The following is a 114,881-nucleotide window of genomic DNA, read 5'->3' on the forward strand; positions in this document are numbered from 1 at the left end:
CCGGAACAACGGATACATGACGCTGGGTCGAGCGTGCCTGGCTAAGCACCCGGCAGGCCCGGCGTTCGGAGACGCCAAGGGTCTGCTGGACCTGCGCAACGCAGGCGCGGCGCCGCTCGGGGCTCAGAAGTTTCCCCGCGCCGCCTCCTGCAGGATCAGCTTGTCCAGCGTGAGGTCGGCCACCGCCTTACGCAGACGCTGGTTCTCGCGCTCCAGGTCCTTGAGCCGCCTGGCCTGATCCAGCTTCAGGCCGCCGAATTCGGCACGCCAGCGGTCGTAGGTCTGCTCCGAGATGGCGTGCTCGCGGCAGGTCTCCACGACCGTGCGCCCTTACGCCACCGCCACCTCGATCGCGCGCAGTATGCTGATGATCTGCTCGGGGGTATGCCGCTTCCGACGGGCCATTCCCTCCTCCTGATTTGCTCAACCCCAGATAAGGGCTGGAGCGGGTTCAGGGGGGCAGGTCAAGATCACTCCCCCTGTATACGAGTGGATGCGGCGGTTTGGTCGCAGTACGAGCAGGTTCATTCTCTAATCCGATTGGTCCTGGTACGAGCACCTCCGGTTGGACCCGCCGGCTTCTGGCCGTGCCCGACGGTTGGCCCGCCTTCGCCAGATTGTGATGGTCGCTGCGGCGGGGCAACCTCACTGCAGCCCAGATCGCCGCCACAAATACCTCGTCGCAGAACTATGGAACTTACCATGATCTTTCTGCTTGAGGTTATGTCAGATACGGGTCAAGTTCAGAACCATGGCGTGAAAAACCTCCTTTGGGGCCAACCTTCTCCGGGCAAATCTTCTGCGGTTCCTACGCTCTCGCTCCTCGCACGTCGCGACCTTGTGGCGTTGCTAGTTCGCGATCTTCTGACGCTGCTGATTGCGGATGTTGAACCGGCTGCGGATGTGAAGACTAGAAAACCATTAATCACCGCAACAAAGTAGTCAGACGACGGCAATGGAGTAGAAGACGATTGGTGAATATAGTATATCGTTCCTATGCACAAAGCCTGTGCAATTGCAAGGGCAAGCCATTTCGGGTTGTAGTTAAACGCCTGCTGAATTCCATTTGCAATGCATGCTGTAACCGCAACGTTAACAGCAAACGTTTGGAGACTTTGAAATGTATAGAAGGCATTCTGCTCTCCCAACGCAACCTCCTAACTTTGTAAGCGAGAATTCACGAATTCGTAGCGGGAACGATGTGCGATTGGATAGGCTCTTTCGTTGAGGTTCGATAGATACTCTGTCAGCTCCTTCTCTGCAACTCTGATAGTAGTTACAAGGGGTACATAATCGTAATTACTCACCCAGATGGCGGCTGATGAGCAGTCAGGCGACCTCGAAGGTTCCACCGATGGAAGCCTTAGAGCGCGGATCAAAACCGCTGTCCGATGTGCCAAAGGCGTTGATCAACCTCGGCTCCAGGGAGGTTTTGTTCGGCGCTCCTAGTGGCGGTCCAGGCGGACTGCCCCTATCGGCGTGCGGTTCCGGTGACGGAGCGATAGCCGGCATGGATGTCCGGGCCCCAGTCGGATCGGAAGCCGTTTGTCATCTCACGGAAAATCACGGAAGGGCGGATTTCGTGCTCACTGGCGTTGTTAACCGGCATGCTGCTTCCGGCGCCAGCCGGTTCTGGCAATCGGACCGAGGTCGCGGTATCGATGGTCCACCGGGATAGGGGCGCCGGGAGCATGAAACGGCGGCAGGCCGTCCCGACCATGAGCTGTGAGCTCGCGTTGTTACATGGCCGCCCCCTACGACTTGCCCGGTTGCGCTGCGAGCGCGGATCCGTAGATGTCGTGCAAGCCCGCCAGCTCCCGAACCAGCACCGTAAGGAGGGAGCATGCGCATTATCGGAATGGATATTCACCGCTCCTTCGCCCAGGTCGCCTTCCTGGTGGACGGCCAAATGACGAAGGAAACCAGGGTCGATCTCGCCCATGACCGCTTTCTGAAATTTGCCAGGACCCTTGAGAAGACGGACGAGGTGGTCATCGAGGCGACCGGCAACAGCATGGCCGTGGAGCGTGTCCTGCGGCCCTTCGTCAAGCGGGTTGCGGTGGCCAATCCCCGGCTCGTGCGGGCCATCGCCTTTGCCCGCGTGAAGACTGATAAGATCGACGCGGCGATCCTGGCGCGCCTTCATGCGGCGGGCTTCCTGCCGGAAGTCTGGGTTCCCGACGATGAAACGATCCGCCGTCGGCGGACGGTCACGGAGCGGATGGGGATTGTCGAGCACATGGTGCGGACGAAGAGCCGCATCCATGCCATCCTGCACGGGAACTTGATCCCGAAATACGAAGGCCGCTTGTTCACCAAGGCGGGCCGGGCCTGGCTGGCCGGCCTGCCGCTGTCGCCTGAGGAGCAGGCCCTGGTCTCCCGGCTGGTGGCGGAGCTGGAACGGGTGAGCGCGCAACTGGCCGAACTCGACAAGGGGATCGCCCAGCAGGCGCTGGACGATCCGCAGGCGCGCCGGTTGATGACCATCCCGGGGGTGGGCACCGTGGTGGCCCTGACCGTTCTGGCGTCGATCGGGACGATCGCTCGCTTTCCGACCCCCGAGAAGCTTAGCAGCTACTTCGGCCTGACCCCAACCACCCACCAGTCCGGCGACCATCCGGCCCGCCACGGGCATATCTCGCGACAGGGCAATGCCGCGGCCCGCGCGATGCTGGTTGAGGCCGCGTGGTCGGCGAAGATGGCGCCGGGGCCGCTGCGGGCCTTCTTCAACCGAGTGCAGAAGAAGGCTGGAGCTGGTGCGGCCGCAGTGGCCACCGCCCGCAAACTGACGGTTCTCATCTGGCATGTGCTGACCGAGGGGAAGGACTACGCCTACGCCCGCCCGGCGTTCACGGCCATGAAGCTGCGCAAGGCTGCCCTGAAGGCCGGCGCCCCGCGGGAATACGGCAAAGCCGGGCCCAGCCGGGACTACTGGATCAAGGAAATCCGGCAGCGCGAGGCGGAGTATGTCGAGCGTGCCGAACGCGCCTATGAACGGATGGTGGACGCCTGGACGGACCGACCATCGGGGCGTGCCGGATGACGCCCCCGGCGTCAAGGCGGCCGCTCCGCGGCCCCGCGCTGACGCGCGGCTGCGGCCTTGACCCCGGTTTCGTCATCCGGCGTCTGGCCAGCATGCGGTCGACGCCATGCGCCGACCGCATCGGTCGGCACGACGATTCGCACTTCTCAACATCATCCGTGGTCGGCGGCAAGCGGCGACCGCTGATGAAGACAAAGAACTTGCCGCGCCACGCCTTGATTTTGCGCTGCAACTTGCGGCCAGCCGAATGGGCAGCGGGGACACCGAGCAGGTTATCGAGGCGGCGCTCGGCTTTGGCGGCGTAGACGGCGAGTGCGCTGTCCTTCAACTCCGGACTTTGCTTGCCGACACGGATGACCCAGCGCAGCTGATCACAGAGTTTCAGCGCTGCCACACTGTCGCCGCAGTCGACAGCGTACTGAATGTCGCGTAGGAGATGGGCTAGGCAGACCTGATGAGCTTGCCCCAACTCCTGCTGGCCGGCATATCGGTTGGAGACCCATAACTCGGGTCGATGTTCCCTCTGGATGTCGGCGGCCACCGCCCGTCCTCGACTGGGGGCGATGGTGTGCAGAACGGCCTCATCGGACGGGAACACCCGTTGCCCGTGGGTCACGCCATCAACCCGGGTCGTGGTTTCGTCCGAGGCGATGACGGGGGCGGTCAGGAGTTTGGTCTTGATCGCTGCGCAGGCGGCGTCGAGCGCCGCACCCATACGGAAGGTATTGGCCATGGCACCTTCGGAGATGGTCAGCCCGAATACCTTCTTCAGCAGGCGCGACGGCCGCTCGAAACCGACATGATAGCTTGTGGTGCAGGTAGGCCAGCAGGCAGCGGATACCTGGACCGAATGGCACTCCTGGCGGCATAGTCGCAGGCGGCTCAGCCTGATAGCGCCGCCCGCACTGTCTGCAGCGGCCGCCGAACAGTTCGACCCGTGTCACCACCGGGCGGACCTCCGGCATATCAATGTGGTCGTAGCGGAACCGGCAACGCTGCTGGGCTGGTAGGAGCACCGTCTGGCAATGCGGGCAGATCTCGGCGAAACGGCGCTCAGTGCGATCGAGATCAGGCGCGAGCGGCCGCTCGAAACCGGGACGTGATGGTCGTGCTTTACGGCGTCGCTTTGCCTTGCCGGCCTTGCCCCCAGTCCATCCTGCGAGGGCGGGATGTGCCAGTTCGCCGAGGTCTTCTTCGGCTTACCGGCCAAGGCTTCCAGTTCGGCGATCCGCACGGCCATGCGCTTGATCAGCGCCGCCTGCTTGATCAGCAGGGCGTCCTTATCGGGGGCACTCAGGCGGTAGCGCGGCGGAACTGCCATGGAGACGTTGATTCACATCCCGAGGTGCCGCGCAACACCCGATCACCAGACACCTCCAATGCCCAGCTTGCCCAGGCGCCATCAGGCGTTCAACCAGCCCGGCGAGCAATCACACATAATCCGCCTATCCTCATCGTTCTGCTTTCGTGACTGATTCCGATATAGAGGATTTTCGCTAGGTGGGTGTACAGTGCCGTCTGAAAGGAATTAGCTAACGCAACAGGAGAGCCAGTGATCCGCCTGCCGCGCTTTCTTCAACCGCTATTACCGCTCGGTCGCCCAGGTGGTGGCCGTAGTGTATCGAGTGCAATCACAGGCTTTTCTGTGGCGCAGCAAGCTAAAAGCAAGTGGTGTTGGTCGGCCGTCGCAGAGGGGATTGGTTACTACTATAATGTGTCGTCCAAATGGAGCCAATGTGATATTGTAAATGGCGAGTTGGGCCGTAGTGATTGTTGCAGTCCTGGAAACGATAAGGTCTGCAATACCTCGGGCCGCCTTGGGACGGCATTGGCGCGCATAGGGCACCTTGTTCGTCTGCAAGCTGGGCCTACGGCGTTCGTTGATGTACGAAGCGAGATTTCCGCGGGACAGCCGCTTGGAGTTAGAGTCGCGTGGCAAGGTGGGAATGCCCATTTCATTGCTGTACAGGGATATTTTATCGATGGTGCTGGGAACGAATGGCTCGATCTAGTTGATCCTGATCCCATGGTGATCGTCACCACAGAGAGATTCAACGATGTCGCAAATCGGTACCGTGGTAGTGGTAGCTGGACGACAAGTTATTTTACAGCGCGAGCGCCCATAGCTTCTGGCAGCAATCCGCCAGGACCGACGGGGTCAGGAGCTCCGGACCTTCCGGCCCCATAACCGTGTTTAGGGATCAGGCATTTGCTGTCTGGACTAGGAGGTACACATGAGCATCCGGACATCGCAGCAACCTGAAGGTGGTCTGGACCTGATACGCCGAGCAGTGGCAGATCTGCCTACGCATGTATTCAGGGAAGCTAGACAGCGACTAATGGCAGCTCCGCCGCTGCGGGTTTATCAATCTGCCCTAGGCGACCTCAACGATCGCGGGAGTATGGAGCGTGCTGTACCTGTGGCTTGGAGGTACTTGATCGTAACAGACGAGCGCCATCCTTCCGCTGTTGTCACAATGGATCTGCGCAACGACCGCGGAAAATGGTATGTTGGCGCAATTCAGAGAGGGCCGATGGCGCATCTTCTTGCAGAAGCAGCACAAGTTGCGGAAGTGACGGTTGGAAATACGGATGATGAGTACGAGGCAAGAATCTTGGAAATACCGGCGCTCTATAGAGCGGCATTGTGGCTTCACGGACCAAGTGATTTCTACATTCCTTTGGAAAGAAATGACAGGAATTCTTTGGGTGTCGACTCTTACTATCTAAGTCACGTAAAAGAGGCGGCGTCAACGGGGGAGCCGGCCGAATAAACTTCTAGTATGACAAGGTAATACTGTTGATCTCACAGCCCATTTTGAAAAGTGACGCTTGCGGTGTGAGGGGCTGAGACGCCGGCTGTTGAGAGTGTCAGGAATTTCGTGCTTGGCGAAGGCGGTTTCAATCAGGCGGTCATCGACGGCGCACGTCGCAGGGCTCCAGCGCCAGATAGATGCGCACACCGGCCGAGATCGACAGCATCATGGCCGCTCCAGCACGCTGATCACCCGGCGCAATGCTTCGGCATCGACATCCCGACCGACCCGCAGCAGCCGTCCGTCAGCCAACTCGATCTCGATCATGCTGGCACCGCATGGAGCTGGCGGCGTGAGGGGAAGAGCCGGCGTGGTGTCCGCCACCTCCACTGGCGCAAAGACGGGCGGCGGTTCGGCCGGGGTGAGCATCTGGCGGCGCCAGCGGAACAGCAGGCTGGGATCGACCCCGCGCCGCCGGGCGACCAGCGACACGCTCACGCCCGGCTCGCAGGTTTCCGCCACCAGCTGCTCTTTCTCCGCCTGCGACCAATACCGCCGGCGGGGTGCCGCCTCGACGATCTCCATCACCAAGGGTGCGCTTGCCGTCATAGGGACAGCACCAGGACTATCCCTATGACGGCGAGCGCTCACCTTCTCCGCAGCGGCAAAGCGGCGTGACCATCGCCCCAGAGCCCAGCGTCCAATTCCATGAGCTTCAGCGTAGGCTTTCAGCGTCAGCCCGCTGCCCTTCCAGGCCTCAACATGACTGCGCCAATAGCTCTCCAGATCCTGACCCAACATCCTCTTACCCCGCTGAGCTGCGACCAGCGGAATATTTCATGAACCACGATCACGTCGGATGTGTCGTTACGCAACGCTTACGGACTACATGCTGGCCCGCTGGAACGGCTTCACCCGTTTTCTCCGTGACGGCCGGGTCTGCCTGACGAACAATTCCGCCGAACGGGCGTTGCACGGCATCGCTCTGGGCAGACGGGCATGGCTATTCTGCGGCTCGGACCGAGGCGGGCAGCGCACAGCCGCCATGTACAGCCTGATCGTGAACGCCAAGATGAACGACATCGATCCGCGGGCATGGTTGGCTGGTGTGCTGGCGCGCATCATCGATTTGCCGCAAACCCGACTCGACGAACTGCTCCCTTGGGAATGGAAGCGGCTGCATCAGACGACCACTGCGGCTTGAGCACACATATGACCAGGACCCGCACCCTCAGGACATCGAGCTGACCGGCCGCCGAGCGGCCGCGTCACCCACCGGATGGATACATCAATTCGAGCAGGGCGGCGGCATCGCCGCCTCGGACCGAATAGTGGCTGATCCGGTCGCTGGTCGGCGGCGCCACGGCGACGACCCAGGTCGCTTTGAACAGGTCGAGCGCCATCAGCAGGATCCCGTCCGAGGGTGAGGCGGACGAAGGGGGCGGGATCAAAGTTCGAAGCTGCCTACCCCCAATGAGGGGTCAACTTTGCTCGCTGAAACACACCAGATGGGCATCACTCCGTCAGACCGCGAGGCTTTCGACAGAGCAAGGCACTCTAAGCATCAGATTGGTGCGCCCTCCCGTACAGGTGCGCGAGGCCCGGCCCCGTACGCTCCTTCCCCGGCCTCTTGCACCGTTTCTGCACCATCCGTCGGCCTTGATGCCCTGTTCCCGGATGACGTCTCAGAGCCTCAGTGTTGCGCTCTCATGCCGTTGGAGGTGGGTCGAGCCGGAATGATCCTGGGTCAAGGCTAAGTTCGCGAAGAGCTGGGTCGAGCCTGAACCCCTTCTTGTTGATCTTTGGATCATCGGGTGCATCGACCCAGCGGGGTGCAATCACTTGTCTGGAGCCGCCCACGCCGCTGTTGTTCATGGCCGCGAGAAGTTGCGTGACTATGCGTTGCTGGGCGGTCCGCGCTCCCGCAGCGTCCGGTTCTCCTACCGCCTTCCAAACGGCTTCCAGCTTGGGGCCCATGTAGCCACCTTTCACGACGTGGGCCGGGCGGTAAACATGCCAGCGGGTCACCAAAGCCATCGCCTGCTCCGAGGAAAAGATGTCCGACAGCGTGGCAACGCTGTCCTTTCTGAGAGGCGTCGATGCAATGCTAGCCAGCCGAAACCGGGCCATGTCCCACATCCGCGACCGATAGCCCGGGACAGAACGCCCCGCCATTACCCATCGGTAGAAGGCGTGCCAGTTGCGCAGATAGGCACCTTCATTCCTGATCTTCCGAATCAACTTAACTGCCCAGGTCTCGCTCTCAAGTCCGATACCGCCAAAATAGGCACGCAAAGACTTATTCCAACATTTTCCAAAGGCCTTATCGGATTGGATGCCAAAAAACCCAATGGCTTTGCTGTATCCATCAAATCCGCCAGCGCGGCTTTCAATCGCTTTGAGATAGGCTATGTAGGCCGCCAACTCTCCATCGACCGCCTTCGCCGTCCAGTGAAAAGGACCAACCGACACTGCAACATCATCATATGAGTTCACAGAATCAAAGAATCCGTTGCATTCCTGTTCGGATATTGCACGAATAACTTTGAAGGTGGAGAGCATTTCCGCGTTTCCCGGTGAACGAATACTCTCGCTGGACACACCACAAAGGGATTCTGGCAAAATCTCAGCATCAGGGTGGCAATGGAACGGCGGTTCAGACACTGGCCCACCCCAATCCTCCCAGGATTGGTAGCGACCAATTGCAACGAGATCGCTCAATTCCATGGTGTCCGGCGGGGCGCCCCCGTAATATCCAGTGAAATCGGCGACGAACATACGGGTCTTCGGCACCACCAATTCGTCGTGAGACCAGAGATTCCCATAGCTCGGGCGTGGCTCTTGACGCGGACGGCCGTTCTGATCCAACTCATCGGCGAGGAACGCACTGATCACAACCGGGCAGCGAAATCCACCGCGTTTCCAGAGACCAATCAGATGCCGCGTCTGCTGATTGGCACTGCCGCTCACGTGCCCCTTGTAGATCGCCGGATTGGCGCAGCCCTCTATGTTGCGGTAAAGTGGTAGTTCCGCCGCCGACGCGCCACGGATGCGCGCGATCTGTGACATTTTAGCGTAAATTTGAAATTCACGCAGCGCCCACTCGAGCTTCTGATATTGGTTCTCGGCATCCGTAGTTGCCAACGCGAAGCCGAGTTCCGCGAGATCGTCTCGCAGTGCTTTGTGAAAAGGTCCAGTCCCCTCCTCTGCATCGGCGCCGATCACCGCGTCGGCAACGGGATCGTTGGCACAGCCGTCGACGAGGTGTTTGCGCACGTGTTGTAGAAACAGTCGCGTCGGCACGATTTCTTGCCGCGTATCCGCGCGATCCGTCGGATCGCCTTGTTGGAACTCCGGTCGCTGCCACGCTAGGGTCACGGTGAGAGCGCAGACACCCGGAGCATCGCTGGTGACGACGGGCATGGGAAGACGAACCGCGTCGTCATCGCTCCCATCGTCACGTTCGCCGCAGGTAACGGGCGCATCGTAGCGACCAGCCAGGAATCGAGAGAGCGCGTGAGGCCCCCAAGCAGGATCTCCCGGCTTTATAAGGCCACCGGCGTCCGGCGCCCTCATGATGATCCCGTTCTTCAAACCCTTTGGGGACAACAGCGACTGCTCCAAGAACTCGCGTGTGAGCTCGACCGGGCCGTACCAGGCTAATATCGGAGCCCTACCGAGAGCTGGGATCGCATGCATGTCTAACGCGGCGGTGTGCCACGTTGAAACTGCACGAACAAGAATGATCCCCTTTCTCGGGAGCCGTGCGTAACTCGCATCGGATATCCGGCCGTCATCGATCTTCAGAGATTCCGGTGTGGGCAATGCGCCCGCCTGATCCGGATCAATCTTGAACCGCATATGCCCTGGAAAGATCGGCCGCACCTGCGGCGGATTCTGCGGCGCCGGAAGGGGAAAACGCAATACGAGGCTTTCTGACGGAGGCGTCGTCGAGTCCGTGCGGGGATCGAAGGGTGTTTCTGTAACGACCAGACGGTCGATCTCGCTCCCGATCTTTGCCCGGTCCGCGGCGTCGAATGGAAAGCGCAGGCGCACGACTTTGCTCATTAGCGCTGAACTCCTACACCGTCAAGACAATGTCACCGCCATGCGCTTGGCGGCCATAGCCGATAGCGACCAGTTCGTAATGCCACTCCCCAGCCTTGGCGCCGGCGGGCAACGCATCGCTGAAACGCTGGCGGTCGCCGTCGCACCTCGATCGGGTGAACCCGTAGGCTCCTGGCGCGCGTCGGCGCACCTCGATCCAGCGGTACTCGTCACGATTCCGCCATGTGAGCTCGATTGCTCCATCGCCCAAATAGCGGGCGGCAAGGTCGGTCGGCGGCCGGAGTTCCCCCAATGCCATGGCCGTCACCTCATTCGATTCCAGACCGCGGATCCGTGTCCGGGCTAGTCCCCAGGGATCCGCAGGATCAAGCGCGTGCCGGACGGCCACGACACGGAACTGCGTCGGCTTGCCGGGCACTTGATCGACCAGTTCGGCGACGAAGCGGGCGTTCTCTTCGGCGGCGAGCATGCCGGGCAGATAATCGGCGACCAGTCGCCACCCGTCGTTGCCAGCCCCGTCGCTAACCTCAACCACAAAGCCGAGATCGTCCAATGGCCCACCCTGCGTCCATTCGAGCCGCAGCCTTCGCTGCCGATCATCGACGACCGGCGGGGCGGTCGCTCGCAGGAGATTGGGCGGCGGGGCGATGCGCACATCTGGCACGCGGATCGGACCGATGGCCTCCGACCATGGGCCGGCCTCTTCGGTGTCGCTGATGGCCCGCACCCGGTAGAGAGAGCGCGTCGGCGCGCGCCCAGGAAGCCGGTCCGTGAACCGCGGACCGATGACTTGGTTCGACCGCCGCTCGAACAGGTCTAAACGGCGGGCCGCGAGATCACGCAGATCGTCGTCGCTCAAAGCGTTGGGCTGGTAGCCGAAATGCCCCTCGAGTACACGTTCCACCTCATAGCGGGCAGCGCCGGGGACGCGCTCCCAGGTCAGTTCGTATGTTGCGTCATCCGCATACCGCGCTCCAGGTTTCGCCCATTTCACACCTCGGCTGGGTTTGGGCGCCGGCGGCGGCGCCTTGCGCCGGATGACGATCCGTCGGCTCACAGGAGCGCTAACATTGCCCGGCAGACCTGATGTGTCGGTCGGCGGCCGATTGGGCTTCCCGTCGGTCGCCGTCACATGCAAGTCGAGCACGCCCGCGTGAAAATCTATTGGTTCGCCGCGGTATTCCGTTGGAATCGCAATGGAAAGGACGTCGGGGTGGCGCGGATATGCGATGACGGGCGATCCCATGATGGCGGCTTGCCAATTCGGAATTTGATCCAACTGATCGATCATGGCGGCGCGCGGATCCCGATCCTCGAGGTCCTCGAAGAGCCAAAGATCTGGCCCTTGCGGAGTCGCCGCAAAGGAAGCTCCAAAAAAATGCAGATACAGATCCAGCGCCTCGCTTGGCGGCAACGTCCCGTCCACAATGGGGGACACGCGGATCGCTATGGCTTTGCGCGGCCGGGACCCGCGTTGCTCCAGTTGAGCGTCAGCGATGGTCAGAGCTATGGGCGAGCGGCGATTCTCCGCGCTACAATGCACAAGGTTGGACGCCGCTTCAGTTGCGTAAACGACCGCGTCCCCTGGCGAAGGAGCAAGCCCGGCCGACTTGCGGACGCGAACGGTGGCGCCTAGGGTCGTTGGCTCATCGCGCAGAATGAGAAATTGAGAGGAAGGCGTGACGAGCCGACAACCGGCAAGTGTGCGCCCAACATCCCGCGGGATGGCGGCTCCCTTCGGTGCGAGCGGGTCACCAAGGGTAACGTCCGCCTGCACGTGTGAGAGTTCCCCCAGTTTTTCGTGATCGATCCGCGTCACGATGACCGGCCGGGTGGTCTGGAGGCTCCAGGTGACCGCAACGCGGAACCCCGCGCAGTCGGGCGCCGCGAAATCCTCGCGCGAATCCCACAGAATCTCGATTGGCACGCTGACCCTCTGCGCGGCACCATCGACGTCCAACGCGAGCGGCGGGGAGCCTCCAAGCCGCGGCGGCGGTGGAGAGAGGTCGTCGACGAGCGTGACACTATCTTCCGTCGCCCTGCTCCCAACGACGCCAAACAAATCGACACCCCGTACACGGTAACTGCACTCGCCCTCCATTGGCGGCCACTGCATGCTGGGCGCGTCAATCCACGCCGGCGGCGGGGGCCCTTCCGCCGGCGGCTTTCGGAGGATCACCCGGCTGGCGCCCGGCAACACCTCGAACTCCTGCCCCTGCACGGGCGGCTGGAGACGCTCCACCTGATAAAGGACAGGACCATGTGTCAGGAGCCTCTTGGGTCTGGGTGGAATCGGCGATTCCCAAAACAGTGCCGCCGCGTACGCGGGCGCGCACGGAAAGCGATCCCCTGAGCAGAACGGCGGCAAACCCTGAGATTTCCGTGGCCAAGCATCCGGTTTGCCGGGCTTGAAGGCAGCGAAGAGCGGATGCTCGACCGGCCGGCCCAGACGAGGCTCGATCCGCAATGCAGATGGAGGGTCCGGATCACACACCGAGTTCCCGTCAAGCGGATCCGTCTCGGCCACGCTGCCCTCGCCAACAATGAGCCTATAGCGGATCTTCGTTTGGTCGATCAGCCCCTCCGGCAGGAGATCATCCCACCCAAGACCAAGGAATTTTGCGTATTCGAACCGAACAGCCAGCGCGAGGAGATTCCTCACAGCCGCTTCCCTATAGAAGGACATTACGTCGTGAAGACGCGTGGGATCACCCTGCTTAATCTCATCAATCGTCGGGTATTTTCCTGTGCGCCAATACAGCTCCGATAGGACCGTGTTCTCGAGATGCGTGTCCCCCATGTGGCTACTGATGTCGTTGAGGGCACTGAGTCTCTCGGCACGATCGACGCGAGGAGCGGCGAATCGCAGCACGGGCGCCAGAGACACCAACATTGGGATTGCGTCATCGGGAAAGTAAGGGCCGAACGGGGCCTCCCCGGAACGATCCGGCCGCCGTGCTCGAGCGTCTGCGATGATTTTCATCTTATCGACGGTCGCCACCCCATGGTTCATGACTACGCCAGGCAAAAGCAGCGGTCCGTCGGTGTTGAAGACCGGATCCGCTTCCCCATTTTCGTAAACGCGCAAGACGTAGAAACCGTTGGGGGGAAAGCCCAATTCGGGACGCAACGCCCACCGGACACCGAACACCACACGATTGTCCGGTGCGTCCAGTTTTCTGCGGCAGGCAATTATGTCAATGTCCGTGCCATGAGACAACTTTCCGTTTATCGACGGGACACGCGGCGGCAGTTCGATCGTCATTGGGGCAGTTCCAGCGGAATGGCGAGTTCGATCGTTTCGTCAAACCCTTTGCCAGCTATACGCCGCCACAACTCACGATTGCCGGCAGGATTGTGCTTCCAGACGATCTTGAAAGCGACGGCGTCCGGTGGCCAAGGCGCCACGGAGGCTGGACCGTCCAGCATGGCGAAGAACCGGGTTCGGTCGGGGTTCGGCAAAAGCCGTGTCGCGCGTCCGTCGAGTGTCAGCGTCAGGCGCCCGGCCTCATCGTCAAGCGGTTCCGGGGCTTCCATCAGAACCCCCATCAACCCTGCGGGACCGTATACCGGGCTGAGGCGCGTCTTCTTCGTCACCGCGACGACAGGCACGCCGCAGACGCGCGCAAAGGCGTCGAACTCGTCCACCAATGGCATGGACGTGAGACGCACGCCCCGAGGAGCCACCTCCGGCTCGTTGATTTGGCTCTTGTCCATTCGGTTCCGGAAGAGAGCGGTGAAGGTTTCATACGCGGAGGTGGTAAAGCTCCAAGTGGCCAGGATCGGCACATCCTCGTCTTGAGGCGCTCCGTTCAAGGTGACGACAACGATGTGCGCCATGTAGCGAGTGGTTGGAGCAAGCTTCACGGTGCTGAGCGGCAGCGCCAATTCACTCTTATGCTCCTCGCGGTATGGTTCTCCCTCGACGCACGTTTCTGGATCCCGTGTGTAGATTTCGCGCCACCACTGCTCGACCGGGGGCGGCTCGGTGGGCCCATCTTGGTTGACGAGAGGCAGGAACACGTCGCCCTTGTCGTTGGTGACGAGGTTGCCAGAGCCGTCGAACAGGCGGAGCGCGAGTCTGCGCCTTTCTGCGCGGTACAGAGCCGGAACGAACGCCTCCTTGAAGCGTATGACGAAGTCGTAGCCCGTGTAGACGGGACGCGCCCCATCGGCCGGATAAACGCCGGCAATGGCGTTCGCGAGGGCGCCGGGGTAATCGGGCGCCGACCTCGCCCTGAAGCGATAGGTGTGGTGAAAAGGCGTGACCGAAACGGCCGCTGTCGTGTCATGCAGATACAAGCGCTTTTCGCCGGCAATCACGAGGTCGTAGGTTTCGCCAGGTCGAAGCAACTGGTCGCCAGGTTGTATTGACCATTCCTCGATGCCCGCCGATCCGGTACGGCTGATGACCTCGACGGAGCCAGGAGGCGACACACGGTCTCGGCTCCAGCAAAGACGAACAACCGCCCATCCGGCCTCGCCCCAGGCTGACGGCAGCGTAATCCAATCCTCCGTTCCCGCAGGACGCGACAGCATCTCCTGGCGCATCTCCTCCAAGGGCCCACCGGGCACGTAACGCGCCAGATGGGCCTCGACTTTGGTCACGTTCTTCGTTGGCAGGAAGGCGACGACGTCAGAATACTGGTAGAGAATGCCCCCGACGTTGTCGCGAATTCCCTTTGCTGGATCGACATCGGCGTTGAGCGTCCAGCGATATATCCAGCCGTTCTCCAGGCGGCCATGGCCGATCTGCATTCCCGCCAGAGAGACGCACACCGTCTCCGGCGAGTTGTCTTCCTTGAGGCAATAGTCGATCTGGCTGTCCTCCGCGCCTCCGCCGCTGAGGGAGCCGCGACGGCCAAAACGGTCGGAGGACAGGAGTTGCAGGCACGTGTTTGGTGGACGCGGCTCGTGCCTTTGAGTCGAGCCTGGAATGCTCCGGCTTGCCGGCGACTTGACCCATGTGCCGAACAATGTCGGTGTGGCGTTCGGGTCGCTGCCGCAGACGAGTTCCAGGCGGGTGAGCACGTAGCTGGCGCTGTATCCCGACTGTTGGGCGATGGCTACGGGGCGAACCTTCTCATGTCCGTGGAAGGATGGCCCCTCCTGCGACATGGACTTCGCGAAATCAATGGTCAGCACGCTGTGCGGCCACACGTCCGAAATGGCGCCGCTCGACGCCTCAGCGAGGGGGACGACCCCGTCGTCCACCTTCCGATCCGCGCCCTCTGGGGCGGGCCGCGACGTCCACAGGCGTGGTTCGGCAACAACTGAGACGACAGGGTCGATCAGTTTCGGGGGATCCGGGCGCTCCCACGCAAAGCGGTGAGCCAAGCAGAGCTCCCAGCTATCGAACCAAACATCGATGGTGATGCAGGCCTTCGCGGACACGGCGAACCGCAGGGGATTGGGCACGCATGCATCCACGTCGGCGTTAACCCCAACGCCAAGCGAAAAGTCGCCGCAACCGAGGCCAGCATACCCTTCGAAGGACGCAGACCCCTCCCATTGCGGAGCGTCCCAGAAAAGCCCCATGGAGGCGTTGAGCGATCCGGAAATTTCCGCCCAGAACCCGGCCGCCTCGTAGCGGCTTCCGAAATGAGCGGAAATGCACGTCCGCATGCCACGTGCATCAAGGCACATCCAGTAACTGGCATCAAGGAGCCATTCGCCACTGGCACGGAGCGCGCGGGCCGATACTCGCTCACTCGGCGGCTCCTTGCCGAGTTCCAGCAAGAATTCAAGCGGTTTGTCAAAGTAAAAGCGCGCGTGCGCGCTTCCACCCACGGAAAACAGATCGTCCTTCCCCCACTGCGCCCGCATATCAAACGCCAGAAGGTTCTCCCCGGAGTGATAGGCCAACAACGCGTCGATGGAGCCGGTCTTGTCGTCCTTGAGCCCCTGGCGTCGTTCGATGAAGTCCGCACGCGCCTGCAGAAAAAGGTCCAGATCCGGCAGCGTGACCAGCAGCATTCCCTTGCAGTGGAACACCGTTCCATCGTCGGCCGTCCCAATGACCGCGCCAAGACCAATGGCGCCGTGGCCAGATCGGGGGGTCCACTTGTTTCGCGCGGTGAGGCCGACCGGCTCCTTCAAAAACAGTTCCAGATACTTCTTGTCGGTCGGAGAACCGTGGTTATCCTCAACGGCGGGAGCCATGTTGTAAGCCAGCAGCCCCGACACGCCGTAAAGCGAGAGCCCGGTCGCGCCGATCGGGATTCCTCCTGGGAAAATCTCGGCATCCGCAGTCAGGAAGAAGTAGTTGAGCCCATCGTCGCGCCCCGCTTCAACGGTGATGTCGAGGCGAACATCGAGCGCATCGAGATTCAAATGCCCTTTTCCGAGGAAGCGTGGAGACGCGCCCTGCTTGTAGGAAATCGTCACACCGGCGTCGAAACTGCCGGGGACACCGAAGGCGACGCCGATGCCGTCGAACCGCACGTCGACGGTCGACGTATCCTGATACCATGTCACCACCAACCCCTCGACCGAGGCGCCGGCCGGAAGGCCGCTGATGATTGAAACGTCGGCGGACAGCGCGAGCTCCAGGGCGCGTTGGGGGCCCGGCGGTCGCGCTAGGCGGAACGAGGTTAGTGTGAGTTTTGCGAAATGCCAATCGGCCACCAACGGCGCGGCGATCGCGATGCCGGAACCCTCGGGCAGGATGATGCCCGACGATGAGCCGATGCCGATCTCGTCGAAGACGAGCGCTGGCCACTTCCCTCCTTGAATGAGTGGCGTGAGCGTCCCGGATAGGAACACGACCCATTCGCCTTTGACTTGCTCGAGGCGGAGCGATTTCACTCCAAGGCGGAACAGGTCCTTTATGGAAACGGTGAACGCAAACGCGGGCTCCGCGCCCTCCGCCGCCTCATCGTCCTTACTCACCGCCATGGCGCCTGCCACGTTGTCGGATTCCGGCTGGCCGTCCGTTTGCTCGTCTGCATCGAAGTCCTGCGGGCGGCGGCCGCTCGACGGCTGCGCGGCTATCGGCAACAGCGCAGCCCGCACGCCGTCTCGCCCAAAGGATACGTCAAGACCAACCCAGGTTTCCTTGCCATCTTCATCGAGCGGCGCCAGATGGACGTCCGCAAGCAGCGACGCCTCCCGGAGGGCTCCTTCCACGAGTTCGATGGTGCAGTCGCGCAGACGAAAGGCGAAACCGAACAGCTTGCCCGTGATGGCGCCCGCCTGGGTTAGGCGGAAGCGGCCGCTGAGGCCACTCGCCCCGATGAGCACGTCTTCGGCCGTGATCTCGACGGCGCCCCCGCCCTCGGTTGCCACCCAATCCTTTGGCAACTGAACCGTCGCCCGCTTCATGGACACCGCGCTTCCGCCGGCTCTGGGATCCTCGACGACCGAGATGCCGGAGGCGGACAGGAGGAGATCAGTGCCGGCGAGATAGGCGGCCGTCAATTTCGCTTCGTGAAATCCGTCGAAGGATATACCCGAGGGGGAAAGCGTCAGCCCCCCCGATATTGTCAACTCCGCCCCCTTCGAGCGGTCGTCGGCACGGGCGAGGACTTCGGGCGCGACGACGAGGCTCGCCGTCAACTTCGTCAATTGCAGCGCCAAGTCCGGCCCCACCGTCAACACGGCGCCGGCGCGTCCCCAGCCGGCCGCCGTGGCTCCGATGCGGATGCTGAAGGCGTCGAACCCAGGCAATTGGACGGCGGGAAGCGCCTGTTCGAAGAACAGATCTGTTTCGATCACCACATTAACGCCATCGGTTCGGCTGAACGCATTGGCAAAGTAAATGGAGGAGACGAGTTTGCCCATCTCCTCACCGCTACCGGCGACATCGATAGAAACGTGTTCGAAAAGGGGGAAGTCCGCGGGATCGACCAAATCAGACAGGGGCTGCAAAGAAAACGTGTCAGACAGGGGCACCAATGCAGCGTCCGCACTCCGTTCTAACACCGCCCCCTCCCTTTCCGAGTTTCCGCTCCATAGTGTCACACCAGGTATCTTGCTCAAACATCGTTTGCATAACTATTTGTTTGTACTACCAGCGTTAGCGCCCGCAACGATTACCTCTTCCGTTCCGGGCTGCTGAAGTGTTTTACGGTAGCTTATGCGCATACCAGGATATGCAATTGCCCGCCGTCCTCGGATGCGACTGGTGGATTGCGAGGCTGTTTCTGGCAAGCTCGGGGTTGAATGCGGCTCGGAATCGGTGAAGTGGGGTGTGCGTCAAGCCACCGTGCAGATTCCGATGAAGCCGGCCGGGTATTCCGATTTGAAGGCGGCCACCGTTCCGAACTGAAGCCGGCCAGCGTTCCGAAGGAAAGCGGCCGGGGTGGCGTATCCCCGCGAGGCGTTTCGGAACGTGTCAACGCGAATGAGACAGCCGGGATTCGAGTTCAAGCTCGGGAAACTTGGGTGATCGGAGGCGCCAGCAAACTGGTTGCCGCGTCCGTCCGCTTGCAGGATGCCGGCGGGCTCAGGTCGCACAAGGCCCTTCCGTCCCGCCCTGTGGGGCGGGTCCCTCGAGAAGAGCCTTGCCCGCCCCCTCGCGCGCCGGCGTGTTGGATGGCAGGCCGGGACGGCGGGATGGCCGATCTCCAGCCGAACACCGGGATGACAGGACTGAGCATCAGCTCGCCTTCGGCTCGGCCGGCGGGTTGAGCCATACGGCAGCTGGCGGTGCCGGCGCTTCAGGCGGCTTGCGGACGAAGCGCTCGGGATGGCGGCGATGCCCCTCATTGAGCACTGCCTGACGCGCGGCGCAGATCGCAGCGGTGTCGCCGTAGTGCACCTGGTGCGGGGTCATCAGCGCCAGCCCGGAATGTCGATGTTCGGTGTTGTACCAGCCGAAGAAGGCGCGGCAAAACGCCTGGGCATCCTGGATCGAGCCGAAGCGGTCTGGAAAGGTGTGATGGTACTTGAGCGTCTTGAACTGCGCCTCGGAGAACGGGTTGTCGTTGGACTGCTGTGGCCGGCTGTGGCTGCGTGTCACACCGAGATCAGCCAGCAGCTCGATCACCGCCTTGGCCTTCATCGCCGCCCCGCGGTCGGCATGCAGCGTCAGCCGGTCGCGGGTGATGCCCTGCTTGCGCACCGTCTGGCGGATCAGCCGCTCGGCCAGTGCCGCGCTTTCCCGGTAGGCCACCGTCCAGCCCACCACGGCGCGGCTGTAGATGTCGAGGATGACGTAGAGGCACAGCCACGTGCCCTTGACCGGGCCCTTCAGCTTGGTAATGTCCCAGCTCCACACCTGGTTGGGGCCGGTGGCGAGCAGCTCCGGCTTGCTGTAGGTCGGGTGCCGGCGCTGCTGGCGGCGCTCGCGCACCTCATCGTTGGCGGCGAGCAGGCGGTACATGGTGCGCACCGAGCACAGGTACTGCCCTTCATCGAGCAGGGTGGCGTAGACCTGGGCCGGGGCGGCATCGACGAAGCGGTCGCCATGCAGCAGGTCAAGCACGTGACGCGCTCACCGCCGCTCAACGCGCGTGGTGGAGGGGGGCGATGGCTGGGTGGACGGGGTGGACCAACCCGGCGCCGCCGGTCGCGATGACGATAGAAGCTGGCGCGCGGCACACCAAGCGCCCGGCAGGCGGTAGAAACATCCACCGCCGAAGCCGCCTGCTCAATGGCGGTCATCATTTGCTCTCGCCGTGGTCCATCGAGGGCAACGGAAGTCCCAGCACGTCGGAAAGTTTTTTTGGAGATCAATGACCGCCTCGGCGCGGGTGAGGCGCTCACGCAGGCGTGCATGCTCCCGCTCCAAGCGCTCCACGTCGCTTTTCAGAGGATTGGCCGGCGGGGTCTTCGGCCCCGGCTTGGCCGGGGCGAGGCCGCGCAACTGCCCACCATCGCGTTGGCGGCGCCAACGGGTGACATTCGAGGAATACAGCCCCTCACGGCGCAGGATGGCGCCAATCTCCTTGGGGCCGGCGCGGTCGATCTCCTCCAGCACGCGCAGCTTGTCGGCGACGCTGAAGGTGCGGCGCTGCGGGCGCTCGCTCACCTCCGGGTCGGGAGTGGACACGGTGGTGGAAACAGGGGGGAGTGTCGGTGTGCTCATCAGGTCCTCAACAGCGCCCTCTACCGATCATTTCAGCAGGCGGCTGTCTCACTCGACGTTGGCACAGAGGGCTTCGGCGGGTGCCATCCCTCAGCGTTGAGGATATCGGCGATCGCAGGGGCCTTCAATTTGGTGGCATGAAGCGTTTGGATGCACGACATCAACTCTCCACAACCACTCAACTGCCGGAGCTCCTTGACCGGCCGGATCAACTGGTGTTCGGTTCGCTCGCTACCGGCCCAGTGGCATTCAACGCGGACCAGTTCAGTCTCGCCCTCGACGGTAACTACGACGCGCTCCAGGATCGTTCGGGCAATCGTCTGCCGGTCGTGCGCCGTCGTCGTTGGGGCGTGCCAGAGTGCCGGAATGTCCGTGGTCAGGCTTCGAATGGCTTCGCGTTCCTCGTCCGTCAGCGGCATCGGCTGGGTTGCCAGGAAGCGTTCATGCTCGGCTTTCAGCATCAGCTCGTCGGACAAAGCCTGCTCCCACTGGCGCTCCAAGCTGCGGGCGACCAAACGGTTCTCCGGCTCAACCGCATCGAACTGACGTCGAGCCCGGTCGGCTTCGTAGCGGGCGCGCTCCAACCGCTGACGCCACTGACGGTGCAGGGCGCCCCGTTCCAACTCGATGTCTTCTGCGAGTTGGAGGCTGGCTTCCACCGCGACTGGTTCCAGCGCCCGGAGGATCAGCATCTCGACCAGAGCGTCCAAGGCTCGTCCGCTGAGGGATTGGCACACTGGAGCCCCATAGTTCATCGCGTCGCGCGAGCAGGCGTAACGCAGATAGCGCCCGCCATCTGGATAGACCGTCGCCATCCGCAAGCCGCACCGGCCACACACGACAAGACCCGCCAGCAACGATGGGCCGCCCCGGCTCACCCCGGCATAGTCAGTTCGGTTCCTGGCCACCTGCGCGCAAATCCCTTCGTGGGTCTCCCAGTCAATGTAGGCGGGCCGATGGTCACGCAGCAGTACCATTCCCTCCTTCTCACCCAGAAACCGACCGGCTCCGGGCAGTTCCGACGTCCGGCGGCCATCGCTCCGCCGCCGACCATAGACGTAGGCGCCCGCGTATGCGGGGTTAGTCAGCATCCCAGTGAGGGTGAAACGGTTCGGACGATGCCATTCGAGTTCCCCCTTGTTTGGGCCGGAATGGGCACGCTGCGGCAAGTCGATGCCGTGGGTCACGCAGTAGGCGAGCACGCCGTTAATGGTTCGCCGCCGCTCGAAGACATCGAAGAGCAATCGGATCGTCGCCTGGACCTGCTCGTCCGGGTCGAACGCTATGTCGCCCGATGGCCGGCGAACGTAGCCGCGTGGCAGGTTGAAGAAGAGCTCCCCTCGCCGCGCCTTGGCCCACCGCCCCGCCTGCAGGCGTCCCTTGAGAACGTGCAATTCCGCTTCGCTCATTGTGCCCTTCAGCCCAAGCAAAAGGCGGTCGTTGTAGGCAGCAGGGTCGCAGACACCATTGGCATCGGCGATCAGCGTATCGAACTGAGCGCAGATCTCCAACAGCTGGTACCAGTCCCGGCAGGAACGCGCCAGGCGTGACACCTCGGCGCCCATCACGATGCCGACACGGCCGAGCCCGACCTCGGCCACCAAGCGCTGGAAGCCCGGCCGTGTCTCGGCCGAGCTGCCCGAACGCCCGAGATCATCGTCAATCACAACAATCCGCTCGGCCGCCCAGCCGAACTGTCGCGCTCGATCAACAAGCCCGTACTGCAAGCGCGTCGACTCCTGATTGTGCCCGACCTGCTGTAAGGTGGACTGGCGGATATAGACGATGGCGAGCCGATCACGGTGGCGCCCTTTGATCTTATCCGTCGGCAGGATGATGGCCATGGACATCCTCCTCACCTGGAGAGGCCGTTGCTGGTTGCTTCGGGTTCAGTCGGCGCCATGCCAACTGCCCCACCAGAACCGCAAGCCGGTGCCGCCGGCTCACCGGCAATCGGCTCCACGTCGGCAGCAAGGGTTCGGCAGGAGGAGTGGTCGTCATCGCTGCGCCTCTGGAGCCAGCATGCCAACGCTAACAAGGCTCTATGGCCGACGCGTGGTGCTGGATTCAACAGTGAACGCTCTTCAGACGTTTCAACGTGAGGAGATGGAAAATCATATCAAGGCGTGGAAGGCCCACCTCGCCGCCGACCGGACCTCCTGCACCAAGGCGACGGCCAACCAGTTCCGCCTGTTCCTGCACGCCGGGGCGTACTGGCTGCTGTGGAGCCTGCGCTCGCTGATGCCGAAACGCTCCCGCTGGCGCACGGTGCAGTTCGATACCTTGCGGCTGCGCTTGGTGAAGATCGCCGCGCGCATCGTGGAGATGAAGACGCAGATCAAGGTGCACCTGCCGACCAGCGCGCCTGATCAGGCGATCATCCACCTCGCCCTCGGCCGCCTGCCACGACTCATCTGCTGAGCACCGGGGCAGCGTGCCCCAGCCGTCACCCGCTTCCGTCCACCACCAACTCCGCCATCGTCACGCCGCCGTCAGCGCGGCGGCCGACGACGCGCGCCTATGCAGCCCCACGTTGAGCATCTCCACGCGGCGACCAGACCGCTCGTTACCCTGGTGAATAAAGGCGGCTAGGAGATCGCCGAGGGCGGGCAGATGGCTTGGCAGCGGAACAGCAGCCACAAACAGAGGTCGAAGATCGAAGGACAGATCGGTCGCAGGAAGCAAGTCCTCGAACGGGCGCTGCGCTTCCAGTAGGATGCGGCGCAGGCCTCCGAGATCGCCATTGGCGGTGGGACCGGGCGATCTCCGGAACTCGTCGCCTCGCTGCGATACGCCGTCAGAATCCTGTCGTCAACGCAATCGCCTTGCCCGTGGTCCAATGGTCAAACCGAGGGTCAGATCACCAAGCTCAAGCTGGTGAAGCGACAGATTTATGGCCGCGGCAAACTCGACATTCACTAGGCGCGTGTCATCGGCCCTGAACGATGAGGTCCGCACTATCAAATCTGCGACAGAGCCGTTTTTCGGAGCCGATTAACACGCAGACATACCAGACCGCTCCTCAGGCGCAACTCCCTTCTTCATCTTTAAGCAGCATCCTGTTCAGCACCGGTAAGAGCGAGCCGGTCACGAACAAGCTCTCAGCGGATAACCTTGGCCGGGTTCTCTTCGTACGGCGGCGCATAGATCACCAGGAGTTCGGCCGGGGTGTCGCCCAAGGCGACCACGACGTGCGCCTCCTCGGCCGGAAAGAAGCAGCAATCGCCCGTCATCAGCTCAGCCTCCTGGCCGCCAACCTTCACGTTGATGCGTCCGGCCAACACGTAGCACACCTGCTCAAGGTCGGGGTGCGCGTGCGGCAGGGCGCCCTCGCCCGGCTCCAGCGTGCCGTGCACCACCTCGACGTGCTGCGATCCGACGATGTCGCGGCCGATCAGGCGGCGGTTGGTGGTCCCGGTGTGGTTGGCAGGGTGATAGCCTTTCACTTCGCCCTTGCGCACAAAAAAGCGCTTCTTCGTCATTGTGTCTCCTCTCCTGGCTGTTGTTCGGTGTCCCAGTGGAAGGCGGCGAACCGTTCGAGCGGCTCGCGCGGGGTCTGCAGGCCGTTTTCCACGGCCGTCTCGTCCGCGTGACCGAGGGCGATGCCGCAGACGACGACGTCGCCCTCCGGGATCGCCAGGTGCTGCCGGATGATCCTGTGATGCTTGGCGAAGGATTGTTGCGGACAGGTGTCTAGTCCGAAGCCGCGCGCGGCCAGCAGGATCGACTGCACGAACATGCCCAGATCGAACCAGCTGCCGATCTCGAGGTCACGGTCGATGGTGACGATCAGGCCGACCGGAGCGTCGAAGAAGGTGAAGTTGCGGGCGTATTGCCGGTCCATCCGCTCCTTGTCGCCCTTGGCGATACCCAGCAGCGAATAGAGGCTAAGCCCAACGGAGCGGCGGCGCGCCAGATACGGCTCGCGCCAGCTGCGCGGGTAATAATGGAATTCCTCGTCGGCGGCGGCGCCGGTGAAATGCGCGTCGAGCAGGTCGCGGCACAGCGCGTCGCGCGCCTGCCCGGCCACCACATGCGCCTTCCAAGGCTGGATGTTCGAACCGCTGGGCGCACGGGCCGCCAGACGCAGGATATCCTCCACCGTCGCGCGGGGCACGGGGGTCGGCGTGAAGGCGCGGATGCTGCGGCGGGTCCGCAACGCTTCGGACACCGAGGGCCGGGATGCGCCGGAATCCGGCGGTATGGTCATGGGAACGCTCGCACAGTTGCGGTAGGGCGCGGCCGGCTGACCGCGCCTTCACTCTGGCGGCGCCACGATTCTGGTCAATCGAGTTTTCCGCGGCGATCGTTGAGTTGAATGCAACGATCCGTCATTGTGTCTTCAGCCATTGGCGAAAGACCTCGAGTTCCCGCTTGCGCTCCCGGCCGATGGGAAAGACGAAGTAATAGGTAAAGTCCGCCATGTCGAGTTCGAAGCCGAAGGGTTGGCACAGCCGGCCCTGCGCCAGATCCTCCTCGACCAATGCCTTTTGCGCGATGGCGACGCCGTGCCCTTCCATGGCTGCTTGGTAGGACATGGCGGAACTCTCGTACTTGATGCCGGTGTAGGCGCTGACGCCCTCGACCCCGGCCGCGTCCAGCCATTTCGCCCAATCGTCAGGTCGGGCCAGGGAGTGCAGCAGCAGGACGTTGCCAAGCTCGGCCGGCTGTCTCAGTGCGCGTTTCTCCACCAGGCGCGGGCTGCACACGGGCACCAGAAGGTTCCGGAACAGGCGATCCGCCTGCAACCCCTGCCAACTGCCGGAGCCGAGCCGCACGGCGGCGTCGACGTCCTCGCGCTCGAAGTCCACGGCGTCGAGCGATGCCGACAGTCGGACGTCAATGTCCGGGTACAGGCCATGAAAGCTGGCCAACCGCGGGATCAGCCAACGCATGGCGAAGGTGGTGTAGGCGCGCAACTTCAGCGTCCGCCGCCCCTTGTCCTCCACCAGATGGGTGGTCGCGTTACGTAGCCCGGCAAGGTGGCGGCTCACCTCCGCGAAATAGCGCTCGCCCACTGGCGTCAGGGCGACAGCGCGGTGGCCGCGGGAGAACAGTTCGATGCCGAGAAAATCTTCCAGCACCTTCACCTGCCGGCTGACCGCACCGGCCGTTACGAACAATTCGGCAGCGGCCTTGCGGATGCTCATAAGCCGTGCGGCGGCTTCGAAGGCGCGTACGGCATTCAGGGGAGGGAGGCGATCCATGCAACGACACTAGTAGACCGTTGACTTGAAGTCAACGATTGACATCGAAATAATCGGTTGAGCGTATTGATCGTGAGCGATACCTGTCATGTGTCTGGACAGCGACGTTGGTCTCACGTCCGAAAAAAAACACTGAAAGGAGCCGGAATCGGCTCGCAGGGGGAAAGATGGCAGGTGTGCAAGGCAATCATGCTGCGCCAAACCCAGCATCGTACACGATGAATGACACAGGCCAAGTGGCCTTGATTGCATCGAGAAGTAAGATATCCGGGAAATATTACTTCCCTGTCCTGCCCGAGAGCATTCCCGTTTCACGGGATTGCGAGGTGGTCACGCTATCGCCGGAAGCGTCGCTCTACAGCTTCACCGTCGTTCATCCCAGCCCCAAGACCGGGCAGCCGCCGTTCACGCTGGCTTATGCGGATTTCCCCGAACAGGTCCGGGTGCTGGGGCGGCTCAAGCTGCCGGAGGGCGCGTGCCCAATGATCGGTGCCCGTCTGCGCGTCGAACTCGACGCCACGGCCGGCGGCGAGCAGACCTACGTCTTCGTTCCTGTGCAGTGAGGCCGCGATGACCCGTGACATCTATATTTCCGGCGCGGCCATGACCAAGTTCGGCCGCCACGACGCTGTCCCGATGCCGAGCTTGGCGCAGGAGGCGATCCTCGGCGCGCTGGCGGACGCCGGGCTGGGTCTCGACGATCCGCAGGCCTTCTACTGCGCCAACGTCTATGGCGGTATGATCCTCGGTCAGACATTGGTGCGCGACCTCGGCCTGTCCGGCATGCCAATGTACAACGTCGAGAACGCCTGCGCCAGCGGCGCCACCGGCATTCATCTCGCCCGCCACGCGCTGCTGGCCGGCATCTACGACACCGTCGTGGTGTTCGGCGTCGAAAAGCTGACCCAGCTTGGTGGTGGCTCCATCCCACTCCAGCGCAACGACTACAAGACCGACCTCTACGCGGCGCAGGGCATGACGCTGCCGGCGATCTACGCCATGCGCGCCACCCGCTACCTGCACGAGACCGGCCATGCGCCAGAGGTGCTGGGCCAAGTGGCGGTGAAGAACCGCCGACACGGCGCCCTCAACCCGCTCTCGCAGGCCCGCAACGAGGTCTCGCTGGAAGAGGTGATGAACTCGCGCAAAGTGTACGACCCGCTGACCCTACTGCAATGCTGCCCGTCCACCGTGGATGGCGCCGCCGCGGTGGTGCTCACCACCAAGCGTCCCTCCGCTGGGAGTTCCGCCACAAGGCGTCCCGACGTGCGCGTCCGCGCCTCCGTGGTGCAGTCGGGCAAACGGGAAGAGGGGCTGGAGGACATCCTCGACGCCGAAATCACCGCCCGCGCCGCCCATCTCGCCTTCGAACAGGCCGGGCTTGGGCCGGACGACCTCGGCGTCATCGAGCTGCATGACGCCTTCACCATCGCCGAGTTGCTCTATTACGAGGCTTTCGGTCTGTGCGGGCGCGGCGAAGGGCCCCGGCTGCTCGCCGACGGCGTCACCGCTCTGGGCGGCCGGGTGCCGGTCAACCCGAGCGGCGGACTGATCGCCAAGGGACACCCGCTGGGCGCCACTGGCGTGGCGCAGATGGTCGAGGTGGTCTGGCAGCTCCAGGGCCGCGCCGAAGGGCGCCAGATCGAAGGCGCCAAGGTCGGCCTGACGCAGTGCACGGGCGGCGGCATCGCCGGCGTCGATCACGCCGCGTCCGCGGTGCACATCCTCACCGTCTGACGAATCCTATCCGGGAGAAGACATCATGCAGAACGAGGTGGCCGTCGTCACCGGCGGCGCCCGCGGCATCGGCTACGGCATCGCCGGCATACTGGTGCGGGCCGGTTACGCCGTCGTGCTGTTCGACATCGATCCGCAGGCTCTCGGCGAAGCCGTGGAGAGCCTGTCCGGTGACGGGGCTGTGGTGCGCGGCTACCGCGTCGACGTGACCCGCCGCGAAAGCGTCGACGAGGCGGTCGGCGCCGTGTTGACCGAGTTCGGCCGCATCGACGTGCTGGTCAACAACGCCGGCATGGCGCGCGACAAGCGCTTCGTGAAGATGCAGGAGGAGGACTGGGACGGCGTCATCGCTGTGAACCTCAAGTCGCAGTACCTGTGCTGCCGCGCCGTGGTGCCCGGCATGGTCGAGCGCCGCTACGGGCGCATCGTCAACATCTCGTCCCGCGCGTGGCTGGGCGGCTTCGGGCAGGCCAATTACTCGGCGGCCAAGGGCGGCGTGGTCAGTCTGACGCGCAGCCTGGCCATCGAGCTGGCCAAGGACGGGGTCACCGTGAACGCCATTGCGCCGGGTATCGTCGACACGCCGCTGTTCCAGACCTACACGCCCGAGGTTCGCGAGAAGCTGGGCAAGACGGTGCCGGTGGGCCGAGTCGGCACGCCGGAAGATGTGGCGCAGGCGGTGCTGTTCTTCGCCGCCCGCAGCTCGTCCTACGTCACCGGCCAGACGCTCTACGTCTGCGGCGGCCGGTCCCTGTCCAGCCCCAGCGTCTGAGCGCCGCCATGAGCACCGTGCACATCGCAATCACCGAGCACGTCGCCGAGATCACGCTGAACCGGCCGGACGCGCTGAACGCGCTGCGCATCGAGGACCTCGAAGCGCTCCAGTCCTGCCTGATCGAGGCGCGCGACAATCCGGATGTCCGCGTCGTGCTGTTGACCGGTACCGGCAACCGCGCCTTCTGCGTCGGCGCGGATCTCAAGGCGACGCTGCCGCCGCCGGCGAGCTTCGCCGAAGCTTATCTGCTTTCCACCGACGTCTCGGCGCACAACGGGCTGTATCCCCGCCTGATGGACCTGTCGCGGCTCAAGCTGTGGAAGCCCATCATCGCGGCGGTGAACGGCCATTGCCTGGGCGGTGGGCTGGAGATCGCCCTGCAGTGCGACCTGCGCGTCGCCTCCGGCACGGCGAGCTTCGGCCTGCCCGAGGTGGTGGTCGGCAGCATCCCGGCGGTGGGCGGCATCCAGCATCTGCTGCGCGGCATTCCCAGCGCCATCGCCATGCGGATGCTGATGACCGGCGAGCGCATCGGCGCCGAGGAGGCGCAGCGCATCGGCCTTGTCAGCGACATCCACGCGCCCGACGATCTGATGACGAATGCCCGCGCGCTGGCCAACCGCATCGCGCGCAACGCGCCGCTGGCCGTGCAGATGGTGAAGAAACTGGCCGTGGACAGCGCCAACCTGCCGATGCGCGAGGCCGTGTCGCTGAGCGAAATCGGCTGGGGCGTCCTGCGGGACACCGAGGACCGGATCGAGGGCCGGAAGGCCTTCGCCGAGAAGCGCAGTCCGGTCTACCGCGGCCGGTGAGCAACGGCGGCGCCGGATGCCGCCGCGCCGGTGCCGCGTCAAAAAATAAGGCTCCGAGGGAGGGCGCCATCATGGGCCGCATTCTGGCCGTATCGAGGCAAGTGGAGCGGATCGCGACATGGGGCGGATGCATCAGCCTCATGTTGCTCATGCTCATCGTCACCGCCGATGTCGGCTTCAGGTATTTCCTGAACCAGCCGTTCTCCTGGTCGCACGACGTCATCACCCTTTACATCACGCCGGCGCTGTTTTTCCTGACGTTGTCGGATGCGCACCGGGTCGGCGCGCAGGTCAATGTCGACGTGCTGCAGCGCGCCCTGCCGGTGCCGGTTCGCCGGATCACCGACGCGCTGTGCAATCTGGCCGCCATCGTGGTGTTCGCGCTGATCGCCTATGGCGGGGCGCGGCGGGCGCTGGATGCCTGGGAGAACGGCGACGCGATTGCCGGCCATATCGCCTGGCTCACCTGGCCGTCGGCCGCCCTGGTCCCGATCGGTGCCGGCATGCTGGTCCTGCGCCTCGCCTCGTCGCTCGTCGCCAACCTTGTCGGTTCCGACGAAGCCTATGCGCGCTCCCATGAGGATCTGCACGCCGAAGGAGCCTTCGAATGACCGTCGCCATGATCATGCTCGCGCTGTTCGCTCTGCTGGCCTTCGGCGCCCCGGTCGGCTTCGCCATGCTGATTTCGGGAACCGTTGGCCTGCTGCAGATCGGCAGCCTGGAGGGGGTGCTCGGCATCCTCGAAACCACGCCGCTGACCGTCGCCGGCGCCTACGAGTTCATCACCATCCCGCTGTTCCTGCTGATGGCGGAGTTCATCCTGCTGAGCGGCATGGCCGACGACCTGTTCCGCGCCACAGCCGCCTGGGTCGGCAGGGTGCGCGGCGGGCTGGGCATGGCGACCGCGCTGGCCGGCGCCGGCTTCGGCGCGGTGTGCGGCACCAGCACCGCCTCGGCGGCGACGCTGTCGGCCACCAGCCTGCCGGCGATGATCAAGCAGGGATACGAGCCGAGCCTGGCGGCCGGCGTGGTGTCGATCTCCGGCACGCTGGCGATGCTGATCCCGCCCAGCGTGGCGATGGTGGTGTACGGCCTGCTGGCCAACGTCAACATCGGCCAGCTCCTGATCGCCGGCCTGCTGCCGGGCATCCTGGTGACGCTGACCATCATGGTGACCGTCTATGTCCTGGCCTGGCACCGCCCCGAGGACGCGCCGTCCGCCGAGCCGGTGACATGGCGCGAGAAGATCGCGCTGCTGCGCGTCGTCGGCCCGATGCTGATGCTGTTCGGCGCGGTGACCGGCATCATCTACACCGGCATCGCCACCCCGACCGAGGCGGCGGCGGTGGGGGCGTTCGGCGCCTTCCTGCTGCTGTGGCGCAGCGGCCGGATGACCGGCGCCAATGTCCGCCGCGCCCTGCTGCGGGCGGCCCATGGCAGCTCGATGGTCATGGTGATCCTGCTGGGCGCCAGCGTGTTCGGCTATTTCTTCGCGCTGACGCAGGTCACCCAGGATCTGGTCGCCTGGGTCGCCACGCTGGATGTGTCGCGCTGGGTCATCCTGGGCATGGTGCTGCTGGGCTACATCGTGCTGGGATCCTTCATGGACCAGATCGCGATCCTGGTGCTCACCGTGCCGGTGGTGGTGCCGCTGATGCAGTCGCTGGGCTTCGACCTCGTGTGGTTCGGCGTCGTCAAGATCGTCACGGCGGAAATCGGCATGATCACCCCGCCCATCGGCCTGAACTGCTACGTCGTCGCCCGCTATTCCGGCCGGCCGGTCAGCGAGGTGTTCCGGGGAACGCTGCCGCACTTCCTGGCGCACATCGTCGCCATCCTGATCCTGGTGGCCTTCCCGCAGATCGCGCTGTGGCTGCCCGGCCAGATGCGCTGATCCGCTCGCATCGGCCGCTCATTTCTGCCTTTCCCGCCGCCGTTCAAGAAAACTCCAAGGGAGGACCCGTCATGAAACGCATCGTTCTGTCGTCCGTCGCCGCCGTCGCGCTCGCCGGCTGGACCTTCGGCGCCCAGGCGCAGAGCAAGGTCACGCTGCGCGTGGCCGACTCGCTGCCGGCTGGGCACATCATCTCCGAGACCTCGACCAAGCCGTGGATCGAGCTGGTGAAGACGCTCTCGAAGGACCGCATCGAGATCCAGTATTACCCGGCCGAGCAGGTCGGCAAGGCCAAGGACCTTCTGCAGCTCACCCAGGCCGGCATGATCGATGTGGGCTATGTCGGGCCGTCCTATGTTTCCGAGAAGATGCCGCTGTCGGCGGTGGCCGAACTGCCGGGGTCCTTCTCCAGCACCTGCCAGGTGATGTCGGCCTATTGGGACCTCGCCAGCCGCGAGGGCGGATATCTCTACGAGCATGAATTCAAGCCGAACAAGATCCGGCCGCTCTTCATCGCGGCGCTGCCGCCCTATCAGGTCGTCCTCGGCGGCTCTGCGACGGTGAACAGCATGGCCGACCTCGCCGGCAAGAAGCTGCGCGCCAGCGGCGGCGCCCAGGATCTGACGCTGCGCAAGCTCGACATGGTGTCGGTGCGCATGGCACCGCCGGAGATCTACGAGGCGATGTCGCGCGGCACCATCGACGGCACGCTGCTCTCCTTCGTCAGTGTCGAATCCTACAAGCTCACCGACATCACCAAGAGCGCAACAACCGGCCAGAATTTCGGCACCGTGGTCGTCACCTATTCGATCGGCGACCAGAAGTGGCGCGGCCTGCCGAAGGACGTCCAGGATATCCTGAAGACCGCGGGCGACCAGATCACCCGCCACGCCTGCCAGAACTTCGACACGCAGGAGAAGGCGGCCACCGAGCGGCTGAAGGAGAAGGGCGTGAAGTTCATCACCTTCACCAAGGCCGAGCAGGACAAGATCGACGCCGCAACGGGCGAGGTCGCCCTCGACTGGGCGAAGTCTCTGGACCAGCGCGGCAAGCCGGGCTCCGAAACGCTGAAGGCGTTCCGCGCGGCGCTGGCGAAAGACGGACAGACCAAGAGCAACTGACCGGCCGAGCCGGCACCATGCGGGACAGTTGGAGACGCATCATGGCAGCGCCTTTGCAGGGCATCCGCATCGTCGACATGACGACGGTGATGATGGGACCCTACGCGACGCAGATCCTGGGAGATTTCGGGGCCGACATCGTCAAGGTCGAATCCCCGGCCGGCGATAGCATGCGGGCGGTCGGGCCGTCCCGCAATCCGGGCATGGGGGCCTTGTACCTCCATGCCAACCGGAACAAGCGCAGCGCGGTCATCGACCTGAAGGCCCCCGAGGGCCGATCGATCCTGCTGAAACTGCTTGAAGACGCCGACGTGTTCGTCTTCAACGCCCGGCCGCAGGCCATGAAGCGGCTGGGCCTCGGCTACGAGGAGGTTGCGGCGGTGAATCCCGGCATCATCTATGCCGGGGCGCACGGATTCGGATCGGACGGCCCCTATGCCGGGCGCCCGGCCTATGACGACCTGATCCAGGGGCTGGGTGCCGTCCCTTCGCTTGCCATGCAGGCCGCCGGAGGCGGACACCCGCAATATGCGCCGGTGGTGCTGGCCGACCGCGTCGTCGGCCTCAACCTGGCGAACGTCATCCTGGCGGCGCTGATGCACCGCACCCGCACCGGCGAGGGGCAGTGCGTCGAGGTGCCGATGTTCGAAAGCATCGTCCAGTTCGTGCTGGGCGACCATATGGGCGGCCGCAGCTTCGATCCGCCACTGGGCGGCATGGGGTACGGCCGGCTGCTGGCGCAGCACCGGCGGCCTTACGAGACCCGCGACGGCCACGTCTGCGTGGTCGTCTACACCGACCGCCACTGGCGGGCATTCTTCGGGCTGATCGGCAAGGCCGATGCCTTCGATCGCGACCCGCGGCTGCGCGACATTTCCGCCCGCACCCGCCACATTGCGGAACTCTACAGCATGGTGGCGGATGAGCTGAAGACCCGCAGCACGGCCGACTGGCTGGATGCCCTGGCCCGGGCGGACATCCCGGCGATGCCGCTGCACACGCCGGAAAGCCTGCTGGAGGATCCGCACCTGAAGGCGGTGGATTTCTTCCAGACAGTCGAGCACCCGACGGAGGGGCGCCTGCTGGAGATGCGCATGCCGTCCCGCTGGTCCACAGCCCGGCGCGACCACAACACGCCGGCGCCGCGGCTGGGTGAGCACACCGACGAGATCCTGCGTTCGGCCGGCTTTTCCGAGGCCGAGATCGATAGATGGCTGCGCGACGGCACCATCGCCGCTCCTACCGACAGCGTGTCGGCGGAGGGATCGGCGGACGCCGCATGAGCCTCGACCTCAGCAACAATGCGTTCCTCACGATGATCGGGCTGTCGCTGGTGCGGTGGCAGCCGGGCGAGGCGGAATTCATGCTGGAGGTCGAGCCGCGTCACATGAACCGGCAGGGCAGCCTGCAGGGCGGTGTGGTGGCAACACTGCTGGACGCCGCCTGCGGCTATTCCGGCCTCTACACCGAGGTGCATGGCGGCGAGCGTCACGGCGTCACGCTGTCGCTCACCATCAACTATGTGGCGCGGGTCTGCCAGGGCCGCATCCATGCCGTCGGGCGGACGACAGGCGGCGGCCGGAGCATCTATTTCGCCAGCGGCGAGATTCGCGACGGACAGGGCGCCATCGTGGCGACCGCGCAGGGCAGCTTCAAACGCCGGATCGGCAAGGGAGGCGGGTAGTGGCTCCGCAATCGGCCTGGATGCAGATCCGTGACGGCATTGGCGACGGCTTTCCCCTGGCCGTCTCCTACTTCATCCTGGCCTGGAGCCTGGGGCATTATGGGGTCACCACCCTGGGCTTCACGCCGGGCTACGTGTCGCTGCAATCGGTGCTCATGTTCTCCGCCCAGGCGCAGCTGGCCGCGCTGAAGACGCTGAGCGGTGGCGGCAGCATGGTGCTGGCCATCCTCCTGGCGCTGTTCATCAACGCCCGCTTCATGCTGATGGCAGCGTCGCTCGCCCCGCATTTCCGCGGCCGTCCGCTGATGGTGCTCGCAGTGCTGAGCCACGTGGTCGGAAACGGGCCGTTCGCCACTGCGGTACGGCGCTTCTCCGTGACCGGCGGGCAGCCGCTGTTCTTCGGAGTTACCGGCTTCGTGGGCTATGCCGGTTACTGTCTTGGTGCCGGCGCCGGGGCGTTCCTCGGCACGGCGCTGCCGGCCGGGATCGAGAAGGCGGCCAGCTTCGCGCTCCCGGCCTTCCTGATCACGATGGTCGTCACCGGAATCCGGGTCGGCGGGCGCTCAATGGCCGGGCTTGCTGCAACGACGGCTGCCGTGACCATGGCAGTCGCCGTTGCAGCCGGTGCCGACATCGCCCTTCTTCTCGGCCCGATGATTGCTGCAACCTGGATTGTCTGGAGGGGTCGTGGACGCTCTTGATCCCTTGATGCTTGCCCTGGGGTTTATGGCATTGGGCACCTTTCTGCTGCGGGCCGTACCGCTCGCGCTGGTCTCGCGACTGACCCTCGCCCCGTCCGTGGATTTCTGGCTGCGCTGCGCGGCGGAGGCTGTGCTGAGCGCCTTTATCACATTGCTGCTCTTCTGGGACGACAATGCGCGCATGCCGGTACTTCATCTCGATCATTCTCTGGCCGGCGTGGCGGTGGTCCTGGTCCATCTGTGGCGCGGGAGCGTCCTGTTGTCCGTCCTGACCGGTACTCTAGCCTACGGGCTGGTCGCTGCGGCGCTGCCTGCGTGACGGCGCCGCGCCGCCGGACCGAAGCGGCGCTGCCGCCCTCCGGGATGGGGTAACGCCATAAAAGGAGCGTTGACTTTGATAGGCGAGACCGGTGGCAAACCTGGAGAGCATGCAGAGTGTGGGGTACTCAAACAGCTTTTCTGGTGACCGGGGCCGAGGAGGCGTTGGTGGCCATAGCTGGGTACCACACCGTGGAGGTGTCGCGTAGGGTGCCATCGAGAGTCCGGGTGCGGATTTGCACCAGCCGATGGGCACCGAGCTTCGTCCATTGCACCGGTGCCACCAGCATCACGCAAAGTGCGGGAGAACCAAACTACATTCGGCCTTTACATCCACCTCGTGGCCACTGTCTTGGTAACGTGGTGAATGTCAACAGGCCCTAATGCAGTGCCCGGCCCGTTCCCGCCAGGAGGACGAGGGGGCCATCGGCCGTCGCCGCACGGTCACACCATGTCCGCCACCGCGTCGGCAATGGCAAGACACGCGGTCAGCCCTGGCGACTCGATGCCGAACAGATTGACCAAACCCGGAACTCCGTGACGCTCCGGTCCCTGAAGCAGGAAATCGGCCTGGGGTTGACCCCGGCCGCTCAACTTTGGCCGCACCCCGGAATAGGCCGGTACCAAGGCACCGTCGGGCAGAGCGGGCCAATAGGCACGCACCGAGTTGTAGAAGGCATCAGCCCGCTTTGCGTCCACGATGTAGTCGATAGCTGCGTCCGGATGGTCAAGCCATTGGACATCGGGACCGAAACGCGCCTGACCGGCAAGGTCCAACGTCAGATGGACACCCAGGCCACCATCCTCCGGTACCGGATAGATGAGATGGGAAAAGGGGGAACGGCCCTGTCCCAGCGCGTAGTAGTTGCCCTTGGCCAGCACGCGTGGCGGCACCTGCGCGGTTGGAAACCCTTCCAATCCGCACGCGACGGCCCAGGCGCCGAGACCGGCGGCGTTGACCAGCACACCGCACGCCAGCCGCATCGGCTCGGCCCCGCCAACCTCCAGTATGAAACCGTCCGTCTCGCAGTGTGCCCGCTCCAGCGGGCTGGACAAGGCCAGCATGGCGCCGGCGCCCTCCGCGTCGCCCTGAAGGGCCAGCATCAGCCCGTGACTGTCGATGATTCCCGTCGATGGGGAGAGCAGCGCACCGACACAGCGCAGGTTCGGCTCCAGCGCCCGCGCTTGCGCCGCGTCGAGCGGACGCAGATCCTCAACGCCGTTGGCGGCGGCTTGGCGTCCGATTGCGTCCAGCTTGGCCAACTGATCGTCCCCAGTGGCGACGATCAACTTGCCGAGGCGGCGGTGCGCCACCCCATGGTCCCGGCAATAGGCATAGAGCGCCTCCCGCCCCGCCACGCACAGCCGCGCGCGGTCGCTGCCGCTGGGGTAGTAGATGCCGGCGTGAATGACCTCGGAATTCCGGGAACTGATGCCGGTACCGATCGCTCCGGCCGCCTCGACGATCACCACCTCCCGGCCCGCGCGTGCCAAGCGCCGCGCGACCGCCAGCCCCACCACCCCGGCGCCCACCACCACACACTCCACCCGTTCCATATCCAAAGCCTCTCCCTGACCGATTGTTCCGATGCGCGCCGACTGAGCGGCTTACACAGCCCGGATGCCCCGCACGAATTCCGTCACTGACCGACGCAATGCGTCGGCCTGCACGCCCAAATCCTCCGTGCCACGCAGAACCTCGACTGCCGACCGTTCGGCCTCGTGGGAGATCCGCTTCACGCTGGCGGTGCTGCCGGATATCTCCTGGGTGCCGTGGGCGGCCTGCTGCACGTTGCGCGATATCTCGCCGGTGGCTGCCGTCTGCTCTTCGACCGCGACCGCGATGGCGGCGGCGATGCGGCTGACCTCCGTCACGGTCGCGGCGATGCCCTGGATCGCCTCGACCGCACCGCGTGTCTCCTTCTGAATCGCCTGGATCTGGAGGGCGATGTCCTCGGTCGCCGTGGCGGTCTGGGATGCGAGACTCTTGACTTCGCTGGCCACGACGGCGAATCCCTTGCCGGCATCGCCGGCGCGGGCGGCTTCGATGGTGGCGTTGAGCGCCAGCAGGTTGGTCTGGCTGGCGATGCTCTGAATGAGCTCGACCACGCCGCCGATCCGCTCGGCGGTGGAGGCCAGCCCTTCCACACGCTGATTGGTGCGTTGCGCGGTCTCGGCGGCGGCGCGGCTGATGCGCGACGATTCGGCCACCTGTCCGGCGATCTCATTGATCGAGCTCGACAGTTGCTCCGAGGCAATGGCGACGGTGTGCATGTTGCTGGACGCCTGTCCGATGGCGATCGCCACCGCCGCGGTTTCCCGCATCGTGCTTTCGGCGCTTTCGGTCAAGCTGTTGGCGCGGCCGTGCAGGGCGCGGGCCGCCAGATCGATCGTATCCACCACCCCGCCAACCGTACTGTCGAACCGGTCGGCCAGATCCTGCATGATCGCGCGCCTCTCGGCCTCCGCCTTTTGCGTCAGGCGCGCCTGATCGGCGTTCAGCCGTTCCATCGCGATCGCGTTGTCGCGGAAGACTTCCACCGCGTCGGCCACATCCTTCAGTTCGTCGGAGCGGTCGCGACCAGGAATCGTCACTGCGGTGTCACCCCCGGCCAGACGGCGCATGACCGTCACGATCCGCAACAGCGGCAGCGCGATGCCTCGGCCGATCAGGAAGGACAGGCCCCCTCCCAGCGCCAACGCGGCCAGCACCCCGCCACCAAGCAGCCAGTTGGCCCGGCCATGCTCGTTACCGATCCGCGTCAGTTCCGCATCGCGAACATCGCGCGCCGCCGCGAGAGCGGACGCGGCGCCCTCCTCGAAGCGCCGGGCCAACTCGGCCTGCGCGATTCCAGCCTCCACGAGTGTCGCCAGACTTTCCTTGTAGACGGAGATGCGGCCACGCAGATCCTGCACCGAGGCGCGCGCGCCGGCGTCGCTCGCCCAGAACAGCAGGCTGTCCGCTGCCCGCATCATGGTGTCCGCGCCAGCTTCCAGCGCGGTTACCACCGTTTGATCCGCGCCCCCGACCAGCGCGGCCTCCGCCGTCTCGGCACGGGCCGCTTCGGCGATGGCGGTGAGAGCGGCGGCCTTCAGTTCGAAGGCGCGACCAAGACCGGACGCAGCCTCGTCGAACCGGCCAACAATCGCGGTCCGCTCGTTGATGCCGCCCATGATCAGAGCATCGACGGCGCTCTTGATCGGCACCCACAACGGCGCCAGAGACCCGCGAAGTCCCGCCGGGTCGGCGAAGGCATTCCGATAGGCCGCCAGCGCATCCGCCAGCACAGCCGTATCGGTCAAGCGGCCGGCAAGGCTTTTGGCGACCTGCTCGATCCGCGTCAACGCTTGCCCCACCGAATCGCGTCCGGCGGCGTCGCCGGCCACCTGCGCGGTTTCGGCGACCTTCAGCTCCAGCACGAAGCGTCCGAGGAAATCGAGAAGCTGAAGATCCCCGTCGACCTTCTTCTGCTGCTCGCGCGCCTCCTCCATCACGGCCTGCGCGGCCTTCATGCGCTGGTCCTGCTGCGGCACCATCGCCACCGCCGTCGTCTGCAACAGAGCGACCGTGGCGCGCCGTTCGCCGGCCAGACGCTGCTTGGCGAGCTCCCGCTCGGCATAACGGCGCAGGTTGCCGTCAAAGTCGTCGACGGACGTCCGCATGCGAGCCACCATGTCCGCGTCCACGCCCGGCACGGCCGCCAGATCGGCGATCATTTCCTGGACCCGGCGTACCGCGAGCGCAGCGGAGGGATCGTCGGAACGCGCGCCTCCGTAGAGGAAGCGGTTGCTGGCGAGCACCATCTCGTCGATGCCGGCCGTGACCGCCTGAGCTCGCAAGGCGGTGTCGACGCGCTGGCCGAACCGGCCGAGCGTGTGCCAGCCGATCGCGGCGATCACCACCACCAGCGCCAGAATCAGGAAAAATCCCCCGAAGATCCGGGTCCGTATCGTCATTCCATCCTCCCTGTCCAGGGCACTTGGGCGGCCCCTGTCGTTCTTGCCTCGTCATGCCGACGGAGCCGAAAGCGCGGCTTCCGCCCTTGGAAAAAAGGGCCGGGCACCACAGGGGCGCCCGGCCCAGGCTGCGCATCCGACCATGGATGCACGGGAGCTTCGGACGCGCTTTCGGGCGGTGATCAATCCCGCGGCGAAACGGCGGATGGCGCGGCGACGATGTTGCGCGGCACCCCACCGGCAAACCCTTCGATGTTCTCGATCAATTGGTCGGCGAGCGCCTGCATGGATTGCCGTCCGGCCCAGGCTACGTGCGGCGTGAGAATGACGTTCGGCAGACCAGCCAGCGCCATCAGCGGATGATCGGCCGGCGGCGGTTCGGAAGAGCAGACGTCGATACCGGCTCCAGCAACGATTCCGGCCCGCAACGCCCGAGCCAGCGCCGCCTCGTCGATCAGGCCACCGCGGGCGGTGTTCACGATGATCGGCCGCCGCGCCATCAGGCCGAATTCGCGATCCGACAGCAGGTTCCGCGTCGCGGGCGTCAGCGGGCAATGCAGCGTGACGACGTCGCTGACGGCCAGCAGCCTGTCGAACGGCGTGTAGAGCGGTCCCATCCCGGTGCTTCCCTTGTGGGCCGCGAACAGGACGCGCATGCCGAAGGCGCGGCCGATGGCCGCCACCGATTGCCCGATCGCCCCCTCGCCAACGATGCCGAGCGTCTGGCCGTGCAGGTCGGCGATGGGATGGGTGAAGAAGCAGAACTGACCCGATTCCTGCCATTTGCCGGCGCGGACATCCTCGCGATAGCCGACGATCCCGCGCCGCAGGGCGAGGATCAGCGCAAAGCTGTGCTCCGGGACCGTGTGCACGGCGTAGTCGCGGATGTTCGAGACCGTGATGCCACGTTCCATGCAGGCGTCGGTATCGATGATGTCGGTGCCGGTCGCCGCAACCGCGATCAGGCGCAGATCCGGCAGTTGCATCAGCGCGTCGCGGCAGAGCGGGACCTTGTTGACGATGGCGATGGTGGCGCCGCGCAGCCGTTCCACCACCTGATCGGCGCCGGTCCGGTCGAACGCCGTCCAGCGATGCGCGAAGGCCGGCCGTCGGAGATCGATGTCCGGTGCCAGGGTGGCGCGGTCGAGAAAGACGATGCTGTGCAAGGGATTTCCCCCGGAATTGGGATCACGGCGTTGGGATGGCGGGTCGGGATCAGGCAGGAAGACGGGACCGCAGCAGGTCCGCGCCCTTTTCGGCGATCATGATGGTGGTGGCGTTGGTGTTGGTCGACGTGATGGTCGGCATGATCGAGGCGTCGATGACGCGCAGCCTCTCCACGCCATGCACGCGTAGCGACGGGTCGACGACGGCCCCGGCGTCGGTTCCCATCCGGCAGGTCCCGACCGCGTGGTAGACGGTCGATCCGTTGCGGCGCGCGTAGTCCAGCAGTTCGTCGTCGGACTCCACCGCCGGACCGGGGACCATCTCCGCCTCGCGGTAGCCGGCCAGTGCCTGGGCCCGGCAGAGCCGCCGCCCGAAGCGCAGACCGGCCACGGTGGCACGCTGGTCCGCCGGGTCGCTGAGGTAGCGCGGCCGGATCGCCGGTGCCTCGCGCGGGTCGCGGGACCGGATGGCGACGCTGCCCCGGCTGCGCGGGCGCATTTGCCAGCAGCCGCAGGTCATTCCGGGGAAATCGTCCAGTTCGCCCAGACGGCCGTGCTTGAAGCTGCCGGGTGCGATGACGAACTGAACGTCGGGCGAAGCCGACTCCTCCAGCACCTTGACGAAGGCACCAACCAGAGCCGCGCTGTAGGTCAGGACACCGTCCCCGGTCAGGGCATAGCGGACGATCTCGCGAATCAGCGACAGCCCGCGCGCCCGCTCGTTGAGCGTCTCGGTCCCCGCCATCCTGTAGGTCAGCCGGACGACGTAGTGGTCCTGCAAATTCCCGCCGACGCCGGACGACGCGTGCAGCAGCGGAACGTCGAGCGGCCCCAGCAGGTCCGGCGCTCCGATGCCGGACAGTTGCAGAAGCTGCGGCGAGCCGACCACGCCAGCCGACAGGATCACCTCGCGCCGGGCCGTCGCCACCTGCGCTGCGCCGCCGCGCTCATACTCGATGCCGGTCGCCCGCCGTCCGTCGAAGGTGACGCGCCGCACATGGGCGTTGGTCAGGATGGCCAGATTCGGTCGCTTCATCGCCGGGGCCAGATAGCCGCGCGCCGCGCTGGCCCGGAACCGCCCGCGCCTCGTCTGCTGGTAGTAGCCGATGCCGTCGTGCGGCACCGCGTTGATGTCGCTGCGATAGCTCAGTCCGACCTCCTCGCCGGCGGCGACGATGGCCTCGCACAGCAGCGGCCGCTCGGTCAATTCCGACACCGACAGCGGCCCGTTCCGGCCGCGCCACGCGCTGGTCGCACCCTGCCAGCTTTCCGACCGCTTGAAGTAAGGCAGCACGTCCTCGAACGACCAGCCGCGATTGCCGAGCTGCGCCCAGTGGTCGTAATCCTGCGGCTGTCCCCGGACATAGAGCAGCCCGTTGATCGAGCTGGAACCGCCCAACCCCTTGCCGCGCGGGAACAGGATGGCGCGGTCGCCGGTTTCCGGGTCGGGGTCGGTGCGGTAGCGCCAACTGATGGTCGGATGGTCGAGCAGCCGCAGAAAGCCCGCCGGAATGTGGATGAAGGGATGGATGTCGCGCCCGCCGGCCTCCACCAGCAGGACGGAAACCGTCGGATCCTCGGTCAACCGGGCGGCCAGCACGCAGCCGGCCGACCCGGCCCCGACGACGATGTAGTCGAACTCCATGGCCGCCTCACCCGGCAACGGCGGCGGACAGGCCGGCGACGACACCGAGGTCCTGAAGGTCGCGCCGCTCCGCGTCCGAGAATCCGAACTCGCTGAGGATCGTGTCGGTGTGCTCGCCCAGGCGCGGCGCCGCCCGGCGGTATTGCGCCGGGGTGCCGCCAAAATCGATGGGCAGGGCCAGCATCTCCACCGTGCCGGCGGTTGGATGCTCAAGCTCGACCAGGGTCCGGTTGTGGGCCACCTGCGGATCGTCGCGCAACGTCCGGTGCAGGTCCTGGATCGGCGCGGCCGGAACATTCGCCCTCGCCAGGATGTCCAGCCACTCCGCGGTGGGGCGCGCGGCGAAGATCCGGTCAAGTTCCGCGTCGAGCGCGTCGCGGTTGGCGCAGCGGTCGATGTTGGTGCGGAAGCGCGGGTCGGCGGCGAGATCGGGACGCTCGACGCCCTCGCACAGGGCAGTCCAGAATTTCTCCGTGAAGCAGGCCAGGAAGAAGAAGGAACCATCGGCGCCCCGGTAGTTCCGGTAGGGCACGAAGGTCGGGTGGCCGCTGCCCAGCCGGGGCGGCGCCGCCCCGCTGCGCAACGTTTCACCATCGCGGGGGATGCAGCTGAAGATCGCACCGTTCAGCAGCGACAGCTCCAGCTTCTGCCCCTGCCCCGTCCGTTCCCGGTGCAGCAGCGCCGCCGAGACCGCGAAGGCCAGCAGGGCGGCGGCACCGAAATCGGGATAGGGGCTGCCGATGCGCACCGGGGCGCCGTCCGCCTCGCCGGTCATCGCCATCAGGCCGCTGAGCGCCTGGATCACCGGGTCGTTGGCCGGAAGATGGGCGTAGGGACCCGTCTGCCCGAAGGCCGACACGCTGGCGTAGACGACGGATGGGTTGACCTTGCGCACGGCCTCGTAGCCGATGCCCAGGCGATCCACGGTGCCCGGACGGAAGTTCTCGGTGATCACATCGGCGGAGGCCGCCATGCGCAGGAAGACCGCGCGCCCTTCCGGCCGCTTCAAGTCGAGCCGGATGCTGCGCTTGTTGCGGTTCTGCGACAGGAAGATGCTGCTCTCGCCGTTGACGTAGACGGCCCCGATGCCGCGCGACAGCTCTCCCTGGTTCAGCTCCTCCACCTTCACGACGTCGGCGCCAAGGTCGCCCAGCATCATGGTGCCGACGGGGCCCGCCGTCATCACGGTAAGGTCGAGGATACGGTAGCCGGACAACGGCTGGGGGGACGTGCTCATGGCTTCTCTTTCCGCAACGGTCAATAGGTCAGGGTGCGCATGGCGGCGGCGTCGCCGTCGCGCGTCCAGACGAAGCAACCGAGATAATGGGCGTCGTCGGTTTCCGGATGGTCGACCCGGTAATGGCCGCTGCGTGTCTCCGCCCGCTGCCGGCAGGCGCGAAGCACCAGTTCGCTGGATTGTACGAGGTTGCGCAGGCTGAGGCCCGGCAGCAGGGTGTCCGGTGTCAACCCCAGCGCGCCGTCCAGTTCGGCCTGCGCCTCACGCACCGTCGCCAGCGCCACGTCCAGCCCTTCGGCGGATTTCTCCACCAGGCAATGACGCTGCATGGCGCGCCGGACCGAAGCTTCGATGCCAACAAGGTCGGGCATGCCGGAAGGCCGCGTCGCCAGCGCCTGCGCGAGGCCATCCAGCGATTCGGTCAAGGTCGCGGCGGGACCGACCGTCGTCGCGGCGGCGCGACGGGCCGCCGCCGCGCCGGCCCGGTGGCCGAACACCTGCCCTTCGGCCAGGGAGTTGCCGCCCGGCCGGTCGGGGCCGCGCACGCCGCCCGCCAGTTCGCCGACCACATAGAGACCGGGAATCGTGCTCTCCGCGTCCGCGTTCGTCATCCGCACGCCGCCGTTCATGCATTGAAAGGCGATGCCGACCTCGAAACGGTCGTTCTGGACATCCAGTCCGCGCTGGCGCATCCAGCGGGCCGTGTTGGGAATGACCGCCGCGATGCGGTCGGGTGCGACATGCGCGAAGGAGAAATAGACCCCGCCATGCGGTGTCCCGCGCCCGGCGTCCACCTCCCGCGCGATGGCGATGTCGAGATGACGCGAGACGTTGGTGGTCGTGAAGGGGAACACCTTCTCATCCTGAACCTCCTCGACGGTCACGCCATCGGGCAGATAGGAGGGGAGGAACTCGACGCCCTCGGCGTTGGTGATGCGGGGATGCAGGACGAAGCAGGACTTGCTGAAAAGCTGCACATAGGGATGGATCAGAGCCGGCCCGAACTGGTGGAACTCCAGATTGACCAGTTCCGCCCCGTGGCGGAAGCAGATCGCCTGCCCGTCGCCGGTCATCTCGGCGGTCGAGACTTGCCGTTCGAAAGCGCCATGCATGCCGCCGGTGCCCAGCACGACCGCCGGAGCCTCGTAGTGGATCAGGACGCGGCGCGACGGGTCGTAGGCCAGCACGCCGGCGACGGCACCGTCCGCTCCCCGCACCAGATCGACCAGCATGACCGGCGCGTCCACGACGACGCCCAGCTCGGTCAGACGTTCGGCGATGGCCTGGACGAAGGCGTGTCCGGTCTTGCCGGAAACCCCCATCGCCCGCGCGTAGCTGCCGAAGTCGCTGCGGATCAGCTTGTAGGCATCGGCCCCCGCGCGGTCGAACCGGACGCCCAACTCCATCAGATCGCGGATGCGACCGGGCGCGTCCTCCGCCAGCACGCGCACCAATTCCGGGTCGATGAAGCCGCGTCCCGCCCGCATCGTGTCGTCGTAATGGACCGTGGGGTTGTCGCGCCCGTCCCCGAAGCCGGCGGCCCCCATGCTCATGATCTCGCTGGCGCCATGGACGGTGCTGCCGCCGCTCTTCAGCGGCGCCTTTGCGACGAGGCGGACGTCGGCCCCGGCCTGTCGGGCCGACAACGCGGCGCGCGACGCGGCACCGCCGCCGCCGACGACGACGACGTCGGTTTTCACACGCTCGACCCCGATGGGCAGAGTGGCCATTGTGAGTCTCCAATCAGTCTGCTTGAACCGCGCGCGCTCGGCGCGGCGTCGGCCAGGGATCAGGCGAGGATGTCCCGCGCGATGATGTTCCGCTGGATTTCGTTGGTTCCGCCGAAGATTTGGAACAGCTTCGATTCGCGGAAATGGCGCTGCATGGCGAACTCGCTGCAATAGCCGTTGGCGCCCATGATCTGGACACCGTCCACGGCGACCTGCATGTAGCTGTCGGACGCGAAGCATTTCGCCTGCGACGCCTCGGCGGAGCAGGGTTTGCCGTCGGCCAGCAGACGGGCGGCGCGGTAGACCAGCAACCGGCTGGCGTCGATCCTGGTCTGCATGTCGACCAGCTTGTGCGACACCGCCTGGAACGCGGTGATTGGACGGCCGAACTGATTGCGCTCCATCGCGTAGGACCGCGCCAGATCGAAGGCCGCCTGCGCGGCGCCCACGCACATGGCGCCCAGCGCCACGCGTTCCTTCGCCAGGACCGTCATCACCCGCTTCCATCCCGCGCCCTCGTCGCCGACCAATTGAGTGGCCGGCACGCGGACGTCCACCAGATTGACCTCGCAGGTGCGGATGGCATGACCGCCCAGCATGTCGATGGGCACGATCGCGATGCCCGGCGTCTTGGCCGGAATCAGCAGCAGGCTGATGCCGTCGTGCGGGGTGGCCCCACGGCCGGTGCGGCAGGCGGTGAGAATGTAATCGGCCTGAAGCGCGCCGGTGATCCACATCTTCGTGCCGTTGACGATGAAGTCGTCGCCCTCCCGCCGCGCCGTGGTGGTCAGGTTGGCCGCGTCGGAACCCGATCCATTCTCGCTGAGTGCGAAGGCGAAGAAAGTCTTCCCCTCGGCCAACGCGGGCAGCACCGCCTGCTTGATGGCCGGACTGGCGAAGCGGGCCAGCGCGCCACCGACCATGTTGACGTTCATGTTCCAGTACCGGGCCAGCGCGACGCTGTGGTAGCCGATGATCTCCAGCATGGCCACCATGTCGAGCACGCCGCCGACGCCGCCATGCTCCTCCGGCAGGTTCACGGCGAACCAGCCCTGTTCGGCCACCGCCCGGACGAGCTCCGCGGGAAACCGCTTCTCCTCGTCGCAGGCGCGGATGTAATCGGGATCGGCGTGCTTTTCGAGGAACTTGTGGACGTTCTCGCGAAATTCGAAATGCACGTCGCTGAGGTACGGCGCGAGATCGTCGCGCCGCGCCAGGAAAAGGCCGCTGCTCATATCGGTCTCCAGCGCCGGGTCGGCCGCGCCGCCCCGGTGTCAGTTGTGTGTCCAGGCGGGGGAGCGCTTCTCCAGGAAGGCGTTCCACCCTTCTTCCGCGTCGCGCGTCCGATAACGGGCGACGTAATCGCGCTCCTCGGCGTCCAGATAATCCCGCAGACCGGCGGCCAGGTCGTGATCGACAAGGCGCTTGACCGCCTGCACCGCGCCCGCCGGCCTCTCGGCCAGGGTCGCCGCCAGCGCCAGCGCGGCGTCGAGCGCGCCGCCCGGTGGCGTCACTTGGTCAACCACCTCCGCCATCACGGATGCGTCCGCGGTGACGATCATGCCGGTTCCGGCCAGTCGCTTGGCGCGCGCCGGACCGGCGAGACGCCGCAGAAGATAAAGGCCGCCGGTGCCCGGAAAAGTGCCGCGAGCGACCTCCGGCAATCCGAGGCGGGCGTCGGACGCCACCACCCGGAGGTCACAGGCCAACGCCAGTTCGAACCCACCGCCCAGACACGCCCCTTCCACCGCCGCGACGACCGGCTTGGCACAGGCGACGAGGCGCAGCGTCATCCGGTGACCGTTGCGGCAATGGTCGCGCGCGACGTCCGGATCGCGGCGCACACCGAATTCCTTCAGATCGGCACCGGCGCAGAAGCAGTCGCCCCCAGTCAGCACCGCCGCCCGCACGTCGTCGGCCTCATCGACAGCCGCCACGGCGTCGGTGATCGCGCGGCGCAACGGCTGAGTCAGCAGGTTCAAGGGCGGCGCGGCAAGGCGGATCACAGCGACGCCGCCGCGGCGTTCGACGACGACACCACCGGCAGGCTCCCCGGTCATGGTGCCGCGAACTCTGGAAGCGCGCGCAGGAACGCGGTGCGGGCGTTGGCGCCAGCCATCATGAAGGCTAGGTCCGACCCGCTGAGAATGAAGCGAGCGCCGCGTTCGATGTAGTGGGCCATCAGGTCATGGTGGTAGATACCGCCGACACCGGGAAACTTGCCGTGCCGGCGACAGGCCGCGACCACCGCATCGACCGCCGTGCGGATATGGTCATGGCCGAACTGCCCCGGAACGCCGTATTCCGCCGCGAGGTCGTTGCCCCCGACCAGCAGGACATCGATCCCTTCCACCGCGGCGATGGCGTCGGCGTTCTCCACCCCTTCCGGCGTTTCGATCATGGCCACCACCAGGGTGGCGGCGTTCATCGCACCGATCAGGTCGGCCACCGCCATCGGATGGAAGCCGGTCTGCGGCAGCGCTCCGGGAACGGAACGCTTGCCCATCGGCGGGAACCGGCAATTGTCGACAATCCGCTGCGCCTCCTGCGCGGTGTTGACGTGCGGCGCGACGATGCCCATCGCTCCGGTGTCGAGCAGGCGGCTGGCATGGAAATGCTCGTGACCGGGAACCCGGACCAACGGCGTGATGCCGACGTCGAGCGCCGCCATTGCGATCTGTGCCGCCGTGTCCAGGCTCATGGAGTTGTGCTCCATGTCGATGAACAGCCAGTCAAATCCACAGCTGTGGGCGATGCGGGCGATATCGACCGTCCGCGCCTGGCGCAGACCCATCCCAAGGGACAGGTCGCCGGCGATCAGTTTCTGCTTGGCATGGTTGGTGGCAACCGGCGGTTGGGCCAGCATCTGGGAATATCCTTGTCGGTGATTGGGAGCCAGCCGGGGAAAACCATCGTCACTCCTCCGGCTGGGCGGACAGCGTGTCCAGCATGCGTTGTTTGCCCATCAGGATGTGCCGTTCGAAGGCGCGCTCGGTCTTGCCCGGATCGTGGGCGGTGATGCCATCCAGGATTTTCGCGTGGTCCTGGATCGACACTTCGAGCTGGGCGGAGTTGCCGAGATTGCGTCGGCGGAACAGGTGCAGTTCGTTCGACAGCATCTCGTACAGCGAGGCCAGCCGCTCGTTGCCGGAACAGGCCATAAGCAGGCTGTGGAAAGTCTGGTTGAGGGCGTAGTAGCGGGAAACATCCCGCGCTTCCCAAGCGGCGATCATCGTCGCGTGCAGGCTGGTCAGGTCAGCGATCTGCGCGTCGGTCGCTCGCGCCGCGATCAGCCGCCCGGCGGTGCGGGCCAGACCGGCACGGACGTCGAACAGGTCGAGCGCCTCCTTCAGGCTGACGCGGCGCACGAACACGCCGCGGTTGGGCAGGATGGTGACGAGACCGGACCGTTCGAGCGTCCGCACCGCCTCGCGCAGCGCGGTGCGGCTGACCTGGAACTGCTGGGCGAGCGCATACTCGTTCAGCTTGCCGCCCGCCGGAATTTCCCCATTGATGATCATCCGTTCCACGCGCTGTCCGATCGCCTCGACGAGCGGCTCCGTCGGCGCTCGTTCCAGCGGGGCGGCATTGTCTGCAATCACGGTGCGAGGCATGACGAAAATTCCATATCCGTTGAACAGGCAGCGTGTTTTTTATCTGCAATCGCCGCTGAACAACAGCATCCTTTGCGTGTAAGATCAGGCCAGTTCCATGTTGATGAATTTCGCATCGAGATAGTCGCGTATGCCCAACGCGCCGCCCTCGCGTCCGAAACCGCTCTGCTTCACGCCGCCGAATGGGGTCTCGGCGTTGGACGCGACGAAGGTGTTGATCCCGACCACGCCGACCCGCAGCGCCGCCGCCGTCTCGTGCGCACGCGCCAGCGATCCCGTGAAGACGTAGCCTGACAGACCATATTCCAGCCCGTTTGCACGCCGGACGACGTCGTCGAACGACGAAAAGCGTGAGATCGTGGCGATCGGGCCGAAAGGCTCATCCCTCATGACCGCGGCGTCCTCCGGCACATCGACGAAGACGGTCGGCTCGTAGAAATAGCCGCGCTTCAGATGCGCCGGGCGAGCAGCGCCTGCGGCGGCCTTGACGCCGGAATCGCGCGCCTCCTCCACCATCCGCTCGACGGCGTCGCGCCGGCGCCGGGTGGCGAGGGGTCCCATGTCGACACCGGTCTCCAGCCCATGCCCCAACCGCATCGACCGCGCCCGTTCGGCGAAGAGTTCAGCGAATCGATCGGCTTTGCTTTCGTGCACGTAAAAGCGGGTGGGCGAGGCGCAGACCTGCCCGGCATTGCGGAATTTGGCGAGAACCGATTTCCGGGCGACCGCCTCGATGTCGACGTCGTCGTGAACAATGACGGGAGCGTGACCACCCAATTCCATGGTCACCCGCTTGACCGTGTCGGCCGATTGCCGCATCAGCAGCTTGCCGACAGGGACCGAGCCGGTGAAAGTGATCTTGCGCACCGACGGGTCGGCCAGCAGAGCGGGCGTGATGTCGGTGGGCTGCCCGGTCAGGATGTTGACGACACCAGCCGGGACGCCAGCCTCCACACAGCAGCGGCCGACCGCCAGCACGGCGCCGGGTGCCTCTTCCGCAGGCCGGCAGATGATCGAGCAGCCCGCCGCCAGTGCTGGAGCGATCTTGCGGGACATCAGCAGCACCGGAAAGTTCCAGGCTGTGAAGGCGGCAACCACCCCGACCGGCTCGAACACCACATGCTGCCGGCTGCCGAGTCCGCGCGGTTCGATCACCTGCCCATAGATCCGCCGTGCCTCGTCGGCGAACCAGTCGAACAGGTCGATGGTCATCTGCACTTCGCCGTGCGCCTGGTCGAGCGGCTTGCCAATCTCCTCGGTGATGAGGCGGGCGATTTCCTCACGGCGCTCCCCAATCAGCGCACCAATCCGGCGAATGACCGCCGACCGCTCCCACGGACCGGTGCGGCGCCAAATCTCGAACCCGGCATTGGCCGCGACGATGGCCGCAGCCGCATCCTCGGCGCCGGCCTGGGCCGCACTGCCGATGGGCTCCTCCGTCGCCGGATCGACGATGTCGTAGTTTGCCCGTGACGACGCCGGCCGCCATTCGCCGCCGATCAGCATGTCATGCCGACGATTCATTGTCATTCGCCTCATTTATCTCTGATTTGCCATACGATTCCATGATGATTGCGCACTGTCAACGTCGAATTGTCGGCAAAATAAATTGACATGCCGCCTGATTGTTGGCTTTTGTGATCAATGTGGAGCCGACGGCACTACCCCGCCCCCGGCGTTTCCGCGAAGCGGTCACGGCGTACCAAACCGCACCGCACCAAATCGCGAACACAACAAAACCGAGGAGGAAGCGAATGCGTTATGCCTTCACCACCACCGTCCTGTCGGCGCTCGGCGCCATTATGATCGTGGGCGCCGCCCACGCCGCCGACCCCATCCGGATCGGCATGATCGCCCCGATCACCGGCGGCGCCGCCGAATCCGGGCGCAACCAGATCAACGGCGCCCAGATGGCGGCGGATGAGGTCAACGCGGCCGGCGGCGTGCTGGGGCGCAAGATCGAACTGGTCATCGAAGACGACCAGACCACCAATCCGGGTGCCGTGCTTGCCTTCAGCAAACTGACCAGCGACGCGAACAACGTCGCGTTCATCGCGCCCGTCCGCAGCACCCAGGTCCACGCCATCGCGCCCGACGTCCTGCGCAACGGCAAGCCGGTGCTGTTCGGCGGCACCGACCCCCGTCTGACGCAACTGAACAATCCGTGGTTCTTCCGCTTCCGGCCCAACGACGCGATTTCGACCAAGGCGATGGCCGAGTTCGGCATCAAGGATCTCGGCAAGAAGAAGTGGGCGATCATCCACACCACCGACGCCTTCGGTGCCAGCAACGTCAAACTGCTGACCGAAGCGCTGAAGGAGCAGGGGATCACCCCGACGCTGGTGCAAGGCTTCACCAGCAACTCCCAGGACTTCACGCCGATCGTGCTGGCGGTGAAGCAATCGGGCGCCGACATCGTCGCCAGCTTCACCGTGCAGGACACCGACCAGGGTGTTCTGGCCAAGCAGTTCCGGCAGTTCGGTGTCGATGCCGCGTGGATCGGTTCCCCGACCATCGTCGCCACCACCACGCTGAAGCTGGCTGGTCCGGCGCTTTACGGCACCTACGCGCTGGCCGACTACAACCCCGATTCCAGCCCCGAGGCGACGACGTTCTCCGAAAACTACCGCAAGCGTTTCAATGTGCAGGCGGATTTCTTCTCGGCCTGGACCTACGACGCGGTGAAGGTCGCCGCCGTGGCGATCAAGAACGCCGGAAGCACCGAACCGAAGGCGCTCCGGGAGGCCCTGTTGGCAATCAAGGACGTCCCGGGTGCCGAAGGTCCTTATTCCTTCAACGCCAACGGCGACGGCCTGCACGGCTACAACGTGGTCCGCAACCAGGACGGCGCGATCGTCTTCGTCAAGCGGGTGGAAACGGTCCGCTGAGGCACGCATCCGAAGCGTCGACGAACCACCGGGGTTGACGCGCCGGCCCGTTTTCGACGTCGCGAACGCCATCCACAGTTTCCACAGACCGGCCGCCGGCGCCCTTCCAACCGGAATGGCGCCTTGTCGCGGAATGCCCAGAGGTCCCCATGGACATTCTCCTCCAGCTTACCTTTGCCGGGATCGGCATGGGCAGCATCTACGCTCTTGTCGCTCTCGGTCTCGTCCTCATCTACCGGGCCACCAGCGTCGTGAATTTCGCGCAAGGCGATTTCGCGATGTTCGCGGCATTCCTGATGGTGCTGGCGCACCTTCATCTGGGTCTTCCCTATTGGGCAAGTTTCCTCGTCGCGCTTGCCGGCATGGTGGCGTTCGGGCTCATCTTCAACTACGGCGTCTATTATCCGTTGCGCAACCGCTCCTATCTGCCGGTGCTGATCAGCACGCTCGGGGCTTCGATCGTCATCCAGAATTCGGTCCTCGCCGCCTACGGCCCGCATCCGGCCAACTTGCCCGGCGCCCTGTCCTTCCAGGGCTTCCAGGTCGGTTCGGTGTTCCTCGACGGCCAATATCTCGTCATCATCGCAGCGACCGCCGCCCTGGTGCTGCTCCAGCACCTGTTCTTCGAGAAGACCATCGTCGGCAAGCAGCTGCAGGCGACCTCCCAGGACAAGGAGATGGCCAGCCTACTGGGCGTCCCGGTCAAGATCATGATCGCCATCACCTTCATCTACAGCGCCGTGCTCGGCGGCGTCGCCGGCGTGCTCGTCGGCCCGATCATCTATGTCTCCATCGGCATGGGCGGCGCCATCGCGCTCAAGGCTTTCGCGGCCACGATCATCGGCGGCTTCGGCGACATCAAGGGCGCGATCATCGGCGGCGTCGTGCTGGGCATCATCGAAACCTTCGGAGCCGCCTTCATCTCGGTTCCCTACAAGGACGCGTTCGCCTTCATCGTGCTGTTCGCATTCCTGATGGTCCGCCCCCAGGGCATCTTCGGCGAAAAGATCGCCGAGAAAGCGTGAAAGGCTTCCCCATGCCATCGTTCCTTTCCGTCTGGCTCGGACGCATCGGCCGCGAGCTCCCGCTGTTGCTGGGTGGGTTGGCGGCCGTCGTCCTGGTCCTGTCCGTGCCGATGAGCGGCTATGCCACCAACATCGTCATGCAGGCGACCACCTACGCCGTCGCCGTTCTCGGCCTGACCATCGTGCTCGGCTACGCCGGACAGATCACGCTGGCGCAGGCGGCCTTCTTCGGTATCGGTGCCTACGCCGTGGCGATCGGCACGGTGTCGCTCGGCCTGTCCTTCTGGGGTGGGTTGCTTCTGGCGATGGCCGCGTCCACCGTGGCGGGCGCCGTGCTGGGCATCACGTCGCTGCGACTGGGCGGCCATTACCTCGCCATGATCACCATCGTGTTCCAGCAGATCCTCTCGCTGGTCCTGACCAATTGGATCGAGGTCAGCCACGGCCCCGACGGCATCCCCGGCATTCCACGCCCGTCGCTGTTCGGATACACGCTGTCCGGTTCGGCCGGCTATTTGGTCTTCAGCATCGTCTGCCTGACGGCAGTCCTGATTTTCGTACGCATCCTGAAACACACGCGGCTCGGCCGCTCCATGGAGGCAGTTCGCGACAACGAGTTGGCCGCGTCAGTGGCGGGCGTCAACACCTACCGCGTCAAAGTCGTCGCCTTCACCCTCAGCGCCCTGTTGGGCGGCATCGGCGGCGCACTGTTCGCCAGTGGCTTCAGCTACGTCAGCCCCGACCAGTTCAGCCTGGCCGAATCCATCGTGTTCCTGACGATGGCGCTGCTGGGCGGCGCCGGGTCGGCGCTCGGCACGGCGGTCGGCACGGTCCTGCTGGTCCTGCTGCCGGAATCGCTGCGCTTCCTGAAGGAGATCTACATGGCGGTCTACGGCCTGTCGGTCATCCTGATCATGATCTTCATGCCCGAGGGAATTGCCGGATTCGCGCGCCGCCTGACACGCCGGTTGCGGACCCCGGCAGTGCGCCCCCACCATGCTCCGGCCCTGCATCTCCACACCGTGACCTCCGACCATCGCGACGAGCCGCTGCTGGTGGTGCGTGGTCTGGCCAAGCATTTCGGCGGGCTGCGCGCGCTCAACAACGTCGACCTGGCGGTGCGCCGCAACAACATCCACGCGCTGATCGGTCCCAACGGATCGGGCAAGACGACGCTGGTCAACGTGTTGAGCGGCATCTACAAGCCGACCGCCGGCAAGATCGCCTTCGCCGACGAGGATGTCACCGGCGCGGCGCCCCATGTCCTGGCCGGGCTTGGGTTGAGTCGGACCTTTCAGAACATCCGGCTGTTCCGTTCGATGAGTTGCCTGGAAAACGTCATGGTCGGTGCCCAGAGGCCGGGCAATGACCTGTCGGACGTTCACCGGGATCTGGTCGCCCGCTCGCTGGCCGCGCTCCACTTCGTCGGTATGGGCGACCGCGCCGACGACTCGGTCGCCAATCTGTCCTACGGCCATCAGCGCATGGTGGAGATCGCACGCGCCCTGGCTGCAAACCCGAAACTCCTGCTGCTCGACGAACCGGCGGCCGGGTTGAACCTGACCGAAAAGCAGGAGCTGGTCGCCCTGCTGCTGCGCATGAAGGGACTGGGCCTGACCATCCTGATCATCGAACACGACATGCCGCTGGTCGAACAGGTGGCCGACAGCATCACCGTGCTGAATTTCGGCGAACGGATCTCCGATGGGCAGCCGGAAGCCGTGCTGCGCGACCCCGCCGTCATCAGCGCCTATCTGGGAGAGGGCCGCGCCTATGCCGTTGCTTGATATCGACAGGATCCACACCTTCCATGGCCGGGTCGAGGCGTTGAGCGGAGTCTCGCTCAGCGTGGAGCCGGGGGAAATCGTGGCTCTGCTCGGTGCCAACGGCGCCGGGAAGACCACGACGCTGCGCAGCGTGTCGGGGCTTCTTACTCCGCAATCCGGCGCGATCCGCTTCGACGGCAAGCCCATCACCGGCTTGTCCCCCGAGGCGATCGTCCGGATGGGCGTCTCCCATGTGCCCGAGGGACGCCGCGTGTTTCCCGGCCTGACCGTGGTCGAAAACATCATCCTCGGCGCCTCGAACCGCCGCCGCCCGTCCCGCCGGCGGATGGCCGAGGACGTCGAGGACATGTTCGGGCTGTTCCCGGAAATCCGGCCCTTCTCCGACACCTTGTGCTGGAAGCTGTCCGGCGGTCAGCTCCAGATGGTGGCGCTGGCGCGCGGCCTGATGGCACAGCCCCGTCTGCTGCTGCTGGACGAACCGTCACTGGGACTGGCGCCGCTGATCATCCAGCAGGTCTTCCGCATCGTTCAGGAAATCCGCAAACGCGGCACCACCGTCCTGCTGGTCGAGCAGAACGCCCACATGGCGCTGTCCATCGCCGACCGCGGCTATGTGCTGGAAACCGGGCGCGTCGTCCTGCAAGGCGACGCCCAGCGTTTGGCCCACAACGACGACGTGAAGGCCGCCTATCTTGGCGGCCGGACCGCCTGAACCACCTTCTGGACCCGCGTTCGAGCCCTCGAAGCATCGATCGATACCCGGCCCCTGCGGCCGGGCTCGGTTGGTGCCGACGCGGTTGGTTATATGAAACGGATATTAATAAAATACTAATAATATATTTGCGACGCCCTATGTCCTACCCTACAGTCTTCCCGTACCAACAATCCCGTCCGCCAGCAATTCCCATTCAGCGGGTGCCGGCAATTCTCGCGCGATGGCTGCGGGCCAATGGCCCACAGCCATCGCGTTACATGCGCCTTCTTGCGCCGGGGAAGACGAATCGGGATGGAAAGAGGAAGCGCCATGGACGACTTCGTCCTTCAGACCTATGGCATGACCAAGGAATTCAAGGGCTTTACAGCCGTCAACCGCGTCGATCTCAACGTCCGGCGCGGGCACATCCACGCGCTGATCGGACCCAACGGCGCCGGCAAGACGACCTGCTTCAATCTGCTCACCAAGTTTCTGGAACCGACCCATGGGCGGATTCTGTTCAACGGGACCGACATCACCGATGAAAAGCCGGCCCAAGTCGCGCGCCGGGGCATCGTGCGCTCCTTTCAAATCTCGGCGGTGTTTCCGCATCTGACAGCCCTTCAGAATGTCCGCGTGGCCATGCAGCGCGGTCTCGGCACCTCCCTCCATTTTTGGAGGTCCAACCGGTCGCTTGATTGCTTGAACGACCAGGCGGTGGGGATTCTGGACCTCGTCGGGCTGAAGAGCTTTGCCGGCATGGCCGCCGTGGAAATGCCCTACGGCCGGAAACGGGCGCTGGAAATCGCCACCACCCTGGCGCTCGACCCCGAGGTGATGCTGCTCGACGAACCGACCCAGGGCATGGGGCACGAGGACGTCGACCGCGTCATGGACCTGATCAAGCGGGTGTCGGCCAACCGCACCATCCTGATGGTCGAGCACAACATGAAGGTCGTCGCCGGCATCAGCGACGCCATCACCGTGCTCGCCCGCGGAGCCGTCCTCGCCGAGGGCTCCTACGCCGAGGTGTCGGACGACCCGCGCGTCATCGAGGCCTACATGGGGTCCGCCGCCAACGACGAACTGGTGGAGGCACTGTGATGAGCCGTCGGATCGAGCATACGCCCGTCGAATATCTGCGCGTCACCGATCTGCACGCGTTCTACGGCGAATCGCACGTGCTGCACGGCATGGACTTCGTCGTCAACCAAGGCGAATGCGTGTCGCTGCTGGGCCGCAACGGCGCCGGGCGCACCACGACAATGCGCGCCATCCTGGGACTCACCGGGCGACGGTCAGGGTCGATCATGCTCGATGGAAAGGATGTCATCCGGTTGCCGCCGCACCGCATCGCGCGGCTGGGTGTCGGCTATTGCCCGGAGGAGCGTGGCATCTATTCCAGCCTGTCCTGCGAGGAGAACCTGCTTCTCCTGCCCAAGGTCGCCAGCGGCGGCATGAGCGTGGAGGAAATCTACGCCATGTTCCCGAACCTGAAGGAACGGCGCCACAGCCAGGGGACCCGCCTGTCCGGCGGCGAGCAGCAGATGCTGGCGATGGCCCGCATCCTGCGCACCGGCGCCCGCCTGCTGCTGCTCGACGAAATATCCGAAGGGCTGGCGCCGGTCATCGTCGAAAAGCTTGGCGAGATCATCCGCGATCTGAAGGCCAAGGGCTATACGATCCTGCTGGTCGAGCAGAATTTCCGCTTCGCCGCGCCGCTGGCCGACCGGATGTACGTCGTGGAGCATGGTCGGGTGGCCACGGAAATCGAACGACGCGACCTGCCGTCGAAGATGGGGTTGCTGCGCGACTATCTCGGCGTCTGACCGCACCGGCGCTCCTTTGCGACGCCCCCAACGGCGCCCCCGGGGGGCACCGCGACCACATAATTCGGAAGGTTTGGAGAATGACCGAGATCTTCGGTTTTCCCATCCAGGCGCTCATGGGGCAACTGGTCCTCGGCCTGGTGAACGGATCCTTTTACGCGATGCTCAGCATCGGGCTCTCGGTGATCTTCGGGATGCTCAACATCATCAACTTCGCTCATGGCGCCTTCTACATGATCGGTGCCTTCCTGGCGTGGATGGGGCTGTATTACTGGGGAATCAGCTATTGGTGGTCCCTGATCCTGGTACCCCTGGCGGTGGCGCTGATCGGCATCGCCGTCGAACGCACCCTGCTGCAGTGGATCTACAAACTCGACCATCTCTACGGGCTGCTGCTGACCTTCGGCATCGCCCTGGTGATCGAGGGCATGTTCCGGCACTGGTTCGGCGTCGCCGGCCAGCCCTTCGACGTGCCGGAGGGCCTGACCGGCGGCTTCAATCTCGGCTTCATGTTCCTGCCGAAATACCGGGCCTGGGTGATCGTCGCGTCGCTGACCGTTTGCGTCGGGACCTGGTTCATCATCGAGAAGACCCGCCTCGGCTCCTATCTGCGGGCTGCCACCGAAAATCCGAAGCTGACGCAAGCCTTCGGAATCAACGTCCCCATCATGGTGATGCTGATCTATGGGCTTGGTGTCGGGCTGGCCGGCTTCGCCGGCGTGTTGGCGGCACCGGTGCTCCAGGTCAGTCCGCTGATGGGCTCCAACATGATCATCGTCGTGTTCGCCGTGGTCGTCATCGGCGGCATGGGATCGATCGTCGGCTCGATAGCGACCGGCCTGATGCTTGGGATCGTCGAAGCCATCCCCAAAGTGCTCTACCCGGAAATTTCTTCGACCATGGTCTTCATCATCATGGCGATCGTGCTGCTCCTGCGCCCGGCCGGGCTGTTCGGCAAGGAAAGATGACCACGATGACCGAGACCTTCCTCACCATCAACCGCGTCCGGATCGTCGTCCTTCTCGCCCTGGCGATGGCGGTGCCGTTCGTGACCTACCCGGTGCTGGGCATGACCGTCTTGTGCTTCGGTCTCTTCGCCTGCTCTTTCAATCTTCTGCTCGGCTACACCGGGCTGCTGTCCTTCGGTCACGCCACCTTCCTGGGCACGGCGGCCTATGTGACCGCCCACGCGCTGAAGGCGTGGGAGTTGCCGACCCTGCCCAGCCTCGCGCTGGGCGCTGGGGCCGCCGCGCTGCTGGGCGCCGTGTTCGGGCTGATCGCCATCCGCCGCCATGGCATCTATTTCGCCATGGTGACGCTGGCGCTCGCCCAGATGATGTTCTTCGTCTTCCTGAAGGCGCCGTTCACCGGCGGCGAGGACGGCTTGCAGGGCGTGCCGCGCGGCAGCCTGTTCGGCCTGATCGACCTGTCCGACGACACCACGCTCTATTACGTGGTTCTGGCCATCGTCGTCTTCGGGCTTTGGGTGATCCACCGCGCCATCCACTCGCCCTTCGGCGAGGTCCTGAAGGCGATCCGCGAGAACGAGGCGCGGGTGACCTCGCTCGGCTACGACGTCGCGCGTTACAAGCTGCTCGCCTTCGTGCTGTCGGCCGGGCTGGCGGGGCTGGCCGGCGCCACCAAGGTGCTGGTGTTCAAGTTCGCCACGCTCGCCGACGTCCATTGGCACGTGTCGGGCGAGGTGGTGCTGATGACGTTGCTGGGCGGCGTCGGCACCGTGATCGGCCCGATGCTGGGAGCCGGCGTCGTCGTCGTGCTTCAGAACGAGTTGGCCGACAAGGTCGGTTCCTTCGTCACCATCATCATCGGGGTGATCTTCATCCTGTGCGTCCTGATTTTCCGGCGCGGCATCGCTGGAGAGTTGAACGAACTGCGCCGCCGCGTTTTGGGCGATGCGCGATCCGGATCCGCAGACGGCGGATGAGGCGCTCCGCGCGCCATCCACAAACACATCCAGAAGGGGAGGAAGCAATGTTGAAGGGAAGCTCCATCGGCCTGTGCGTCGGCGCTCTGCTGAGCCTCGGCACGGCACACGCCGAGATCACCGACGGTGTTGTCCGCATCGGCGTGCTGAACGACCAGTCCGGGATCTACGCCGGGCTGTCCGGACCGGGATCGATCTGGGCGGCCAAAAAAGCCGTCGAGGACTTCCAGCCTGAAAAACACGGGCTGAAGGTCGAGGTCGTGGCCGCCGACCACCAGAACAAGCCCGACATCGGGTCGAGCATTGCCCGCAAATGGATCGACGTCGACAAGGTCGACATGATCGTCGACGTGCCGACCTCCTCGGTGATCCTCGCGGTCAATCAGGTGGTCCAGGAAAAGAACAAGGTGATGATCGTCTCCGGCGGCGGGACCGCCGACCTGACGGGCACCGCCTGCACCCCAAACTCGATCCATTGGACCTACGATACTTGGGCCTTGGCCAATGCCACCGGCAAGGCAGTGGTGAAGACCGGCGGTGACAGTTGGTATTTCCTGACCGCCGACTACGCCTTTGGTCAAGCACTGGAACGGGACACCGAGGCCGTCGTCCTCAAGAATGGCGGCAAGGTCCTGGGCAAGATCCGGCACCCCTTCCCCGGCACCGACTTTTCCTCCTTCCTGCTCCAGGCGCAGGCGTCAAAGGCCAAGGTAATCGGCCTCGCCAACGCCGGCGGCGATACCATCAACGCCATCAAGCAGGCGGCGGAGTTCGGCATCACCCAAGGCGGGCAGAATCTTGCCGGCCTGCTGGTGTTCATAAGCGACGTGCAGGCGTTGGGGCTAAATGCTGCACAGGGCTTGATCCTGACCGAAGCCTGGTACTGGGACATGACCGACGAAAACCGCAAGTTCGCCCAGGCCTTCACCGCCGCCAACCGGGGAGCCTTCCCGACCAGCGCCCAGGCCGGCGTCTATTCAGCGGTGACCCACTATCTGAAGACGGTGGCGACGTTGAAGGAGGACGGCGACGGCGCCAAGGTGGTCGCGGCGATGAAGGCCACGCCGACCGACGATCCGCTGTTCGGCAAGGGCACCATCCGCGCCGACGGCCGCAAGATCCATCCGCTCTATCTGTTCGAGGTCAAGAAGCCGTCCGAATCCAAGGGGCCCGGTGACTTCTACAAGCTGCGCGCCACGATCCCGGCTGAGGAGGCTTTCCGTCCGCTGGAAGACGGCGGCTGTCCGCTGGTCAAGAAGTAAAGCCCCGTTTGCATCATCGCGAGCCGCTCAATTCGACACGGCTCACGCCCGTCCGGCAACACGCCGGGCGGGCTTTTCTTTGGCTGCGCCCGTTCCCCGGCTACTCGATATAGGACATCGGCGGCGGCGTGAAACTGCCGCGGAACAGGATAAGCCGCTGTTCCATCTTGGGGCCCGACACGCGGATGTGGTGGCGCAGCATTTCGACGGCGTCCTCAACCTGGCCGGACAGCGCGGCGTCGAACACGGCGATGTGCTCGGCCATGAAGGGCTCGTACTCCGGCAAGGCGATCTCAACGCCGAGCAGATGCTTGCCCAGCGTCAGCACGGATCGTGTCCGTTGCAGCATATCCAGCAGTTCCGTATTCGGGCAGGCTGACAAGCAGCGGACATGGAGGTCGAACTCCAGATCGTCCATTTCCCTAGCGCTGACATTCGGGTAGCTGGCCAACCGCGCCTGCAACCGCTCCCGCATGCATCGGAGCACTGCCGGGTTGATCGAGCGGACGGACCGACCGAAAGCGAAGGGTTCGAGCTGCTCGCGTATCTCATAGAGATTGATCAAGCGACGGTGGTCCAGCGCAACGATAACCCAACGGTTGCGTTCGTCCTTCTCAACCATGCCCATGGCTTCGAGCCGGGTAAGGACGTCCCGCGCAACCGTCCGCCCAACATTGAAATGACGTGCCAGTTCAAGCTCGTTGACGCGAAAGCGGCCGAATGCCGATCGGTAAATAATCGTACGCTCCACGTCCTCGTAAATGCCTTCCCATGCAAAGGACTTTCGCAGAAGCGCCTGTTCTGCACTTAGATCGAGCATTTCCGGTTGCAGATCGATCCGCCTGATTTCGGCGCCTTCGCTCCCGACCATAAATCCACGGCCTTCGAAGCGGCGGATCAGGCCGGCCGTCTGCAACTGCATTAGCGCCTTTCGCACCGGGGCCCTGCTCGACCCGAACAACTCGGCGAGCGGCGATTCGAGAAGAACCGTTCCCTCGGCAAGTCGGCCATCCTGAATGGACCGCTCCAATATCTCGTAAATCCGTGTGTAGATCGGTTCCACATCCATGTGATCGACACCCATGGCGCGTCGCGCCCCTCTCCTCTGTCTGCCGGGAACGGTCTTCTCCCGCACCCGCCCGTCCTGACCGCCCAACATAACGCGGATTTCGCCCGCACGCCGCAGCCACGAAAAGCAGCGTCGAAAAATGACTATTGCCGGCAATGTTCATAGCATGGTAGATCATTGTCGCGGTCGCTGACAATTGGATGCCGGACGGTTCGTTCCGCCCCTTCCCGGATCGGCGATGCGACGGCCCACCCTTGATCGGATCGCGAGATCCATCGCTCACAAGTCCCACCATCCCGGCGGTCGTCGCCGGTGAGCGATCGGAGCAACCCATGAAACGACGCCTGTATCGCGGCAAGGATTTCAAACGGGCGCAGAACATCGCGGATCTGCGCGAGATCGCCCGCAAGCGCCTCCCCAACTTTTGCTTCGAGTATGTGGACGGAGGCGCGGAGGACGAAATAACGCTGAGGCGCAACCGCTCGGTGTTTGAGGACATGGCCTTCCGGCCGCGAACCTTGGTCGATGTCGCCCGGCGCGACCAGACGGTCGAGCTGTTCGGCCGGGCCATGGCCGCTCCGTTCATGATCGGCCCGACCGGCTTCAGCGGCCTGCTCGCCCGCGACGGCGATCTGGCGCTGGCCCGCGCCGCCGCCGCCGCCGGCGTTCCCTATGTTCTGAGCAACGCGTCCACCATGCGTCTGGAAGAGGTGGTGGAGCGGGCCGGAGGCCGCGTGTGGATGCAGCTCTATCTCTATCGGACCCGCGAATACGCGGCCCGTCTCGTCGAGCGCGCGGAAAAGACCGGCGTCGAGGCATTGGTGGTCACGACGGACAGCGCGATCTTCGGCAACCGCGAGTGGGACCGGCGCAATTATGCCAAACCGTTGCGCCTCGATGTGCGCAACAGCCTGGACGTCCTGCGGCACCCGCGCTGGATGGCCGATGTGCTGCTGCCTCGGGGAATGCCGCGCTTCGCCAACCTCGGCGACCTGCTCCCGCCAGGGCAGGACAGCGTGCGCGGAGCAGCCCTGGCCATCGCCAAGGAACTTGACCCCTCGTTGAGCTGGGCGGACATCCGGTGGCTGCGTTCGCTGTGGCCGCGCCGGCTCATCGTGAAGGGTGTCCTTTCGGTTCAGGATGCCGTGCTCGCCGCCGACCATGGCGTCGATGGGATCGTCCTCACCAACCATGGCGGCCGGCAACTCGACGGCGCCATCTCGGCGATGGAGATCCTGCCGGAGGTCGCCGCCACGGTCGGACACCGTCTGACCGTTCTTGTCGACGGTGGATTCCGCCGGGGGGCGGACATCGTCAAGGCCATCGCCCTGGGCGCCCATGCCGTTCTGCTGGGACGCGCGACCAATTACGGTCTCGCGGCCGGCGGATATCCCGGCGTGGTCCACGCAATCGACATTCTGAAAACCGAGATCGACCGTGTCCTCGGTCTGCTCGGTTGCCCGAGCGTGACGCAAATCGACAGCCATTGCATCGACTGGTCCCGCACGAACGCAGCCGTCATGCCCGCAGCCGCAGAAGCTCTTTTGCGGCCGAACGCCGCCTAGCGGGCAACCGGCGGCATCCCGACCATGCCCGTCGGGATGGCGCGAACTCGCATCAGCAAGGATTTCCATCATGACGGCTGGCCCGCCGCCGCGTTTCCGCGGCGTGTTTCCGGTGGTGCCCACCATCTTCGACGACAGCGGCGAACTCGATCTGGACGGCCAGCGCCGTTGCGTCGATTTCATGATCGACGCCGGATCGGATGGCCTCTGCATCCTGGCGAACTTCTCCGAACAGTTCGTCCTGACCGACGGGGAGCGTGACCAGCTGGTCCACGGCATCCTCGATCATGTGAGCGGGCGCGTGCCGGTGATCGTCACCACCACCCATTTCAGCACCCAGGCGTGCGCCGAGCGCAGCCTGCGGGCGCAGGAAGCTGGCGCGTCCATGGTGATGATCATGCCACCTTACCACGGCGCCACCATCCGCGTGCGGGAACCGGAAATCTTCGAGTTCTTCCAGGCGGTGTCGGACACCATCGGCATTCCGATCATGATCCAGGACGCCCCGGTCAGCGGCACCGCCCTGCCCGCCGCCTTCCTCGCCCGCATGGCGCGGGAGATTGCCAACGTCGCCTATTTCAAGATCGAGGTGCCGGGTGCCGCCGACAAGCTGCGCGAGCTGATCTCCCTGGGCGGCGATGCCGTCGAAGGGCCTTGGGACGGCGAGGAGGCCATCACCCTGCTTCCCGATCTCGAGGCCGGAGCGACGGGGTCCATGACCGGCGGCGGCTATCCGGACGGTATCCGCCAGATCGTCGATGCCTACAGGGACGGCCGCCGCGAGGAGGCGGTGGAGGCCTATGGCCGCTGGCTGCCGCTGATCAACCACGAGAACCGCCAAGCCGGGCTGGTCGCCGCCAAGGTGTTGATGAAGGAGGGTGGCGTGATCGCCTCGGAGGCCGTCCGCCACCCGCTGAAGCCTCTCCATCCCCGAACCAGGGCCGGCCTGATCGAGACGGCGCGTCGCCTCGATCCCCTGGTTCTCCGCTGGGCGTGACGCCGGCCGGGAAATCGACCGAACGCGTCCGCCGCGCAAACCGGACACCATCAACAATCATAACCAGTCAGTGGAGGAAAACCATGAAGCTCAAAACGATAGCGGCGCCCATCGTCGCGGCCCTGCTCGCGGCAACTCCGGCTTTGGCCGACACGTCCGGCAAGCGCATCGCCCTGTCGAACAATTACGCCGGCAACACATGGCGCCAAGCCATGTTGAAAAGCTGGGAAACCGTCACCAAGGTCGCCGTGGCCCAAGGCAAGGTGCGCGAGGTTTCGGCCTTTACGACCGCCGAAAACCAGGTGACCGAACAGGCGGCCCAGATCCAGAACCTGATCCTGCAAGGTTATGACGCCATCGTCCTCGACGCGGCGTCGCCGACCGCCCTCAACGGCTCGATCAAGGCGGCGTGCGATGCCGGCATCGTCGTCGTCTCCTTCGACGGCATCGTGACGGAGCCCTGCGCCTACCGTGTCCAAGTCGACTACAAGGAGCTGGGCGCACGGCAGGTGGAGTATCTTGCGACCCGGCTGCCCAAGGGCGGCAATCTCCTGGAAATCCGCGGCATCGCCGGAAGCTCGATCGACGACGACCTCCACACCGGCATCATGCGCGGGGTTGAAAAGCACCCGCAGTTCAAGATCGTCGCATCGGTCTACGGCGACTGGACCCAGACCGTGGCCCAGAAGGCGGTCGCCGGCGTCCTGCCGAGCCTGCCGGCCATCGACGCCGTCGTGACCCAGGGCGGCGACGGCACCGGAGCGGCGGAGGCTTTCCGCGTCGCCGGACGCCCAACCCCGATCATCATCCTCGGCAACCGCTACGACGAGTTGGCGTGGTGGAAGAAGCAGCGCGAAACGAACGGTTACACGACCTTCTCGGGCACGATCGCGCCGGGCATCTCGACGCTCGCCTTCTGGGTTGCGCAGCAGGTTCTCGACGGCAAGCAACTGCCCAAGGACGTGACCGTCCCCTATCTGACCGTCGCGCAGGAGGACATCGACACGGTTCTGGCCAGGACACCGGTGGGCGGGGTCGCCAACGTGGAATACACGCAGGCCGACGCCGAGAAAATCCTGCGGGACCTCGCCGACGCGAAATGAAACGGGTGGTCCCGGTCGCGCGTTTCCCGCCACCGGGACAGGCTGCCATGCCCAACGATAAGGAGCCGGTGATGTCCCCCCAATCCGTCATCGACCTGACCGGTGTGACGAAGAGCTTTGGCGCCGTGAAGGCGCTGGCGGGTGTCGACCTCGTCCTGCGGAGCGGAGAATGCCTCGGTCTCGTCGGCCACAACGGCGCGGGAAAATCGACCTTGATGAACGTCCTGGCCGGCACGCTGGCTCCCGATGCCGGACACCTTCGGATCGACGACGTCGAACTCGACCGATCCTATTCGGTGTTCCGCGCGCACGCGCTCGGTGTGCGCTGTGTCTTCCAGGAACTGTCCCTCTGCGGCAACTTGACGGTCGCGGAGAACACGCGGCTGTTGCATCCACGGCTGCGCGGCTGGAACTGGCGAAAGCGGGCCGCCGCCTTGATCGGTGCCATGCTGGACGACATCTTTCCCGGCCACGGCATCGCCGTCGGCGCGGCGGTCGCGGATCTGTCGATCGCGCAGCGACAGATGGTGGAGATCGCCCGCGCCTTCACGGTCACAGACGAGTCGCTTCGCTTCGTGATCCTCGACGAGCCCACCTCCTCCCTCGACGCGGCGACGGCGGGGCAACTTCTTGCCTTCGTCCGCCGGCAGGAAGCGAGGGGGGTCGGCGTGATCCTCATCTCGCACATGCTGCACGAAATCCTCGAAACGGCGGATCGCGTGGTCATCATGCGTGATGGTCGCGTCATCGCCTCCGAAGCCGCCTCGGCCTTCGACCGCGAAGGACTGGTGAGCGCCATGGGCGGCCTGTCGCACCAGCAGGAATGCAGCACGAAAGCGCGTAGCCCGGCACGCTCTTCGGAAATCCGGGTGCGGGCGCAGCCGTCCGCGCCGGGGAACCGGCGGGAGCTCACGGCGCGCGCTGGCGAGATCGTCGGTCTGGGCGGCCTCGCCGCCCATGGCCAGACGGACCTCCTGCTGTCGGTGTTCAGAGCGGCACAGCGGCGGTCGCCCACCGTCAGCGTCTCGGATTCGGTGGCGCTGGTGGCCGGAGACCGGCAGCGGGATGGGATTTTCCCCCAATGGTCGATCACGCAGAACATCGGACTCCGCTCACTGAAGGCGATGCGGCGCGGTCCGCTGATCGATCCGGGGTTGGAGGACCGGTTCGCCGAAGACTGGCGCGCCCGGATCGGCATCCGCTCCGCCGATCTCAAGGACGGCATTCTGTCGCTGTCCGGTGGGAATCAGCAGAAGGCTCTCTTCGCCCGCGCACTCGGTTCGGACGCGCGCATCATCCTGATGGACGATCCGATGCGCGGCGTCGACGTGGCAACCAAGCGCGAGGTCTACCGCCTCATTCGCGACGAGGCCGACAAGGGGCGGACCTTTCTTTGGTACACGACCGAAATGGAAGAGCTCTACGAATGCGACCGTGTGTACGTCTTCCGCAACGGCGCCATCACCGCCGACCTTGACCAGGACCAGCTCACCGAAGAGCGAATCCTGCACGCTTCCTTCTGACGGAACGGCCCCATGTTTCAAAGCGCCATCCTCTCGCAGAGCGTGTTTCGCGCTGCCCTCCCAGCCGTTACGCTCATCCTTCTGCTCGCCACGATCTTCACGCTCCAGCCGCGCGCGATGAGCGTGTTCGGCATCAACCTGATGCTCAATCTGGCGGTGCCCATCGCGCTCGCCACGATGGCCCAGCTCTTCATCATCGCAATCAACGACCTTGATCTGTCGATCGGCAGCTTCGTCGGACTGGTCGCCTGTATCGGCGCCACATGGCTGAACGACAGCCCGCTGCTCGGTGTGGCGGCTCTCGCCGCCTGTGTCCTGGCCTATGCCTGCCTCGGCGCGCTCATCCACATCCGCCGGCTTCCGTCGATCGTCGTCACTCTCGGGATGTCGTTCGTCTGGCTCGGGCTGGCGGTGATGCTGCTGCCGACGCCGGGCGGAGCCTCGCCTACCTGGCTGCGCCAGCTGATGTCCTTCCGGGCACCGTACGTGCCCGTTCCGATCGTTGCGTCCATCATCATCGCGGCGGCCGTCCATTACGGCCTGATGCGCACATCCTACGGAACCATCCTGCGGGGCTTCGGCGGCAATCCACAGGCGATGCGCCGGTCCGGCTGGTCGATGCTGCGGGCGACCATGACGATGTACGCATTGGCCGGCCTGTTCGGCGTCCTGGCCGGCTTGGCTCTCCTCGGCATCTCGACTTCGGCGGATGCCAACATCGCCCTTCGCTACACCCTTCTGTCCATCGCCGGGGCGATCCTGGGTGGCTGCGAGTTCGTCGGCGGGCGCGTCTCGCCGGTGGGCACCGTGCTGGGCGTGCTCACGCTGGCTCTTGCCGGTTCGGCGCTGACGTTCCTGCGCATCTCGCCCGATTGGCAGGTCGGCGCTCAGGGAGCGATCCTGATTGTCGTGCTGGCGCTGCGCGCCGCCGTTGCCCGTAAGGAGAGCTGAATGACCCGTTGCATCCCGCTATCCACCGGAAAGCCCTGGTTCTGGTCCTTCGCGGCGGCGTTTGGCGCCTGGGGTCTTCTCGTCCTGTTCCTCAACGGGCGGGGGGCGGAGGAGGCGATCACGGCTGCGCTGGCCTTCGCCGCGTTCTTCGTCATCGTTGGCCTCGGGCAGATGATGGTGATCACGCTGGGACCGGGGAACATCGACCTGTCCATCCCAGCGGTCATCACCCTGTCCGGCTGCGTCGCCATGCGGGTGATGAACGGCCAGGACGCGGCGATCCTGCCCGGTGTGCTCGCCGCCCTCGCCTGCGGGGTCGCGGTGGGTGGTTTCAACAACCTGCTGATCCATCTGCTGAGGATGCCGCCGATCATCGCGACGCTGTCGTCGAGCTTCCTGGTGCAGTCCGCCGCAATCAGCTACGGGCGGGGCCTCCAGGTCCAGCCACCGCAAGCCTTGCAAGATTTCGCCACGAGCCGGCTGTATGGCATACCGATCAACGCGATCTTCGCGGTTCTGCTCGCCGCCACCGTCGGCGTCATGCTCACGCGTACCGTGTACGGCCGGTCGGTGCTGGCGGTGGGGCAGAACGCCCGCGCCGCTTGGCTCGCCGGTGTGCACGTCGGCCTCGTCCGCTGCGTCACATATGTGCTGTGCGCCCTGTTCGCCTCCGTCTGCGGCGTGCTGCTTGCCGGATTTTCCGGCGGCGCCTCCCTCGACATGGGGCAGGAGTATCTGCTCGCCTCCATCGCGGTCGTCGTCATCGGCGGCAGTTCGGTAGCCGGCGGCCGCGCCAACGTGCCGGGCATCTGGGGCGCCTCCCTGTTCCTGTTCCTGCTGGTCAGCATGCTGAACACGCTGGGCCTGGGAGCCGGCATCCGGCTGACCCTCACCGGACTCATCATCATAGCCGTCATCACCCTGGCGGGCGGCGAGACTTCGCAACGATAAACTAAGGGAGAACCAACCATGTCGATGGTCGGCAACCATCTCGAATATTGCGACCGGCGCTTCTACGAGCTGACGGTTCCAATCGCCCCGTTGGAAACCCTCCACACCGGCAGCCGCTGGGCCGAGGGGCCGGTTTGGATCGCCGACGGCGGCTATCTGATCTGGAGCGACATCCCGAACAACCGCATGCTCCGCTGGGTCCCGGACCTCGGGGTCGGCGTTTACCGGATCAACGCCAACTACTCAAACGGCAACACGCGCGACCGGGAAGGTCGTCTGGTCAGTTGCGAGCATGGCGGCCGGCGGGTCACGCGGACGGAATGGGACGGCCGCATCACGGTGCTCGCCGACCGATACGACGGGCGGCGGCTCAATGCACCGAACGACGTCGTGGTGAAGTCCGACGGGTCGATCTGGTTCACCGACCCGACCTACGGCATCCTGTCCGACTATGAGGGCTTCAAGGCACCCCAGGAACAGGACGGCTGCTACGTCTTCCGCCTTGATCCCGTGACCGGTGACCTGCGGGTAGTCGCCGACGATTTCGTCAAGCCCAACGGGCTTGCCTTCTCGCCGGACGAGAGCATTCTGTACGTGGCGGATTCCGGCGCGACCCATGACGACAACGGCCCACACCACATCCGCGCCTTCGCCGTCGGCGACGACGGACGCCTGTCCCGGCCCCGTGTCTTCGCCGAGGTTTCCCCCGGTGTGCCGGACGGGTTCCGCGTGGATGTGGAAGGCAATGTCTGGACCAGCGCCCGCGACGGCGTCCTGTGCTACGCACCTGACGGCGCCTTGCTCGGCAAAATCCTGATCCCGCAGATGGTGTCCAACCTGACCTTCGGCGGGGTGCGCCGGAACCAGCTTTTCATCACGGCAACGTCGACCCTCTACACCCTGAATCTCGGCATCGCCGGGGCGGGACGAGCCTGAGACCGGACGCGCGGACGCCGCGCCGCGCCTGCCCTATGGAGCCCACAATGACTGATACTCCTCCGGATCGCCCGAGCGCATCCGCCGTGGAAAGACTCCTCGCCGACCTGAAGGCGCTGCTCGGCCCCCGCACGGCGACGTCGCAAGCGGTACGCGAGCATCACAGCCGCGGAGAGGGACTGCCCGACGCCGTCCTGCCGGACATCGTCGTCTTTCCCGAAACCAACGAGGAGGTCGCGGCGGTCGCCCGGCTGTGTAACGACGCGCGGATTCCCCTGGTGCCATTCGGCGCCGGCTCCTCGCTGGAAGGACATGTGGTGCCGTTGCACGGCGGCGTGTCGGTCGATCTGACCGGCATGGACCGCATTCTGGAAATCAATCCCGGCTCGCTCGACTGCCGCGTCCAAGCCGGCGTGACGCGCGAGCAGCTGAACAGAGAGATCCGCTCGGCCGGCCTGTTCTTTCCCATCGACCCCGGAGCGAACGCCTCGATCGGGGGCATGACCGCGACGCGTGCCTCTGGCACGAACGCCGTGCGCTACGGCACCATGCGCGAGAACGTCCTGGGCCTGACGGTGGTCACCCCCGACGGCCGAATCCTGCGCACCGGGGGACGGGCGCGGAAGTCGGCGGCGGGCTATGACCTGACCCGGCTGTATGTCGGCAGCGAGGGCACGCTGGGCATCGTCACCGAGATCCAGCTTCGCCTGAACGGCCTGCCGGAAGCGGTTGCCGCGTCGGTCTGCCAGTTTCCCGATCTGACGAGCGCCGTCGACACGGTGGTCGCGGCGATGCAGATGAACATTCCGCTGGCTCGCATCGAGTTGCTCGACGACATGCAGATGCGCGCCTGCATCCGACATTCGAAGCTGGAGGGCTACGGCGAAACCCCGACCCTGTTCCTGGAGTTCCACGGTTCGCCGGCCGCGGTTGCCGAGCAGATGGACATGATGCGGGCGATCTGCGATGAGCATGGCGGCAGTGCCTACATTCACGCCACCCGCCCGGAGGACCGGACGCGCCTGTGGAAAGCCCGCCACGACGTCTACTTCGCCTGCCTGGGTCTGGCGCCGGGGAAGAGCTGCATGAGCACCGACGCCTGCGTGCCGATCTCAGAACTGGCCAACTGTATCCGGGAGACGCGGGCCGACATCGACCAGACTGGTCTGATCGCCCCCATCGTTGGGCATGTCGGGGACGGCAACTTTCATCTGACCATTCTGTTCGACCCGCAAGATCCCGACGAACGTGGGCGCGCCGATGCGCTGGCGAAGCGTGTGAGCCTGCGTGCGATCCGCATGGGCGGAACCTGCACCGGCGAACACGGCATCGGCCTGCATAAGCTCGACGCCCTGGAAGCGGAACATGGCCCGTCCGTGGAGTTGATGCGCACCCTCAAGCGCTCGTTCGATCCCAACAACATCATGAATCCGGGGAAGATGATCCGGCTGTCCTGACACGCCCGGTTGTTCACCCCAGGTCGAACCCTCCAGAGTTTCCATCTTGGATTCGATGGCCCGACGGGCCGGAGTCCCATCTCAATCGACAACACCGGCGACCTGATATGAACACGATGATTCGCGTGCCCGAAGCCGAGCTGGAGGCTGGGATCCTTGCCGCATTGCGCGCCGCCGGAGCGGAGGAGGGATGCGCCGCAGCGGCGACCAGGGCAATGATGCACGCGTCGCGCTGCGGAGTGGACAGCCACGGCGCCCGATTGACTGCGCATTACGCCGCCATGTTGCGAAGCGGGCGGGTGAACCCGGTGCCGCGCTTTGACATACGCCGCACCGGAGACGCAACGGCCCTGCTCCATGCCGACCATGGCCTGGGCCACGCAGCCGCCTATTCCGGAATGGAACTGGCCTGCGAGCTCGCACGGCAATGCGGAATCGGTGCGGTCGGCATCGTCGGTTCGTCTCATTACGGGGCAGCCGGAGCCTACGCGCTCGCGGGGGCTGAAGCCGGTTTCATCGCCCTGTGCACGACGAACAGCGATGCGGTCGTGGCACCGCACGACGGACGTGCGCGGTTTCACGGAACCAACCCGATCGCCGCCGCGGCACCCGTGCCAAACCAGAAGCCATGGCTTCTCGACATGGCCACCTCGTCTATCCCGTTGAACCGGGTTCATCTCTACCGGACGTTGGGGCTGGCCCTGGCGGATGGGGTGGCTGCCGACGGATCGGGTGAACCCACAACCGATCCGAACGCGACCGAGATGCTGATTCCCCTGGGCGGCACCGGCTACGGCTTCAAGGGGGCCGGGTTGGCCGGGCTGGTCACCCTCCTGTCCGCAGTACTGGTCGGAGGGAGCCTGGACAGCCGCTGCATCCCGATGACGGGAACAGACGACATCGCCACCCCCCGCAACATCGGCCATTTCTGCTTGGCCATCGACCCTGTCCGGTTCGTCGGACGGGAGGCCTATGACGCGCTCATCACCCAGTACCTCGCGGATCTCAGAGGCGCGCCGGCGCGTCCCGGCAAGATGATCCTGGCTCCGGGAGACCGCGAATGGGCGGTGGAGGCCGAACGGCGCCGCGACGGAATTCCCATCGACCCGGAGACCGCCGCGTTCCTGAAGCTCCGGAAACCGCACGTGTCCGATCTTTGATCTCACTGAATCACAATCGGCGGGTCGACGCCCGTCACACCTAAGGGATCCATTGATGCCGACCCATTCCCTTCCCCTGCTCCCCGATATCGTCCTGCCGCAAGCATCGGACCCCACGCTGATCGGCCGGATTTGGTTGCCGGAGCATGGCGGTCCTGCTGTCGTTACGGTACGCGATGGCGAGGTCTTCGACATCACCTCGCGGGAGATACCGACCGTTCGGGATCTGATCGAAAGCCGCATCCCGGTGGACCGCATCCGCAGCCTGCCGGGACGTCGCATCGGACCGCTCGCCGCAATTCTGCAGAACTCGGATGAGGGACGCCGCGCGCCCGACGCCCCATGGCTGCTGGCGCCGATCGATCTTCAGGCGGTCAAGGCATCGGGCGTGACATTCGTGGTCAGCCTGCTCGAACGGGTCATCGAGGAACAGGCGCGTGGCGCACCCGACAGGGCGGCGGCGATCCGGGCCGACATCGACCGTGTGATCGGCCGCAACCTGTCGGTGCTCCGCCCCGGCTCTCCGGAAGCGATGGAGGTCAAGGCCGCCTTGGTCGCGCGCGGCGTCTGGTCGCAGTATCTGGAGGTCGGCATCGGCCCGGACGCCGAGATCTTTACCAAGGGACAGCCGATGTCCGCCGTCGGGGTTGGTGCCCATGTCGGCATCCACCCGGTTTCGACCTGGAACAACCCGGAACCCGAAATCGCAATCCTGGTCGCCAGCGATGGTCGCATTGTCGGCGCCACCCTGGCGAACGATGTCAACCTTCGCGATGTGGAAGGGCGCTCGGCGCTGCTGCTCGGCCGCGCCAAGGACAACAACGCGAGCTGCGCATTGGGACCGTTCCTACGCCTGTTCGACGAGTCTTTCACTCTGGACGACGTGCGCCAAGCCGAACTCTCCCTCCTCATCGAAGGTGCAGATGGTTTCCGCCTGGAAGGGGCTAGTTCGATGAAGCGGATCAGCCGCGATCCCGAGACCCTCGTCTCGGCGACCATCGGCGAGAATCACCAGTATCCAGACGGTTTTGTCCTGCTGCTGGGAACGATGTTCGCGCCGGTGCAGGATCGGGATCGGCCCGGCGAGGGATTCACGCACAGGACGGAGGACATCGTGACCATCGCCACTCCCTCCCTTGGCACATTGATCAATCGTGTGATGCCTTGCGCCGGCTGTGCCCCGTGGACCTTTGGCGCCTCGGCGCTGATGCGGAACCTGGCGCGGCGCGGGCTGCTGTAGAGCGCTGCATCGTCAGGTCGCCACACACGCCGGTGCGCTCATACCACACACAACCGCTTTCGCCGTTTCGATGAACGCCTTCAACAAGGGGGAGGGTGTGGATTGCGTCCATCCCAACAGCACCTCGATCCGGGCATCGTCGCCAGACAGGGTCTTGTAGACGACCTGTTCGAAATGCACCCGACGCACGGCGGACGGCACGAACGCGATCCCGGCGCCCGAGCTGACCAGCCCGAGCGCGGTGTAGACCTGCGCCACCTCCGCAGCGACCTTGGGGACGAAGCCGGCCGCGGCGCACATGCCCGCGATCATGCCGTGAAAGTCCGGGGCCGATTTCTGGCTGTAGATGATGATGCTTTCCGAAGCACAGTCGGCGAATGGCACAGTCTCCAACGCCGCGAAAGGATGGTCCGACGGAACGGCGAGCACGAAGGGTTCCTTGAGCAGGGAGTCGCTCGTGATGTCTTCGGAATTGAAGACCGGCCGCAGGAACGAGACGTCGATGTCCCCGCGCAACAGGGCATCGACCTGATCGACGACCGGAAACCAGCGCAATTGCACATCGACCATTGGATAGCGTTCGCGATAGGCGCGCAGGATCGGCGGCAGCACGGTGTAAGAGGTGTGCTCGAAGAATCCGACCGCCAACTGCCCGATCTCGCCACGCTGGGCGCGCTGGGCCTGAACCGCCGCCGCTTCGACCGACCGCAGAATCTGCCGGGCCAGTTCCAGATAGATGCGCCCGCTGTCGGTCAGCTCGACATGACGGCGCGTCCGGTACAGCAGGGAGACGCCGAGTTCGTCCTCAAGCTGGCGGATCTGCTGGCTGAGCGGCGGTTGGGCGATGTGCAGCCGCTCGGCCGCCCGCGTGAAGCTCAGCTCTTCCGCGACCGCGACGAAGTAACGGAGATGGCGCAGATCCATACTTATATCTTTCCAGTATAAATAACGCTTCTATAATATATTGGACGGTTGATTTCGGCAATCCTTATCATCGCCCTCATCACAAAGGGCAATGCGGACAATCGGCGACCGAAACGGTCTGCGCGACCGAACCGCCAAGAGGAAACGCATCATGATTGATCGGACCAACGCCATCGCGCGCGTGCTGGCGCGCGTCGACTCCACCCTGGCACAGCCCGGCTCGGGCTTTCCCCATTACGCCGATCCAGCCAACGGCGTGTGGGTGCGCAGTCCGGCCGGTGATTGGACCGGTGGCTTCTGGTGCGGCATGCTGTGGCTTGCCGCGCTGCGCACCGGCGACGCGGCCTACCGCGACCATGCCCGCGACTGGGCCTCGCGGCTGCGTGTCCGCGCGGACTCCAACTCCGTCTTCAAGGGGTTCCTGTTCTGGTACGGCGCCGGCATCGGCGACGCCCTGCTCGCCGATCCGGTGGCCCGCGACCTCGCCGCCGCCGGCACCGCCGGGCTGATGCGGATGTACAACCCGCGCGCCCGGCTGATCCCGCTCGGCACCGAGGCGGAGGAGGCCTTCGACGTCGGCGCCAACGAGGCCAACATCGACGCCCTGCCGGGAACCATCGCGCTGCTGCTGTCCCGGGGCGGCGACGCGGCGGCCGTCGCCCGCGACCATCTGCGCCAGCATGTCGCCCTGTGCGTACGCGACGACGGGTCGGTCTGCCAGTCGGCCAGCTTCGACCCCGAAACCGGCGCCCTGCTGCGCCGCTACACCCACAAGGGCATCCATGAGAACAGCACCTGGGGCCGCGCGCAGGGCTGGGCGATGATCGGGCTGGCCCAGGCATTGGCGCGGGGCGAGACGGAGTTCCGTGCCGACGCCGTCCGCGTCGCCGACTGGTGGCTCGCCAACATTCCGGCCGACGGCGTCGCCTTCTGGGATTTCGACGATCCGGCGATCCCGGCCACCGAGCGCGACAGCTCGGCCACCGCCATCGGCGCCGCCGCCCTGCTGAAGCTGGCGGCGTTGATCCCCGAACACCGCGAGCGCTACGAGGCGGCGGCGCGCAAGTCCGTGGATGCGCTGGTGAACGGCTATCTGACGCCGACCGCCCCCGGCGACGCGCGCCAACCCGGCATCCTGACCGAAGGCTGCTTCAACAAGCGGAACGGCACCGCCACCGCCCACGAACTGATCTGGGGCGACTACTTCCTGTTCGAAGCCCTGCTGGCGCTGGAGGGAGACCTCGCGCCCGAGCGGCTCTGACGACCACACACGCCCCCCGTTTTCCCGGAGGAATTCCCATGTCCGAACACCAGTATCCGGCGCCCCGCATCAACCATCGCGGCCCGGTTTCCACGCTGATCGGCACCGAGACCAGCTACACGCGCACCATCGGCGAATACGACATCTACGCTTTCGCCGGCATCAGCGGCGACAACCATCCCAATCATTGCGACGAGGAATACGCCCGCCGCGTCGGGTTGGGCGGCCGCGTCGCCCAGGGGTCGATGATGGTCGGCTATGTGTCCGGCGCCGTCACCAAGTACCTCGATTGGGCCGGTCGCCCGGCGGTGTCCTACGGCTACGACCGCGTCCGCTTCACCAAGCCGGTCCGCATCGGCGACACTCTGACCGTCCATTACCGCATCGTGCGCGCCGACGACGCGAAGAAGCGGCTGTGGGCCGACGCGACGCTGACCAACCAGCGCGGCGAGACGGTCTGCGTCTGCACCCACATCATCCATTTCCAGGAGTGACGCCGCGATGAGCAAGGTCTGCACCGCGCAAGAGGCGGTCGCGCTCATCCAGCCCGGCCAGACCGTGGCCAGCGTCGGCGTGATCGGCTGGCTGACCCCGGACGCCCTGCTCGGCGCGCTGGCCCAGCGGTTCCGCGACACCGGCAGCCCGCGCGACCTCACCTTCTTCTTCCCGGTCAGCGTCGGTGACGCGCTGGGGATCAAGGGGATGGACCATGTCGCCATCGAAGGGCTGATGAAGCGCGTGGTGTCGGGCAACTACCTGAACGCGCTGGACCCGGCGACCGGCAAGCGGCCCGAGATGATGCGCCTGATCCGCGAGAACCGGGTCGAGGCCTATTGCTGGCCCATCGGCGCCACCATGCATTGGCTGCGCGAGGTCGCGCGGCGCGGCCCCGGCTATCTGACGCCCATCGGCATCGGCTCCTACATCGACCCGCGCCAGCAGGGCGGCAAATACACCGAGCGGGCGCGGGAGGATCTGGTCCGGCTGCACAGCATCGACGGCCGCGAGTACCTGCATTACCCGACCTGGCCGCTGAACGTCGGCTTCATCCGCGCGACCAGCGCCGATGAGCACGGCAACCTCAGCTTCGAGGACGAGCCGATCACCTCTTCGGCCCTGGCCCTGGCGCTGGCGGTGAAGGCGTCGGGCGGCACCGTGATCGCACAGGTCCGCAAGCTGGTGCCCCGCCGCTCGCGCTCCGTCCATGAGGTGCGCGTGCCGGGCGAACTGGTCGATCATGTCGTGGTCGCGCCCGAACCGATGATGACCACCGGCATCCGCTACGACGACCGCTACCTCGGCCGCCAGATCTTCGACGGGCGGACGACCGAGCGGCTGCCGCAGGGCGCCGACAAGGTCATCGCGCGGCGCGCGGCGGCGGAAGTGCGGCCGGGCGTGGTCACCATCTTCGGCTTCGGCGCCTCGTCCGACGTGCCGACGGTGATGATGGAGGATGGCGCCTTCGCCGACGACGGCCTGCTGCGCTACAACTTCACCACCGAGCACGGCCCCTTCGGCGGCGTGGTCATGAGCGGCTGGCAGTTCTCCGCCAACATGTACCCCGAGGCGCTGATCGACGGTCCGTCGCAGTTCGACTTCATCGACGGCGGCAACTGCGAGGCGGCGGCGCTGGCCTTCGCCCAGTTCGACCGGGCCGGCAACGTCAACGTCAGCCGCTTCGGCGCCGCCAACCCCGGCCCCGGCGGCTTCATCGACATCGCCTACAACGCCCGCGAGCTTGTCTTCACCGGCACCTTCACCACCGCCGGGCTGGGGGTGGAGGTCGGCGACGGACGGTTGACCATCCAGCGCGAGGGCAAGGTCCGCAAGTTCGTCGAGCGGGTGGACGAGATCACCTATCCGTTGCTGCGCAACGTGGCGGAGCGCGGGCAGAAAGCGAAGATCGTCACCGAACGGGCGGTCTTCGCGGTGGAACCGGACGGTCTGGTGCTCACCGAGGTGGCGCCCGGCATCGACGCGAAGACCCAGGTCATCGACCTGATGGACTGCCCGCCGCACCGCGTTCTCGACCCTCTGCCGCGCATGGCGGACCGGCTGTTCCGCGACTGACGCGCTCACGAAGAAATCCGAGGAAAAACCATGGCGACCATCAGTTATCTGACGACGATCCAGTTCGATTATGGGGCGCTCGGCACGCTGCCGGCCGAATTGCGCCGGCTCGGCATCCGCCGCCCCTTCCTGGCCACCGACAAGGGCGTCGGCGCAGCGGGGCTGCTCCAGCGCGTGCTCGACGCCATGGGCGGCACCGAAGGCACCGTCGTCTATGACGACACGCCGCCCAACCCGACAGAGGACGCCGTCGTCGCCGCCACGGACCTGTACCGCGATCGCGGTTGCGACGGCATCGTCGCCGTCGGCGGCGGGTCGGCGATCGATCTGGCGAAGGCGGTGGCGCTGCTGGCGACCCACCCGGCCCCGTTGCAACAGTACGCGGCGGTTGAGGGCGGCGCCGCCCGCATCACCGCCCAGGTGGCTCCGCTGGTCGCCATCCCGACCACAGCCGGCACCGGCAGCGAGGTCGGGCGCGGCAGCGTCATCGTCATGCGCGACGGCCGCAAGCTCGGCCTGCTCAGCCCGCATCTGCTGCCCAAGGTGGCGATCTGCGATCCGGAACTGACGCTCAGCCTGCCGCCGCTGCTGACGGCGGCGACCGGGATGGACGCCATCGCCCATTGCATCGAGACCTTCCTCGCCCCCGCGGTCAACCCGCCGGCCGAGGCCATCGCCCTCGACGGCCTGCGGCGCGGCATCCGCCACATCGAGCGGGCGACCGCCGACGGGACCGACCGCGAGGCGCGCTGGAACATGATGATGGCGGCGATGGAAGGCGCGATGGCGTTCCAAAAGGGTCTCGGCGCGGTGCACGCCCTATCGCATCCGCTGGGTGCCGTGCCGCTGCGCCTGCATCACGGCACCTTGAACGCCATTCTGCTGCCCGCGGTGCTGCGCTTCAACAAGCCGGCGGTCGCGGCGAAATGGGCAACGCTGTGCGAGGCGATGGGACTGCCGCAGGACGGCGATCCCGCCGCCTTCATCGCGGATCTCAACCGCCGCCTGGGTCTGCCCTCCGGGCTGGAAGCGTTGGGGCTGGAACGGGCGCAACTGCCGGAGATCGCGGAAAAGGCGCTGAAGGACCATTGCCACGCCACCAACCCGCGGACGGCCACGGCCGACGACTATCTGGGCATGCTCAACGATTCCTACCGGGCCGGGTGATTGCGATGACCAGCACGACCACCATCCACAAGAACTTCATCGACGGCGAATGGCTGGCTGGCGGCGACGCCACGGTGAACCTCAACCCGTCCGATCTCGACGACGTGATCGGCCATTACGCCGTCGCCGACGCGACACAGGTCGAACACGCCGTCGCGGCGGCCCGGCGCGCCTTCAAGCCCTGGTCCGCCGTCGGCGTCCAGGAGCGCTCCGACATCCTGGATCGCGTCGGCACGGAAATCCTGGCGCGGCGCGAGGAACTCGGCCGCCTGCTGTCGCGGGAGGAGGGCAAGACCCTGCCCGAGGGCATCGGCGAGGCGACACGCGCCGGCCAGATCTTCCGCTTCTTCGCCGCCGAGGTGGTGCGCGGGCGCGGCGAGTTGCTGGACTCCGTCCGCCCCGGTGTCAGCGTGGAGATCACGCGCGAGCCGGTCGGCGTGGTCGGCCTGATCACGCCGTGGAATTTCCCGCTGGCGATCCCGGCCTGGAAGATCGCGCCGGCGCTGGCCTACGGCAATTGCGTCGTCTTCAAGCCGGCCGAACTGGTGCCCGGCTGCGCCTGGGCGCTGACCGACATCCTGTCGCGTGCCGGCCTTCCCGACGGCGTCTTCAATCTGGTGATGGGTCCAGGGGCCGTGGTCGGCGACGCCATTGCCCGCTCGGCCGGGGTAGACGCTATCAGCTTCACCGGATCGGTCTCCACCGGCAAGCGGGTGGCGGCGGTCGCCGCCGAACGGCTCGCCAAGGTCCAGTTGGAGATGGGCGGCAAGAATCCGCTGGTTATTCTCGACGACGCTGACCTCGAGATCGCGGTGCGCTGCGCCGTGCAGGGATCCTACTACTCCACCGGCCAGCGCTGCACCGCGTCCAGCCGGCTGATCGTGGCCTCCGGCATCCACGACCGCTTCGTGAAGAGCCTCGGCGAGGCGTTGCGCCGCCTGACCGTCGACGACGCGCTGGCTCCCGGAACCGACATCGGCCCGGTGGTGGACGAGCGGCAGTTGGCCCGCGATCTCGGCTACATCGAATGCGGCACCGGCGAGGGTGCGACGCTCGCCTTCGGCGGTAACCTGCTGACGCGGGCCAAGCGCGGTCATTACCTGTCGCCCGCCCTGTTCACCGAAACCACGCCGGAGATGCGCATCAACCGCGAGGAGATCTTCGGGCCGGTCGCCACGGTGCTGCGCGCCGACGGCTACGAGCACGCGCTGGCCATTGCCAACGACACGCCGTTCGGCCTGTGCGCCGGCATCGTCACCGGCTCGCTGAGGCACGCCGCGCATTTCAAGCGCAATGCCGATGTCGGCATGGTGATGGTCAACCTGCCCACCGCCGGCGTCGATTACCACACGCCGTTCGGCGGCCGGAAGGCGTCCAGCCACGGCCCGCGCGAGCAGGGCGCCTACGCCCGCGAATTCTTCACCACCGTCAAGACCAGCTACGTCCAGGCCTGACGGCGGCGGCACGCAAAGAGGACAGGATCATGAGCTCCGTCATCAAGGACCATCACGAGGCGATCCGCGACGCCGTCCGCCGCTTCGCGGAAAACGAGATCGCGCCGGTCGCCGAGCATCTCTGGCAAGCGGAGGAGTTTCCCTACGCCGCCTGGAAGCAGGCCGGCGAACTCGGCTTTATCGGCCTGCCCTACCCCGAGGCCCATGGCGGCGGCGGCGGCGACTGGCTCGGCTTCACCATCGTGCTGGAGGAGATCGCGCGGGTCGATTGCGCCGTCGCGGTGTCGATCATGGCGAACTCCACCATCGCCAGCCTGCTGAACAGTTTCGGGACCGAGGAGCAGAAGCGCCGCTTCCTCCGCCCGATCCTGGAGGGCACCCAGGTCGGCTGCATCGCGTTGACCGAACCCGGCGCCGGGTCCGACAGTGCGAACATCCAGACGCGCGCCGCCTTGCGCGACGGCAACTGGGTCATCACCGGATCGAAGACCTTCATCAGCAATTCGGGCACCGACATCACCGGCCCCGTCGTCATCGCCGCCGTCACCGGCACCCGTCCGGACGGCCGCAAGGAGATCTCCAACTTCATCGTGCCCACTGGAACGCCGGGCTTCACCTCCGGCCGCAAGCTGCACAAGATCGGCTGGCGCGGCTCGTCCACGCACGAGTTGTTCTTCGACGAGTGCGTGCTGACGCCCGACCATCTGCTGGGCCAGGTCGGGTCGGGACTGAAGCAGACGCTGGCGCAGATCAGCACCGGGCGCATCCTGATCGGCGCCCTGGGGCTGGGCATCCTGCAGGCCTCGCTGGAACGCTCGATCGCCTACATGAAGGAGCGCCGCGCCTTCGGCAAGGCCCTGACCGAGTTCCAGGCTCTGCAGTTCAAGATCGCCGACATGGCGACCCACGGCCACGCCGCGCGGCTGATGCTGTACGACGCCGCGGCACGCAAGGACGCGGGCGAGCGGTTCGACCGCGAGGCGTCAATGGGCAAGCTGTTCGCCACGGAAAAGGCGATGGAGGCCGCGCACCAAGCGGTCCAGATCCATGGCGGCAACGGCATCATGATCGAATACCCGGTGTCCCGCGCCTTCGGCGACGCCAAGGTCCTGGAGATCGTCGAGGGCACCTCGGAAATCCAGCGGATGATCATCGCGCGCGAACTGCTTCGGTAGAGGCTCCCCCTCCTTTCAGGACGGAACAGACAGGACCATGCCCGCCAACAGCCCCTTCCACGCCGACGGCCTCGGCAAGACCGCAGCCAACCATGCGCCGCTGACTCCGCTGTCGTTGCTCGCCCGCACGGCGGAGGTCTACCCGCACCACCTTGCGGTGGTTTACGGGGCGCGGCGCTACACATGGGCACAGACGGCAGAACGTTGCCGCCGTCTCGCCTCAACGTTGGTGGCGGCGGGGGTCGGATGTGGCGACACCGTCGCCGTGATGGGCGCCAACACCCCCGAGATCATCGAGGCGCATTTCGGCGTCCCGATGGCCGGTGCCGTGCTCAACACGCTGAACACCCGCCTCAACGCTCCCATGCTGGCCTTCATGCTGCGGCACGCCGAGGCCAAGGTGCTGATTGCCGACACGGAGTTTTCCGCGACCATCCGCGACACGCTGGCCCTACTCGACCGGCCGCCGCTGGTGATCGACATCGACGATCGGCAAGGTCCAGGCGGCGCACGGGTGGGCGCGGTCGACTACGAAGGCTTCCTCGCCCTCGGCGACCCGGATTTTGCCGGTGGGCAGCCCTCGGACGAATGGCAGGCCATCGCTCTCAACTACACCTCGGGCACCACCGGGAATCCCAAGGGCGTCGTCTATCATCACCGCGGCGCCTATCTGGCCGCCCTGTCGAACATGATCGACTGGGGCATGCCACGGCATTCGGTGATGCTGTGGACCCTGCCCCTGTTCCATTGCAACGGCTGGTGCTTTCCCTGGACCATGGCTGCCAACGCCGGCACCAACATCTGCCTGCGCCGCGTCGATCCGGAGCGGATCCTAGCCCTGATCCGCGAGCACGGCGTCACCCATTATTGCGGCGCCCCGGTGGTGCACGCGATGCTGGCCAACGCGCCCGATGCCTGGAAATCCGGGATCGGCCACTCGGTCGAGGCGCTGATCGGCGGCGCCCCGCCACCGGTTCCGGTGATCGCGGCGATGGAACGGATGGGCTTCTCCATCACCCAGATCTACGGTCTGACCGAGGTCTACGGGCCGGCGGCGGTGTGCGCCCCGCAACCGAATTGGAACGATCTGGATACGGCGGCTCTCGCCGAGCGGAAGGGGCGGCAGGGGGTGCGCTACACCGCGCAGGAGGGCATGGCGGTGCTGGACCCGCAGACGATGGCGCCGGTTCCCCCCGATGGCGTCACCGTCGGTGAGGTCATGTTCCGCGGCAACATGACGATGATGGGATATCTGAAGAATCCCGAGGCGACGGCGGAGGCCTTCGCCGGCGGCTGGTTCCATTCCGGCGATTTGGCCGTGGTCCAGCCGGACGGCTATGTCCAGATCAAGGACCGCTCCAAGGACGTCATCATTTCCGGCGGCGAGAACATCAATTCCGTCGAGGTCGAGGAGGCGCTCTACCACCATCCGGCGGTGCTCGCCGCGGCGGTCGTGGCGCGTCCGGATGCCAAATGGGGCGAGACTCCTTGTGCCTTCGTGGAACTGAGGCCGGAGGCGACGGCTACGGAAGCCGAACTGATCGCGCATTGCCGAGCGCGGCTCGCCCATTTCAAGGCGCCGAAGACTGTGATCATCGGCGAGTTGCCGAAGACTTCTACAGGGAAAATCCAGAAATTCGCATTGCGCGAAGCCGCGAAACAGAGCGGCATAAACGTTGAGGGATGCTGCTGATGAAGATCATGGTGCCCGTGAAGCGGGTGATCGACTACAATGTCAAGATCCGCGTCAAGGCGGATGGCAGAGGCGTCGAGACGTCCAACGTGAAATTCTCGATGAACCCCTTCGACGAGATCGCCGTCGAAGAGGCGGTGCGGTGCAAGGAAGCCGGCACGGCGACCGAGATCGTTGTGGTCTCCGTCGGTCCGACCCAGGCCCAGGAGACGCTGCGCACCGCTCTCGCCATGGGCGCCGACCGCGCCATCCTGGTGCAGACCGACGTGACGACCGAGCCGCTCGCCGTCGCCAAGGTGCTGAAGGCGCTGGTCGAGAAGGAGGCGCCGGGGATGGTGATCCTCGGTAAGCAGGCCATTGACGACGACTGCAACCAGACCGGCCAGATGCTGGCGGCGCTGCTGGGCTGGGGCCAGGGCACCTTCGCCTCGAAGGTCGTCGCCGGCGACGGCAGGGTCGCAGTGACGCGCGAGATCGACGGCGGACTGGAGACGGTGGAGCTGAAGCTGCCGGCGGTGGTGACAGCCGACCTGCGCCTCAACGAGCCGCGCTATGCCTCACTGCCCAACATCATGAAGGCGAAGAAGAAGCCGCTGGAGACCGTCACCCCGGATGCGCTCGGCGTCGACGTCACGCCGCGGCTGACCACGGTGAAGGTCACCGAGCCGGCGAAGCGTCAGGCCGGCATCAAGGTGCCGGATGTCGCCACCCTGGTCGACAAGCTGAAGACCGAAGCGCGGGTGATCTGAGGAGCGCCGGCTCCGGTGCCCCCTCTCCATCCCCCCCACCTGCGGTGGGAGAGGGGATGGGACGCTCGCCGGCGTGAGTTACTCGCGAAGCGGCGGCAGTCCCCTCTCCCACCGAAGCGGAGGGGGTTAGGGAGGGGGCAATGCGCAGCCGACACCTCACCACCCGCCAATCAAGGACCCACCTCATGCCCATCCTGATCCTCGCCGACCACGACAACGCCAGCCTCAAGCCCGTCACCGCCCATGCGGTCACCGCCGCGAGCAAGCTCGGCGGCGACATCCACCTGCTGGTCGCCGGCCGCAACGCCGCCCCGGCTGCCGAGCAGGCCGCCAAGCTGGCGGGCGTCACCAAGGTGCTGCTCGCCGACAATGCCGCCTACGAGCATGCCCTGGCAGAGCCCGTCGCTGCGCTGCTGGTCTCGCTTGCCTCCGGCTACAGCCATGTCCTCGCCGCCGCAACCTCGGCCGGCAAGAACGTGCTGCCACGCGTCGCGGCCTTGCTCGACGCGGCGATGATCTCCGACATCACCGTCGTGGTCTCCGCCGATACCTTCGAGCGGCCGATCTATGCCGGCAACGCCATCGCCACCGTGCAATCGGCCGACCCGGTGAAGGTCGTCACCGTCCGCACCACCGCCTTCGAGGCGGCGACAGCCACCAACAGCGCGCCGGTCGAGAGCGTCGCCGTCATGGCCGATCCCGCCCTGTCGAGCTTCGTCTCGGCCGAGCTGTCGAAGTCCGAGCGTCCGGAGCTGACCTCGGCCCGCATCGTCATCTCTGGCGGGCGCGGCATGCAGTCGGGCGACAACTTCCGCCTGCTGGAAGACATCGCCGACAAGCTGGGCGCAGCTGTGGGTGCATCGCGCGCGGCGGTTGATGCCGGCTTCGTACCGAACGACCATCAGGTCGGCCAGACCGGCAAGATCGTTGCGCCGGAGCTCTATATTGCCGTCGGTATCTCGGGCGCCATCCAGCATCTGGCTGGCATGAAGGACAGCAAGGTGATCGTCGCCATCAACAAGGACGAAGAGGCGCCAATCTTTCAGGTCGCCGACTACGGCCTCGTCGCCGACCTATTCAAAGCGGTACCTGATTTCGCTAAAATAATCTGACCATTACTACCAACCCATCATCATCTTATCATGGATCTGCGGCATCTTCGCCATTTTGCTGTATTGGCTGAGACGGGCAGCCTTCATCAGGCTGCCCGTCGACTCCGGCTTCAACAACCAGCTCTCAGCCAGTCGATCCGCTCGTTGGAAGCTGACGTCGGTGCCTCCCTTGTGGACCGGTGTCCATCGGGAACACGCCTGACTCGGGCCGGAAAGATCTTTCTAAACGATGTACAAAACATACTCTCCTCTCTCGACCAAGCGGTACGGATCGCGCGCCAAGTCGGAAGCGGTATGGACGTTTCGCTACGCCTCGGGATCACGCGCGACATCGTTACCACCCGACTTACAAACGTATTGAGCCGCTTTCAGAGCATTTCCTTCCACGGCCGAGCAATTGTTAACGACACATTGCGTTCGAACTATCGATGGCAGCTAGACAACGGCCTGCTCGACCTTGTCTTGCTGCCCACCACGATGACCGCTGACATCAAGCATGCTGAGAAACTTTGGGAGGATGATATCCATCTTGTTCTGCCGGTTACCCATCCTCTTGTCACAGCCTCCATGATCAACGTCAACCAGTTGGTGGGAGTATCTCTGATTTTGAACAGAGGCAATGACAACAGTGCGATCGACGATGCACTGTTGGCGGCCGGTCGATTGGCTGGCCTCACGATTGATGTCACCTCACAAGCATCTTTTCTAGAAACCCGGCTGATGCTGGTTGCCGCCGGCTTGGGTATCACGGCCCTGCCCGCCTTGAGTTCGGCTCTCGCCGCCACGCCAGGCATTGTGGGCCGGCCTCTATCGCCCCCATTGAAGGTGACCACTGTCGCGATGTGGCCGGTATCGGGCCCGACGCCGGCGGCGCAACGCTTTCTCACCATCGCTCGCTCCTTAAAGGAAACCGATACTGAAGATGGCTTGTGATCGTACCCTTTCGATTGCAGGCTCATGATCGGAAGTCGTCCGCCTGCAGAGCGCCACGAAGCACCAGCATGAGAGGTTCTCCTGCCTCCAGCATGATCACCGGCGCTCGCTGCAGCATGTCCTTGGCGGCGCGGTCGAGCGGACTTTCCATGCCACGGCCAAGGATGGCCCCCAGCAAGCTGCCGCCTCCGGTCAGCGCCACCGAGGCGAGGTCCACCGCCGCACTGGCACCAATCAGCAGACCCGTCTGCACCCAGGGCACCTCCACCGAGCCCGGCAATCCACCGGCCCCGTTCGCGTCGGACGCCATCGCCGCCGGATGAACGGTGTCGTTGCGCGGCCAAGGCCGGCTGATCGCCGGCTTCGTCACCGCGATGCGCTTCTGCCCTTTCATCGCTCCGCTACCGACCTCCATCGTCACCGTTGAGCCGGCCGGCACCGCCAGGCAGGCGAAGCCGGAATCCCAGACGTCCCGCGTTACCTGGGCGGTCAGCACCCCGCCACGTTCGGTCACCACCCGGCTGATGGTCTGCAGCGGGATCGGCGTTCCCGCCGGCACGACGCAATCGCCGCCGGCCGCAACAAAATCCGTCCGGCCTGAAGCGCCAGCCGAACCCCCTTCGTCTTGTTCCTTGCGGCTCCAGCCACCGACCCCGGCGTCCATCGCCTTCTTCCGCAGCTCGTCCTCCTTCACCGGCCCCCGGGCGGGCGGTTTCACAGGGGCCGGCGCCGGTTTCGCCGGCTCGACCCGCGGGGCCGACGGCGAAGGGGGCGTCAAGTCGGCGTAGCTCGGCAGCTTGCCGTCCGGCAGACGCTGGTCGAACAAAATCGGCTGCTTGCCCGTCCCACCGTCACCCTGGCCGCGACCGATCATGTAAGCAGCTAAGCCAACTCCGAGGACGGCGCCGCTCACCAGGAGGATGCGGACAAGGTGGGGACCGGACACCACCACCCGGCGGCGGGCCAGCGGATCGGCAAGCGGCGTGTTTTCCGGTGCGGTCATGGCTTGCTCCTGCGGATGTGAACCTCCTGAGCACCGAGGCCCAGCAGCAGGTGGTCGTGAACGCCGGCGACCCGGTAGGTCGCGTTTATCCGGCCGTACTGCACCGGCATCCGGGTGCCGTCCGGTGCGATGCGCCAGAGCACCGGCGCGCCGTAGGCGCCGAGCGCACCGGGGGTGAAGTTGATGATGGTCACCTCGCCGTCGTCGCACACCGGCGGCTGGCCGTCCGCCGTCGGCACCGGCCGCCACTCCGGCGTGTCGCCGTCCAGCGTGTAGCTGCAGCGGCGGTCCCGAAAGGCCAACTCGGTGGTGCGGTCGCGGCCCTCCGACGGTGCGCCACTGGTCAGAGCCTGCGGCCCGTTCAGCGTGGCCAGCCAATCCTCCGGGTAGCGCCAGCGCACCTCGACATGATGGACCCGCCGGTGCGTCTCGACGTTGAGGTCATATTTGCGCTCGTTGGTGAAGAGGGAAATCTGCTGGTTCAGTCCGGCGCGCCGCGGCATGAAAGCGACGCATTCGGTGCGCTGTTTGCCTTTGCCGAAGCTGTAGGGCTGGTGCGGAATCCACACCTGAGCGCCCGGCGCCACGATGTCGCGCACCACCTCGCCCGGCTTCAGGCAGACCAAGGTCTGGTTCCCCTCGGCCATGTAGACGAGATACTGCTGGTCGGGCTGATACCAGTATTCGCAGCTCTTGCCCTTGAAGCATGTCAGGGTCGGCAGGTCGAGCGCCGCTTCGTTGGCCTGCCCCACCCAGCTGCGGGTCTGCGCCCGCGACGGCCGCGCGCTGTGCTTCTCCTTCGGTTCCCGCTCCATCTGTGTCGGCGGAACGTGCAGATCGGCCATCGTGTAGGTGCGAGGCGGATCGGGTGGCTCGGCAATCGGCACCAAGGGCGGCTCGGTGGCACAGGCCGCCAGCAGCGGCAGTGCCAGCCAGGGAAACAGGCGGGTCATGGCTGGGACTCCGTCGATGGGGTCGGAGGGCTCGGAAGGGGCGGAATGGCTGGTGTCGATGGTGCTGCGGCCGGATCGAACCGAGCCGCCTTCGCGGCGTCACGCGGCTCCAGCGCCAGCGGGGTGCCGCTGGGCTGGGAAAAGCCTGTGATCGACACCCCATCCAGCGCGCCGTCGCGCGGCACCCCGTCCACCGTCACCACCGCCGCGCTCATCAGCGCCCGGCTTTCCGGCTTGAAACGGCGATAGACCGTCTCGGTCCACACCACATAGAAGGAGGATGCCCCGGTCTTCGGATCAGCCTCGCGCTCCTGCACGCGGATGTCGGCGACGTCGCGGCTCCAGCCCTCGGCCGGGTCGAGATCGGCCGCCACCAGAGCATCCCATTTCTTCTCAGCCCCGGCGGTCAGGCGGGCGCGGGCGGCGGCGCGGTCCTTGGCCAGCATCACCGGGTCGGTGCCGATCTGGCGCTGCCAGCGGATGAACCAGGACACCGCGTTGATCCGCGCACCCTTGCTGACGCTGAGGGTGGTGTCGAGCAGGAAAAGGGCTTGATGGCCGTCGAGCGCCTGCTCGACCCGGTAGACCGGCTTAGTGCGGGCGATCTCCACCAGCTGCCCGGCGACGCGCAGATTGTCCCAGGTCATCAGCCCGCCCCAGCCGAGGCTGAGGATGGTGAGGCCGAGATACCAGCGCTTCAGCCGCAGCGCCTTGGCCTCGCGGCTGGCGCGGTAGGTCATCGCCTCCAGGTAGCGGGTGCTGTCCGGCACCCCGGCCGGCGGCGGATCGTAGGCGTTGACGATGCGCTCCCTCATGATGGATCTCCCTTCTCTGGAGCGTCGGGTTTCGGCTTGCGGGCGCCGGCTGCGTCGGCGGCGCGCAGCCAGGAGTCCTCACCGCCCCACTCCTCGATCAGGCGGCTGGCCTGCCCACGGGTGAGGTCGGCGGGATAGGTCCGGCCGGCGGCTAGACGGTCGAGCTGACCGCGCTGGGCCTCGGTCATCGGCTTGTCCCAGCCGCCGCCAGACCGCTGGGCGCTCCCCTGCCCGGCACCTCCCCCTGCCCCACCGAAGCGCCCGGCCGGATAATGCCGCCCGGTTCCGCCGGATCCGCTAACGGGCATGGTGCCGACCGAAGCGGTGGCGCCACCGGCCAGGGTGCGCAGCAGGCCGAGGGCCGTGGTGCTCCCAGCCAGTACGCTGCCGGCAGCTCCACTTGATGCCGCGGCTCCACCGGCGACGCTACGGGCGCCGAGCCAGCCGGCGGTCCACAAGGCGGCCAGCGCCGTCATGCCGTCCATCACCGGCCCGCCATTCACCAAGCCGGCGGCGGCGCGCGGCGCCTTGATCGCCAGCACGAAGATGGCGGCGGCCAGCACCGCCACGCCGAAAGCCTGGGCCAGAGTCGGCGTGCCCTGGAAGGTCAGGCTGGTCAGGGATGCGCCACAGACGGCGATGATGGCGCCCAGCACCAACAGCTTCATGGCCGACGCCGCGATGTAGCCGATGGCGCGTTCGGCGACGAAGCTGGTTGGCCCCAACACCGCGAAGGGGATCGCCAGATAAGCGGCCAGCGACAGCAGCCGGTATTCCAGGAAGGCGAGGAAGACCTGAATCGCCAGGATGCAGAAGCTGACGATCACCACCAGCGCCGCCAGCAGGAAGATCACGATCTCGACAAAGTTCAGGAAGAAGTCGACCGGCCCCAGCATCTCCTTGACGCGCAACATCAGCGGGATTACCGCCTGGATGCCGAGATGGGCGATGTAGCCAGGATCGTCGAGGGCGAAGGGGGCACCGGGGCCGAGGCTGAGCCCCTGCCGGGCCGCCGCCTGCATCAGGGCGGCCGAGCCGGTGGGAAACCACTCGACCAGCGCACCGATGACGGTGAATTTCAACAGCATGCGCAGGAAAGGGCCATGGACCGCGGGCTTGCCCTCGAACAGCCAGAGCAAGAGGGCCAGCGTGTAGGACAGCATCATCAGCAGGCGGAGCGCTTGGTGGGCGTCCGGCCCGAGCAGGCCGAGGGCGGTCACCACCATGGCGGTCAGCTGATGCAGGGCGATCGACAGGCCGCTGACGTCCATGGCCGGTCACTCCCGGCCGGGCGGCACGGCGCGATAGCGCTCGATGCCGCGCCAGTCCGACAGGCGCTCCAGCCGCTCGCGGGTCCAGGCCCCGTCGTCGGTCAGCATCATCCCGACCAGCGCGGCGGCGCCGAGAACGCTGAGCAGGACAAGGCCGGCGAAGATCAGGGCGATGCGGGCGAAGCTCATGGTTCAGCTCTCTCTGTTCAATGTCCGGGGTCAGCTTCCGGGGGCGCCGTAGGTGTCGAGGCCGCGCCAGCTGAGGATCGTCTGCTGGCGGGCGCGCTCGACGGCGGCCTGCTCGTAATCGAGCTGAGCCTCCAGGGCGCGGCCATGAACGGCCTGCAGCATCAGGAGTTGGCCGGCCATCTCGGCGTTGAGCAGGGTCGCCTGGGCTCCGGTGTCGATGGCGCAGGTCTGGCCGTCGCAGGCCTTCAGCGCCGCCATCAGGTCGCGTGCCCGCTGCGGATAGGCCTCGATGCTGGTGACGACGTCGGCCGACACCCGCTTGCTGGCCCGGCTGGCATCGCGGGCGAGGCGGGCCTGCTCGGCCTGATGCGCAGCCAGCCCTTCGGCATCCAGATTGGTGGCCAACACGTCCGGGTAGAGGGCGGTGAACTGGCGGTCGACGCCATCGAGGCTCCACTGGACCCGGCCGACGCCGTCGGCGGCCCGGCGGACGTCGCCAAGGCGGGCCGCGACCTGCGCCCGGCTGTCGAGACCGGACAGGGCGCGCATCCGGATCATGTTGTCGATCTGGGTGAGCATATGCGCGGTCTGGGCGATGATCTCGACCTCCTGGCGCTGGACCATCCCTTCGACCATCAGCGGCTTGCTCTCGACGATCGGGCAGCCCGGACTCTGCCCCTGGCCGCCACCGGCAAGACTGGAGCCGGCGCCCATCGCGGCCCCGCCCACCCCGCCGGTGAAATAGCCGACCGCCGCGGATATGATCAGGCCGAACAGCCCGTTGCTCTCTCCACCGCACCCGCCGCCGCCACTGCCACCGAACAAACCTCCCAACCCACCACCGCCGAACATCTGGGCGGCGGCGGGCGATGGAGTGACGGTGAGCGCCGTCGAGGCCAACAGGGCAAGGGCGGCAAGGGCCGAACAAACGCCAGCTCGGAAACGCAGGATCATGATGCTTCTCCCGGGGAAGTGGAGGCCGCAGCACGGTCCAGGATGGCTGCCGCCTCATGCAGCCGGTGCCGGCGCAGCCAGGCTGTGGCGAAGCCGGCAGGTCCGGCTTCGGCGATGGTCTCGAAGGCGGCCCGGCGCTGCGCCGCCCCACCACAGCCGCACACCGCGAGCGCCACCGGATCGAGGGTAAGCTGGGCGAGCCGGCTGCCGTCCGGCGTCTTGAAGAAGACGTCGCGCCGCGGCATGGCGCCGGCCACCAGGGCGGCCTCGGCCCGGTTCAGCCCCCAGTCGCGGTAAAGCGCGCGCTTGGCGGCGTTGGGATCGGCGAGCAGCAGCAGGACGCGGATGGTCTTCAGCAGCGCCGCGATGGCCGAGCCCTCGATGTCGTCGAGCTGATGGGTGGCCAGCACCAGCGCGACGTTCTTCTTCGGCCCGCGCCGGCGCAGCTCGTCCATCTCGGCCGGCTGGTGCTTCAGCGCCTTGAAGGCCTCGTCGACCAGGAACAGGGTCGGCCGCCCGTCGGCGAACAGCCGGTAGAAGCGGCGGAACAGCGCCTGGATCACCGGGGCGGCCCCTGGTCCACGGTCGATCAGCGCGCCGATGTCCACCGTGGTCCAACAGGAACCGAGCAGCCGGTCCTCGCCGGCATCGACCAGATCGCCATAGGGGCCGCCGCGGCAGTAGGGCTCCAGCGCCACCCGCACCAGATTGTCGGGCACCAGATGGGCAAGGTGCGACAAGGTGCGCTCCCCCGGTGGCGAGGCCGCCAGCAAGTGCAACGCCGAATCCACCGCATCGCCGGCCTCGGCCGCAGAAATCCCGCCCGGCACCAGTAGGCCCTGCACCCGCAGCAGCTCCATCACGAAGTTGTGCCCCCAGGCAAAGCCGCCGGGGGTGTCGACGTCGGCCAGCGGCTGCAGCGCCAGATCGGCGTAGGCGAGGTCGCCGGAGCCCATGGACAGGAACTCGCCGCCGGCCGCCCAGGTGGCGGCGAGGCTGGTGCTCTCGGTGGCGTCGACGTCGACCCACACCACCCGCCCCTCCGGCACCCGGACGAGGAACTGGTGGCCGAGGAAGGCGAGCACGGTGGACTTGCCGGTGCGCGGCGGTCCGATCACCAGCGCCGCCCCGTCCGGCCCCTGGTGCAGGTCGATCCTCAAGGGTGTGCCGCCCTCGGCCTCCAGTTGGGCCAGCGGGTCGCAGCGCAGATGCGGGTTGCGCTCCGGCCCGCCCCAGACCGCGGACAGAACCAGGAAGTCGGCGAGCTGGACCTGGGTCAGCGGGACCTTGCGGGGATTGGGGCGGACATGGCCGGGCAGCGTGCCGTACCAGGCGCGCTCGGCACCCCAGCTCTCCTCGATCGCGGTGAAGCCCAGCGAGCGCAGCGCCTTGACGAATTCATCCCGACGGCCCTCGGCCTCCTCGACGGAGGAACCCCACAGAACGGCGGTGGGCGTCATCCAGCCGGAGCTGGTGCCGGCCTGCTCGGCCTCCAGCCGGGCGGCCTCGGCTTCCAGCGCTTCGAGCACGCCGACCGGATCGTGGCGCAGCGCGGTGAAGCCACCGACGGCGCGCAGCAGCACCGAGCGCCAGTCGTAGGCGGTGTCGTCGTGCTTGCGCCATAGGGCGGCGAAGACGCCGCGGGCCTGGACATGGTCCATCGCCTCGAAGCGCACCGACCAGCGGATGGGAAAGGGTAGCGCGTCCAGCGCATTCAGCAGGCCGGGGTGGCTGGCCTTGGGGTAGCCACCGATGCCGACGACCCGGACATGCCAGCGTTCCGCGCCATTGCTCCAGGCCGGGAAGGAGCCCGGCAGGAAACCGACATCGACGAGGTTGGCCTTGATCGGAAAGCCGGGAATGTCGGGAGCGGCGACATGGGGCTGCTCGACCGGCGAGACGCAGGAATGGAGGAAGGTCATCACCGCATCGTCGTCGAGCATGTGGGCCCAGCCGACGGCGCGGCCGAGCAGGCCGGCGAACTGCAGCACCAACTGGCGGAAGGGCTCGACATGATCGCGCATCACGTCCGGCCGGGATCGCTCCGGCGGATTGCGGGTGAACCAGCCGGCGAACCGGCGGGCCTGCCGGTGTGTCGGGGTGAAGGTGATGGCGATGAATGTGCGCGAGCGTAGCTGCCGACCGGCGGCGTCGAGCCGTTCCCGGCGTTCGGCGTCGATCAGGCTGGCGACCGGATGGGCGCCGGTGCCACGCGGGTAGCCATGGCCCCAGCGACGCTGCATCTCGAAATGGAAGGTCCAACCGCCGGTGAAGGGGAACAACACGTTGGCGGCGGCCGTGGCGGTCTGCTGGATCTCGGCCGGATCCTGCACGCTCTGGTCGCGGCCGCCATATTCGACGACGGCCATCAGGGCGCCATCCTCCTCCAGCAGCACGACGCCGGGCCAGACGAAACAGTCCCAAGGCAGGTGGCGCGACAGCGCGTCGAAGCCGTCGTCGAAGGCGGTCAGGTCGAGCATGATCGGTTCTTTCCAATCAGCGGGGAGCTTTATAAGCAGAGCGGCCGAGCGAGGCGCCGCGGGTGCGGAGGACGCGGGCCAGCCAAGCGGCGGTGCCTTGGCGGACGATCTCCAGCCACCAGGGATCACGGCGGGTCAGGTGGCGCGCGGTGAGAAAGACGGCGAGGAACCCCGCCACCGCCTGGGGGAGGGCGCCGAGCGCCAGCCACAGCTCGGCGGCCAGCCAGAGGGCGATCGCCAGCAGCTCCATCGGCACGCCGAGCGGCATCTTGGTCGGCCGCACCGAGGTGCGGCGCACCGGCCTCTCCCATCCGTCCGGCAGCGGCGGAGCCTCCACCTCAGCCCCCGGCCAGCGCGATGATGGCGTCGCGCGCGCCGTAGGCGGCGGCGCCGGCAACGGTGAAGACGAACACCACGACCCCAGCGATGCGAGAGAACATCGCGGCGACCAGCGCCAGCAGCAGCCCGGCAGTAACCGCGATCGGCACGAAGTTGGTGTCGAACACCGCCTGCCAGGACAGCAGCTCGGCGCCGAGGTTGGCGATCACCTGCGCCCGCGCCGGACCGCTCACAGCGGCCAACGTTAACGTCAGAGCGAGCGCCCGGTATGACTTACCCTTGCTCGTCATCATCACCTCCACCGGTGAAATCCCCCGCCCCCAGCGGACGGAGGAGGAAGCCGCGGGCGGGGTCGTAGCCCTCGACCCGGACGATTTCGTTCATGAAGCGCCGCCCGTCGGGGTGACGGGCGAGATGCACCACCGCGTCGACGGCCTTGGCGATCCAGCGCATCTGCAGGGCATCCATCGCGATGCCGCCCAAGCCGACCATCTGGGCGACGCGATCGAGCGCGTCCCAGGCCGAGCCGGCATGCACGGTGCACAGGCCAGGATGGCCGGTGGTCCAGCCGACCACCATGGCGCGCGCCTCGGCCCGGCGGACCTCGCCCAGCACCAGATGCGTCATCGGCACCCGGAGCGCGCCGGCCACCAGGGCCTCCAGCGTCACCGGCGGGTCGGCCAGCGGATCGGCGACCATCGCGTAGGCGAAGGGACAGGACGGCTCGAACTCGAAGGGATCCTGCAGGACGGCGGGCAGCCCTTGCTGAAAGGCAGGCTCCTCCAGGCAGGCGCGCAGCAGCGTCGTCTTGCCGGTGTCGACATCGCCGGCGATCACCACGGTGCGGCGGGCGGCGATCAGCCGGCGGATCAGGGCGACCTGGAGTGTTGTCGCGCCGCCGGTGGAAGCCCAGTCGTCGAGCGTGATGCGGCCGCGGTAAGGCTTGCGGATCGAGCAGGACGGCCCCGGCGTCACCGGCGGGATGTCGGCGTGGAGGCGCTCACCGGTGACCGGCAGCACGGCGTCCAGCGTTGGACGGTCGCGGCGCAGCTCGCGGCGGGCAAAGCCGGCGACGGTGGCGAGGAAGCGCATCACCTGGGCCGGCTCGACGGTGCGGACAAACTCCGGCACCGGGCCGTTCTTCACCACCACGCGGCACAGACCGGCCCCTCCAGCCGGCGGTAAGACCAGCACGTTGGCGACATCGTCGCGGGCCAGCAGGTCGCCGAACAGCGCCGCGCGCAGCCGCTCCAGCGAGGCCAGAAGCAGCGCCGGCCGGTCGAGGCTTTCCTCGGTGATGACCGGCCCGTTCATGACGCCGCCCCACCGCGGCGACCCCGGCGCGACCACTCCTCCAGGATCGCCGTCCGGGTCTCGGCCACCGCCTCGGCATCGACCTCCAGCCCGACATTGAGCAGGGCGAGCTGGGTCACCATCATGTCCTCGATGCGCAGGATGGTGGCCTCGATCTGGTTCTCTTCGACCCGGGCGCGGGCGAGCGCCGACAGGCCGTGGTCGATCACCAGGGTGACGGCGTCGGAGAAGTGACGGAACCGGTGACGCTCCTGGACGATCTCCACCTGCCGGGCCAGCGCCTCGGGAATGCGAGCGGAGACGTGGCGGAGCTTGCGTAGCTCTTCGGCATAGGCGGCGTTGCCAGTGTCGCGGCTCACGGCGATCCTCCCTTCACACGATGGTCTTGCGGCGGGGTGGACGGGCGGGACGTGCCGGCTTCGCGGGGACGATCGGTCCCTCCCCCTGCCTGCTGAACCAGCGGTTGGCCTCCGGGCGTGGCGTCCAGCCTTTGGCTGGCGGCCCGTAGAAGCCTGCCCAGGCCGGATCGCTGTAGGGGTGCAGGCGGGTGGCGCGGATCGGCTTGCCGTAACCGAAGACGATCAGGTCGTTGCCGTCCATCTCCAGCGCCGCGTGCATCGGCAGCACCGGCCGGCGGTCCACCCGCACGCCGCGGCTGACCGTCGGCACCAGGTCGAGCAGCCCCTTCGAGGTCGAGCGCGTCGGCACCTCCTCGATCGCCTCACCGACCATCCGGCTGATCCGCTCCGCCTCATCCGACGAATTCGGCCGGAACACGACAAGCCGTGTGTTGGCGGTCAGGCCCTTGCCGTAGCGCTCCTCCACCTCGCCCAGGCTCTGGGCGAGCAGCAGCAGACGGATGCCGTATTCGCGGACGTAGCGGATCCACTCCGCCGCCTCGGCCATGCGGAACTGCAGGAACTCGTCCAACGCCACCAGCAACGTCCAGCGCCGCGCCCGTCCATCGTCGGCCAGAGACCGGTCGACGGTGAGGAAGTCGATCATCTGGGTGAGGATCAGGGTGAAGACCCGGCGCAGGCGCCGCGCGTCCATCGGCCGGGCGACGATGTAAAGCGTCACCGGCCGCTCACCGGCCACGAGGTCAGAGATCGAGAAGTCGCTGGCGGCGGTCTGGGCGTCGAGAACGGAATCCTCGAACTCGGCGAGCAGCACCGAGACGGTGACATAGACCGACTTGCGGTAATGCAGGCTCTTGTCGACCGCCCCACCCCGTCCGCCTTTGCGGGCCGGCGCGTCCTTCCTGCCCTCCTCGTCCAATCCTGACGCCGGCGGTTCGGCGTCGGCGGCGACGCTCTTGTCCCACAGCTCCTGGGCGGCGCGCTGGGCTGTGGGATGAACGCCCTCCGCCAGCATCAGCGTCAGCCCGTCGTCGCCGAGCAGGATGTGCCGGCGGGCGCCAGCCAGCGACTTCTCGGCATCCGCCGCAGCGGTCAGCAGATAGACGAAGACGCCGGTGAGGTAGGAAAAGGCGGCGTTGCGCCAGTGCCCCTCCTTCTCGCCCTCGGTGAGGATGCGGGCGGCATGCTGGCAGTCCGGCACCAGATGCGCACTCGGCCGCACCGCCATCAGCGGGTTGTAGCGCGGGCCGCCGGGCTGGGCGAGGTCAAGCACGATGACGTCGCCGAAACGCTCGCGCGCCGCGCCCGTATCACCGGCCATGGCGCCCTTGAAGTCCCAGACGACGGCGCTCTCCCGCCAGCCGGCGAACAGGGTGGGCAGAACGGTGGTGGTCGTCTTGCCCGAGCCGGTGGGGCCGATCACCAGGACCGGCTGCAGGGTGCGTTCACGCAGGGGCCGACCGTTCCAGGCGCCGAGGACGATGCAGGTGTCTGTCATCGCCGCCCCCGTCACAGCAGGCCGCTGCGGCGGACGTCGGCGTCTCCGGCCCAGCGGCCAGCACCGAAGCGGGGACCGCGGTCGCCGCGCAGGGCGAGGCCGATGCGCACCGCCAACGCCAGGGCGCCGGCGACGCAGACCAGGGTGGCGACGGTGACGATCCAGCGATGACCGGGCGCCAGCAGGCCGCGCCAGGTCAGGAACTGACCGGGCCAAAAGAGCGCGACGGCACCGAGACGGAGGCCGCCGAAAACCTCCGGCCAGGCGAAGAGCCAGCCGACCAGCTCAGTGACCACCTGGACGGTCAACAGCCAGACGGCGAGGCCGTAGGCAACAGCGACGCGGGAAAGGCGGGTCACAGCTCGCGCCCTCCCAGTTCGTCCAGGCCGTCGCGCCCGGCCTCACGGCCACGCTCCTCGCGCAAGCGCTGCATCTCGACCAGCTGGCGCTCGTAGGCCTGCCGCTCGCGCTCGTCCATCCAGCCCAGCGTCCGGGTGGTGACCTCGACCGCATCGTGGCGAAACCAGTGGGTGACGACCTCGCGCTCGAAGTAGAGGTCGCGCTCGTCCTGCACGCCGCGGATCATGACGTGCAGGTGCCGGTTGCCGTCCGGGTGAGCCATGTCAGGCTTGCGCTCCACCGCCGCCACCCATTCCAGCTCGCCGACCCGGCGTTCCCAGGCGGTCATGATCTCCCGGCCGTAGGCGACCATGTCGTCGATGCGGTGGCCGTCGTTCGGGCTGGCGATGACATGGAAGACGCGGCGATCGTCCGACCAGGCGGCGGCCACCTCGCCCTTGTCGATGCCGAGGCGGTCGCGATCGAACAGCGGGCCGTCCTTGGCGATGTAGTTGGCCAGCACGGCGACCGAGTTGGGAAAGGCGCCGCGGGCGCGGTCGTGGTAGAGCAGCTTGACGTTGACCGGGCGGGCATAGGCGCCGTGCCCGGCCGGGGCGGCGCGGACCTTGACCCGGCGCTCGGAGCGGCGAACGTAGCCGCGGGCCAGCGCGCGGCCACGGTCGACCAGCGCCTTCATCCGCGCCTTGAAGCCGTCGTCCGCCGAGAGGCCGTCGAAGATGGACCCGCGTCCCCGCATGCCGCTGCTCCTCCACCAAAACTGGAGCCGACAATGGGCCAGGACGCGGCCTCCATGACAGTTTTCAAAGGAGTGACGGGAGAACAGAGACTGTGTTCGCCCATGTTCGTTTCAGGATGCGCGTCCACAGGGAAACATGAAGGAAATCAACGATCATGACCGACGACGAACCGCCCCTTTATCTTGCTGACCGTTGATTTCCTTCTCTTCCCAGACCACCATACAGTCCCGCCGGAGCTTTCCGGCTTTGGCCGTTTCCCTGTCTTTGCGCGTTAATGAGCGAAGAGGTTCGCCGACCGCCGCAAGAGGACGGCCGGCCCCTTGATCAGCCGGTCACAGGGGCCGTCGCCAGCCCGAAAGTTTCCGAGACGAGGTGGCGGATGTCGGCCTCGGCCTGCCCCGCCATCTCGAGTTCCGGCACCAGCAGCCCAGTGTCCATGCTGTCGGTGAACGCCTGCCGCTGCCGGATCACCGCCGCCGAGACCGGCAGGCGCAGCCCCATCACGGTGGCCTCGCTGCCCGGTTCGACCCGCAACCCATCGGGTGCTTTGCTCAGCACCAGCGACGCCGTGAGAGCCGGCTCCACCGCCAGCGCCTCGATGACCAGCTGCAGGGTGGCGGCACCGCGCCCGAGGGACGCCCGATCCGGCCGCGTCGGGATCAGCACCGTCTCGGCTGCCAGTAGGGCCGCCCGCAGTGCTGCCGGTGAACGGGACGGAGTGTCAATCACGACATGATCGAAGCTGGCGGCGAAACCTCCCAGTCCATGCCACAGCTGGGTGCCGGCAATCGTGGCGCTGTCGAACAGGAGCGGCATCCCATTGGCCCGGCGCCGCGCGATCCAGTCCCCAGTGCCGGAAACGCCGTCGATGTCGAGCAGCACCACCCGCCTGCCCTGCAGCGCCAGCTCGCCGGCCAGATTGACCGCCAGCATGGTCCGGCCGACGCCGGGCGTCAGGTTGACCAGGGCGGCGATCATGGCCCCTCCTCCCCGGCAAAGCGGGTTTCCAGCAGCTCGCGCAGCAGTACCGCCATGGTCACGCCGCGGCGGACGGCGGCGACCTTGATCCGCCCGCGCAGTTCCGGCGTGATGTCCACCGTCAGCCGCGCGGTGTAGATTTCCGCCTTGGCCGGCGACGCCTCGCCCCGCCGCACCCAGGCGTCCGGCGTGGGCTCTGCCACGACGGGACGTGCACCAAAGCCGATCCGCCCGCCGCTCATCGCCCGGTCTCCGGCTGTATGGGCTCGAGCAGCTCGGCGGCCAGCGCCGCGATCTCCCGGGCCGCGGTCGACTGCGGTTCGCTCTCGAAGACCAGCCGGCCGGAGCTGACGCAGCGGGCGAAGGCGACGCGCTGACCTACCGAGGCCGCCATCGCCGGCGGCACCACTCCGGCCAGCTCACGCCGCGCATCGGCCAACAGCCGGGTGCGGGCGATGCAGCGGTTCAGGACGAAACGGGCCGACAAGCCGGGCTTCCAGCCGCGGGCCTCCTCGAGCAGGCGCAGCAGCTCGGCCGACGCCCAGGCGTCGAACGGGCTGGGCTGCACCGGGATCAGCACCCGCTCGGCCGCCAGGATCGCCGAGCGCACCAGCGCCGTCACCCGTGGCGGTCCGTCGATCACCACATGCTCGACCCCGGAGACCAGGTCGGGCACCTCGCGGTGCAAGGTCTCCCGCGCCAGCCCGATCATCGCAAACAGCCGGGGCAGCCCCTCGCGATTGCGCTGCTCGGCCCAGTCCAACGCCGAGCCCTGCGGGTCGGCGTCGACCAGCAGCACGCGGGAACCCTGCCGGGCCAGTTCACCGGCGAGATGGGTGGCGAGCGTGGTCTTGCCGACGCCGCCCTTCTGGTTCAGCAGCGCCACGATCATGACCCCACCTCCCCTGCCCGGACCGGCTTATCCACAGGGAGAGGAGTCTTGGAGTCAGCAGCCAAGATTCTGTTACTGTTTAAGTTATAGACGTTATAGGGGCGAATCGGCGAGGCAGGCCAAGGGGTTGACTCCGAGTCGGGTGCGCGTTCTCCCGCGACCGGCAGGGCCGATGTCCCGATACGATCCGAAAGCGATGTCCCGAGCGCATTCACAGTCCTTCCACAGCCGGTTGTGGAAAAGTTCGCCGCGGTGCGCTCCCGGGAGAACAGCAGCCGCTCCTCGCCGCCGGTGCGCACGATCGACAGCCGGTAGCCGGGCAGACCGGCGGCGACGATGCGCCGGACGCCCACGACGAAGTTGGCGTAGCGGGCCGGACTGCCGCTGCGGGCGTGCAGCCGGCGCAGGCCGATGGCACCGCCGCCCTGCTGGCGGCCGCCCATCTTACGCACCAGCCGGTAGAGCCAGCGCGCCAGCCCGCCGGTGAGGGCGAGGTAGCCGGGGTCGAGGGTCAGCACCCGCCGCTCGCACACCGCGGAGAACAGCCAATCCGGCAAGGTTAGGACAACACCGTCCTTGCCCGGCTCCCAGGACTCCAGCCAGCGGAAGCGGGCCGGCCCCTCCAGATCGCCCGCGCGCAATGTGGTTTCCACCCGGGTCGCCGCCAGCCGGTCGAGGGCGGCGCGCAGCAAGGCGTAGTCGTGACGACCGGTGCCGCGGCCGAGGTCGCGGAGCAGCCGATAAGGGGACACCTCCAATCGCCGGTTCGGCGTCCGTCCAATGTCGAGGATGTCGGTCCAGCGGCTGGCCACCCAGAGCAGGAGGTCGGCGTCCCAGATGGTGGCGAGACCGAGCGCTCCGGTGGGCTCGACAAGGATGGCGACATCGCTCTGTTCGAAAACGATGGGCAGGCGCCGCGGCGTCTTGGCCAGGCTAAACCACGGCCAGACCATCAGGTCGGCCATGTCGCGCAGCGCCAGAGGTTTGGGCAGCGACAGGAAATGCCGGTCCATGGCGGCCTCCCTCACGAGCGGCGGGCCGGCCGGATGGTGCCGGCGCCGGGATCGGAGGTCGAGGTGCGCAGACCCTGGTCGGCCCAGGCCTTCAGATCGTCCAGCGCATAGACGACCCGGCCGCCGATCTTGCGGTAGCGCGGCCCGGTGCCGTAGACGCGGTGCTTTTCCAGCGTCCGGCCGGACAGGCCAAGGAAGCGCCCGGCTTCGGGCGTGCGCAGAAAGCGGGGCGGCAGAATGCCGGCGGGATCGGACATGGGCGAGCCTCCGTGATCGCAAGCGCATCGCCGGGAGCGGTGGCGCAGGATGGCGGAAGGCTCGCGAAAGGAAGACGGGGCGAGGGAGGGAAAAGGCCGGGGTGCGGTTATTCCCCCGGCCCCTCTCCTGGCGGCGGCACGCCCGGCAGGCGGCCGATCCGGCCAACCAGCAGGTCCCGGTAACCGCCGGTCATCAGCTGCCGGCCGCGGCGGATCAGGTAACGGACCCGATCGCGCAGCGGACTGGCACGGAACCAGTCCTCGCTCATCCGCCGTTCGCCGTACAGGGCGGTTGCCGTGTCGCGCAGGCTGGCGCCGGCCAGGGTGGCGTCGAGCCCCTGCAGGACCCGGCGCAGCATGGCGGCCTGATAGGCGGTGAGATCGGCCGGCGGCTCGGGACCGGACAAGGCCCGGCCCAACCGCTCGATGCCGGCGACCTGTGGCGCCAACGGCGCATCGAAGGCCACGGTGGCCAACAGCGGCACGCCCGGCGCCGGCAGGTCCGACGCCAGCACAAGGAAGCGGCGCTCCCGCGGTCCGTCGGCGATCACCACATAGAGGCCGTCCGGCGTCGGCAGCATCGACCGTCGCCCCGGCCCGGCCATCGGGTCGACCATCGGATCGGCGGCCTGGAGTGCTGGCAGATAGCCGGACGGAGCCGGGATCAGCCGGACCAAGCCCGGCAGAAGGTCAGGGAGCCAGAACAAGGCGGCCTCATGGGCCTCCCGGTCGGGCTCCTCGGCAACAAAACAACCCCCAGCGCCGGCCGCGCGAGGCCCGGTCCTTCGGCTTGGGGGACGGCTTGCCCACCTCGCCCCGGTACTCCGGGTTGCGGCGCAGGAACTCCCAGGCCCAACCCGACGCCGACAGCCTCACCGTATCGGCATAGTCGGCAGCGGACCGCCAATCTCGCATGTTCGTCATCGAACCGTCTCATCACAGGGGAAGGGACGGATGCACATCCACGCGCCAACGTTGCGGATCGTTCCCGCCGACGCTAGGCCGGTGGCGCCGATCAGGGGATAAGCGGCACCGGACCACCCCGATCGGCTGGAGTGTTTAAATGGCTGATCTTTTTGGCGAAACCGCACGTTGCAGACGCCGCTGTAGCCCAACCAAGCCGAACGGCAAAGACGGGTTAACTCGGACCAAGCAGGTGGCGGTAGCCATTTTCGGTCATCCAACGGGCGCGGGCGAGATGGCTGTCATAGGCGCGCCGGGCGCGCTCGGGTTCCTCGTCCGGGTCGATGCGCAGCACGATCCGGGCGACTTCATCCGGATCGGCGCCGTCGGCGGCCGCGTCGAGCAGGCGCAGATAGGTGACCAGATGGAGGCGGTCATAGTCGGTGAGGGCCTCCCCGGTCGGCGCCTCGTCGAACACCGGCGCGTCGATGCGCGGCTTGCTCATGCTGCCCCTCCGGCACTGCGTCCGGCACCGGCTGCGGACTGCAGGCGGGAGCGCGGTCGAATGGGAGATCTACCCCGTGGAGACCTTTCCCGCAATAAGGCTCCATCCTGGCGATGGAGGATCTGCCCGACATACTGGCCGCGAACATCCGGCGCCTGCGGCGGGAACGGGGCTTTTCGCAGGAGGAGCTCGCACACCGTTCGGGCATCGACCGCAGCTATCTCGGCCAGATCGAACGGGCCGAGCATAAGGCGACGGTGGTCACGCTCGGCAAGGTGGCCAAGGCGCTGGCGGTCCTGCCGGGCGATCTGCTGACTTTGCCTTCCGGTCACCCGTACCTCTCCGAACTGGCCGCAATCCCGCGCCCCGATGGCGACGTCAAGCCGTAGCATACATGGGTATGCCTCGACATTCTGACCACCATCGCTTCGGAGCTGAACGGTCGACGTCACCAATAGTGCCCGGCCGGAAGCCGACCAATCCGGAAATCCGCAACGGCGGACATCCGGATTTCCGGAAGCGTTGTTTATCGGCTTGTCGCGCGGGTCGGCTGACTCGGATGGAAACAGCGCCTCAGCCGGGCGCTGCTCTCTCGGCAGCCCGGATCGCGACGGCGGTGGCCATTTGCGTCTGCCGGGCCATCAGCGCGTTCAGTTCCAGCAGGGCCTGGGTCCGTTCCCGACGGGTCAAGGCGCAGTTCTCCAGTTCAGCACGCAGTTCGCGGATTTGGCGGTCGACGGTCAGCATCGCTCCCTCCTGTCAATGAAAGACAGCAGGCCGCCGACGATGACGGATCGGGCCGAGTCGAGGATCGCCGCAGGCGACCGGCCGGGCCGGCGAGCGGGGGAGCCGAAATGCGCCAGCATTTTGGGGGAACCGCTCGTCCTCGAGGCGGGCCGGGCCGGCATGGTAAGATGGGAGGTCGGAAGAGATGGATAGACGTGTTGGGGATGGCATCGCCCTTTCCCTTGTCAACGTCCTCCAAGGGCCTACCTGCGGCGGAATCGCAGCGCCCGGACGGGAGCGCTGCGATCCACCTGGACCTCAGCGGGACCAGATGACGGCGTATCCGCCCTCGACCTCGACGAGGCTGCCGTAGATCGGCGCGGGGAAGCTCGGGTCGTCCAGCTTGACCGCGTGGTAGGGCCGGCCTGTCTCTTTGGCCGCCTTCCGCCAGCCGGCACCGATCTCGATCGGGCCGCACATCGCCCGCAGGTCGGGCGACTTGTCTCTGTTCTTTTCGGCAGGAACGAAGCGGACCTTGATGTTGAGGGTGAGCGTCCTGATCGTCCCGGTGAAGGAGCCGTCCTCGATGCAGGTGAAGGTTCCGATCTGTGCCATCTGTCGTCTCCGCTGCTGGCTTCGACCGCGACCACCGCGGCCTTGATGGCGATCGGACGGCGCCGGGCGGCCGGCCCGCACCCGCCAGGGCCGCAGCGCAGCGCAGGACGGTCCGGAGCGCCGGCTTCTTGGCTCGCGAGGAGCCGCGCACAGGCGTCAGCCGAGCACGGCGGGGAAGAAGGCGGCGCTCCGACCGTTGCGGGATCGAGGCCGGGCTGCCAAGGCAGCCGGACCCGGCGTGAAGGTCGCCAGCACCAGGAAGGTCGGGGTGGCCGGTATCTAAGGCTGCGGCGATGGGGAGACCAGGACGGCACCGGTCAAGAACCCGCATGTGGACACAGATGGTGCCGGGATTCCTGCAACCACAAACTTTGGTCCGGGCCGCTGGAAGTGGGCCGAACTATCGACCCTCGCCGTGATAGCGTTGTCGGCGTGATTGCCGAGATGGAGACCGGTCGCGTGGCCCCTGAGCAATGCCGGCATTTGCGCAACCGTCCCGGCTGGTCGCAGGAAATGCTCGCGGGGAAGGCAGCCCTGTCTGTGTCGGTGGTACGGCGGTCCGAAACCGGCCGGGAATCGTCACGGGGCACTGTCCCGGTCAGCCTCCGCCGGGCGTTCGAAATCGCCGGGGTCGATGTCGCGCATGTTTGACGCGGAGCGGTGAACGACAGGAGTTGATGCTGAGGCGGCGGATGGTTGAGCCGAGGTATCGCATGACGACTGCATTGCACCTCTGCCGCGCCGCCAAGTTGGCAAGCGGCCGACGGCGTTACTCCTGGCCGCGGGAGACGCGGAACCAGTGCTCGGCATATTGGCGGCAGAGCTCCGCCTGGACCGCGTCACCGGCGCGGTCCGCCTCCGCCGCCCGGCTCAGCCACTGCGCCTGCTTCTGGACTGCCGAGCCGCCCATCCGGTTCGCCGGATGCACATCGGTCTGGAAGGCTGGGCGTGGACGCGCCCGGAAGGACGGCTTTGCTCCGCGACGGGTTGGGGACTCGAACGCCATGGTCCCATAGGTGCTCCTCATCAGGCCGAACGGTGGAGTTGGACGGACGGTGTGATCCTGTACCCGCTGCCGGACTTGTGACCCGTGCGCACCTTCCTTGCGGTCGGCTTTCAGCCGTCCCCGCCGGCCGGTGCCAGCAGGAAGGCGACATCCTCAACGCTCAGGGTATCGGCCTCGGCTCCTTCATGGTCGTAGATCGCCTCGCCCAGCCGGCGTTTGCGCTCCTGAAGCTCCAGCATGCGCTCCTCCACCGTGCCGGCGGTCACCAGCTTGTAGACGAAGACCGGCTTGTCCTGGCCGATGCGGTGGGCGCGGTCGGCGGCCTGATCCTCCACCGCCGGATTCCACCAGGGATCGTAATGGATCACCGTGTCGGCCGCGGTCAGGTTCAGCCCGGTACCGCCGGCCTTCAGGCTGATCAGGAACAGCGGCACCTCGCCCGCCTGGAACCGCCGCACGGGTGTCTCCCGGTCCCTGGTCGCTCCGGTCAGTTCGACATAGGCGATGCCACACCGCTCCAGTTCCGGCTTGATCAGGTCGAGCATCGAGGTGAACTGCGAGAACAGCAGGATGCGCCGCCCGTCCGTCAGCAGGTCCGGCACCATCTCCAGCAACCGGGCCAGCTTGGCCGAGGATATCCCCGCAGCCGTCCGACGCCGTGCCGTCTCCAGCTTCACCAGCCGCGGATCGCAGCAGACCTGCCGCAGCTTCACCAGCGCGTCGAGGATGGTGATCCGGCTGCGGCCCAGCCCCTTGCGCGCGATCTCTTCGCGCACCCGCTTGTCCATGGCAAGCCGGATCGTCTCGTAGAGGTCGCGCTGGCCGCCGTCGGGCTCCACGGTTTCCAGGATCTCGGTCTTGGCCGGCAGATCGGCGGCAACCTCCTCCTTGGTCCGGCGCAGCAGGAAGGGACGCAGCCGACGGGCCAGCACGCGCTGGCGCTCGACATTGCCATGCTTCTCGATCGGGGTTCGGAAGTTGCGGCGGAAGCCGGTGCGGTCGCCGAACAGCGACGGCAGGCAGACGGCGAAGATCGCCCACAGCTCGTCCAGATTGTTCTCAACCGGGGTGCCGGTCAGGCACAGGCGCTGGCGCGCCTCCAGCGCCTGTGCCGCCTTGTAGGACTGGTCGGCGGGGTTCTTCAGATATTGCGCCTCGTCGAAGATCGCCATGTGCCATGCTCATCCAGCCGCAGCACATAGACCAGACGGGTGCGGACCGTTTCGGGATAGGCGTCGCCGGCATCGAGCGCCGCGGCCTCCTCCAGCCGGGACAGCAGCAGACGGACGGCTATGGAGGCTTCCGGTTCCCTTCAGGGCCGAAGCTGGAGCCGTGGCCGGGCGGGAGCCGGCCCAGGAGAGCAAGGCGGCGGCAACATGCTTGCAGTTGAAGCCGACGGGGCAATCGCAGTCCCCACCGACTGAAGTGATCGCGCCGTTGCGCAGGACCAGACGAATGTCTTGGCTGTACGGCGACGGCAACGACCCGCGGACCTGTGCCGTCACCCGGACGGTGCCGTCCTGTCCGGCTTCGCTGCGAGGGGCGGAGACCCGACCCTGACGATGGTACTGCTCGCCCCGAGTGAAGGAGCCGGTATCGAAATGCCGGCGCAGCATGGCCTGGGTGATCACACGGAGAGATCCCACCGAAGGGTCTTCCGACACGGCGCCGCAAACGGGTTGGACATCTACCGCTCCCCCCTTCTCCGTTCCATCCGCGGGCCCTGCACCGCCTCCGATAGCCGGCCGGCCGGAGCCCAGCCACCGGCGGACCAAAGTACCCTGCCGATAGCGGGACTGTCATGTGCCCGGGCGAACCGGCGGTGCAGTCGTGTAGAGCGATCCGGGATCAAGAGACGCTGCGTGGCTCGCGGCAGGGATCGAAGCCGAAGGCCGAGACACCGTAGGTGGCTCGGTTCACGAGAGCCCGGTACGGGTGCGCAGCCCGCGTAGCCGCACCCCGTCCTTCATTTCCGCCTCAATCCACAGCCTCTCTACCCGATCCCTTATGAGGCTGCTTTGCGCCATGAGCAGCCAGTGCCGTTCAGCGCAAGCCGGCACGATGCGCGACCTTGACGCCTTCCGCCCGTCAGGGGCGCGTGGGACGATATCCGAATGCCCGGCGCTGTACCTTACTCGAACACGGCGCCACGCGGGCCGGTATCTCCCAACGCCATTTTGACGAAGGCGTCAGCCGTCAGGTCCGCGTCGAGCAGCGCGCCATGGTGGGCGAAGCGATCACTCCGGTCGAGCCACAGCCGATCACACAGCGCATCGAGCGAGCCGGACGCACCGGGGAAGACCGCGTGCGACATCTCCTTGGTACAGATGAACCGGTCCGCTGAGAACGTGTCGGCACCCCATGCGGCGCGTCCGCAGCGCGCGAACTCGTAGTTCAGGAAGTCCATCTCGTTCTCATAGGCATGCGCCACCAGAAGATCCTCTCCCAGAAAGGCGAGAAGCGCGTCGGCCACCTCGGAAAAGCGGGGCGCCGCCTTCAGGTCGGCGGGCCGGATGCCATGCACCTTGATGGCGTCGGGATGGAGAGGGGCGTCGGGATTGACCCGGGTTTCCCAGCTGCGCGCTTTCCTCCAAGCCTGGCCCTCACGGATGATCTCGAGACACCCGATCTCGATGATGATGCCGGGCTGACGCAGGCCCTTGGGCGCCTTACGGATGTCCTGGAGGCTCGGCAGCCGCCGTCCGGTCGTCTCGATGTCGATCGCGACCAGCCGGTCACGTCCTTCCCATGGCTGCATGCTCATTGGGTTCCAATCTTTCAGCGGGGGAGCCACCCGTGGCACGGATGTGAAACAAGGGCAACGCTCCGTCACGACGACCAGAGTAGCATGGCAAAAGCGCCGGCCGCCGATCGGCGACACCACAGTCACAAGCGGCCGGCCCATTCCGCCGAAGCTCTTGATCCTGATAGGTCAGGATCAAGAGCCGCTGGTATAAGGCATGATGGCCGCGCCATGACCGACGCGACCAGTGGCGAGCAAGGAGTATCGCTGTGAAAATTCCCGGCCCCGAGCATCCCATCACGATCATCCCCAACCTGAATCGGATCCGTGTCGTCTTCGCCGGCCGGGTCGTCGCCGAAACGGCACGCGCCCTGACGCTGACGGAGGCGAAGTTGCCCGTGGTTCAATATGTTCCCCGCGCGGATGCCGACATGACAGCCTTCGAGCGCACGGCGCACACGACGCATTGCCCTTACAAGGGCGATGCCACTTACTACAGCCTGCGCGTGGGTGATCGCGTCGCGGTCAACGCTGTTTGGACCTACGAGACTCCTTATCCCGATGTGGCCGCCATCCGCGAACATTTGGCGTTTTATCCGGAACGCGTCGATTGCATCGAAGAGCACGCGGCCACCTAGCGGCAGCCGGCGGAAGGCTCCGCATGCGGTGTGGTTCTCATCGCAATGCGCCCTGCGTCTGCTCCTGACCCATAGCGGACTTTTACCCACGACGGCAAAGCGCCAAGAGCCGACATGGGCGAACACTAGAAGCGGATATTCAGATCTGGGCATAGGCCTAGTTACGGCAATGCGCGCATGCCTTGCGCATCCACAGCTCTAAGGCTATAACCGAACGACGACCGTCTCACGCTTACAGGTTAATATTTGCATGAACGGACTGCCAACCTGGACTAAGCATCCTTCCGGTATTGTTCCAGAGAATGAACACGAACGGCGGACTCTCGAGTACGGTGACCTCCTTCAAGCTACGGCTGGCGAATCTGATCGTGGCCTTGTGATCACTGCCGCCGCGCATGTTGAAGTATACCTCGAGCGGATTTTGAAGGCGTTCTTGATCGACGATGCTGATGTGAAAGAGCTCTTTGAAGGACCGTTTGCACCTTTTGGATCGCTCTCAGGTAAGATCAAGGCTGCGCGGCTAATGGGACTCATTACTAAGGAAGAGGCCAAACGAGTCGACGCAATGCGCAAGGTCCGCAATATTTTTGCTCACGAGCTCAATGCGAGCTTCGATCACCCGGATGTAAAGAAGCTTTGTGCGAAATCTCCCATCAAAGATGGTCGTCTCGCGGATCGTGACGCATTCCTCCATATGGCGATGAATACTGTTATCCACCTGATTTACAGAGACATTGGGGTGGCTGCTTCCCATAAACGGAAGCCGCTAATGAACGAGGATCGAGAGAAGCTGGATAGTTATCGATCTGTTCGCGATGAATAACTACTATCGCTGCACTTAAATTGCGAGATGCCGCTGCCTTCCGGCCCGAGGTTAATTGATCTTACCCGCGTCCGCTATGGGTCAGGACAAGCCGGGAGGAGCCCCCGTTGCTGGAGGCACTCTCCCATTGCTCGTCGAATCTCGGTCTGCTCGGCCAGCGCCAGAGCGTCCTCGACCTCGATCCCCAGATAGCGGACCGTGCTCTCCAGCTTGGTGTGGCCGAGCAGGAGTTGGATGGCGCGCAGATTGCCGGTTCGCCGATAGATCAAGGTCACTTTTGTTCGGCGCGTGGAGTGGGTGCCATAGGTCGCGGGATCCAGGCCGATCTCACTGACCCAGTGATCGACCAGACGGGCGTACTGACGCGTCGAAATCGGTCGGTCCGCCCGCACACGGCTCGGAAACAGGTAATCGCCGCTGCGAGCGCTCCTCCGCCCAATCCACGCGCCCACCGATTCCCGGGTCTGCTCGGTGATTTCAAACTGAACCGGCCGGCCGGTCTTCTGCTGCACCACGGTGGCACGGGAGCGCACCGAGCCGTTCAGCGCGACATCGCCGACCTTGAGACGGACCAGATCACAGCCCCGCAGCTTGCTGTCGATGGCCAGATCGAACATCGCCAAGTCGCGGACCGCATCCTCCAGCTGAAGGCGAATGCGAATTCCCCAGACATGCTTCGGCTTGAGCGGAGGCTTCGGTCCGATCAGGCGGCCTTTATTCCACGGGACCCGTCCTATCTGAGTATTATGGCTCATCCTCGGTCTCCTCATGAACATGCGCCTCTCCGATCAGCGGAGGCCGCTTCCACAAGGGTCGGATGGATTATCTGAGAATTCATTCATGAAAAGTTCCCAGTGTACATACAATAGTATGCGTAGATGGCGTCGCGGCGCCGTTTAGGGGTGCCCCCTTTGTGTCTTGGCTATTGAGATTTCCAGCGAAAGGAGGGGATAATTGCATAATTCTAGTCTTGGAATGATATTGCATGCCCGACATAGCTCTTGGCCAAACTGGCTTCAGTTTGAATGATGCGTTGGGATTGCTGCTTGGCAAGCACGACCGCTTCGAGCCGAGAGTGAGGAAGGCGACATGGGCCGGGGTAGCCGGCTTTCCTAGGGTGAATACGCACTTTTATTACTTGAGCTTCCGCGATGGTCTGCCCACCGTCAGCGAGTTCGCCGAGTACCTGAAATGGCAAATGGTGCCATTCTGTATTCCACGCCGCGACCGCGCCAGGACGGCCAGTATGGTCGCGACGGCGACCGACGATGCCGAGCGCACCATGCACTTCGTGAGACAGTTCGAGAAAGCGCGCGATCTTTTCATCAAGACAAGAGAACAGCAGAGGAGGGCTGGCGAGCCGGGAGAGCTGATTCTGTTCGTCCTCCTGGAGTGGGCACTGCGCGCCCCACAGCTGGTCTCCAAGATGTACCTGAAAACATCCGCGCAGATGCCTGTCCATGGCACCGACGGGATTCATGCCGGCATGCACGAAGACGGGAGCACGCTTCTGCTGTACTGGGGAGAGTCAAAGCTCCACAAGGGATTGTCGGATGCGTTAGATTCGGCTTTCGAATCGGTTGGCGAGTTCGTCATGAACGCCGACAGGCGCAAGCGCGAGATCGACATCGTCCGTGATCACATGGACCTTGGCGAAGACCAGCAGGCGTTCCGTGGTGCGTTGCTCGACTACCTCGATCCCTACTCTGAGCAAGGGAACCAGAGGCGCGACGTGTTCGCCTGCTTCATAGGATTTGACTACGCCAAATATGAGCAGCTCAGGAGGTTGCCGCCGGACAAGATCGAGGCTGAATTCGCGCGTGCGTTCGACAGCCGGGTGGCCGGGATGCTCGACCTTGTTGGGAACCGACTCTCAGCGAAAGGAATGGACGTCGTAAACTTTGAGTTCTTCCTGCTCCCGTTCCCCTCGGTCGCCGACTTTCGGATGGCGTTCTTCCAGGCTGCAGGAATAGCCAATGCTGAATGAACTGGCAGATCGAGTCTGGCGCAATCCCAAGTTCCAGTCCGAGCTGTCCGTGCTCGTGGCCAACCGGGTCCGCCGTTCGGCCATTGGGACACCCCCTCTGTCGGAGGCCACTGACGAGGGAATGGTCGTACGTTTACTCCAATCCGCTACGATCCTGGCACAGTCGGCCAAGCGCGTCCATCGGGAGGGGGCATACCGCATCGCAACCGCCGCCTTCACGCTGCACGGAGGCGAATTCGGTGGATTGCATGACCTGCTCTACGTCGTCCTTTCCCGGTTGGGCAATTTCCCGGCAATGAAACTCAGTCATGGAGTAGTGGAGCCGCCGGGGACACTCCCCTTTCCCGTCATGTTGGAGGCCGTCCACCGGTTGGATGGGAATACTGTGTGCATCCGTGACGGCTTACCTGGGATCGCGTTGACGGACTTCCAGCGCGAGGTGTGGGATGCGTTAGACCACGGCGTGTCGCTGGGGGCGTCGGCGCCGACCTCGGCCGGTAAAAGCTACCTGTTGCAAGCATTCATCAGGCGAATCTGGGCGGCCCCACGCCGCCCTCGGGTGGCCTACGTTGTTCCCACCCGCGCTTTGATCAACCAAGTGTCGGCCGAGTTAGCCGAGTCCTTCCATGGCGATGGTTTTGACGACGTCACGATCATTACCGTTCCCCTCTCCGCTGGCCAGGAAATCCCGATCGACGCACCGTTCGTGATGACCCAAGAGCGCCTGCAACTCATCCTGACGGTGCATCCGGAAATTGCCTTCGACTTCGTTATCGTAGACGAGGCGCAGTCTGTAGGCGACGGTTCGCGTGGCGTAATCCTGACCGCAGTCCTGGAGGAGATGCTGCGCCGGAATCCGCGGATGCAATTATTCTTTGCCTGCCCAAACGTCTCCAATCCTGACGTCTTCGGACGGCTCTTCGCTCTTAAGAACTACCGTCACCACCACAGCCGCGACGTGACGGTCGCCCAGAACTTGATCCACCTCGACCGTTCGGACTCCAACCCACTCCGCGTGGACGTCTCGTTGAACCGGATGGGACGCAAGCTTCCCCTCGGGCGGCTACGGCTTATGGAGGAGGTGACGACGATCCGGCAGGCGACCGTCCGGCTGAGCCACATGCTCGGGCAAGGTGGCCAGAGCCTTGTCTATGCCAGCGGGCCATCGGAGTGCCAGAACTTGGCGGCGGGGCTGGCACGTTTAGAAAGGGCGAAGGCCGAGCTCGAGGGCGCTCCGGAAGCAAGCGAGCAGCGAGTGCAGTTGTCAACTTTCGTCAAAGAGGGCGTCCATCCACAGTTCGCACTGGGCGACGCCGTCCTAGCCGGCGTCGGATTCCATTACGGGGCCATGCCGCCGCCCGTGCGGCGTGCGGTCGAGGACGCGTTCCGAGACGGTGACCTAAAGTTCCTCGTGAGCACGAGCACATTGCTGCATGGCCTCAACCTCCCGGCCCGGAGCCTGTTTCTGAACCGCCCGCGGCGGAGTAGTACGACCCCGCTCGGGGCGGTGGATTTCTGGAACTTGGCAGGTCGGGCCGGCCGGCTTGGCAAGGAGTTCGAGGGCGACGTCTATCTCATCGACTACGACCAGTGGGAAAACCGTCCTTTGGAAGGGGAACGGGAAGCAAAGATCCGCCCGACCTTGGATGAGCACATCCGCGACCGGGAATTAGTCGCCTACATCTCAGATCCGGAACGCAAGCCCGACATAAAGGGCAACGACCCGTTCGAGAACACGTTCACGAAGCTGTTCTCCGACCACCGCGCTGGCCGGCTTGGCGTGGCCCTGGACCGTTTGGGTGTCCCGCCCGGTGCCGAGGTGCGCACCCGTTTGGCCGAAGCCCTGGCCGGAGCCGAGGCTCTCGTCACGCTGGACGAGGGCGTAATACGTGCCAACCCAACGGTTTCCGTGTACCGCCAGCAGCGCCTCTATGAGCACCTTGTCAAAATCATTGACCGCGAAGGGCCAGAGCGGCTCATGCCCATCCACCCATTCAACAGGGGAGCCTACTACCGATTGGCTGATATCTTCAAGATTTGCCACGACCAGATATTCCAGTGGCGCTCCAAGGACCGCCGCCACCTGCGCGCGGCGGTTTTCTCCCTGCCCTGGATGCGCGGTGACCCGCTTTCGAGGATCATCGACGCCAACTTCAAGTTCGAGGTGAAGCGGACGCCCCTATACACCATGGACCAAGCAATCCTCGTGACTCTCAAGACCATTGAGACAGAGGTGCGCTTCACCTATGTCCGCCTAGCCGGCTGCTACGCCACGCTTCTGCGAAGGGCGCTGTTGGACCGGGGCTACCTGCAGGTGGCGGAGCATATCGTTCCAATCCCGCTTTTCCTGGAAATGGGAGCCTGTTCCGACACAATGATCTCGTTCATTGGCCTGGGGCTGTCTCGCATCTCGTCCCGAGAACTAACTAGGGTGGCGAGGCGATTCGATCTCGGGCCGAGCGAGGCGAAGGCGTGGATACGCGGTCGGGACCTCAGCGAACTCGGCATCTCGCCGATCATCCGGCGGGAGGTGAACCGGGTGCTGGGCAACGGGTGAGGGGCGCGCAATAGTGAAGCCGATCAGCCCTAACAAGGCGGCGTTCTGTAGCTGCTTACTCTGCCTCAAGGTTAGCGATGTCACGCTGAACGGCTCGGTGCGCTCCCGCCCGACTGCGGTGCAGCAGAAGACCGGCCACCCGGTCCAGTTCGAGATCACCGAACAGACCCGAGAATCGGTGAGTACCTGGATTTGACCCAAAGCGGGCCATCGGAACGCCGAAGCCACCGTCCCCTTTCCCCTCACCCATACCGGCGGCTCGCGTCCCAAAGTGCGCTGAGGCCTACTGGCCACGCTGATAGAGCTCAGCGACCCAGGGTGAGTGATGATGCTCCTGATAAACGAGGCACAGCTCTTTGCGCGGCCGTGTCACACCTACATAGAATAGACGCCTCGCCTCGCGCAACGCACGGCCACTTTTTCTATCGCGCCAGTTTGGAATGTCGCTATCATTGATCCCAAATAGGACAACGGCATCAAACTCGCGGCCCTTGGCACTATGGAAGGTACTCAAAGTAACGCGGCCAGTGCCTTCAATACGGCCAGAGAAGGTGTTGAGCGGCATGTCGCGACCCTGCGTCGGATCAGTCCGCTTCATCATATCTAGGCAGACCTCCCATTCTTGGTGAGGGTTGCGGGAAATGGGCTGCCATACTGCGATGAGTTCACGGCAAAAGCGGCTCAGCCAAGCATGAGTGGTCTCGCCTGCATCAATGCCGCTGCGTAGAAATGCCAATAGCTGGCGCGACAGCGCCTGCGCTTCCGCCTCGCTCGCGCGCCCACCATAGACCAGACTGAGTGCTTGACCGAGCAGTCTGCCGTAAGGTGGATCGGCAACACGCCATCCGCCTGTCACCCAGCCAGCGCAAGCCTCGGCGAACCGGGCTAAACGTGAGCTACGGTTCACTAATGCGTTAACGTCAGTGCGGACAAAGGGAGTATCAGCATGTTCGAGCGATTCGACAACTATATCGCCGAGCCACGCGGCACGATAGAGGATCGCGATTTGCTCAAGTTGGAAACCGCGGCCGAGCAATGTTGGCAAAACGGTCTTGGCAATATGTTGGGCCTGCAGGCTATGCTCGCCTTCTACTGGCCAGAAGGTCAACTCACCATCATGTGCGCCTTCGACACCGCGATAATCACGGTCCTCACCAAGCGCTCCCAAGGAGGCGCGAATGATCTTTGCACCTGAGCGATAGTTGAGTCGAAGACGTATTGTCCGGATATCAGCTCGATCGGTGAGGCTTTCCAACAGTTCAGGATTGGCGCCTGTGAAGCCGTAGATCGACTGATCAGCGTCACCGACCGCGAACAAGCGGATGCCACTCTCGAAGCAGAGCAGCAGAACCAGTTCGTGAAGTGCATGACCTAGATCTTGGTATTCGTCGACGAACAAGACGGGAAAACGGGCGCGTAATGCATCACGGATCCAGGGATGATCCTTGATCATACGGAAGGCGATGAGCGGCATGTCATTGAAATCGATTAATCCATTGCGCCGCAACTCGGCTTCATAAGCCTCAATGAAGTCAGCAAGCTCAGGATTTTGTCCGCGCCAGACGGGCAGCCTGCGATCGACATCACGGCGCCGTTTCTCCTCAGCAAAGAGCCAGCGGTCGTGCGGGTTGCCCCCGTTTCCGAAGACTGCTTCATGGGCAATTTCGACGGCGGCGCGGCACTCGCTACGAGCCGCGACGCGAAAGCGGTCAGGAAGAAGCCCCGCGATGCATCTCGCATAAGGTGCAATAACTTGAGTGAGTGCAAAACTGTGCACGGTGCCAATGAAACAGCGCTCACTGCTCATGATCCCGAGCTTAGCGAGACGCGTTTCAAGTTCCGTCGCACATTCATTGTTGTAGGTGATGCAGGCGACGCCACGTGGATCAACGACATCTTCAACCAAGGTCCGCGCCATGGCAGTGGTTAAGGTTTTAGTCTTGCCGCTGCCAGGACCCGCCAGGACTACACAATGCCCACGCTCATGCGCTGCATCAAATTGCTCTGGATTGCGTTCGAGGTCCGCGAGCGCTCGAGCCACCCCGACATACTTAGACACGGGATGCCACGAACTGTATGGCCGAAGCGATATAGGACGGCGGAGTCAGACCGGGCAGCTTCTTCACGAGCTTCGCACTCAGGCGCCCCTTACCGATATCGGCGATCATTGCGAGGAGTTGGTCGGGGTCAACGGCTGTGCCCGAACGCCAAGCGACAATGCGCGCAGTGCGCTTAGGACCGAATCCCTGCTCATCAAGAATGCTCAATAACGCCTCCGATAGCTTTGGCGTGTTCGCGACAGCGACCTCAAAAGTTAAATCGTTCAGGAAGATGCCAGACTGTGCCCAGCCGGTGGCGAAGCTCTGGAAGTCAGCTGCTTCCCAGCTCGTGCGTTCCGCAGGCGTCAGCGGAGCATTCCCGGACACCGTGCAATAGGCATCCCATATCTCCAGCGTCCGTGCTTTGCCGAGCGGTGGCTTGGTGCCGTCGAGCGGATCCCAGTCGGTGACGACGGCGAACGGCAAGCCGAGACTGCCAGCAAGTTTCACAT

General features: G+C 65.7%; 103 protein-coding genes and 7 pseudogenes (2 of these 110 only partly in view). 52 read left to right on the forward strand and 58 right to left on the reverse strand.

The window, feature by feature from the left end:
• Positions 1-405: pseudogene (locus FZ938_RS16670) on the reverse strand (IS3 family transposase) (it extends 776 nt beyond the left edge of the window).
• 297 nt (positions 406-702) lie between these two features.
• Here FZ938_RS16670 and FZ938_RS16675 point away from each other — a divergent pair.
• Both FZ938_RS16675 and FZ938_RS16685 read left to right on the forward strand, forming a co-directional pair.
• Complete coding sequence (locus FZ938_RS16675; protein WP_149199590.1) at positions 703-942, forward strand: hypothetical protein; 240 nt, start codon at positions 703-705, stop codon at positions 940-942.
• Between the two features lie 916 nt (positions 943-1,858).
• Positions 1,859-3,043, forward strand: a complete 1,185-nt coding sequence (locus tag FZ938_RS16685; RefSeq protein WP_149199705.1) for an IS110 family RNA-guided transposase — start codon at positions 1,859-1,861, stop codon at positions 3,041-3,043.
• 142 nt (positions 3,044-3,185) lie between these two features.
• Here FZ938_RS16685 and FZ938_RS16690 read toward each other — a convergent pair.
• Positions 3,186-4,364: pseudogene (locus FZ938_RS16690) on the reverse strand (IS66 family transposase); the annotation flags it as partial.
• A gap of 324 nt (positions 4,365-4,688) precedes the next feature.
• On the opposite strand from FZ938_RS16690, the gene FZ938_RS31560 reads away from it, so the two are divergent.
• Together FZ938_RS31560 and FZ938_RS16700 are read left to right on the forward strand one after the other, a co-directional pair.
• Positions 4,689-5,231: a papain-like cysteine protease family protein gene (locus tag FZ938_RS31560; protein WP_425492059.1), complete on the forward strand. Its 543-nt coding sequence runs from the start codon at positions 4,689-4,691 to the stop codon at positions 5,229-5,231.
• A 46-nt stretch (positions 5,232-5,277) separates the two neighbouring features.
• Positions 5,278-5,817: a hypothetical protein gene (locus FZ938_RS16700; protein WP_149199592.1), complete on the forward strand. Its 540-nt coding sequence runs from the start codon at positions 5,278-5,280 to the stop codon at positions 5,815-5,817.
• A gap of 207 nt (positions 5,818-6,024) precedes the next feature.
• Here FZ938_RS16700 and tnpA (FZ938_RS31565) read toward each other — a convergent pair whose 3' ends face one another.
• Positions 6,025-6,408 (reverse strand): IS66-like element accessory protein TnpA, encoded by a 384-nt coding sequence (gene tnpA / locus FZ938_RS31565; protein ID WP_149199593.1) that lies wholly within the window; start codon positions 6,406-6,408, stop codon positions 6,025-6,027.
• 42 nt (positions 6,409-6,450) lie between these two features.
• A pseudogene (gene tnpA, locus FZ938_RS31570) lies at positions 6,451-6,600 on the reverse strand (IS66 family insertion sequence element accessory protein TnpA); the annotation flags it as partial.
• 70 nt (positions 6,601-6,670) lie between these two features.
• Here tnpA (FZ938_RS31570) and FZ938_RS16715 point away from each other — a divergent pair.
• Positions 6,671-7,003: pseudogene (locus tag FZ938_RS16715) on the forward strand (IS66 family transposase); the annotation flags it as partial.
• Positions 7,004-7,067: 64 nt separating this feature from the next.
• Here FZ938_RS16715 and FZ938_RS31380 read toward each other — a convergent pair.
• The 6 genes and pseudogenes from FZ938_RS31380 to FZ938_RS16740 all read right to left on the reverse strand — a co-directional run bounded on the left by FZ938_RS31380 (position 7,068) and on the right by FZ938_RS16740 (position 21,741).
• Positions 7,068-7,202 (reverse strand): hypothetical protein, encoded by a 135-nt coding sequence (locus FZ938_RS31380; RefSeq protein ID WP_281399774.1) that lies wholly within the window; start codon positions 7,200-7,202, stop codon positions 7,068-7,070.
• Positions 7,203-7,506: 304 nt separating this feature from the next.
• A complete protein-coding gene (locus FZ938_RS16720; RefSeq protein WP_149199594.1) occupies positions 7,507-9,867 on the reverse strand; it encodes a hypothetical protein in 2,361 nt (786 codons plus the stop codon).
• A gap of 13 nt (positions 9,868-9,880) precedes the next feature.
• Positions 9,881-13,132, reverse strand: a complete 3,252-nt coding sequence (locus tag FZ938_RS16725) for a fibronectin type III domain-containing protein (protein ID WP_149199595.1) — start codon at positions 13,130-13,132, stop codon at positions 9,881-9,883.
• Positions 13,129-17,760: a hypothetical protein gene (locus tag FZ938_RS16730; protein WP_149199596.1), complete on the reverse strand. Its 4,632-nt coding sequence runs from the start codon at positions 17,758-17,760 to the stop codon at positions 13,129-13,131. Before FZ938_RS16730 ends, FZ938_RS16725 begins: the two co-directional genes overlap by 4 nt.
• 706 nt (positions 17,761-18,466) lie before the next feature.
• Positions 18,467-19,897: pseudogene (locus FZ938_RS16735) on the reverse strand (IS3 family transposase).
• 32 nt (positions 19,898-19,929) lie between these two features.
• A complete protein-coding gene (locus tag FZ938_RS16740; RefSeq protein ID WP_174757490.1) occupies positions 19,930-21,741 on the reverse strand; it encodes a recombinase family protein in 1,812 nt (603 codons plus the stop codon).
• 253 nt (positions 21,742-21,994) lie between these two features.
• Between FZ938_RS16740 and FZ938_RS16745 the strand changes: the two are divergent.
• A pseudogene (locus tag FZ938_RS16745) lies at positions 21,995-22,318 on the forward strand (transposase); the annotation flags it as partial.
• 680 nt (positions 22,319-22,998) lie between these two features.
• Here FZ938_RS16745 and FZ938_RS16755 read toward each other — a convergent pair.
• The 3 genes from FZ938_RS16755 to gcvA all read right to left on the reverse strand — a co-directional run bounded on the left by FZ938_RS16755 (position 22,999) and on the right by gcvA (position 25,104).
• Positions 22,999-23,379 carry a cupin domain-containing protein gene (locus tag FZ938_RS16755; protein WP_149199598.1) on the reverse strand — a complete coding sequence of 127 codons (381 nt, stop codon included), beginning with the start codon at positions 23,377-23,379 and terminating at the stop codon, positions 22,999-23,001.
• A complete protein-coding gene (locus FZ938_RS16760) occupies positions 23,376-24,107 on the reverse strand; it encodes a nitroreductase family protein (protein ID WP_149199599.1) in 732 nt (243 codons plus the stop codon). Before FZ938_RS16760 ends, FZ938_RS16755 begins: the two co-directional genes overlap by 4 nt.
• A gap of 121 nt (positions 24,108-24,228) precedes the next feature.
• Positions 24,229-25,104: a transcriptional regulator GcvA gene (gene gcvA, locus FZ938_RS16765; protein ID WP_149199600.1), complete on the reverse strand. Its 876-nt coding sequence runs from the start codon at positions 25,102-25,104 to the stop codon at positions 24,229-24,231.
• 326 nt (positions 25,105-25,430) lie between these two features.
• Between gcvA and FZ938_RS30600 the strand changes: the two genes are divergently transcribed.
• The 11 genes from FZ938_RS30600 to FZ938_RS16820 all read left to right on the forward strand — a co-directional run bounded on the left by FZ938_RS30600 (position 25,431) and on the right by FZ938_RS16820 (position 34,147).
• Positions 25,431-25,667: a Zn-ribbon domain-containing OB-fold protein gene (locus FZ938_RS30600; protein ID WP_174757492.1), complete on the forward strand. Its 237-nt coding sequence runs from the start codon at positions 25,431-25,433 to the stop codon at positions 25,665-25,667.
• Between the two features lie 7 nt (positions 25,668-25,674).
• Entirely contained in the window at positions 25,675-26,841 is a 1,167-nt protein-coding gene (locus tag FZ938_RS16775) for a thiolase family protein (protein WP_149199602.1), read from the forward strand.
• Positions 26,842-26,866: 25 nt separating this feature from the next.
• Positions 26,867-27,613, forward strand: coding sequence for an SDR family oxidoreductase (locus FZ938_RS16780; protein ID WP_149199603.1), 747 nt, complete (start codon positions 26,867-26,869; stop codon positions 27,611-27,613).
• A gap of 8 nt (positions 27,614-27,621) precedes the next feature.
• Positions 27,622-28,428, forward strand: a complete 807-nt coding sequence (locus FZ938_RS16785; RefSeq protein WP_149199604.1) for an enoyl-CoA hydratase/isomerase family protein — start codon at positions 27,622-27,624, stop codon at positions 28,426-28,428.
• A 71-nt stretch (positions 28,429-28,499) separates the two neighbouring features.
• On the forward strand, positions 28,500-29,039 hold the full coding sequence (locus FZ938_RS16790; RefSeq protein ID WP_149199605.1) for a TRAP transporter small permease: 540 nt from the start codon (positions 28,500-28,502) through the stop codon (positions 29,037-29,039).
• Positions 29,036-30,322, forward strand: coding sequence for a TRAP transporter large permease (locus FZ938_RS16795; protein ID WP_149199606.1), 1,287 nt, complete (start codon positions 29,036-29,038; stop codon positions 30,320-30,322). Before FZ938_RS16790 ends, FZ938_RS16795 begins: the two co-directional genes overlap by 4 nt.
• Positions 30,323-30,393: 71 nt before the next feature.
• Positions 30,394-31,443, forward strand: coding sequence for a TRAP transporter substrate-binding protein (locus FZ938_RS16800; RefSeq protein ID WP_149199607.1), 1,050 nt, complete (start codon positions 30,394-30,396; stop codon positions 31,441-31,443).
• A 41-nt stretch (positions 31,444-31,484) separates the two neighbouring features.
• Positions 31,485-32,726 carry a CaiB/BaiF CoA transferase family protein gene (locus FZ938_RS16805; protein WP_149199608.1) on the forward strand — a complete coding sequence of 414 codons (1,242 nt, stop codon included), beginning with the start codon at positions 31,485-31,487 and terminating at the stop codon, positions 32,724-32,726.
• Positions 32,723-33,127, forward strand: coding sequence for a PaaI family thioesterase (locus FZ938_RS16810; protein ID WP_174757494.1), 405 nt, complete (start codon positions 32,723-32,725; stop codon positions 33,125-33,127). Before FZ938_RS16805 ends, FZ938_RS16810 begins: the two co-directional genes overlap by 4 nt.
• Positions 33,127-33,828 carry an AzlC family ABC transporter permease gene (locus FZ938_RS16815; protein ID WP_149199610.1) on the forward strand — a complete coding sequence of 234 codons (702 nt, stop codon included), beginning with the start codon at positions 33,127-33,129 and terminating at the stop codon, positions 33,826-33,828. Before FZ938_RS16810 ends, FZ938_RS16815 begins: the two co-directional genes overlap by 1 nt.
• Entirely contained in the window at positions 33,815-34,147 is a 333-nt protein-coding gene (locus FZ938_RS16820) for an AzlD domain-containing protein (protein ID WP_149199611.1), read from the forward strand. Before FZ938_RS16815 ends, FZ938_RS16820 begins: the two co-directional genes overlap by 14 nt.
• A 127-nt stretch (positions 34,148-34,274) precedes the next feature.
• Here FZ938_RS16820 and FZ938_RS31055 read toward each other — a convergent pair.
• The 12 genes and pseudogenes from FZ938_RS31055 to FZ938_RS16875 all read right to left on the reverse strand — a co-directional run.
• Positions 34,275-34,421 (reverse strand): annotated as a pseudogene (locus FZ938_RS31055) (ISKra4 family transposase); the annotation flags it as partial.
• 169 nt (positions 34,422-34,590) lie between these two features.
• Positions 34,591-35,703: an NAD(P)/FAD-dependent oxidoreductase gene (locus FZ938_RS16825; protein ID WP_149199612.1), complete on the reverse strand. Its 1,113-nt coding sequence runs from the start codon at positions 35,701-35,703 to the stop codon at positions 34,591-34,593.
• 51 nt (positions 35,704-35,754) lie between these two features.
• Positions 35,755-38,103: a methyl-accepting chemotaxis protein gene (locus FZ938_RS16830; RefSeq protein ID WP_149199613.1), complete on the reverse strand. Its 2,349-nt coding sequence runs from the start codon at positions 38,101-38,103 to the stop codon at positions 35,755-35,757.
• A 182-nt stretch (positions 38,104-38,285) separates the two neighbouring features.
• Positions 38,286-39,269 carry a D-2-hydroxyacid dehydrogenase gene (locus tag FZ938_RS16835; protein ID WP_149199614.1) on the reverse strand — a complete coding sequence of 328 codons (984 nt, stop codon included), beginning with the start codon at positions 39,267-39,269 and terminating at the stop codon, positions 38,286-38,288.
• A gap of 49 nt (positions 39,270-39,318) precedes the next feature.
• Positions 39,319-40,914: a GMC family oxidoreductase gene (locus tag FZ938_RS16840; RefSeq protein WP_149199615.1), complete on the reverse strand. Its 1,596-nt coding sequence runs from the start codon at positions 40,912-40,914 to the stop codon at positions 39,319-39,321.
• Positions 40,915-40,921: 7 nt separating this feature from the next.
• Entirely contained in the window at positions 40,922-42,151 is a 1,230-nt protein-coding gene (locus tag FZ938_RS16845) for a CaiB/BaiF CoA transferase family protein (RefSeq protein ID WP_149199616.1), read from the reverse strand.
• Positions 42,152-42,171: 20 nt separating this feature from the next.
• Positions 42,172-43,881 carry an FAD-binding protein gene (locus FZ938_RS16850; protein WP_149199617.1) on the reverse strand — a complete coding sequence of 570 codons (1,710 nt, stop codon included), beginning with the start codon at positions 43,879-43,881 and terminating at the stop codon, positions 42,172-42,174.
• 59 nt (positions 43,882-43,940) lie between these two features.
• Positions 43,941-45,116 carry an acyl-CoA dehydrogenase family protein gene (locus FZ938_RS16855; RefSeq protein ID WP_149199618.1) on the reverse strand — a complete coding sequence of 392 codons (1,176 nt, stop codon included), beginning with the start codon at positions 45,114-45,116 and terminating at the stop codon, positions 43,941-43,943.
• A 39-nt stretch (positions 45,117-45,155) separates the two neighbouring features.
• Complete coding sequence (locus FZ938_RS16860; protein WP_149199619.1) at positions 45,156-45,941, reverse strand: enoyl-CoA hydratase/isomerase family protein; 786 nt, start codon at positions 45,939-45,941, stop codon at positions 45,156-45,158.
• Positions 45,938-46,747 (reverse strand): HpcH/HpaI aldolase family protein, encoded by an 810-nt coding sequence (locus tag FZ938_RS16865; RefSeq protein ID WP_149199620.1) that lies wholly within the window; start codon positions 46,745-46,747, stop codon positions 45,938-45,940. The genes FZ938_RS16860 and FZ938_RS16865 overlap by 4 nt, the downstream gene beginning before the upstream one ends.
• A gap of 49 nt (positions 46,748-46,796) precedes the next feature.
• A complete protein-coding gene (locus FZ938_RS16870) occupies positions 46,797-47,495 on the reverse strand; it encodes a GntR family transcriptional regulator (RefSeq protein WP_149199621.1) in 699 nt (232 codons plus the stop codon).
• An 84-nt stretch (positions 47,496-47,579) separates the two neighbouring features.
• Positions 47,580-49,019 carry an NAD-dependent succinate-semialdehyde dehydrogenase gene (locus FZ938_RS16875; protein WP_149199622.1) on the reverse strand — a complete coding sequence of 480 codons (1,440 nt, stop codon included), beginning with the start codon at positions 49,017-49,019 and terminating at the stop codon, positions 47,580-47,582.
• Between the two features lie 230 nt (positions 49,020-49,249).
• Between FZ938_RS16875 and FZ938_RS16880 the strand changes: the two genes are divergently transcribed.
• The 9 genes from FZ938_RS16880 (at position 49,250) to FZ938_RS16920 (ending at position 58,925) form a co-directional block, all read left to right on the forward strand.
• Positions 49,250-50,383, forward strand: a complete 1,134-nt coding sequence (locus FZ938_RS16880; protein ID WP_149199623.1) for an ABC transporter substrate-binding protein — start codon at positions 49,250-49,252, stop codon at positions 50,381-50,383.
• A 149-nt stretch (positions 50,384-50,532) separates the two neighbouring features.
• A complete protein-coding gene (locus FZ938_RS16885; protein WP_149199624.1) occupies positions 50,533-51,408 on the forward strand; it encodes a branched-chain amino acid ABC transporter permease in 876 nt (291 codons plus the stop codon).
• An 11-nt stretch (positions 51,409-51,419) separates the two neighbouring features.
• Entirely contained in the window at positions 51,420-53,195 is a 1,776-nt protein-coding gene (locus FZ938_RS16890; protein WP_149199625.1) for a branched-chain amino acid ABC transporter ATP-binding protein/permease, read from the forward strand.
• On the forward strand, positions 53,182-53,907 hold the full coding sequence (locus FZ938_RS16895) for an ABC transporter ATP-binding protein (protein WP_149199626.1): 726 nt from the start codon (positions 53,182-53,184) through the stop codon (positions 53,905-53,907). Before FZ938_RS16890 ends, FZ938_RS16895 begins: the two co-directional genes overlap by 14 nt.
• 312 nt (positions 53,908-54,219) lie before the next feature.
• The gene (locus FZ938_RS16900) at positions 54,220-54,993 is read left to right on the forward strand and encodes an ABC transporter ATP-binding protein (protein WP_211101083.1); all 774 of its coding nucleotides are present in this window, start codon (positions 54,220-54,222) and stop codon (positions 54,991-54,993) included.
• Positions 54,993-55,718 carry an ABC transporter ATP-binding protein gene (locus FZ938_RS16905; RefSeq protein WP_098735550.1) on the forward strand — a complete coding sequence of 242 codons (726 nt, stop codon included), beginning with the start codon at positions 54,993-54,995 and terminating at the stop codon, positions 55,716-55,718. The genes FZ938_RS16900 and FZ938_RS16905 overlap by 1 nt, the downstream gene beginning before the upstream one ends.
• 80 nt (positions 55,719-55,798) lie before the next feature.
• On the forward strand, positions 55,799-56,686 hold the full coding sequence (locus FZ938_RS16910; protein WP_149199628.1) for a branched-chain amino acid ABC transporter permease: 888 nt from the start codon (positions 55,799-55,801) through the stop codon (positions 56,684-56,686).
• Entirely contained in the window at positions 56,683-57,663 is a 981-nt protein-coding gene (locus FZ938_RS16915; protein WP_174757495.1) for a branched-chain amino acid ABC transporter permease, read from the forward strand. Before FZ938_RS16910 ends, FZ938_RS16915 begins: the two co-directional genes overlap by 4 nt.
• Positions 57,664-57,710: 47 nt before the next feature.
• Positions 57,711-58,925, forward strand: coding sequence for an ABC transporter substrate-binding protein (locus FZ938_RS16920; protein ID WP_149199629.1), 1,215 nt, complete (start codon positions 57,711-57,713; stop codon positions 58,923-58,925).
• A 100-nt stretch (positions 58,926-59,025) separates the two neighbouring features.
• On the opposite strand, the gene FZ938_RS16925 is transcribed toward FZ938_RS16920, so the two are convergent.
• Positions 59,026-60,009 carry a GntR family transcriptional regulator gene (locus FZ938_RS16925; protein ID WP_174757497.1) on the reverse strand — a complete coding sequence of 328 codons (984 nt, stop codon included), beginning with the start codon at positions 60,007-60,009 and terminating at the stop codon, positions 59,026-59,028.
• A 185-nt stretch (positions 60,010-60,194) separates the two neighbouring features.
• On the opposite strand from FZ938_RS16925, the gene FZ938_RS16930 reads away from it, so the two are divergent.
• The 10 genes from FZ938_RS16930 (at position 60,195) to FZ938_RS16975 (ending at position 71,877) form a co-directional block, all read left to right on the forward strand.
• Positions 60,195-61,559, forward strand: a complete 1,365-nt coding sequence (locus tag FZ938_RS16930) for an alpha-hydroxy acid oxidase (RefSeq protein ID WP_211101084.1) — start codon at positions 60,195-60,197, stop codon at positions 61,557-61,559.
• 70 nt (positions 61,560-61,629) lie between these two features.
• The gene (locus tag FZ938_RS16935) at positions 61,630-62,556 is read left to right on the forward strand and encodes a dihydrodipicolinate synthase family protein (RefSeq protein ID WP_149199631.1); all 927 of its coding nucleotides are present in this window, start codon (positions 61,630-61,632) and stop codon (positions 62,554-62,556) included.
• A gap of 83 nt (positions 62,557-62,639) precedes the next feature.
• Positions 62,640-63,659 carry an ABC transporter substrate-binding protein gene (locus FZ938_RS16940; protein ID WP_149199632.1) on the forward strand — a complete coding sequence of 340 codons (1,020 nt, stop codon included), beginning with the start codon at positions 62,640-62,642 and terminating at the stop codon, positions 63,657-63,659.
• A gap of 47 nt (positions 63,660-63,706) precedes the next feature.
• On the forward strand, positions 63,707-65,182 hold the full coding sequence (locus tag FZ938_RS16945) for a sugar ABC transporter ATP-binding protein (RefSeq protein ID WP_246458136.1): 1,476 nt from the start codon (positions 63,707-63,709) through the stop codon (positions 65,180-65,182).
• Between the two features lie 12 nt (positions 65,183-65,194).
• Positions 65,195-66,133 carry an ABC transporter permease gene (locus FZ938_RS16950; protein ID WP_149199633.1) on the forward strand — a complete coding sequence of 313 codons (939 nt, stop codon included), beginning with the start codon at positions 65,195-65,197 and terminating at the stop codon, positions 66,131-66,133.
• Entirely contained in the window at positions 66,134-67,084 is a 951-nt protein-coding gene (locus FZ938_RS16955) for an ABC transporter permease (protein ID WP_149199634.1), read from the forward strand.
• Positions 67,085-67,102: 18 nt separating this feature from the next.
• Positions 67,103-68,020, forward strand: a complete 918-nt coding sequence (locus tag FZ938_RS16960; protein ID WP_149199635.1) for an SMP-30/gluconolactonase/LRE family protein — start codon at positions 67,103-67,105, stop codon at positions 68,018-68,020.
• An 86-nt stretch (positions 68,021-68,106) separates the two neighbouring features.
• A complete protein-coding gene (locus FZ938_RS16965) occupies positions 68,107-69,477 on the forward strand; it encodes an FAD-binding oxidoreductase (RefSeq protein ID WP_343287124.1) in 1,371 nt (456 codons plus the stop codon).
• Between the two features lie 107 nt (positions 69,478-69,584).
• Entirely contained in the window at positions 69,585-70,637 is a 1,053-nt protein-coding gene (locus FZ938_RS16970) for an Ldh family oxidoreductase (protein ID WP_149199637.1), read from the forward strand.
• A 55-nt stretch (positions 70,638-70,692) separates the two neighbouring features.
• Positions 70,693-71,877, forward strand: coding sequence for a fumarylacetoacetate hydrolase family protein (locus FZ938_RS16975; RefSeq protein WP_149199638.1), 1,185 nt, complete (start codon positions 70,693-70,695; stop codon positions 71,875-71,877).
• Between the two features lie 12 nt (positions 71,878-71,889).
• Here FZ938_RS16975 and FZ938_RS16980 read toward each other — a convergent pair whose 3' ends face one another.
• Positions 71,890-72,801, reverse strand: coding sequence for a LysR family transcriptional regulator (locus FZ938_RS16980; RefSeq protein WP_149199639.1), 912 nt, complete (start codon positions 72,799-72,801; stop codon positions 71,890-71,892).
• A gap of 151 nt (positions 72,802-72,952) precedes the next feature.
• Between FZ938_RS16980 and FZ938_RS16985 the strand changes: the two genes are divergently transcribed.
• The 10 genes from FZ938_RS16985 to FZ938_RS17030 all read left to right on the forward strand — a co-directional run bounded on the left by FZ938_RS16985 (position 72,953) and on the right by FZ938_RS17030 (position 84,415).
• The gene (locus FZ938_RS16985) at positions 72,953-74,062 is read left to right on the forward strand and encodes a glycoside hydrolase family 88 protein (protein WP_109152129.1); all 1,110 of its coding nucleotides are present in this window, start codon (positions 72,953-72,955) and stop codon (positions 74,060-74,062) included.
• A gap of 38 nt (positions 74,063-74,100) precedes the next feature.
• The gene (locus tag FZ938_RS16990; protein ID WP_098735544.1) at positions 74,101-74,556 is read left to right on the forward strand and encodes a MaoC family dehydratase; all 456 of its coding nucleotides are present in this window, start codon (positions 74,101-74,103) and stop codon (positions 74,554-74,556) included.
• A 7-nt stretch (positions 74,557-74,563) separates the two neighbouring features.
• Positions 74,564-76,132, forward strand: coding sequence for a CoA-transferase (locus FZ938_RS16995; RefSeq protein ID WP_149199640.1), 1,569 nt, complete (start codon positions 74,564-74,566; stop codon positions 76,130-76,132).
• 30 nt (positions 76,133-76,162) lie between these two features.
• Positions 76,163-77,299, forward strand: a complete 1,137-nt coding sequence (locus tag FZ938_RS17000; protein WP_149199641.1) for an iron-containing alcohol dehydrogenase — start codon at positions 76,163-76,165, stop codon at positions 77,297-77,299.
• A gap of 5 nt (positions 77,300-77,304) precedes the next feature.
• A complete protein-coding gene (locus FZ938_RS17005) occupies positions 77,305-78,753 on the forward strand; it encodes an aldehyde dehydrogenase family protein (protein ID WP_149199642.1) in 1,449 nt (482 codons plus the stop codon).
• 29 nt (positions 78,754-78,782) lie between these two features.
• On the forward strand, positions 78,783-79,928 hold the full coding sequence (locus FZ938_RS17010) for an acyl-CoA dehydrogenase family protein (protein ID WP_149199643.1): 1,146 nt from the start codon (positions 78,783-78,785) through the stop codon (positions 79,926-79,928).
• A gap of 37 nt (positions 79,929-79,965) precedes the next feature.
• Positions 79,966-81,621, forward strand: a complete 1,656-nt coding sequence (locus FZ938_RS17015) for an acyl-CoA synthetase (protein WP_149199644.1) — start codon at positions 79,966-79,968, stop codon at positions 81,619-81,621.
• Positions 81,621-82,370, forward strand: coding sequence for an electron transfer flavoprotein subunit beta/FixA family protein (locus FZ938_RS17020; RefSeq protein WP_149199645.1), 750 nt, complete (start codon positions 81,621-81,623; stop codon positions 82,368-82,370). The genes FZ938_RS17015 and FZ938_RS17020 overlap by 1 nt, the downstream gene beginning before the upstream one ends.
• Before the next feature lie 185 nt (positions 82,371-82,555).
• The gene (locus FZ938_RS17025; protein WP_149199646.1) at positions 82,556-83,482 is read left to right on the forward strand and encodes an electron transfer flavoprotein subunit alpha/FixB family protein; all 927 of its coding nucleotides are present in this window, start codon (positions 82,556-82,558) and stop codon (positions 83,480-83,482) included.
• Positions 83,483-83,512: 30 nt separating this feature from the next.
• Positions 83,513-84,415 carry a LysR family transcriptional regulator gene (locus tag FZ938_RS17030; protein ID WP_149199647.1) on the forward strand — a complete coding sequence of 301 codons (903 nt, stop codon included), beginning with the start codon at positions 83,513-83,515 and terminating at the stop codon, positions 84,413-84,415.
• Between the two features lie 22 nt (positions 84,416-84,437).
• Here the strand turns inward: FZ938_RS17030 and FZ938_RS17035 are convergent, their stop codons facing one another.
• The 22 genes from FZ938_RS17035 to FZ938_RS17140 form a co-directional block, all read right to left on the reverse strand.
• Positions 84,438-85,418, reverse strand: a complete 981-nt coding sequence (locus FZ938_RS17035; RefSeq protein WP_149199648.1) for a TrbI/VirB10 family protein — start codon at positions 85,416-85,418, stop codon at positions 84,438-84,440.
• On the reverse strand, positions 85,415-86,371 hold the full coding sequence (locus FZ938_RS17040) for a TrbG/VirB9 family P-type conjugative transfer protein (protein ID WP_149199649.1): 957 nt from the start codon (positions 86,369-86,371) through the stop codon (positions 85,415-85,417). The genes FZ938_RS17035 and FZ938_RS17040 overlap by 4 nt, the downstream gene beginning before the upstream one ends.
• Positions 86,368-87,186 (reverse strand): hypothetical protein, encoded by an 819-nt coding sequence (locus FZ938_RS17045; RefSeq protein WP_246458138.1) that lies wholly within the window; start codon positions 87,184-87,186, stop codon positions 86,368-86,370. The genes FZ938_RS17040 and FZ938_RS17045 overlap by 4 nt, the downstream gene beginning before the upstream one ends.
• Positions 87,183-88,457, reverse strand: a complete 1,275-nt coding sequence (locus FZ938_RS17050; protein ID WP_149199650.1) for a type IV secretion system protein — start codon at positions 88,455-88,457, stop codon at positions 87,183-87,185. Before FZ938_RS17050 ends, FZ938_RS17045 begins: the two co-directional genes overlap by 4 nt.
• 6 nt (positions 88,458-88,463) lie before the next feature.
• Positions 88,464-88,646: a hypothetical protein gene (locus tag FZ938_RS17055; RefSeq protein WP_149199651.1), complete on the reverse strand. Its 183-nt coding sequence runs from the start codon at positions 88,644-88,646 to the stop codon at positions 88,464-88,466.
• A 30-nt stretch (positions 88,647-88,676) separates the two neighbouring features.
• Positions 88,677-89,600, reverse strand: coding sequence for a TrbJ/VirB5 family protein (locus tag FZ938_RS17060; RefSeq protein ID WP_246458140.1), 924 nt, complete (start codon positions 89,598-89,600; stop codon positions 88,677-88,679).
• The gene (locus FZ938_RS17065; RefSeq protein ID WP_149199652.1) at positions 89,597-92,080 is read right to left on the reverse strand and encodes a conjugal transfer protein TrbE; all 2,484 of its coding nucleotides are present in this window, start codon (positions 92,078-92,080) and stop codon (positions 89,597-89,599) included. Before FZ938_RS17065 ends, FZ938_RS17060 begins: the two co-directional genes overlap by 4 nt.
• Before the next feature lie 16 nt (positions 92,081-92,096).
• Complete coding sequence (locus tag FZ938_RS17070) at positions 92,097-92,378, reverse strand: hypothetical protein (protein ID WP_246458142.1); 282 nt, start codon at positions 92,376-92,378, stop codon at positions 92,097-92,099.
• A 40-nt stretch (positions 92,379-92,418) separates the two neighbouring features.
• Positions 92,419-92,652 carry a hypothetical protein gene (locus FZ938_RS17075; RefSeq protein WP_246458155.1) on the reverse strand — a complete coding sequence of 78 codons (234 nt, stop codon included), beginning with the start codon at positions 92,650-92,652 and terminating at the stop codon, positions 92,419-92,421.
• Positions 92,653-92,692: 40 nt separating this feature from the next.
• Positions 92,693-93,733, reverse strand: a complete 1,041-nt coding sequence (locus FZ938_RS17080) for an ATPase, T2SS/T4P/T4SS family (protein ID WP_149199655.1) — start codon at positions 93,731-93,733, stop codon at positions 92,693-92,695.
• Entirely contained in the window at positions 93,730-94,092 is a 363-nt protein-coding gene (locus FZ938_RS17085; protein ID WP_149199656.1) for a hypothetical protein, read from the reverse strand. Before FZ938_RS17085 ends, FZ938_RS17080 begins: the two co-directional genes overlap by 4 nt.
• A gap of 13 nt (positions 94,093-94,105) precedes the next feature.
• Positions 94,106-95,590, reverse strand: a complete 1,485-nt coding sequence (locus tag FZ938_RS17090) for a type IV secretory system conjugative DNA transfer family protein (RefSeq protein ID WP_149199657.1) — start codon at positions 95,588-95,590, stop codon at positions 94,106-94,108.
• Positions 95,591-95,601: 11 nt separating this feature from the next.
• Complete coding sequence (locus FZ938_RS17095) at positions 95,602-95,949, reverse strand: hypothetical protein (RefSeq protein WP_149199658.1); 348 nt, start codon at positions 95,947-95,949, stop codon at positions 95,602-95,604.
• Positions 95,946-96,686, reverse strand: coding sequence for a hypothetical protein (locus tag FZ938_RS17100; RefSeq protein ID WP_149199659.1), 741 nt, complete (start codon positions 96,684-96,686; stop codon positions 95,946-95,948). Before FZ938_RS17100 ends, FZ938_RS17095 begins: the two co-directional genes overlap by 4 nt.
• Before the next feature lie 325 nt (positions 96,687-97,011).
• Complete coding sequence (locus FZ938_RS17105; RefSeq protein ID WP_149199660.1) at positions 97,012-97,665, reverse strand: nucleotide-binding protein; 654 nt, start codon at positions 97,663-97,665, stop codon at positions 97,012-97,014.
• A complete protein-coding gene (locus tag FZ938_RS17110) occupies positions 97,662-97,907 on the reverse strand; it encodes a ribbon-helix-helix domain-containing protein (RefSeq protein ID WP_149199661.1) in 246 nt (81 codons plus the stop codon). Before FZ938_RS17110 ends, FZ938_RS17105 begins: the two co-directional genes overlap by 4 nt.
• On the reverse strand, positions 97,904-98,557 hold the full coding sequence (gene parA, locus FZ938_RS17115) for a ParA family partition ATPase (protein ID WP_149199662.1): 654 nt from the start codon (positions 98,555-98,557) through the stop codon (positions 97,904-97,906). The genes FZ938_RS17110 and parA overlap by 4 nt, the downstream gene beginning before the upstream one ends.
• Positions 98,554-99,570, reverse strand: a complete 1,017-nt coding sequence (locus FZ938_RS17120) for a replication initiator protein A (protein ID WP_149199663.1) — start codon at positions 99,568-99,570, stop codon at positions 98,554-98,556. Before FZ938_RS17120 ends, parA begins: the two co-directional genes overlap by 4 nt.
• An 11-nt stretch (positions 99,571-99,581) precedes the next feature.
• A complete protein-coding gene (locus FZ938_RS17125; protein ID WP_149199664.1) occupies positions 99,582-99,827 on the reverse strand; it encodes a helix-turn-helix transcriptional regulator in 246 nt (81 codons plus the stop codon).
• 107 nt (positions 99,828-99,934) lie between these two features.
• Entirely contained in the window at positions 99,935-100,534 is a 600-nt protein-coding gene (locus FZ938_RS17130; RefSeq protein WP_246458144.1) for a DUF2285 domain-containing protein, read from the reverse strand.
• A gap of 7 nt (positions 100,535-100,541) precedes the next feature.
• Entirely contained in the window at positions 100,542-100,751 is a 210-nt protein-coding gene (locus tag FZ938_RS31060) for a transcriptional regulator domain-containing protein (RefSeq protein ID WP_136703593.1), read from the reverse strand.
• Positions 100,752-100,965: 214 nt separating this feature from the next.
• Positions 100,966-101,235 carry a DNA -binding domain-containing protein gene (locus FZ938_RS17140; RefSeq protein ID WP_149199665.1) on the reverse strand — a complete coding sequence of 90 codons (270 nt, stop codon included), beginning with the start codon at positions 101,233-101,235 and terminating at the stop codon, positions 100,966-100,968.
• Between the two features lie 113 nt (positions 101,236-101,348).
• Between FZ938_RS17140 and FZ938_RS17145 the strand changes: the two genes are divergently transcribed.
• Positions 101,349-101,624, forward strand: a complete 276-nt coding sequence (locus tag FZ938_RS17145; RefSeq protein ID WP_149199666.1) for a helix-turn-helix domain-containing protein — start codon at positions 101,349-101,351, stop codon at positions 101,622-101,624.
• A gap of 184 nt (positions 101,625-101,808) precedes the next feature.
• Here FZ938_RS17145 and FZ938_RS30605 read toward each other — a convergent pair whose 3' ends face one another.
• The 6 genes from FZ938_RS30605 to FZ938_RS17170 all read right to left on the reverse strand — a co-directional run bounded on the left by FZ938_RS30605 (position 101,809) and on the right by FZ938_RS17170 (position 106,346).
• A complete protein-coding gene (locus tag FZ938_RS30605; RefSeq protein WP_174757499.1) occupies positions 101,809-101,982 on the reverse strand; it encodes a hypothetical protein in 174 nt (57 codons plus the stop codon).
• Between the two features lie 297 nt (positions 101,983-102,279).
• The gene (locus FZ938_RS17150; RefSeq protein WP_149199667.1) at positions 102,280-102,576 is read right to left on the reverse strand and encodes a DUF736 domain-containing protein; all 297 of its coding nucleotides are present in this window, start codon (positions 102,574-102,576) and stop codon (positions 102,280-102,282) included.
• Between the two features lie 769 nt (positions 102,577-103,345).
• A complete protein-coding gene (locus FZ938_RS17160) occupies positions 103,346-103,582 on the reverse strand; it encodes a DUF4167 domain-containing protein (protein ID WP_149199669.1) in 237 nt (78 codons plus the stop codon).
• 110 nt (positions 103,583-103,692) lie between these two features.
• Positions 103,693-104,754, reverse strand: a complete 1,062-nt coding sequence (locus FZ938_RS17165; RefSeq protein WP_246799043.1) for a DEAD/DEAH box helicase — start codon at positions 104,752-104,754, stop codon at positions 103,693-103,695.
• A gap of 9 nt (positions 104,755-104,763) precedes the next feature.
• Positions 104,764-105,198: an SWIM zinc finger family protein gene (locus tag FZ938_RS31065; protein ID WP_246458159.1), complete on the reverse strand. Its 435-nt coding sequence runs from the start codon at positions 105,196-105,198 to the stop codon at positions 104,764-104,766.
• A gap of 515 nt (positions 105,199-105,713) precedes the next feature.
• Positions 105,714-106,346, reverse strand: coding sequence for a 3'-5' exonuclease (locus FZ938_RS17170; protein ID WP_149199670.1), 633 nt, complete (start codon positions 106,344-106,346; stop codon positions 105,714-105,716).
• Positions 106,347-106,594: 248 nt separating this feature from the next.
• On the opposite strand from FZ938_RS17170, the gene FZ938_RS17175 reads away from it, so the two are divergent.
• Complete coding sequence (locus FZ938_RS17175; RefSeq protein WP_149199671.1) at positions 106,595-106,963, forward strand: DUF427 domain-containing protein; 369 nt, start codon at positions 106,595-106,597, stop codon at positions 106,961-106,963.
• A 250-nt stretch (positions 106,964-107,213) separates the two neighbouring features.
• A complete protein-coding gene (locus FZ938_RS17180) occupies positions 107,214-107,786 on the forward strand; it encodes a DUF4145 domain-containing protein (protein WP_149199672.1) in 573 nt (190 codons plus the stop codon).
• Between the two features lie 74 nt (positions 107,787-107,860).
• On the opposite strand, the gene FZ938_RS17185 is transcribed toward FZ938_RS17180, so the two are convergent.
• Positions 107,861-108,541, reverse strand: coding sequence for a tyrosine-type recombinase/integrase (locus FZ938_RS17185; RefSeq protein WP_149199673.1), 681 nt, complete (start codon positions 108,539-108,541; stop codon positions 107,861-107,863).
• A 230-nt stretch (positions 108,542-108,771) separates the two neighbouring features.
• On the opposite strand from FZ938_RS17185, the gene FZ938_RS17190 reads away from it, so the two are divergent.
• From FZ938_RS17190 to FZ938_RS17200, 3 genes are read left to right on the forward strand one after another with little or no spacing between them, the layout of a single operon-like run.
• On the forward strand, positions 108,772-109,773 hold the full coding sequence (locus tag FZ938_RS17190) for a HamA C-terminal domain-containing protein (RefSeq protein ID WP_149199674.1): 1,002 nt from the start codon (positions 108,772-108,774) through the stop codon (positions 109,771-109,773).
• Positions 109,763-112,330, forward strand: a complete 2,568-nt coding sequence (locus FZ938_RS17195; RefSeq protein WP_149199675.1) for a DEAD/DEAH box helicase — start codon at positions 109,763-109,765, stop codon at positions 112,328-112,330. Before FZ938_RS17190 ends, FZ938_RS17195 begins: the two co-directional genes overlap by 11 nt.
• Positions 112,331-112,343: 13 nt before the next feature.
• Positions 112,344-112,526, forward strand: coding sequence for a hypothetical protein (locus FZ938_RS17200; protein ID WP_149199676.1), 183 nt, complete (start codon positions 112,344-112,346; stop codon positions 112,524-112,526).
• Between the two features lie 87 nt (positions 112,527-112,613).
• Here FZ938_RS17200 and FZ938_RS17205 read toward each other — a convergent pair whose 3' ends face one another.
• Complete coding sequence (locus FZ938_RS17205; RefSeq protein ID WP_149199677.1) at positions 112,614-114,389, reverse strand: ATP-dependent helicase; 1,776 nt, start codon at positions 114,387-114,389, stop codon at positions 112,614-112,616.
• Positions 114,382-114,881, reverse strand: the 3' end of a protein-coding gene (locus tag FZ938_RS17210) for an ATP-dependent nuclease (protein ID WP_149199678.1). Its footprint extends 1,279 nt past the window's final position; only the last 500 of its 1,779 coding nucleotides appear in the window; its start codon lies off the right edge, out of view — the gene reads right to left on this strand; the stop codon is at positions 114,382-114,384. Before FZ938_RS17210 ends, FZ938_RS17205 begins: the two co-directional genes overlap by 8 nt.

The organism is Azospirillum oryzae, assembly GCF_008364795.1.
GTDB classification, from domain to species: Bacteria; Pseudomonadota; Alphaproteobacteria; order Azospirillales; family Azospirillaceae; genus Azospirillum; species Azospirillum oryzae.

Bases quoted from the DNA above. Each gene is read 5' to 3' on its own strand.
- FZ938_RS17080 (WP_149199655.1), bottom strand. From the start codon at position 93,733: ATGAACGGGCCGGTCATCACCGAGGAAAGCCTCGACCGGCCGGCGCTG.
- FZ938_RS17125 (WP_149199664.1), bottom strand. From the start codon at position 99,827: ATGTCCGATCCCGCCGGCATTCTGCCGCCCCGCTTTCTGCGCACGCCC.
- FZ938_RS16865 (WP_149199620.1), bottom strand. From the start codon at position 46,747: ATGCTGGCCCAACCGCCGGTTGCCACCAACCATGCCAAGCAGAAACTG.
- FZ938_RS31065 (WP_246458159.1), bottom strand. From the start codon at position 105,198: ATGCTGCGCCGGCATTTCGATACCGGCTCCTTCACTCGGGGCGAGCAG.
- FZ938_RS16990 (WP_098735544.1), top strand. From the start codon at position 74,101: ATGTCCGAACACCAGTATCCGGCGCCCCGCATCAACCATCGCGGCCCG.
- FZ938_RS16975 (WP_149199638.1), top strand. From the start codon at position 70,693: ATGCCGACCCATTCCCTTCCCCTGCTCCCCGATATCGTCCTGCCGCAA.
- FZ938_RS31380 (WP_281399774.1), bottom strand. From the start codon at position 7,202: ATGGCGCTCGACCTGTTCAAAGCGACCTGGGTCGTCGCCGTGGCGCCG.
- FZ938_RS16875 (WP_149199622.1), bottom strand. From the start codon at position 49,019: ATGAATCGTCGGCATGACATGCTGATCGGCGGCGAATGGCGGCCGGCG.
- FZ938_RS16910 (WP_149199628.1), top strand. From the start codon at position 55,799: ATGACCGAGATCTTCGGTTTTCCCATCCAGGCGCTCATGGGGCAACTG.
- FZ938_RS17055 (WP_149199651.1), bottom strand. From the start codon at position 88,646: ATGAGCTTCGCCCGCATCGCCCTGATCTTCGCCGGCCTTGTCCTGCTC.
- FZ938_RS16885 (WP_149199624.1), top strand. From the start codon at position 50,533: ATGGACATTCTCCTCCAGCTTACCTTTGCCGGGATCGGCATGGGCAGC.
- FZ938_RS17035 (WP_149199648.1), bottom strand. From the start codon at position 85,418: ATGACCGCACCGGAAAACACGCCGCTTGCCGATCCGCTGGCCCGCCGC.
- FZ938_RS17050 (WP_149199650.1), bottom strand. From the start codon at position 88,457: ATGGACGTCAGCGGCCTGTCGATCGCCCTGCATCAGCTGACCGCCATG.
- FZ938_RS17120 (WP_149199663.1), bottom strand. From the start codon at position 99,570: ATGGACCGGCATTTCCTGTCGCTGCCCAAACCTCTGGCGCTGCGCGAC.
- FZ938_RS16805 (WP_149199608.1), top strand. From the start codon at position 31,485: ATGGCAGCGCCTTTGCAGGGCATCCGCATCGTCGACATGACGACGGTG.
- FZ938_RS30605 (WP_174757499.1), bottom strand. From the start codon at position 101,982: ATGCTGACCGTCGACCGCCAAATCCGCGAACTGCGTGCTGAACTGGAG.
- FZ938_RS16830 (WP_149199613.1), bottom strand. From the start codon at position 38,103: ATGACGATACGGACCCGGATCTTCGGGGGATTTTTCCTGATTCTGGCG.
- FZ938_RS16860 (WP_149199619.1), bottom strand. From the start codon at position 45,941: ATGACCGGGGAGCCTGCCGGTGGTGTCGTCGTCGAACGCCGCGGCGGC.
- FZ938_RS17100 (WP_149199659.1), bottom strand. From the start codon at position 96,686: ATGCGGGGACGCGGGTCCATCTTCGACGGCCTCTCGGCGGACGACGGC.
- FZ938_RS16755 (WP_149199598.1), bottom strand. From the start codon at position 23,379: ATGACGAAGAAGCGCTTTTTTGTGCGCAAGGGCGAAGTGAAAGGCTAT.
- FZ938_RS16810 (WP_174757494.1), top strand. From the start codon at position 32,723: ATGAGCCTCGACCTCAGCAACAATGCGTTCCTCACGATGATCGGGCTG.
- FZ938_RS16960 (WP_149199635.1), top strand. From the start codon at position 67,103: ATGTCGATGGTCGGCAACCATCTCGAATATTGCGACCGGCGCTTCTAC.
- FZ938_RS16915 (WP_174757495.1), top strand. From the start codon at position 56,683: ATGACCACGATGACCGAGACCTTCCTCACCATCAACCGCGTCCGGATC.
- tnpA (WP_149199593.1), bottom strand. From the start codon at position 6,408: ATGACGGCAAGCGCACCCTTGGTGATGGAGATCGTCGAGGCGGCACCC.
- FZ938_RS16905 (WP_098735550.1), top strand. From the start codon at position 54,993: ATGAGCCGTCGGATCGAGCATACGCCCGTCGAATATCTGCGCGTCACC.
- FZ938_RS16935 (WP_149199631.1), top strand. From the start codon at position 61,630: ATGACGGCTGGCCCGCCGCCGCGTTTCCGCGGCGTGTTTCCGGTGGTG.
- FZ938_RS16890 (WP_149199625.1), top strand. From the start codon at position 51,420: ATGCCATCGTTCCTTTCCGTCTGGCTCGGACGCATCGGCCGCGAGCTC.
- FZ938_RS16870 (WP_149199621.1), bottom strand. From the start codon at position 47,495: ATGCCTCGCACCGTGATTGCAGACAATGCCGCCCCGCTGGAACGAGCG.
- FZ938_RS16775 (WP_149199602.1), top strand. From the start codon at position 25,675: ATGACCCGTGACATCTATATTTCCGGCGCGGCCATGACCAAGTTCGGC.
- FZ938_RS16825 (WP_149199612.1), bottom strand. From the start codon at position 35,703: ATGGAACGGGTGGAGTGTGTGGTGGTGGGCGCCGGGGTGGTGGGGCTG.
- FZ938_RS17185 (WP_149199673.1), bottom strand. From the start codon at position 108,541: ATGAGCCATAATACTCAGATAGGACGGGTCCCGTGGAATAAAGGCCGC.
- FZ938_RS16855 (WP_149199618.1), bottom strand. From the start codon at position 45,116: ATGAGCAGCGGCCTTTTCCTGGCGCGGCGCGACGATCTCGCGCCGTAC.
- FZ938_RS16955 (WP_149199634.1), top strand. From the start codon at position 66,134: ATGACCCGTTGCATCCCGCTATCCACCGGAAAGCCCTGGTTCTGGTCC.
- FZ938_RS17065 (WP_149199652.1), bottom strand. From the start codon at position 92,080: ATGCTCGACCTGACCGCCTTCGACGACGGCTTCGACGCGCTGTCGCGC.
- FZ938_RS31060 (WP_136703593.1), bottom strand. From the start codon at position 100,751: ATGACGAACATGCGAGATTGGCGGTCCGCTGCCGACTATGCCGATACG.
- FZ938_RS17030 (WP_149199647.1), top strand. From the start codon at position 83,513: ATGGATCTGCGGCATCTTCGCCATTTTGCTGTATTGGCTGAGACGGGC.
- FZ938_RS17090 (WP_149199657.1), bottom strand. From the start codon at position 95,590: ATGACAGACACCTGCATCGTCCTCGGCGCCTGGAACGGTCGGCCCCTG.
- FZ938_RS16795 (WP_149199606.1), top strand. From the start codon at position 29,036: ATGACCGTCGCCATGATCATGCTCGCGCTGTTCGCTCTGCTGGCCTTC.
- FZ938_RS16970 (WP_149199637.1), top strand. From the start codon at position 69,585: ATGAACACGATGATTCGCGTGCCCGAAGCCGAGCTGGAGGCTGGGATC.
- FZ938_RS17140 (WP_149199665.1), bottom strand. From the start codon at position 101,235: ATGAGCAAGCCGCGCATCGACGCGCCGGTGTTCGACGAGGCGCCGACC.
- FZ938_RS17045 (WP_246458138.1), bottom strand. From the start codon at position 87,186: ATGAGGGAGCGCATCGTCAACGCCTACGATCCGCCGCCGGCCGGGGTG.
- FZ938_RS17160 (WP_149199669.1), bottom strand. From the start codon at position 103,582: ATGGCGTTCGAGTCCCCAACCCGTCGCGGAGCAAAGCCGTCCTTCCGG.
- FZ938_RS17145 (WP_149199666.1), top strand. From the start codon at position 101,349: ATGGAGGATCTGCCCGACATACTGGCCGCGAACATCCGGCGCCTGCGG.
- FZ938_RS16685 (WP_149199705.1), top strand. From the start codon at position 1,859: ATGGATATTCACCGCTCCTTCGCCCAGGTCGCCTTCCTGGTGGACGGC.
- FZ938_RS17110 (WP_149199661.1), bottom strand. From the start codon at position 97,907: ATGAGCGGCGGGCGGATCGGCTTTGGTGCACGTCCCGTCGTGGCAGAG.
- FZ938_RS17000 (WP_149199641.1), top strand. From the start codon at position 76,163: ATGGCGACCATCAGTTATCTGACGACGATCCAGTTCGATTATGGGGCG.
- FZ938_RS16900 (WP_211101083.1), top strand. From the start codon at position 54,220: ATGGACGACTTCGTCCTTCAGACCTATGGCATGACCAAGGAATTCAAG.
- FZ938_RS16785 (WP_149199604.1), top strand. From the start codon at position 27,622: ATGAGCACCGTGCACATCGCAATCACCGAGCACGTCGCCGAGATCACG.
- FZ938_RS16790 (WP_149199605.1), top strand. From the start codon at position 28,500: ATGGGCCGCATTCTGGCCGTATCGAGGCAAGTGGAGCGGATCGCGACA.
- FZ938_RS17150 (WP_149199667.1), bottom strand. From the start codon at position 102,576: ATGGCACAGATCGGAACCTTCACCTGCATCGAGGACGGCTCCTTCACC.
- FZ938_RS16780 (WP_149199603.1), top strand. From the start codon at position 26,867: ATGCAGAACGAGGTGGCCGTCGTCACCGGCGGCGCCCGCGGCATCGGC.
- FZ938_RS16845 (WP_149199616.1), bottom strand. From the start codon at position 42,151: ATGAGCACGTCCCCCCAGCCGTTGTCCGGCTACCGTATCCTCGACCTT.
- FZ938_RS16995 (WP_149199640.1), top strand. From the start codon at position 74,564: ATGAGCAAGGTCTGCACCGCGCAAGAGGCGGTCGCGCTCATCCAGCCC.
- FZ938_RS17105 (WP_149199660.1), bottom strand. From the start codon at position 97,665: ATGATCGCCGCCCTGGTCAACCTGACGCCCGGCGTCGGCCGGACCATG.
- FZ938_RS16880 (WP_149199623.1), top strand. From the start codon at position 49,250: ATGCGTTATGCCTTCACCACCACCGTCCTGTCGGCGCTCGGCGCCATT.
- FZ938_RS17020 (WP_149199645.1), top strand. From the start codon at position 81,621: ATGAAGATCATGGTGCCCGTGAAGCGGGTGATCGACTACAATGTCAAG.
- FZ938_RS16840 (WP_149199615.1), bottom strand. From the start codon at position 40,914: ATGGAGTTCGACTACATCGTCGTCGGGGCCGGGTCGGCCGGCTGCGTG.
- parA (WP_149199662.1), bottom strand. From the start codon at position 98,557: ATGATCGTGGCGCTGCTGAACCAGAAGGGCGGCGTCGGCAAGACCACG.
- FZ938_RS16675 (WP_149199590.1), top strand. From the start codon at position 703: ATGATCTTTCTGCTTGAGGTTATGTCAGATACGGGTCAAGTTCAGAAC.
- FZ938_RS16985 (WP_109152129.1), top strand. From the start codon at position 72,953: ATGATTGATCGGACCAACGCCATCGCGCGCGTGCTGGCGCGCGTCGAC.
- FZ938_RS16925 (WP_174757497.1), bottom strand. From the start codon at position 60,009: ATGGGTGTCGATCACATGGATGTGGAACCGATCTACACACGGATTTAC.
- FZ938_RS16945 (WP_246458136.1), top strand. From the start codon at position 63,707: ATGCCCAACGATAAGGAGCCGGTGATGTCCCCCCAATCCGTCATCGAC.
- FZ938_RS17040 (WP_149199649.1), bottom strand. From the start codon at position 86,371: ATGACCCGCCTGTTTCCCTGGCTGGCACTGCCGCTGCTGGCGGCCTGT.
- FZ938_RS16895 (WP_149199626.1), top strand. From the start codon at position 53,182: ATGCCGTTGCTTGATATCGACAGGATCCACACCTTCCATGGCCGGGTC.
- FZ938_RS16800 (WP_149199607.1), top strand. From the start codon at position 30,394: ATGAAACGCATCGTTCTGTCGTCCGTCGCCGCCGTCGCGCTCGCCGGC.
- FZ938_RS16980 (WP_149199639.1), bottom strand. From the start codon at position 72,801: ATGGATCTGCGCCATCTCCGTTACTTCGTCGCGGTCGCGGAAGAGCTG.
- FZ938_RS17060 (WP_246458140.1), bottom strand. From the start codon at position 89,600: ATGATCCTGCGTTTCCGAGCTGGCGTTTGTTCGGCCCTTGCCGCCCTT.
- FZ938_RS17190 (WP_149199674.1), top strand. From the start codon at position 108,772: ATGCCCGACATAGCTCTTGGCCAAACTGGCTTCAGTTTGAATGATGCG.
- FZ938_RS16725 (WP_149199595.1), bottom strand. From the start codon at position 13,132: ATGACGATCGAACTGCCGCCGCGTGTCCCGTCGATAAACGGAAAGTTG.
- FZ938_RS16760 (WP_149199599.1), bottom strand. From the start codon at position 24,107: ATGACCATACCGCCGGATTCCGGCGCATCCCGGCCCTCGGTGTCCGAA.
- FZ938_RS16850 (WP_149199617.1), bottom strand. From the start codon at position 43,881: ATGGCCACTCTGCCCATCGGGGTCGAGCGTGTGAAAACCGACGTCGTC.
- FZ938_RS17010 (WP_149199643.1), top strand. From the start codon at position 78,783: ATGAGCTCCGTCATCAAGGACCATCACGAGGCGATCCGCGACGCCGTC.
- FZ938_RS17180 (WP_149199672.1), top strand. From the start codon at position 107,214: ATGAACGGACTGCCAACCTGGACTAAGCATCCTTCCGGTATTGTTCCA.
- FZ938_RS17015 (WP_149199644.1), top strand. From the start codon at position 79,966: ATGCCCGCCAACAGCCCCTTCCACGCCGACGGCCTCGGCAAGACCGCA.
- FZ938_RS16920 (WP_149199629.1), top strand. From the start codon at position 57,711: ATGTTGAAGGGAAGCTCCATCGGCCTGTGCGTCGGCGCTCTGCTGAGC.
- FZ938_RS16930 (WP_211101084.1), top strand. From the start codon at position 60,195: ATGCCGGACGGTTCGTTCCGCCCCTTCCCGGATCGGCGATGCGACGGC.
- gcvA (WP_149199600.1), bottom strand. From the start codon at position 25,104: ATGGATCGCCTCCCTCCCCTGAATGCCGTACGCGCCTTCGAAGCCGCC.
- FZ938_RS17195 (WP_149199675.1), top strand. From the start codon at position 109,763: ATGCTGAATGAACTGGCAGATCGAGTCTGGCGCAATCCCAAGTTCCAG.
- FZ938_RS16940 (WP_149199632.1), top strand. From the start codon at position 62,640: ATGAAGCTCAAAACGATAGCGGCGCCCATCGTCGCGGCCCTGCTCGCG.
- FZ938_RS17005 (WP_149199642.1), top strand. From the start codon at position 77,305: ATGACCAGCACGACCACCATCCACAAGAACTTCATCGACGGCGAATGG.
- FZ938_RS16720 (WP_149199594.1), bottom strand. From the start codon at position 9,867: ATGAGCAAAGTCGTGCGCCTGCGCTTTCCATTCGACGCCGCGGACCGG.
- FZ938_RS16700 (WP_149199592.1), top strand. From the start codon at position 5,278: ATGAGCATCCGGACATCGCAGCAACCTGAAGGTGGTCTGGACCTGATA.
- FZ938_RS17025 (WP_149199646.1), top strand. From the start codon at position 82,556: ATGCCCATCCTGATCCTCGCCGACCACGACAACGCCAGCCTCAAGCCC.
- FZ938_RS16740 (WP_174757490.1), bottom strand. From the start codon at position 21,741: ATGGCCATCATCCTGCCGACGGATAAGATCAAAGGGCGCCACCGTGAT.
- FZ938_RS17170 (WP_149199670.1), bottom strand. From the start codon at position 106,346: ATGAGCATGCAGCCATGGGAAGGACGTGACCGGCTGGTCGCGATCGAC.
- FZ938_RS17165 (WP_246799043.1), bottom strand. From the start codon at position 104,754: ATGGCGATCTTCGACGAGGCGCAATATCTGAAGAACCCCGCCGACCAG.
- FZ938_RS16950 (WP_149199633.1), top strand. From the start codon at position 65,195: ATGTTTCAAAGCGCCATCCTCTCGCAGAGCGTGTTTCGCGCTGCCCTC.